Source organism: Lacticaseibacillus salsurivasis, from assembly GCF_036246225.1.
Taxonomy (GTDB): domain Bacteria; phylum Bacillota; class Bacilli; order Lactobacillales; family Lactobacillaceae; genus Lacticaseibacillus; species Lacticaseibacillus salsurivasis.
The window spans coordinates 1-111,560 of sequence record NZ_BTTP01000006.1; the positions used below are offsets into that span (position 1 = coordinate 1).

Here is a 111,560-nt window from a genome sequence, read left to right on the forward strand (position 1 = left end):
TCGGCGAGACGAATACTGCGCTCGACCCAGATGTAAGACTTGCTCCTGGCAGACTTGCCAGGTTCTCTTAACACTTGGAATGGTGTTTCATCACCCTGAAGAAATCGCTGCGATAAGAGATGTTCATGCATTAGATCATAAACTGGTCTGACGATTTCTGCGGCGTTAATGACCCAGTTGGCCATCGTTGTTTCGCTGACAATCAGGCCAGCACGCGCCCACTCCAATTTCTGGCGGTAGAGTGGGGTCCCCAGAGTATATTTCTGATGAAGCACCTCGGCGACTAATGATGGGGTTGCCTCGCTGTGAGGAAACAACGCCTGCGGCGCCTGGCCTTGATACAGGTGAGAGACGCCATCGGATTGTTCACAGTCAGCGCACTTGTATGTCGCTTCATAAATGTTCTCAACATAGAGTCTACCTGGAATGTGTTGCACGTCCTGGCGAACAAAGTGTTTACCGACCTTTATTAGCTGATGTCCATGTTCGCAAACGCTGCGTTCGCGCTCAATAACCGTTTCTTCAACCGGTAGATTGACATCAATGGTTTCAACGCGGCGCCGTTTAGCTTTACGCTGGGTTGACGTTACGACTGCTTCTTCGCTTTGTTCCCCAGTCTGCTCTGGGTCCGTAAAAACACTACTGTCCTCCAACAGAGAAAGCTGATTCGGATCAACCAGCTTCTCTGAATGAGACCCGTAGAGTTTCCGAGTTAAATATGCGACCTGTTCCGTCAGGGCCTGAATTTGGTCAGTCAGACTCCCAACCTGTTTGGTCAGTTCGCTATTTTGCTCGAGCGCCTGCTCGAGTAATTCTTCAGTCGTTTTCGCCATCGGCGTGGACCTCAATTCATCAAGATGGGCTGAGTGTACCACTGATACAACAGGCTTCCTAGCTTTATTTAGTGGACACTTTACCAGAATTCGGCGTCTGTCTTTGTGGACAGTAAGGCCGAACTGTGGACCCCAGTCCCCAGCCCGATAACAGCCGTTCTAGTTGTTTTGCGTGTAGCTTTTTCACCTCACTTTGGGTCGTTGGCCACTGAAGTCGGCCGTCTTTGATCCGCTTATAGAGCAGTATGAATCCATCACCAGCCCAGTAGAGGGCTTTGAACCGATCCTTGCGTGTGCCACAGAATAGAAATAGCGCTCGACTGTATGGGTCAAGTTGATATTCTTCCTTGATCACGCCAGCCAAACCATCGATGCCGCGACGCAAGTCGGTCTTGCCACAGATCAGATAAATGCCGCTTAGTCTACGCACATCAATGAGCATCGTTGAACACGGCTTTCAGTAGGGCGTCAAGAATGTAACCTTGAATCCGGCCATAGACCACCACGGTCTTATTGTCACCAATCCTGACCTGGAACGCCTTAGTCGGCACGTTCTGAGTCTGCCGGCGTTGATCCTCTTCCAGTTTGATGCGAACAATCTCTGGCTTCTCATCCAATAAAAATCACCTCACCATATTTGATGAGGCAATCATATCGCCCAGAAGCTAGCATTCATATCCGGTCTGTTATTAGGTGCTTACGAAGGCTCCTCATCTCTGAGAAACCTTCCAAGGATAAAAGCTATCTTTCAACACCAGTTGACAAACTCCCAGAAATACCTCACCAAGTTAGATTTGATGAGGTAAGCGTACAATGCGCGGAGCGGGATTCATATGCGGTCAGTTATTAGGTGCTTACTTATTTACGTTCTCGTCTGTAAGGATTGAAAAAGCTATGAACGAGTAATCCAAGAACCGAAAGTATCCCAATCAGTGTCATGCCAACATTAGTGACATCTCCTGTATTTGGCATCTTTTGGTTATGGCCGTGATTGTTATTGTTGTTTTGCGGTGTACTCTTCTTAAAGTTCTTTGCCACGACCACAGCCGATTCATCACCGAGTTGAAGCTTGATTGTAAACGATACTTTATCGTTACTCAATTTATATCCAACTGGCGCTGCTATTTCGACAAAGTAGTAGTCGCCTGGCTTCAGGTCATTAACCTTAATCTGGCCTTGAGCATCTGTGGTCAAACCACTGGCAACCTTAGTGCCGTCCTTCTTAAACAGATCAAACACGGCGCCCGCTAGGGCTTTACCAGTATCACCATCCGTCTTATTCAAGACAACTGAACCTGTCTTTTCGGCATTCGTGGCGGAAACGGCCGCAACCTTAGTGGTTGTTTGTAGTTCAACTGTGAAGTTCAACTGACTATCATTTAATTCATAGCCAGCAGGGGCGGCAGTTTCGACAAAGTAGTAGTCGCCTGGCTTCAAATCATTAACTTTAATTTGGCCATTGGCATCTGTGGTCAAACCACTGGCAATCTTAGTACCGTCCTTCTTATACAGATCGAATATTGCACCGGCAAGAGCCTTACCAGTATCACTATCGGTCTTGTTCAATACAACGGAACCTGTCTTCTGAGCATTCGTGGCGGAAACGGTCGCAACCTTGGTGGTTGTTTGCAGTTCAACTGTGAAGCTCAACTGACTATCATTCAATTCATAGCCAGCAGGAGCGGCGGTTTCAACAAAGTAGTAGTCGCCTGGCTTCAGGTCATCAACTTTAATCTGACCCTTGGCATCGGTGGTCAATCCACTAGCAACCTTCGTCCCGTCCTTCTTATGAAGATCAAACACAGCGCCCGCCAGGGCTTTACCTGTATCACCGTCGGTCTTATTCAGGACAACGGAACCGGTCTTTTGGGCGTTCGTAGCTGAAACGGTCGCAACTTTGGTGGTTGTTTGCAATTCAACCGTGAAGCTCAGCTGGCTGTCATTCAATTCATAACCAGCAGGGGCAGCAGTTTCAACAAAGTAGTAGTCGCCTGGCTTCAGGTCATCAACTTTAATCTGACCCTTGGCATCTGTGGTCAAGCCACTGGCAACCTTCGTCCCGTCCTTCTTATACAGATTGAACACGGCGCCCGCCAGGGCTTTACCTGTATCACCGTCCGTCTTATTCAGAACAACGGAACCGGTCTTTTCGGCATTTGTGGCCGAGACGGTCGCGACCTTGGTGGTTGTTTGTAGTTCAACCGTGAAGCCCAGCTGACTGTCATTTAGTTCATAACCAGCAGGGGCGGCAGTTTCAACAAAGTAGTAGTCGCCTGGCTTCAGGTCATCAACCTTAATCTGACCCTTGGCATCGGTGGTCAATCCACTAGCAACCTTCGTCCCGTCCTTCTTATGAAGATCAAACACAGCGCCCGCCAGGGCTTTACCTGTATCACCATCGGTCTTTGTTAGAAGAACGCTTCCCAATGCTTTCTCATCCGTTATTGAAACCTTTACTTGGATATTGTTTCCATCGATAGTAAAAGCATGCTGTGTTGCATCTAGCTTATATCCAGCAGGGGCCTTTGTCTCAACAACATAATACTCACCAGCATTAAGACCGGTGTAGCTTACAGTGCCATCTGCATCTGTCTTAAGATCTGAAGCAACCTTAGTCCCATCTTTCTTGTAAAGATCAAATACTGCTCCAGCCAAAGGATCTGATCCATCAGCATCAGACTTCTCAATCGTGACTTTGCCTTTTTGATTAGTTTCCGAAATAGAGACGTTATTATCATCGTTTGCATCACTATACTGAAGGTTAATTTCCTTACCATTGGCCAAAATGGTAGAGATTACATACCCATCTGGGGCCTTTGATTCAACTAAAATATACTTCCCAGATTTAAGATTTTTCCAAGTAATACTGCCGGATGCATCTGTTGTGCCTTTGCGAAGCAGCTGTCCCTTTTGTCCAGAAACATCAGACCAAAGTTCAAAAGAAGCTCCAGCAATTGACTTTTTGGTATCAGCATCACTCTTGGTAAGAACGAGATTGGTGTTCTTACCGGATGCCGACCCATTGTTGTTTACTACTGCTGTCGATCCACTGGTATTGTTATCAATTTCCTTTTCGCCCTTGCCTGATATTGATGCTGTATTTGTTAATGTATCATTAATCTGTGATGAATTGATCAGGGAGCGATAGTGGACAGAGTAAGCCGAACTGATTTCATTTGTAAAGGCAATCTTCATCGTTTGCTTACCAGTTTCATTGTCGGTCTGCAAATCCAAAGAGTAATCTTTACCAAGTACTAATGGATTACTCTTATCTTCGGTAAATTCACCATTAGGATCTACCTTCCCTGGATAGATCACGATAGAACTCTGATCAATAATCTGATTGTCAGAAGGCTCATCGGTAACAACTGCATTGCTGAAAGTTGACTGTGCTTTATTGACCCATATTGTCCATAACGCATAAGCAGAGTTAGTTGGATCCTGTTCGCCAGTCTTATCTAAAACATTGCCGCTATAAGGTACCGACACTTGAGCTGTTAAATCACTGGACTCTTGGTTGTTTGTATAGGTCGCTGTATTGTCATACGATTTTTGATCAATGACCTTACCAGAGAGGCTAGTCTGGTAAGTCAATACATAAGCTTTAGAACTATCGTCTGGTAATTTCGCAGTAAGTTGTTTCTTAGCACTGTCAAAGGAAATATTAGCGGAAGCAACTTGTGTCCCCAAAACATATGAGCCATCTTTGTTAATAGAAGCCTCATACAACTTGGCACTATCTGCTACATAGTCTTGGTCACCAATGATTGGATCAGTGATGGAAGCGTTGCTAAGTTGACGTTGATTATAGTTAGCAACCACAGTCCAAGTAATTTGTTTTGAAACGGCATTGTAACTTCCTGACTTGCTACCATCATTTTTAAACTCAGTCTTAGGAGTGAAGTCTGCCTGCCCCTTGTTTGTATGATCACCACCGTCTTTGTCAGTCCAAGTTGCCGTAGCAGTGTTAGTCCACTTTCCCCCATCTGGAAGGTTGTTTGTTTCAAAGGCGGTTTTATAACTTAGTGTATACCAACTTGTTGCATGATCTTTTAAAGCATTAGCAAAGGATATGGTAAACCCGTTTCCCTGCTTGCTAATCACATAGTCCGTTCCTTCACTGAGAATTTTATTATGATCTTTGTCTTTTAAAACAAAGGAACCATAGTCTACGGTCAGTCCATCCGGGACTGGATCGGTCATTGACCAATTGCTCATATTTTGGCGGGCCATATTGATATCAAAGTTCCATGTAACAGTCTTAGCATTATAGTCAACGCTACCGAGGGACTTAGTTAGTCCCTGCTGTCCGACTGAATGATTTTCAGAATTAGAGGTTTGGCCGTTGCTATCTACCCTGTTACTAATCTTTTGGCCTTTATCACCAATTGGGTCTGTTACTTGTGACTGATACGAAATTTTGACTCCTTGGTTCAAACCATTGGGGAAAGCAATAGTCATTTCAGTTCTATCAGTGTTGTAAGTCACTTCATATTGATCGGCACTAATAGGCACACCAGCCTCATCAACTATTGAAAGCTTATTGTCAGTAGGAAAGATTTGACCTTCAGAAAGCTTATCTACTAATTTGGTGTTGGCAGGCAGTGCCTTCTCACCATAATTGTAGTCAATATGCCAGTTGTACTTCTGACTGCCATTGCTATCCGGACCATCATAGCTCTTACTTAAAAGTTTACCGTAGTTTGCATTGACAGTCGCACTTGCTGGATAGTCTTTGCCGTTATTAGTTAAGGTAGCCTTGTTCGTAAAGGTTACTTTTCCACCATCATCAGGCAAATTGCTCGAGTCAATGTCGCTAGTGTATTCGATCTTGAAAGCCTGATAGGTATCCGCATATGCACCAATAAGTGTGACTTTCCCGTTTTCAACGGTGTAATCTGTACCAACCTTAAGCGGGTCGCCAGTTTTAGTCACGTTACCATTCAAATCGATAGTCAAAGGATAGACGGCCACCGACTTTAAGGCTGTTGCCACATTACCGGTAGTGTCACTAGGCATCGGATCAGAAATCACCGCATTTTTGAGTTCTTGACCATTCGTATTAATCGTAACATTCCAAGTAATTCCGGTCGGATTATTTCCCGATTTATTAGCACCGGTTAGTTGACCAGTCTTTGCGATGTCGTTACCACCTGATGGCTGAACAACAATTGGTATCGTTACCGGCCCAGTAGTCGTGTCAATGACAATGTCTTCTTTGCCAGACGATGAATCACTGCTGATGGTAGAAATATAACCAAATGTCCCTTCGATATGGTTCACGTTTTCAACATTGCTGTTAAAGTCGAACCTAACTGTGCCATCAGCATCTATGCTATAAGTTCCATAGTCACCGAGAGTTCCCGTACCTGGTTTATAGGTAATTCCTTCAGGTAACTTAAATGAGAAATAGTCACCATCTTTAATTTGGTATCCGTCTTTCAGCTCATCCGGAATTGCCCACGTATATTGAAAATTAAGATTGGTATCTTTTGTCACTTGTGTAGGATCAACAGTATGGCCTTTGCTATCTGTGAATTCAATATTTGCTCCGGTAATGATTGTTCCTTTGGAGTCATCTGGCAAATATTGTGAGATATCATTGCCCTCAGCACTCTCAGATACTGTCTTTACGATTTGGCTCTTCGAAGCAACACTAGAAGCATCCTTGCTGCTAACATTGGCTGAAGGTTTATCAGCTTTTGCTGCTGAAGTAGTATCAGACAGTTTTGCAGTAACGTTTTGACCATCCGTTGAGAAATTGATAGATCCTTCTAAGGATGAAGTATCTGTGAGGCCTAGTTGGATCGTTGCCGTTCCAGAAACATTACCTAAAACCTCTAACTGTAATTTATTGGCCGAATAGGTATATTTTCCAACAACTTTTTGACTGGCATCGAGAATATTAGAGTTGCTCGTCTCTTTCAGTTTCTGATCACCTGATAAGGATACTGAAACTTGCTCTTGAACAATTTCATCCGTTGAGTTGTTTAGTGAAAGTTTCAGCCCAATTGTTCGCGATCCAGGCGTTTCTTGGGTAGCCTCTAAAAGTTGAACAGTCTTGGAATCATTAGTACCGCCAGAGCTAGTTGTCACCGCCCCTACAATTTGTGCCGGGGATTGTAAGAACAGCAGAAGCACTAAAACTATAGCAAAGATTTGCTGTCCAATTTTCCTCTTATCCATGTTTTTCCCTCTTTCATTGATGGAGTTTCTACTCCTCAATTTATACATCATACTGTGAACACCCCACTTTCTTGAAATTGTCTAAAAAGGCTTGAAATCCGATTTCCCGCGTCTAACCGTATGTTAATTTATCTGACTACCCTGATGTGGTTTTTATTACGGTTACACATTTTAATTGTACCAAACTTTTGCCGTTTATTCCGCTTGTATAACAAATGCATTTAAACGTAACCTACAAACAGGCGCTCCATGTGTTCAACTGAAAAACTGGTTATTCAGTATAAGTCCAAAAGACGCAATAGCAACTACGACTTGAACGGCATCGATTTAATGCCGCAAAACCGCCTTCGCCGACGAGAAATCCAAATCATGAATCCAGTCTTGCTGGGCAGGGAGATAATCATAGGTATCACCTTCATCACCGCAGTCTTCGACACTTAAGAAATCACGGTACTGCTTTCCTGAGTCAAGCTCCGTGAGGATGAGATGTCCCTCTTTATAGGACAATGCGATGTGGCGATTCCCAATCGCCGTAGATTGAGCGACCAGGGTTAACTCCTGGGCAGACTCTGGCATGAGCTTAAGCCCAATCCATGACCGGGCTATCAATTGAAAATGCGACTGTATTTTCATAGTAATATTCCGGAACGTGATTAGCCGTGTTGTAGCGAATCTCACCAATATCAATCTTGGCCTGGCGAATTACATCAAAGTGCACCGACTGGTTGTCTAACGTTTCTAGCCTAAACCCAGCAGCCTCGGTTGCCAACTTGATAGTTCGAACCGCTTGGTCCAAACTTGCCGCGGATCCCACTGACACACTGCCATTAGAGCCAAGCTTCCGCAGTAAGTAACCTTCTAACACATCAGCTAACTGCAGTGCTACAAGGGAACGCTACTTAATGTCACGATATGTTTCGTCACTATTGCAGCCGCCTGAAGAATCGTGTGCTTGGCCGCCCACAACTACCGGCCACTCGTACAACGCCCAAAATGCTACCAGGACTCCTAGAAACATAGCCACGCCCGTAGACTGTTGCCAAAAATTGCGTGCAGGATATAACTGAACATGGGCTTTAAGGCGTGCGAAAAGACATATTGAAATGGGGCTATGATCAAGTACCAAAGAGCATTCAAGATGCGCAGTAGATTATCGAGCACAACGTCCAGTGCCCGGCTGATCCAATTCGTTAGTTGCGTTGTGCCTTCCATGTCCCCATCCTCCGTTTCCTATTGTAGGTCTTTGACCTTCTCGCTCAGTTTTCCAGCTTTTCTCCGTAGCCTGTTGCGCTTCTGGGCGACGGCTCGTGTAAGCTTCCGGTGTCCTTCGTACTCCTTGCGGTGAGCCGCAATTTTATCGCCCAGCTCTGTCACCCGGTGACCCATCGCCTTGATCTGTGCTGGCGTGGCCATCTCGTCTGTTAGTGTCAGCATTTCGGCCGATGGTTCCACCTTGCCGCTGCGATAGCGGCGCTGTTGTCCGACGTGACTGTATGCGTAGAGTGCCGACTGCGGCTCACCCTCTCGCCCTGGCACCTTGATAATCTGGCCGAAGCATGCACCAGATAGGTCAATCCTTTCCGGAACCAGCCACTTGTAGGTGTGTGGGTTCAATGAGCCGTCGTCGGCAAGGAAGTAGGCAATCGCGATAGTGGTATTCTGCTTCAGTACCGCGTAACGCTGCGGGTTCTTGTCCTTTGGCGCTGCGACTACTAGTCCTCGCAGCTCACGCTTTACGCGATTCAACGCCGTCCGCTGCCGCTTCAGTTCTACCTCTCGCTCCGAGATCTTCGGCTTTTTGGGTTTCGGCTCTACCGGCATCGGTGCCTTCCTGTGCGGTTGCCCTGGCACCTGCATGTCCCGTCGCCTAATCTGTATCTTTTTTGCCATCCATTCCTCCTTTGACGCTGTTAAGCGAGCGTCCATCCAGTCTGGCTGTCATAATCGTAAAGCGCTTCAAAATCCTGCTGTGGCAAGGCCAGGAGGCGGCCGGTGGCGAGCCTAATCAGGATGTCGCCAACCTCCAAAGAGAAGCTGGGCTGCTTGCTGCCAGCAAAAGCATCAACCTGAATCTTGTCATGCTTTTTCGTGAAGTGCGCGTTTGCTGGGTCCGCAAACCTCTGAATGGCGGATAGATTAACGCCATCAAACTGAACGTACTGATCGGCCTGGCTTTGTTTACGCAATGCCGTGCCCTTGGCAAGCTCTACCTCACCCCAGGTCGCGATGGTGCCGCCTGCGCGGCCCATCTGCTTGATTGCCTGGTCTAATGTTGTGGCCTTGGTTCCTTCTATTGAGATACCAAGCCTACGTGCTTCACTTGAACTAATCTTCCGACGCTGTTTACCGCGAACAAGGGCGCTCTGTTCCTGCCGATGTGTGACGGTACGGATGATGCTGACGGAGCCATCATCTTCTTCTACTTCCCACACCGTAGGAATCGCCTTTTGCGTCGGTTTCTCAACCATGTCTAACTGAACCGCGCTGGTGGCGTCAGGATGACCGTCAAGCTGCAAGGAAATCAAGTTGATCCGATCGCACACGGCACAATCCGGATCGCTACCGGGCTCGTGTAGTTCATCTAGCCCGTCTTTGGTGTGCTTTGCATAGGCTGCATACAAATCATTCTTTGTTACTGACATGTTTTTCCCCCTAGCCAGGTGAGCAGCAGCCGCTCCCTGGGATTCACACATACAGGCTAACTTCATCATTGCAGCTGAGTGATGCGAACATCACATAGTATAATTCGTTTTTAAAGCAACCAGTAGTACCACGGTACTTTGGTACTTTGGTACTTTGGTACTTTGGTACTTTGGTACTTTGGTACTTTGGTACTTTGGTACTTTGGTACTTTGGTACTTTGGTACTTTGGTACTTTGGTACTTTGGTACTTTGGTACTAAGATACTTATTCGGCGTTGACAGACGGAATCAGCGTTCTATCGCGTACGCATTACGCACGTGTACATTTACACTAGTGTAAATGTACACGGATAAACGGCATAGTAATGCCATCAAACACCCGTTTGTGTAAACGTGTAAATGTACACAATTTCTATGTTGCTTGCGTATGTGTTAACCTCTCAGGGTCTCTCGTTGCAACGACGCAGCAGTCGACTTACCCTCAGGGTGCTATGGGTATGAGCTAATCAGTCCCCACCCGACCCTGATAGTATAATATGCTGCTTAACTGGTATCACCTTAGCACTAAGAGACGCTGTCGCTGCCGATCTCGCAGAGTTGCGGGATACTAAAATTTACACAACTTTCATGGTGTAAATGTGTAAATGTACACGGGATGGATGCCGTTCTAAAGCAGGCTTTTCCCATATAGTGTAAATGTGTAAGTTTACACTATTGCATATTTACACTATTTTCGCTTTCTCTGATCCGTCATCTTAATGCGCTCCAAGGCAGCTTGGTAAGCGCGGAAGTCGTCCGAGCTACTCTGAGACATACTTCTGACCGCGCCATCAACTAGCTCAGCTATTAACTCATAAACGTAGCGATTGGAGGGAGAAATTTCCAACAATGCCTGTAACTCGTAATATTGCTGTGCTGGAAGTCTGAGCGTCTTGCGTTCATCATTTATCATTTTGGCAGTCTTCTTCGCCGACGACTGTCTGGTTGCGGGTGCGGCTTTGGGTGCTTCACCCGTGCCAATGTATGTCTTCTTAACTGGCATTGTCGGTTTGTATTCAATGTCACTGCTGTGCTTCTTCTTGTCTTTGTTGAAGAACCCAATCTCGTTTTTATTCGTCGTCATTTTCAACCTCTCCAACCATTTCCAGACGTTTAAACAAGTCATCTGTTAATGGGTCAATCACGTCATGAAATAGCCGAGCATTCCAGTAACCCTTCCGCGTAATACCGCTACGGGGGGCCGACTGGATTCTTTTGGCAAATGGGATAATGTGTTCAAACATATTCTGCCTACCAAACTTTTCAATCGCATCACTGATAACCACCTGGTCAATGGCACCACCACTCGATACTTGATTTGGCAAAATACCAAGAACGTCTGTGTCTGCACCAAAGTTATTGACCAGATCGGACAATTCTTCATTGATAAACTGAATCGCCCCGTCAAGACTGTCAGATTGAGTCTGGAACGCAATAACAACGTAGTCACTAGCCATCGTTGCATTCCTAACATATTGAGAATCAGTTGGCGGCGTGTCAATGAAGATGAAGGCATAGTCCGGCTTGAGAGGGGCGATTAGATCTCGCAGCACTCTGATTTTCCGATTTTCCACCTCAAAGTAATTTGAATCAGTCTCGTCCGCAACTCCATAGAGCTTTGAAAGATAGGTAGGAAAACTCTTGAAATCAATTGCTGATGGAATCTCATCCAGGTTCGGCATGACATTCAGAACTGCTTCACCAAGGCTGCCGTCCTGAACAGCTGCCATCATTGATTTGTCTATGGTAAAGATCTCATCCGGTGCATTTAACTGTTTCGTGATCCCCATAGTTTTAGTTAGGTTCGATTGAGGGTCTGCATCAATCACGAGCGTCCTATACCCACGCTCAGCCAACGCATAAGGTAGGTAACGAGTAATCGTTGTTTTACCAACGCCGCCTTTGCTATTCGCAATGGTGATGGTCAGAGGCCGTCGCAGTTTCACCTTCTTCATTTCTTTTCCCTCCTGTGTAAATGTGTAAGTGTGTAAGTGTGTAAGTTTACACTTATCTACTGCTTCAGTATACCCTGCACGGAGAAGACAGTCAATGAATATTTACACATTTACACATTGATGGCGCCTAAATTCCATACATTATGGGATCCTCTCCAAAAATGTGTAAATGTACACTTTTTCAGTGTCTGCGGTGCCTTTTTTATAGAAGAAGGGATTATGCTCGGTGTGTAAATTTACACTTCGAGCTTGAAAACGTATAGATTATTGTTGCACTGCGCTTTGTCGTTGTTGTATGCTCTTGTTGTGACGAATTGTCAACTCAAGTGCAACTTTTTACCCAGGAAGACTTCTGATGGGGTCTTCCAGCCTAAGGTCTTGCGGGGCCTGTTATTCAGTTGTTCAACGAATGCCTGAATGTCCTCGTCAGTCTGTAGATCTAAGTCAGTGTTCTTCGGAAAGTATTCGCGAATTAGCCCGTTTGTATTCTCGTTAGTGCCACGTTGTTGTGGCGCATGCGGGTCCGGGAAAAACACCTTGGTATTAAGATCTCGTGCCAGTTCTTTGTAGCGCGCGAACTCGGTTCCGCGGTCTGGCGTGAGGGTTCTCACTCGGTTGCCCGGCTGCGTGCTTAACAGCCCCACCATTACCGCCTTAACGTTATCAGCGTTTACCTTCATAACGCGCTTAGAAAGTAGAAAACGAGATCGTCGGTCAACGAGCGTAACCAACGCAGAGTGGCCGATCTTTCCACGAACCGTATCGCCTTCCCAGTGACCAAACCGGCTACGCTTCTCGGCAGAAATTGGTCGCTCATGGATTGAAGGGACGTCATTGAAGCGGCCTCGTCGCTTATGAATAGTACCTTTAACCTTGCGGGTTTTTCCGCGGTGACGGAGCTGTCTCGGAAGACCACGTGCACCGTGATTTTTTAGTGGCACCCCGAGATTATCACGATAGATACCGCGATAAATGGTTGGATAGCTGATTTGAATCGAACTATTCTCACGACGTAAGCGACCGGCAATTTGTTCAGGGGACCAGTGAAGCTGTGTAATGTACGTCACCACACGCTCACGAACCTCAGCCCGATCGAGAATACGATGACGACGGCAGCTTTGACGTATCTTTTGGTAGCGAGTGTGTGCATTGGCCACGGAGTAGTTGTCCCAGCCGCCATTACGCGAAATTTCGCGGCTGATAGTGCTCTTGGAGCGACCAATCTTCTTGGCAATCAGCTCTTGTGTCCAACCACTATTGATCCCAAGCAGTATCGTTTCACGTTCTTTTAGGGTAAGATGTTTGTACGGACTCATAGCCTAGTTCTCCTTGTATGTGATCTTGTGGTGATTTCATTTTACAAGGACTCAGGCTGTGAGTCTTTTCTATTTGGCTAATTTGTTACACTTGAATTGTAAATCCGTCCCCCAAAAAGACGGCGAAACGTTGATAGCAGGACAAGCCTGCATTCGACGCTTCGCCGTCTTCGTTATTAACTACTTGGCTAGGTGCGCGTACAGCGTGAAGAGCTTCGCCACACTGTCGCTTTCGGTTGTGGTCGCTACGTCCATACCGTATGCGCGCATAACTGCACGATCGTTGTTCTGGTGCGCCTTGCGTAACTCGCTCGGCATCGTCCGCTCATCATACAGATCAGCGTAGGAACTATCGGGGTAAAGCGCTCGTGCGTCCAATATCTGTCGAGCAGTTTCAGCAATCTTCACTTGTTGGTCAGCGGTAACGTGAGGCCACGGAAAGTTATTGTAAACAACTTTAGCTGAATAGCGGTAATCCCCTTTGATCCGTCCTGCAACAGTACGCATCCATGCCATGTGGATGTTTGAGGTTAGCACGCCAAATTGAAATAAATCTGCATCTGGTATCAGCAAAACTGCATCGCCCACCAGATTTTCGGAGCCCATGAAGCCAATCGGAATGTAACGCCGTTGCTCGGTGCTATGTCGTGGAATAACCAAGAAGTTACTTTTCGGCATATTCTCAACATGAAAATGGGTTGGCCGTTCTGCCAACTTGCGCGTACCAGGGCTTTTACTTGCTAGGCGGAACTCCTGGACCCTTTGAATCCGTTCCAGTACTTGTGGCATCTTGCGCAACTCGCTAGGCGTTGCGTCGCCGACCCATAAACAGTAGCGCGGCTTACGATTGATGAACTCACGCGAGCCATACCATGGCTTGAAGTACGGCTTTGAGGCGGGCTCGGCTTTAATAAACGCTTCCATCTCGGCTTCCTCGAAAAGGTAGTTGCCATCATCAATCGGCTTATTGCCAATACCAATCGCTGGGACGTCACAGATTGGTATTCGACGACTTTCAATAAAAGCATCCTTGGCATCAACCAGATATGGATTGATATGCTTAACCAGTTCTGGTTGACCACTGCTCGTGTAGATGACCTTCTGTGTGTCGCCGACCTGACTAAAGCCAACAATGACGCAAAAGACAGCGGCCTTTTCCTTGGCTTCGCTAGTCCACTTGAACGTCCGATAGGCGTAGTCAATATGCATGTGATAGCGCTCGAACATTGGGCGCCACAGCAAGGCTACCTGTTCTCCTTGCGTAATCGAGTTGGTTGAGACGAACGCGGCACGAATGGTATGTCCTTGCATCAGTTGCGCGGCTTTGAGATACCAACCGGCCACATAGTCGAGATTACCGATTCCTGCCACTTGAGAATCAACCTGCTCAAGATCGGATTTTTGCGTTTTGCTCATCAGCCGCGCACCGTTGAAAGGTGGATTGCCAATGATGTAGTTGAGTTGGTTCGCTGGCACCAGCTCTGACCAGCTAAACCGTAAGGCATTGCCTTCTGTGATGTTGGTGTAGGTCTTCAGCGGCAAAAAGTCGATATTGGTATAAACGATGGATTTGGTCTCTTCCATCATTTGCGATTCGGCGATCCACAGCGCCGTCTTCCCGACCGAAACAGCGAAGTCATTGATCTCAAAGCCGTAGAACTGCTGGATCGAGACCTTGATGATCTGCTTTTCCAACGCCAGCATGTTCTGGTCGCCGTAAATCAACCGAATGGCGTCGTTTTCCAGCTTACGCAAAGACAAATAGGTTTCGGTCAAGAAGTTCCCTGAACCACAGGCTGGATCGAGGAAGGTCAGCCCCGCAAGTTTATCCTGAAACGCCGCTGCACGCCGTTTGACCGTCGCGGGTTGCTTAAGCTTCTTGATGTCTTCAAGTTCTGTCCGCAACTCATTTAAGAACAGTGGGTCAATCAGCTTGTGGATGTTCTCAATGGACGTGTAGTGCATCCCACCTTGGCGCCGGGTTTCGGGATTCAAAGTGCTTTCAAATACCGCTCCGAAAATAGTAGGGCTGATTTGCGACCAGTCAAAATCCGCGCTGGCGTGTTCAAGCAAGAGCGCCCGTAACTCGTCAGTAAACTGCGGAATCTCAATGTCTTCGTCGGCAAACATACCGCCATTAACATACGGAAATTCGGCTAATTTTTCATCAAGATAAGGGTCGCGCATGCCGATTGGTGTATCGAGTACCCGAAACAGGTCGATCACCGCATTGCGTAAGAAGCGGGTATCGAAGTCGGTCAAGTAATCATGGAACATTCCGTGCCGACCAAAGATGCCGGCATCTTCGGCATACAAACAGAACACAAGTCGCACCGATAGCTGGTTGATTGCGCGTTGGGTGTCATCAGAGTTCGGATCGCGGTATTGCTTAAGCAACTCGTCATAGATTTGTCCGACTAGCTCGCCTGCCTGCATGGACACCTGCATTTCCTTTTCGAGATGCGGGTTCGCTTGGTCAACCAAGAAGTCTAAGCGGTAGCATTCTTCTGGTAAGTCGGTCAGTGCGATGACAGCAGGATCGCCACCTGGACGTTCCATATCATAGACATAGAACTCGGTGAAGTTACAGGTCATGATCCAGCGGGGGCGCTGTGAGTACGGTAGATTCATCACATAACGTTGCGCTTGTTAAAATGGCGTGAGGAAGGTGCCGTCGGACTGTTTGATGCCTTTGCGTAAGTCCTTCGTGCGACCTTTTTGCTCGATCATCACATTAGTTGCGGTAATATAGCCATCAATAAAACTAGTGTGGTCAAGGTGGACTTGATCTTCAAAACTGATATATTCTCCGGGCTGATCGATGCCATATACGTTCTCCAACAAGTCCAGCCAGAACGTCTGACTATCCTGCCGTTCGTTACCACGATCTTGCCATCGCTCAACAAACGCACTGGCGGCTTTCCGTTGCTCATCTGGTCTTAACATAGCGTTACTCCTCGTTCATTAAGTTAGCGCGCAACTCGGCTTCAATCTTCCGCATACTTTCTGTGGAGTAATTGTCATTGAGCCATTCGGCAACCCGACGCAAGTCATCAATGCGTGGCGTATACAGATCAATGATGCGTTGGATTATTGCCCGCTCGTCCCCGTCGGCACCTGCGTCGTGCGCTTTATCAGCTTGTGCAAATAGCTGTTGGATCTTGGTCATGTGCTCGGTCAGTGCCGTAAAAGAATCTGCTTGCTGGTCAATGACCTGCGCATTCACAGCTTGAAGTTTATTGGTATCCAGCATGAGGTCGTTAGGCGTTACTCCGAAGATCGTGCAGATATTCATCAGACTGTCTGTGGACGGGCTAAAGACCCCGCGTTCGATTTTAGAGACAGTTTGCTCAATCGTCTCAAGTTTCTCGGCAAATTGTTTCTGGGTGTAACCATTAGCCTTACGCAGTCGGCGAATATTTTGACCGATGATCTGCCCCGTTGTGAGCTTTAGCTGAACACCAGTGATGGGTTGACGCTTCTTTTTCGTGGTCTTTTTGTCTGAATCGATTGCCATGTTGGCACCTCTTTCGTTGTGGTACGTGGGGTTCGTCGATAATGTAACTCTTTATGGAATATTTAAGCATATTTAATGTTTGATGTAAATCTAATAAATGTTTACAGCTAACAGTGCGGATGGTACACTAATCTTAAATCCAAAGTGTTTGTTTTACGCTCTTGGATGTTAGTTCCTTGAAAACAGAATAGCACCATCAAGATAAGACCACAACACAATGAGGAGGTGAGAGGATGGCCTTACCGGCACAGTCACCGTTGTTCGTCAGTCGTCAAGACTTGGTAGAACAGGGATTCAGCGATTATGAGGCGGCACAGTTACTGCGAATGGCTAAGGCCAATCTCGTTGAACAAGGACTGAACTATTACGCAATTCGAGGCAGGCGTCGCGTCCCTGCCTACGCAATCGAAGCGATTCTTGGATGTCCATTATTTGAAGCACAGAGAGACACGCTCCCAAGCCAAACAAAGGAGCGTACTAAAAATGACTAAAGAAAGTGACCTGATCAAGAAGGCCGCAGACGGCACATTCTACTTCCGTGCCAGTCTCGGTTTTGATAAGCGAACCGGTAAGCGCCGTCAGAAGCGTTGTTCTGGTTTCAAAACCAAAACGCTCGCGAAGGAAGCCTATCGAAAGCTGGTTGCCCAAGTTGAGGACGAGCAGTTCAATTCACCAATCACGTTCAAGGAGTTCTGTGACAAGTACTTCTTCCCGTGGTACAAATTCACGGTACAAGAGCAGACCTATGAACATCGTAAAGGCATGGTAGAGCGTTCATTCAATCAGTTTGATTCCATGAAACTTAACAAGATAACAGCCTTTGACGTCCAGAAATGGCAACTTGGCTATCTTGAAGACCATGCCAATGGAACAACGCGTGTTGCGCATACCATGTTGGGTAAAATATTCGAGCGGGCTATCTTAATGAGCTTAATGAAGGAGAATCCGGCCAAGATTGTCGGCAACGTCAAGCGTAGCCAAGATAAGGTTGAATTCTGGACTAAGGACCAATTCCAAAAGGTAATTGAGCAAACCAGCAAAGATACCTACACGCACCGATTTGACTTCATCATTTTATGGGTCTTGTTTATGACCGGTATGCGTTCCGGTGAAGCTAAAGCATTAACTTGGAAAGACGTTGATATAAAGGCCGGTACAATCGACATTAACAAGTCGTTACTCTACAAATCTGTTAACAACTACAAGCTCGGTAGTACCAAGAACAGACAAAGTATGCGGGTCATCAGCATTGACCAGCAAACGATTGACTACTTGGAAGAGTGGTACGAAGATCAACGATTGATGACCCGCTCGGAGTTTGTTTTATCCCAAGACGGCGCGCCGTTAAACAGTACCTACATCAATAATATTGTTCATGACTACGGCGATTTGGCCAAAGTGCCAACCGTAACCGCCCACGCATTGCGGCACTCACACGCCTCGCTGCTAATCAGCCTTGGGGAGAACCCGTTAGTGATTCGAGATCGCCTTGGCCACAAGGATGTGCGAACGACTTTAGAGATTTACGGTCACCTCTACCCCAAGAGTGATATTGAGGCTTCTAAGCGACTGGAAGGATTGGTCACAGTGCCGTCAGAATGAAACTTGTTCAGAGTGTGCCGAGTTTGTGCCAGAGTAAAATAAAAAGCCGACAAATCAACGTTTGTCAGCTTAAAAATGTTTCACGTGAAACCACTTAGTTAGCTTTTAAAATCTTCTCCGTCTGTTGCTGCAACGCATCAAAGGCGTTTTTCCCTGCCGTCCCTTTCGTCACCGTGACATCCACCGTGTCCATCAGGTCGTTGCGATAGTCGCCGTAACCGGCAAACACGGTTGAGGCAAAGGCATCATCTGCCGCTTCCCCGGCGGCCTTGAAGGTCGGATTGGCCTTCAGGTACTTTTGATAGGCCGCAGACGCCAGCCCGCTCTTGGTCACCGGCACATACCCGGACTTAATGGCCCACTGAGCGGTGTTGGCCTTTTTCAGCAAGAACTTCTGGAAGGCCCAGGCGCCGGCTTGCTGCTGTTTGGTCACCCCTTTGAACAGCACGTTATCATTGCCGTTCAGCGGCGCCGCGGTGGATCCGTTGGCGAAGCTTGGGATGATGGCAGTGCCCCAGTGCATGCTCTTTGGGGCTTCGCTTTGCACCGAGCCGATGGAGCTGGAGCTACCAATCCCAAACACGGTTTTGCCCTGAGTGAAAGCCACGTCGAAGTAATAATCGTTCCCAGCGGTCACCAGGTAGCCATCTTTGCGCATGTTCAAAATGGTATCGACAGCCTGCAGCGTCGTTGGTGCATTCAAGTTGGCCTTTTTCGCTGGTGTAATCAGCTGGTGGCCGGCTTGCTTCGCCATCCCTTCCAGCTGCACATCGTAGGACTGATCCGTGGCAATCACGCCCAGGCCGGCGGCTTTAAGCTTCGGCCCCATGGCCTGCAGATCCGCCCATGTTTTCGGCAAGGTCAGGTTGTATTTGGTCATGAGGTCCTGATTATAGAACAGCACCTGGGTAGAAACCGAGTATGGCAAGCCGTAGTATTTACCTTCATATTTGCCGGCGGCGAGGAAGCTAGGGAAAATGTCAGCCTTGGCGCTCGCCGAAAGCTTGTTAGCCCCGTCTAACATCTGACTATCCCACGGAATCAGAAAGTCATTTTTCACATAGTCACCGATGTTGGTGTATGGCGCCTGGGCCATCACCGGCAGCGTTTTGGACTTCGCTGCGGCCATCAATTTTTGCTGCAAGGCGTCATAGCTGCCTTGCGAGGTGGCCACGACCTTGTAGTCTTTTTGCGATTGATTGAATTCATCAATCAGCTTTTGCTGGGCCTTGTCCCAAGAGCCGGTCATGCGATGCCAGTACGTAATTTTCACTGGCGTGTCGGCTTTCGCCTGCTGCTTACCCCCGCAGCCAGCGAGCCCCACTGTCAACAATAACCCCAAAGTGAACGCCAGCCAGCGGCTTGTGCGTTTTTTCATTCTGTTTTCCTCCCATGCTGTCTATGATGTCTTGACACCCCATCATTATGCCAACTTTTCCAGGGAAAGGAAAGTGCTAAGCCCTATTTTCTGTAATTGAGAGCTGCAGCCGAGCCAACCGAAAGCGATTTCTTTGCCGGCTGGTCGGTCTTGTGCCGCCCTGACGGCTAGTGTATTCTGAAAGCGAAAGGATGGTGCTTTATGCCAGAAACATACGGCTACATCAAACGCATTCGCGGGCTCGTCGGTCACATGCCCTTGATTTTGAACTGCTCTGCCGGGGTGCTGCTGAACGACAAGCGGGAGATTTTGCTCAATCATCGCACCGATAACGGTACCTGGAGCTTGCCCGGCGGCTACATGGAATACGGCGAAACCTTTGCCCAGACGCTGATTCGCGAGTACAAAGAAGACAGCGGCCTAGACGTCAAAATCGTTAAGCCGCTGTCGGTATTCGATCAAGGGGAAACGGTGTATCCCAATGGCGACGTGTGCCAAACCATTGCGATGCTTTATCAGGTCGAACAAATCGGTGGTAGTTTTGCCGAAGCCGATGCCAACGAAACCACCGAGGTGAAATTCTGGCCACTGGACGGCTTGCCGCCGCTGCTTAATCAGCAAAACGCAGACATGATTGCTTACGCTGCAGCGCACTGCGAGTAGGAACTGTTAGCAGCCAGCCCCGCACAAGCAGCAACCCTGAATCAAACCAGCCGCATCGACCCAGATGCGGCTTTTGCTTGCATAAAATCACATCAGCTGACCAATAGCGTAGTGAATGATCATGGTGATAATGCCGACAATGATATTGCGGATCATCGCGGTTTTCACCAGCCCGTCACCGAATTTGGCCGAGAGATAACCGGTCAACGACACCGACAGCAGCACCGCGACAATCGTCCCTGGCCACTGCCAGCCCACTGGCAACACCGTCATCGCGAACAGTGGAAAAATCCCGCCACTGGCCGCTGACACCAGCGAGGAAAACGCCGCATACCACGGGTTCATGTAGTGGCCTTTTTTCAAAGCGTACTTAACCCGAATCACCGTGCCTAGTGGATCTTCTTCAAGCAGCTGATCAGCGATTTGACCCGCTGTCGCTGCCGTCACACCGCGCGCGACATAATAGGTGATCACCGCTTGGCGTTCGCCCGCCCAATCGGTTTTGAGTAACGCCGATTCCTGCGCCACCACGGCCTGCTCCGTGTCTTTTTGGGAGCTCACGCTGGCATACTCGCCGCTCGCCATGGAAAATGCGCAAGCCAGCAAATCCGACAAACCCGCGATAAAAATCGTGAACTGATTAGTAGTTGCCGCCGCGACCGAAAACAGCACCCCGACCACCGTCAAAATGCCGTCGTTGGCCCCGAGCACCCCGGCGCGCAAAGTGTTGGCGCGCTCGGCCATGGTCTGCTGGGCTTTGGTTTTTGGTTTCACGATTGCTTTCATGCTCAACGCCGCCTTCTGTGAAAAATCGACTGCCCGCTTAATGCGCGAATAACGTCCCAATGCCGTAAGTCACCGTCATGGTCAACACGCCAGAGACGACATTGCGGAGCATCGCCTTCCCGCGGTTGGCATGGCCCAACGCCGCCGCGGTGTAGCCGGTCAAGGACAAGGCAATGATGACGGCAATGACCGTCGCGATGACTTTGATGGCAAGTGGAAATACCGAAATGGCAACCAAAGGCAAAATCGAGCCGGTTGGAAAAGAAATCATGGAAGCCAGGGCCGCCGCGACGGCGCTGGCTTTTTCGTTGAGATCAAAGCCGTAGCGTTCCCGGACCGCAATATTCAGCGCGTCGCGGGTGAGCATTTCATGGGTGGCTTGCTTGGCGAGGTCAGGCGAAATCCCGGTTTGCTCGTACTTATGCTGGATAAAATCAAACTCACCCTGGTAATCGTTATCCAGCGCGCGACTCTCTCGGGCAATCGCCTGGCGCTGGCCGTCCCGCTCACTGTTGACCGAAACATATTCCCCCATCGCCATCGACACCGTACCGGCGAGCATGCCTGACAGCCCGGAAAGCAAAATCGCATAACTGTTGCTCGTGGCGCCGGCTACCCCAATCACAATCCCAGCCACCGACAAAATGCCGTCATTGGCCCCCATCACGCTTGCCCGCATGACGTTCACTTTTTCTGCAAGTTTCATGCTTTTCCCTCGCTTTTTGGAACCACTCCAATGTAACAAAATCGATTGTAGTCCGCGTTCGGCGACATGTAAACCACCCGGAAAAATTTATTTCGTTGCTCCTAACTTTTTTGTGAGTTTACAAATGAACGGCATTGCAGTCAAGTCAACAACCTCGCGCCCTAATTTTCGCCAGCTTCAGATTGCCGGCGCCGAGCGTATTTATGCCACGGCAGAAAACGCCTTTAAATGGGCTTAATTTTGGCGTTTCACCGGTATGGCTGGCCTTTACCTTGCGAGCCCTAATCACTTTTGTTTCTTTCATCAGCCACCCTTTCCGCGAGCAAGCCCTCGTTATTTTTGTTAGGCGCCACTAAATAAAATATTTACATCCCTTTTCAGGGGCGTATACTGAAGGTGATTTCAGAAAGGATTGATTGAGTTGAAGGAGACAAACAGCGCGCCTAAATCGCGCAAGTTGATTGCTTACGCCAACGGCCCCTCACTGGAGGAAATCAACGGGACAGTGGAGGTGCCCAAGGGCAAAGGGTTTTGGCGCACGCTACTGGCTTATTCAGGTCCCGGGGCTTTGGTCGCCGTCGGTTACATGGATCCAGGTAACTGGTCAACCAGTATCACCGGCGGGCAAAACTTCGGGTACCTCCTCATTTCCATCATTTTGATTTCAAGTTTAATTGCCATGCTCCTGCAAAACATGGCAGCTAAACTTGGCATCGTAAGTCGCATGGATTTGGCACAGGCCATTCGCGCTCGCACTAGCAAAAGCTTGGGCATCGTCCTATGGATTATGACTGAGTTGGCCATTATGGCCACCGATATTGCCGAAGTTATTGGCGCCGCCATTGCCTTGTACTTATTATTTGGCATTCCGCTGGTGATCGACGTGTTCATCACCGTCTTTGATGTCTTGCTATTATTACTGTTAACACGCATCGGTTTTCGGAAAATCGAAGCGATTGTGGTGACCCTGATCATGGTGATTCTGCTGGTCTTTGTTTATCAGGTGGCTTTGAGCCGGCCTGATTGGCTCAGCGTGATCAAAGGCCTGGTGCCCTCGGCTGGCGCCATTGCTTCCCATCCGGTGGTCAATGGTATGTCACCGCTGAACGGGGCGCTAGGGATTATCGGCGCCACCGTCATGCCGCATAACCTGTACCTGCACTCGGCGATTTCCCAGACGCGGAAAATCAACCACGATGATGAGGATGAAGTCGCCACTGCGGTTCGCTTCAGTCAGTGGGATTCCAATATTCAACTGTCTGTCGCTTTTGTCGTCAACTCCCTGCTACTGATCATGGGGGTCGCAGTGTTCAAAAGCGGCGCCGTGAAGGATCCGTCCTTCTTCGGCTTGTACCAAGCCCTTTCCGATAGTTCCGTGCTCAGCAACGGCATTTTGATTGCGGTGGCTAAATCCGGCGCGTTATCGGCCTTGTTCGCCATTGCGCTGCTGGCTTCCGGGCAAAATTCCACCATTACCGGGACCTTAACCGGTCAGGTAATCATGGAAGGCTTCATTCACATGAAGATGCCGCTGTGGGCGCGGCGCCTGGTCACTCGGCTGATCTCGGTGATTCCGGTACTGGTCTGTGTGTGGATGACGCGCAATCTGTCAGCTGTGGATGAACACGAGGCGCTGAACACCTTGATGAATAACTCACAGGTGTTCCTCGCCTTCGCCTTGCCATTTTCCATGTTGCCGCTGCTGATGATGACCGATAGCGCCGCTGAAATGGGTAGCCGCTTCAAGAACTCGCTGTGGGTCAAAATCTGCGGCTGGATTTCCGTGCTGGGCCTCACCTTCTTGAATATGCTGAACCTGCCTGATTCTTACGTCGGCTTCCTCGGCGCACACGCCTCAGCGAGTGAAATCAACACGGCACATGTCTTAGCCTACATTTCGATTGGCTTGATTGTGCTGCTGCTTGGTTGGTGCGTCACCGATCTTTACCGCGGCAACAAGAAGCTGCTGGCCGCCGGCATGGGCCGCGATCAGCTATTAGCCGCCGGCAAATCAGCCGACACCATGATCAACGCCGAACGGGCCAAAGAAACCGCTGAAGACAAGCACACTGAAGCCTAAGGAGGAGACAGCATATGGCACAAGATGATTTCAAGCACATTCTCGTCGGGGTGGATGACTCCCCTGACGCCTTAGCCGCCTTCCAATATGCGATTCACCGCGCCAAGGCAGATCAAGCTGAACTCATCATTGCTTCCATTCTCGAAAGTGATGAAATGAACGTTTATCAGGCCTTATCGAAGGATTATGTGCATGGTGAACGGGCCGATCTGGAGCAGCACCTCAGCGAATACGTCAAGCTCGCCGAAAAAGCCGGTATCGCTAAGGTCCGTGCTGTCATCGGCGAAGGCGACCCTGGCGAAACGATTGTGAAGACGCTCATCCCCAAGTATCAGCCTGACCTCTTGGTGATTGGGGCCTCGGCCAAAACTGGCTTAGCGAAGCATTTTGGTAGCCAAGCCGCTTACATGGCGAAGCACGCCCCGATTTCGGTGCTGGTCGTGCGCGAGTAAGCGATATTTCCCGGAAAATACTGCGCCAACAAAGAATCCCTGCGGCCAAGCGGCTGCAGGGATTCTTTGCGTTCACCATCTATGTTCACTGACTCAAACTTTCAAGCTTAGGCCCCGGTAATGCCCAGGAAGGTCAAGGCAAAGCCGAGAACGACAACGCTAATCAAGACCTTAACGGGACCAACGTTCTTGCGTAACAGCCAGAAGCAGCCCAATGCCAACAGTAGTGGCAACATATTCGGCAAGATTTGGTCGAGCACTTTTTGCAGTTCGAAGACGGTGCCATTGATCTTCGTCTTGAAGATGACCGGCACTTTGACCAAGGTGGCGATCATGCCGCCGACAACGGTGACCCCAACAATGGAAGCGGCCTTGGTGAACATCGCCATCACGCCATTTTCCACGGCCTTTTGAATGTACTTGGTCCCCAATTTGTACCCGAACTTCTGGCCGTAGTACCGGACCAACAAGTTAGGAATTAGGGCAATCAGCGGCAAGGCCGCCACAATCAGGTTCCCTTGCTTGGCAAAGGAAATCGCAATCCCCATGATGATCAAAGCCCAAACACCGGAGAAGAAGGTATCACCGATCCCAGCCATCGGGCCCATGAGCCCAATCTTCATCCCGGAAATCCCGGCGGTATCAAAGGTGCCCTTAGGTGCCTTCGCATTTTCTTCTTCCATGGAAATGGCTAACCCTGACACCATGCCGTTCATGTTCGGTGTGATGTTGTAGAATTCCATGTTCCGCTTCATGGCTTCCCAGAACTGGTCGTCATCTTTGTAAATTTCGCGGTAGATTGGCGCGTGAACCCAGTCCCAAGCTACCCCTTGCTGCCGGGTGTAGGACATGTTGAAGCCCAGGAACATGTTGCGCCAGAACATGCGCTTCGTTAACTTTTTATCTTGCGCAGTCATTTCAATTTTAGTCATTGAAGAAGTCCTCCTCATCATTACCTGTTGATGCGGCTGTTTTTGCTTGCTTGACCTCATTAATATGCCGGTCAATGAAGAACATCATCAGCCCAAAGACGACACCGAAAATGGACACCGCCATGATTGGCAATTGCAGGTACGCCGCCATGGCAAACCCGGCGATAAAGAATGGCAGGAATTCAATGTTCCAAACGAACTTGAGCAGCATCCCCATCCCAACGGCTGGCAGCATGCCCGCGGCCACTGTCAAACCGGTCAGGAAAGGCTTTGGAATGGCATTAACAAAGGCATTGATGCCTTTGGTCCCGAGCAAAATGGCAACGAAGGCCAAGGCGAAGTACGCGAGCAGGTAAACCGCGATCTGCACCCACCAGAGACGATTGAACTTCTTCAGGTTACGCTGATCAATGTAGCGATCAAAAACTTCAACGTTAGCGGTGAACCAGAACTTCAACAGGTTCCAAACAATCACCGCCAGCATGGAGATTGGCACTGCCAAGGCAACAGCAACGGCAGGCTTTTGGTTCAAAATCAAGGCGAAGGCCACCCCGAGCACGCCCCCAACGGCGGTATCTTGTGGCAGCACCGCGCCGATTTGCATGACCCCATAAAAGGCTAATTCAACGGCGGCACCTAAGATCAACGCTTGCGATGGGCTCTTACCCAGCACCAAAGCCAAAACGATATAAGAGAAAAATGGCATTAATTGTGCGAATGAACCATAAGCATTGATCCATTTGGCGAAGGCCATCACTAACCCGACCATGAATGCTTGATAAAGTAACATAACTATTCTCCTTTCAGAAGACTCAAGAATGGTACTGGCGTGTCACTTGGGAGCGGCTGATAAACGAAATTATTGCGTTTCTCTCCAATCGCCTTGACCGCCTCGACCTCATCATCGGTGAGATAAACCGTTTCTGAGATCTTGTGTTTATCATTCAAGTTGCCGCCGCCAATCCGGCCAACATTGGCAATGTCCACCTTGGTTTCGACATCAACGTTATCCACCAGCGCCTTCAAGTTAGCCACCGTGTTGGTGAGCAAAAGCATCTTTAGTTTTGCCCCGCGCGGATCATTGGCGAGCTCAATGGCTTTGGCCACTGGGACCACCGCCACCTTGATGCCCGCCGGCGCTGCCAGGAGCAGCGCGTTTTTTTGGATATCACTTTTGGCCGCTTGATCACTCGCCACGATAATCCGGCTCAGCTGTAGTTCCTTTGACCAGAGCAGGGCGACTTGGCCGTGAATCAAGCGATCATCACAACGCATCATACTAATCATCAAAACACCTCCATCTGCGGATGATTGCTCACCCGATTTGCTTACACTGACGTATAAGCAAATACGGTGCCAATCTTGTTAAACCACAGCTGGAGGCGTTATTTGGTGAAGCGTTTACATGAAATAATTAGTGTGCAACGGGGTTCAGGCCGGCGCCAAAATGGATTTAAACAGTTCTGACAACAGCGACAACTCATAGCCATCAATCGTGATGCCATATTTCAGCTCAATCGGCTTGAAAATGCCTTGTGCCACTGTGAAGAATTCCTCTTCCTTGGCGTCTTTTGGCTGCAGTGAGGCACTACGGCTGCCCGACACGCCCGTCATCAGGCGTTCGACCATCAGGGAAATGTGCATGTACAAGTTGAGCTTTGTTTTCCCATCGATTTTGACATGGTAATAATTCTCGAATTTGAAGATGACGGTTTCCACTTCTTGAATAATGATGCTGGGGTTCAGAAAGGCCAGCCGTTCCGACACGCCTTCTATGGATAAGAAGCGCACCAGCCGGTTATAGAGGTCATCGAAAGTCTTTTGATCCACATACTGCTTGAGAATATCGTGAATCATCACCTGCCCGCTGGCATCCAGCAGGTCGTAAATGTTGATATGCGGAATTTCGAAGGTCTCTGGCAAGTTCGTGGTGGTGATGACCAGCAAGGTGGATTCAAAGGCTTCAATGTCATTGGCCGCCACGCTTTGCCGCAGGCGGTCAAAGTCCATAGTCACCAAGCTAATGCGCCGACCCAGCACTTCTTGGAAGATATCGCGCAGTTTTTCGGAAATACCCAAACCGGACATACAGGAAATCACAATGTTCTGATTCTTGGCAAACCCTTCGAAGTACTGGGCCGCAATCGTGTAGTCGGTGCTGGCATGTTCGGCAATCGCTTCAAAGGGCAGCTTTTGCTGAATTTTCAGCCCGATATCCAGCGCCGTCGCTGTGGTGAGGTTGTTCACGACGAGCAAATCGCCTTGCAACTGGCTTTTGATTTGGGTGTACAGCTGGTTCAACGAGCCCATGTCGACCAGCAAGATGAAGCCGTTGGAGGTATCAAAATCCGCCACGGTTTGCTTGGCGCGTTTGGCGATTTGATTAATGGTGGTATCGATTGGCATATCCAAGGCATCCACTAAGTAGGTGCCACACAGGCGGTTGACCACTGACTGAATGCTGGTCGCCATGTGACTGCCATGGGCCACCATTAAGCAGCGTAGCGGAATTGTTTCATCTACGGTTTCACTTAAACAGCAGGTTAAAATCGCCGTCAACACTTCATGGCTGGCCGGCGCAATCACCGGTAGCTGGGCATAAAAGGCCTGGGCCACATGCTGCGAGCGGGCAAAATGACTGGCCAACCGTTTAATGGCGGCCAGACTATCGCCGCCGAGCGTAAAGTTTTGACGGTATAACTGGAACAATACCGGTTCGTAGTCCAACGCCGCTTTCAGGCCGAATTGATCCACCACCACCTGCCGAAACTGCCGAGCATGCATGGCGTGAAGTACGGAATCTTCGCCGGTATCGGCGCCATTCAACTGATACAAAGTCTGCAATTGGGTGCGCACGGCCCGCGCCGTCAGTTCCGGATGCGCCGTCAGGTACGCCTCAAAATGCTGCGCCGGGCTGGCAGTATTCAGCTCAAACACCGTATCGCTGGCTTGCTCCCCGACAATCAGCGGCTGGGTGATATTCAAGTTGTCGGCAGTGACTCGGGAGGCCTCGCGATCAAAATCGGTGATCGCCACCACCAACTGGGCTCCGGTCTTTCTGGTGCTGGCCTTGGCGCAGGCGACTTTGATCATATTTTTCAGCCGGCCGACATTGCCATCGGGTTTCAAATTCAATAGGTAAGTCAACGCTTCTGGCGCGACCTGAATGGGGCACTTGAAATTCTTCGCTTCAGTGCCGAATAACACCTTAATGAAGGCTAGACGCTCATTGATTGGCCGATGGGCATAGGCCGTGAGATGCACATTAACTGGCACTCGCCGGTTAAAGGTTTCTAGCATCGCCGTGTGCGGATCTTCCGTCGTGGCGAAAATGAAGCGGACCGAAGCCGTGCTGTCGTGCTGGTTTTCACCGATGGGCCGAAAGCGGCCGGTATCCATAAAAGTGAACAGTTTTTCTTGGTTTTCACCAGACAGACGGTGCACTTCATCTAAAAACAGGTAGCCGCCATCGGCTTCTTGCAGTAGGCCTGGCTTGTTGGCGTTGGCCCCGGTGAAGGCGCCTTTGACGTAGCCAAACAGAATCGAGGAGAAGAGTTCCGGGTTATTCGCATAATCCGCACAGTTGAGCACCTTGTACGGCGCCGTTTTGGCCAGGGCACCGGTATCTTTGGCATAGCGGTAGATTTGCTGGGCCAAGAAGGTCTTCCCGACCCCAGAGTGGCCAGTAATGACAATGTTCAAGCCGCCAGGGTAAGCCACCGCGGCAATACACTTGCGGATGCTTTCCCGCTGGCTACCATTAGCGCCAATCACCGCCGCCAAACTGTGCAAATCATCGACGGCGCTGGCCACTGGCGCCACGGTGCTCGTTAACTGCCAATACACCGGCCGCCCGGTGCCTTTTTTGACCAACCCCGCCTGCAGCAAGTCACTGAGATAATGACTCGTCACCGAGCGACTCACGCCCATGCGCGCTGCAATATCAGCCGTTGCCACCTGCGTTTGCTCAGTCAGCAGCTGCTGCAGCGTTGCCAGGACTCGTTCTGTCGCTTTACTCATTTGTAAGACCCTCCTGTGTGAAAGCACTTTCGCCCTCAATTTAGCAGACGTTCTGTGCAAAAGCAAGGGCACTTCAACCACTACATAGCAGGATTAGTGTGTAGCCAAATTAAACACTAAGGTTCAGGTTGTGGCCCGTTACTTGCTTATACAAAGGTGGTAATCAAGTAGTGTGCAAAAGCCAGGCTGCGATGGTCGGCGGGAGGCTGCAAAGTGAGGCCGCCTTTAGCCTGACGATTAGCCTAGCGACAAGCATTGAAGCCGGTCTTAGGCTTCGAGGCTTGCCGCGTAGCTAATCGCTCAGGCGTTGGCCTCACGGAGCGCAACTAGAGGCTGCGGATTGACTCGGCTAGTGTAGTTGCGCCCCGATCGCCGACCGTCGTAGTCTGCTTTTGCCCACAACCAAAGGAGGAAAAAAATGTCACATCATGGATTTTGGCGCTTCGGCGTGATTTTGGGGGCGGCGGCCGCATTGCTCATTCCCGCCCACCTCACCCACGCTGCCGATGCGGATAGTATCGACACGGCCAGCGTGCAGTTGCAGATCACCAAAACGGATGGCTTCACGCACCCAGGGATCAGTATTGATCCAGAGGCTTTGGCCAATACCCGCGAGCAACTGGCAAAGCATGCCGAGCCTTGGGAAAGCTACTATCAAGGGATGCTGGCCAGTCCCTATGCGAGTTTGGATTTTCAAGCAGCGAACCTGAAGGAAGGGACCCGGGATGTCCCGCTGGATAAAACCTTCACCTCGAACAAACAAGAACCGCGGTTGTCGCAAGATGGCTTTCGTGCCTACACCCAGTCTGTGCTTTACTATCTGACCGGGAACGTGAAGTACCGCTACAATGCTATTCGCCTGATTCGCATCTGGGAGAATATGGACAAAGACGGCTACAAGTATTATGCAGATGCTCACATCCACGCCCCAGTGCCGTTTTACTATATGGTGGCGGCCGCGGAGCTGACCAAGTACACCAATCCGACGCAAGGGAGCTACAAGGATACTGAAGGCAACACCATCAACCTGCGCTGGACCGACACTGACAACCAGAAACTGATTGATAACTTTATTGATCCCCTCACCACGAACTTGTTAATCAATGTCAAAAATCAATACTTCAATCAGCACCTGTACGCCTTAACTGGCGTCATGGCGGCCAGCATTTTCAAAGACGACACCGCCGCCTATCAGGATGCGGTGGAACAGTATTTCGTCAATGCGCAATCGGAACGTCCGAACATCAACGGTGCGTTGGGTAATCTGGTCCATGTGATGACCGCGGATGACCCGCGCAACCCAACCGGCCAGGAATTTGTGCAACTGCTGGAAATGGGCCGCGACGCCAACCACGCCAAGGATGATGCCTTGGATCTCGCTGGTCTGGCGCGGATGATCAATAACCAAGGCACCAAAGTCGACCCCACCACCGGCACCATTTCCACGGCAGCCAATGCCGTTGATCCTTACAGTTTTGGCAATAATCGCTTACTGGCAGGAACGCAGCAGTTCTACGCCTACAATACCGGCCGCACGATTCCTTGGATCCAGGTGTCACAACCGGGTGACGCTGCGCACCCAGCAATTGAATCCGATGGGGTCACCAATATCATCGACTTCGGCGGCCCGGTTTCCCCTGACGGCCGCGGGCGCTTGAACAAGTTCTACAGCCTCAGCGAAGTGTATGACTATTATCGTTACCAAGAAGGCTTATCCGCTGCCGAAATCGCCAAAATTGCGCCAGCCGTGGCCAATGAAGCGACGCATTTAAGTAGCACGACTTACTACGAAGGCACCAAGCAAATGAACTACTGGGGTGCCTATTCCGACAACAAGATGACCGAAATCGGGGCGGAATATTGGCTCTCGATGCCGCAAGCGAAAGCGGCTGACACCACGACCTTCCCTAGTCAAACTGCTGGCACGGAAGATGTCACCTTCAATCAATTCGGCACCGTGCTGAATAGCAAGCTCGCCAAGACCACCAAAGATGGCATTGAAGTCACCGCCGCCACGACCCAAAAGGACATTTCCGAAACCGCCTACGACGCCACTTACCCTAAGGACACCACCACCAATCGCGGCGGCGCTCAAGTGGCCTTGGCCGGTTTGGTGAAGCCTACCACTGGCACCTTCGCCGTTCGGTTGAAGACCAATGGCACCGCTCAATTACTAGTTTCTGCCAGCAACACCCCGAACGCTGCTTACCAGACCCTGACTCTGCCAGATACCAAGAATCAGTGGCAAACCGTCGCCTATCCAGTGGCCGGCGGCAATGCTAACATCGACTTCTTCACGGTTTTAGGCCAGTCCAACGTTAAAGTGACGTTTGCTGCTGGTGTCTACACGGATGATGCCGCCTTGCCAGTGATCGGCGACACCGCCCGCGATACCGCCATGTTTTTAGGCAAAACACTGAACCTCAAGCTGACGGCATCCAATGCCACTAGCTTGAGCCTAGTGAACGGACCGCAAGGCTTGACCCTAGCCGCAGATGGCACCTTGACCTTCGCGCCGACCGCAGCCGGCACTTACCCAGTCACCGTGACCGCCACTAACGGCCAACGCACCGTCACCAAGACCTTCACCATTACCGTTGAAAATGATCGCGTGGCGGCTTACAACACCGCCACCAAGCAGCTCAGCGATGGCACCTACACCACGGCGTCACTGGCGAAAGTCAACGCCGCGGCCAAAGCGGTGCAAGCTTTGATTAAAACCGGCACCGACGAAGACTTCCAAAACGCCTTGAATGCTTACACCAAGGCCATCAAAGCCGCTGAATTGATGAACCCGACCTTGGCTGATGGCAGCTTGGCCTATGCCGGTCTCACGACGGCTAACTTGTTGCAAAAGGACTCGCAAGCCATCGATGAAACCAAAACGGCGAACACCGCCATGCTCACCGATGACAATCAGGCGACCCAAGGCGGCGACTGGCACACGCCAGCTGTGATTGACTTCGGCGAAAATGCCGCTGTCTCCTTAACGAAAGTGATGTTTTTGGCCCGCACCGGGTTCCCGAACCGCAGCCAAGGCACCAACCTGTACGGCTCCAATGATGGCATCAACTGGACCAAACTCACCGATGCCATGACCACCTTGAGCAACCAACCGCAAACGATCACCGTTTCCAATCACACCCAATATCGCTACTTCAAGGTGCAAGTTGATGCGGCTGGTGAACCGACTGACCCGGCTTACCCTGGCATCGCTGATTATGGCGAGATCCACCTCTTCGGCACCCGCTACGAACTCGCGCCAACCGCAGACGGCATGACTAAGCCGCAGCTCTTGGCTGAAACAACGCCAAGCGTCACCGATAACAGCAAGCCGCAAACCGAAATTACTACCCCTGGTCACAGTGGGCACCAAGGCCAAACTGGCAACGCCGCCAGTCAAGGCAGTAACGTTAACGCTGGGACCCAAGCCAGCAACCATGGCCAAGCCACCAGTCATCAGACCCCTAGCGCCACCAAGGTCAGTCAAAAGACCAGTACCAAGGCCACGACTGGCAAACACGGCCAGCTACCGGCCACTGGTGAAGCGGCCCAGCCATGGCTGATAGCCGCCGGCGGCATACTCTTAGCCGGCGCGCTCTACGGCCTAAAGCGTCGCGCTTAACCGTATGAACCAGTTCTCCTCCCTGCCTCAGCCCAAGCTTGCTTGGTGCTGGGGCTTTTTGTCGGCACTATTTGGCATGAAACTTGCTTGTATTGAAGTGACACGGTAAAGGGAGGATTCACATGACAGAGCTGTACACTAATCCAATTCTCAAAGGCTTTAACCCTGACGCTAGCATTTTGCGCGTCGGCGATGACTATTACATTGCCACCTCAACGTTCGAATGGTGGCCAGGGGTTGAGATTTATCATTCCACCGACCTGATCAACTGGACGGTGGTGGCAGAGCCGGTTGACCGCCCCAGCCAGGCGAATTTGGTGGGAAATTACAATTCCGGTAGCTTGTGGGCGCCTGCCTTATCTTACGACCAAGGCCGGTTCTATTTGATTTATACGGATGTCAAAACCACCGGCATTTTCAAAGATACCTTGAACTACCTGATCGAAGCGCCAGCCATCACCGGGCCTTGGAGCGAGCCGGTTTTTCTGAACGCCAGCGGCTTTGATCCGGCCATGTTTCACGATGACGATGGCCGCCATTACTTGATGAATATGCTGTACGATCACCGGCTTGACCACGATGGGTTTGCCGGCATCGTGATGCAGGAATACGACCTCGCCCATCATCAGCTCGTCGGCGCGCGCCAAAAGATTTTCCAAGGCACCCAGCTGGGCAACGCGGAAGGCCCGCAAATGCTCAAGCGCAACGGCTGGTACTACCTGATTTGCGCTGCAGGCGGCACTGGCTATTCACATGCTTCAACCATTGCCCGAGCGCGCAATATCTGGGGACCATACACCGTGGCGCCGAATACGCCGCTGATGACCACCAAACCACACCCTGACAGCCCCTTGCAAAAATGCGGCCATGTCAGTCTCGTCGAGATCACGCCGGATGAGTGGTATGCCACGTTCATCACCGCCCGGCCCCTGAAACTGCAGCGCGGCAACTGCACCCTGGGCCGAGAAACCGGCTTGACCCCGATTCGCTGGCAGGACGATTGGCCTTACCTGCTCGACGGCGGCGAGGTGCCGCCGCTGCAATCGCCGCTGCCGTCGATTGCGCAAGAAGTCGAGCAGCGCACTGACTTTTCTGAAGCGATCGATTTCACCACCGCCAAAACGCTACCGATCAGCCTCAAGTCGCTGCGAGGCCCGCTGGGTGACCACGCCCAGCTCACGCCAGCAGGTCTGGTGCTCCGCGGTCAGCAAAGCATCACCAGTCTGCACCGCCAGAGTTTGCTGGCGCGGCGCTGGCAGGCCTTCCATTTCACAGCGACCACGACCGTGGACTTTGAACCCACCAATTTCCAAGCCTTGGCGGGGCTGGTGCTGTTCTATGACACCGACAACTGGCAGTATTTAAGCATCAACTACGATGAAACCCAGCACACCCGCTACCTGCAAGTGATGGTGGATGCGGCCGGTCAGGCGCACTACGCCTCACCACGCATCCCCTTGCCAGCCGGGCTAGTGACGTTGCGGGCCGAAGTGGATCACGCCACCAGCCAGTTCAGCTATCAATTACCTGATAACGATTGGCAGCTGATTGGCGACGTGCTGCCGGCGGAGCAGCTGTCTGATGACTACGTGAAGGCCCAAGGCAAACTGGCCTTCACTGGGGCCATGGTCGGCATCTGCGCCCAGGACCTCAATGATCACACCAGCTTTGCCACCTTCAAATCCTTCGCCTATCAAGAACGCCGTTGAACGTCATATCACGCCCAGCGCAGTCCATCGTCAGTTAGAGCAACCTTAAGCCGTTCCTTCAACCAACTTTTCCTGTCATCTGTGATAATCCTGCCTGATTAAAATGCTTCCGGCGTCAGTTGGGCTTTGATTTGATTATGATTAGTTGGCTCGTCACCTTGAAGGAATTGGCTTATTTTTTTACCATACAGGCCATGTTTCAATTAGCGTTTCTGCTTGTTCGCGCGTAGCGACTTTGCGTGGTCATCTCAGGCGGTGGTATGATTTGAAAAAAAGGGGGGTGTAGACGGTGGCGTTCATAGAAATCCAGCATCTAACCAAGCGTTACGGGCAACGACAGGCAGTGCTAGATGATCTCAGTTTAGACATCGCTGCCAATGAATTCGTCGGTATTATGGGGCCAAGTGGGGTAGGCAAGTCAACCTTGCTTAACATCATCGCAACCTTGAAGAAACCAACCGCAGGCACCGTCTTCGTCGCCGGTCAGCCAGTGACAAAGTGGCGTGACGCCAAAGCAGCCAACTTTCGCCGCACCCAATTAGGCTTGATGATTCAGGATTTCCGCTTGTTACCAAACTTGACCATTGGCGATAACATCGCGCTGCCTTTGACCATCTTGCCACCACAGCCCAAAGACTTGGCTGACCGGGTTGCCCAAGTTGCGGCGCAATTTTCTTTGGTTCCGCTTTTGACGCGCTACCCCCATCAACTAAGCATTGGCCAGCAGCAGCGCGTTGCTGCCGCACGGGCTATCATCACCAAGCCAAGGCTAATTTTAGCTGATGAACCAACGGCCAGCCTCGATTCTCATGCCGCCACCACTTTCCTCCAGCACCTCGCCAAGTTACATCACGAGGCTCACACAACCACGATCTTGGTCACCCACGATGCCTTCACCGCGAGTTTTTGTGACCGCATTGTATTTATTAAAGATGGGCGATCTTTCGCCGCGGTAACCTCAAAAGGCAATCAACAACAATTTTTTGATCAAATCGTTGAAACAGCGGCAATTAGCGGTGGAAGGTGGCGCGATGAGACGATTAATTAAACCCTTGAGGGCCCATGCCGCTTTAGGCCGCGTCTTGATGTTCGCTGGCGGGGCACTAGCGACAGTTTTGTACGCTTTATTGTCAATTCTGGCTACCTCGGCGGTGATGCGCGGGATCACGCCCGCCATCGCAACGCTACTTAAACAGTGCTTATGGACTTTGGTTGGGGTACTCAGCGGGCTTGAAGTGCTCGTGATGGGGTATCTCTATCAACAGATGCTTTCGCACTATCGCACTGAGTTTCAGCTATATCGGACGCTAGGCATGCCGTTATGGTACCTCGCTTTGCGCTTGATCGGCGAAAACGGCCTCTGGGCTATCCTGACTAGCGGAATCGGTGTCGCCGCTGGTTTTATCGGTTCTAAGTTTTTTGCGATGTGGTTGTTTCGAATGATGTCACTGCCGCTGAACACTGGCCTCCTATGGTCTGCCCGGGCGGCAAGCCAACTGCTGATTGGCTACACGATTGGCTATAGCCTATTAGCGGTGACTGGCTGGTTACGTTTTTGCCGCCCTTTAGGCAGTCAAGATCGCCACAAACCGACCCGCCATCGTCGCCTTAACGACCGCTGGCAATGGCTGATAGCATTACTGGCGCCATTGGGTTTATTGGCCAGCGACTATGGGCTAGCCCACTGGTCAACCACGCCGCCAACCATTAGTGCTTGGTTGAGCTTAACCATGATTGGAATCTTTGCCGTGTGTGCTTTTACCCTACCAGCAGGATTGGCGCTCATTGCCCGGGCTCCTGGCATCCGGCAACATGCAACGCGATTACTAAGCGTAGCAACCTGTCGCCAATTATTACAGCGGTACTGGCTGACGATGGGCTTGACAACAGGCCTGCTCAGTGGCGGAATTGCACTGTTATTAAGTGGCTTGATGCAATATCAAGCCCTCCATACGGCCAAAACGCCACTCCTCTTTTTGGCCAATTTGGCGACCATTGACGGCGTTAGTGTTGATGCTGCCGCCGGGATCACCTTGTTCACAACCACCATGCTTAGCTTTGCCATGCTGGTCGCCGCCGCCATTATTCTGGGCTTGGTGCAGCGCTTAAACGCATGGGTCCAAAATGACGCCACAACGTTATATCAATTGGGGATGCCCCGCGCCGCGCTTGTGCGAATCAAACAACGCCAAGCTGGGTTAGTTGCCGGTTTGCCTTTATTATTGGGGGTCCTCAATACTGTGGTCATCTTAGCTGGCAGAATGACCTTATTGCAGCATGAGCACAACAACAGCTGGTTCATGCTCGTATCGGTACTTCTGTATCTTGCTGTCGTGCACATCGTCAGTCGCAGCAGCGCTAACGACTGATGATGTGACCGGCGGAAAGTCATCGCGGCACCCGGTACAGGAACCAAAAATCGCGCCAGCAGCAGTGACCTCAACTGCTGCTGGCGCGATTTTGCTCTCCTTACTTGACGCGCTTGAACACCCAGCGCTGACTGACAAAGTCCCCTTGCGGCTTGGCAATCGCAACGCCCACGGCCATTAGGTATTCAGCTGGATAAATTTGCCCGTCTGTTGCCTGCCACAGGCTATCCGCTGGTAAAGCCAAGGCTTTTAGTCGCTTCATCACGGTATTCGGCTGCGCCAGGACGTTCACATGATCGATAATCAAAGTGGTGGCGTCCAGCTTTTGCCAGGCGTATTCATTGCGTTCGTCATACACGACGAGCCAATCCAGCTGACCCATTTGCAGCGTCTGACGCAGTGGCTTATACGCACTCACCTCAGCTTTGATTTGCGCCAAGGTCGCCTCATCACAGGCCAATAAGTTCAGCTCGTAGCCGCAAGCGCCAAACTCGGCCACCGCCGCCCGCGTGGCCAGTGGCGTGGTGCGGCCGGTTTGCTGATTGGGCACCATCGACACGTGGCAAGACAAGGCTTGCGGCGGATAAATAAAGCTCGTGCCGCGTTGAATGCCGAGCCGCGCCATCGCGTCGGTATCATCTGAAGTCCAGATTTGCGGCGCATAAGCGAGCATCCCGGCATCAAAGCGCCCGCCGCCGCCAGCACAACCTTCAAACATCACCTGCGGATGCGCGCTGGTGACCGCCTGCAGCACCCGGTACAACCCTAGGAGATAACGATGCCGCAACTCTCCTTGCCGCTCAGCGGGCAATGCCGGGGTGTAAAGATCGGTGAGATTGCGATTCATGTCCCACTTCACATAATCAATGTCATGTTCATCCAGCAAGGCATTCAGCGCTTTGATCAGGTGATCTTGCACCTCGACGCGGCCCAGATCCAGGGCATAAGTGTGCCGGGCCAGGCTCGGGGTGTGCTGCGGGTCACGAATGATCCAATCAGGATGGTCATGATACAAATGCGAGTTGGGCGAAACCATTTCCGGCTCCACCCAAATGCCAAAATCCAGACCCAGCTTTTGAATCTCGGTAATCAAATGATCAAGGCCGCCGAGCTTGGTTTCATTCGGCCACCAGTCCCCCAGCGCTGTGGTTTCATCATCTCGGCCATCGCCGAACCACCCGTCATCCAAGACGAAGCGTTCAATCCCCACGGCAGCCGCTTTTTGGGCCAACGCCACCAACGTCTTTTCATCAAAATCAAAGAACGTGGCTTCCCAGTTATTGATGACTAGCGGCCGCTCCTGCTTAGCAAAAACCGCAGGCAACAGTCGGTCGGTGTAGAGCTGCTGGAAGCGGTGGCTCACCGTGCGCAACCCGCTGGTGCCAAGGCTAATCACGGCTTGTGGCGTGGTGAAACTGGCCTCAGGCGTTAAGGTCCAATCGAACTGCCAATCATTCAAGCCCAGCTGGACGCGGGCATTTTGATGCATATCGACTTGCACCTGCGCGAGAAAGTCACCGCTATAAATCAAATTGGCCGCCAGTGCTGCCCCTTGCTGCCAATCGGCATGCGGCTGGGCCAGCACCAACGTTGGCTGCTGCCCATGGCCACTGGCGCCGCGCATCGAATCCACGCCTTGTAGCCCTGGTTGCAACGCCCGCCGCACCGGCTGGGCTTCACGGCCCCAAGCGCCGGAAAAGGTGATGAGGTCTGCCTGGTCAGACAAAAAGTCCCAGGACCAGGATAAGGCGCGGGTCACGTGCAGCTTGGCATGACCGGTGTTTTTGATTACCACATGTTGGGCAAAGGTGTCATGCGCAGCATCGGCTTCAATGTACAAGGTCACCGTGATGGATGCGGCTTCATCCGCTAAAGTGAGCGCCAGCCCACTGGCCTCAGCAACCGGCAGCTGGCGCAGCGCGGGCAAGTCAGCCGGCGTTGGCACCTGGTCCAGCCACTGCGCGCTTTGAAAGCGTAAATCCAAGACTTCTGACCCATTTGCCTGCCGCACCATCAACGCAGGCCGGCGCATATCAGGCGTGCCGAAGGTTGGATACAGCAGTGGCAACTGTTCAAGCCGAAAATCGTGAATGCCATCGGTGTCCGCCAGGTAGCTGGCGCGACCCATTTCAGTGATGATACCGCCTAGTTTGGTGCCCACTGGCAGGCGCTGGCCTAAGTACAAGGCCACGACATGGCCAGTGGCAAGCACCCCGATACTCATTTGATTGTGCTTGGTACGTAAATCGAATTGATGAATCAGTTGTTTGGCTGCTTGGGCCTCCATGATAACTTTCCTTTCCTATGGCTGTTTCCGGGCATGGGCCGGCGCGATGCCGGCTTTTTGCCGATACTTGGCGACGGTACGTCGCGCGACGGCAAAATGAGCCGCAGCGAGCTGCTTAGCGAGGGCTTCATCGCTCAACGGATGCTTAGGATCTTCTGCCGCCACCAACTGTTTCAACGCTTTGATGAGCTGATCGGTGGAATGCGCGGCCTCAGTTGCCACCGCCGGCGCGTAGCGAGAGAAGAACATTTTCAGCGGGAACACGCCAAAATCAGTTTGCAAATACTTGCCATTAATCGCCCGCGATACCGTGGATTCGGCAATCTGCAAAGTCTGGGCAATATCCCGGAGCAAAAGCGGCGCCAAGGGCTGCTGGGGATTCTCAAAATAGGCGAATTGACGCCGCACAATTTCCCGGCCAATCGTCGTCAGCGTGTTTTCGCGGCGCTGTAAGGCGTATTCGAGCGCGCGGAACTGCTCTTTTTTGGCCTGCAAGTACTCCCGGGCCTCGGCATCCGCTGTGGCTTTCAGTTCATCATAGGTGGCCTGGGCAAAAATTAGCTCAGCCTGGCCCCGCCGATTGAGCTTCAGGCTAGCTTTGCCGTCGTGCACGGTGACCGTCAGCTCCGGCACTACAAATTCAACCGGCGTGTGGTTATACGCCAAGCCGGGATCGGCCGACAAGGTCTGCACGTAATGCAAGCAGGCAGTGAGCCCAGCGTCATCCAGGCCTAATGCCTGTTTGATGGGCTGATACCGGTGGGCCACTAAATCGTCAAAATGCTCCTGCAGCAGCGCCAGTACCCCGTCTGGAATCGGATCTGGGTCTTGCTCTGCTTGCAAATACAAGCATTCCTGCAAGTCATGAGCGCCCACGCCTGGTGGATCCAGCCGCTGCAGCAAGGTTTTGGCATCGGCCAGCGTAATCGCGTCGATGCCGAGCTCCTTTTGAATCTCGGCATCACTCAGCGGCAGATACCCACGCGGATCGAGTTGCTGCACCAGGTAAATCACCAACGTCCGCAGTGGCGTATCGCGCATGGTCAGCTGCACTTGAGTCAACAGATACTCGAACAAGGATTGATGCGTATCTGCTAACGGCTGCTCGGCGGCTGGGGCGCCTGGGGCAGCTGGTGGCGCTAAGTGCGTGCGCACCTCCAGCAGCGGATTTTCCAGGCTAACGTTTTTAAGGTAATCGATCAGATCCAAGGCGTCGAGCTGTAGCATCAAAATGGATTGCCGCATCCCTTGCGTCAACGTGAACTTCTGGACTTGAGTTTGATTTTGCACAAAATCGAACTGTTGCGTGGGTTTCACGTGAATCCTCTCCTTTCGTTAAAGCAGCGTCCTCACCACTTGGGCGACCCCATCAAACGCCCGGTTATCCACCACTTGATCCGCCGCGGCTTGGACCATCGGCAAGGCGTTGCTCATTGCCACCCCGAGTCCCGCCCCATGCAGCAGCGCGGCATCATTTTCATAATCACCAAACGCCACCGTGGCCGTCATGGCAATGCCGCGCAAGGCGCATAAATGCTGCAAGCCGGTTAATTTATTGACGCCTGGCGCGGTCATTTCGAGAAAATGCGTATCCGTCCAGCTGCAGGTCACCGCAGTTTGGGCGCGCACAGCAGCCGCTGCGGCTTCCAGGGCGGGCCGCTCGCCGCTGAAGCTTAACTTGTATATCGTCGTGGTTGCCACGGCGTTGTGCAGCGCGTCGATGTCATGGGGCAACACTTGGAGATAACCTGGCACCCAGGTGGCAGCTGGCGGCACGTACTCAAACCCGGCCTCAAGGGCTGACAGCGACAAATTCAAGCCAAAATGTTGGCCAATCGCCATCAGCGTCGTCAGTTGCGCCGGCGTCAAGGCGGTGCTGGCAATCACTTGATTGTCGGCATCGGCAATGCAGGCACCATTGAAGAAAATCTTATCGCCGCGCACCCCCAGCGCCTGATACAGCGCCGCAATCGAGGCCAATCGCCGCCCGGAAGCGACCACAAACGCGTACCCAGCCGCAACGGCCTGGCGAATGGCGTTGGCGTTTTGAAGCGAAGGCTGGCCCTGCGCATTCAAAAAAGTCCGGTCAAGATCCGTGCAAATCAGCTTAAAAGAAGGAGTCATCTTCGGTCACTTTTTGCAGTTTGACTTCTTGAATGCCTTGCTGGGCTTGCTGCATGATGTGCTGCAAGCTGTCCTGGTCGAACTGCTGGGCCAGCACCAGCTGCAAAACCAGCGCCAAGTTCATGCCGCCAATCAGCTGCACATTGGCATGCACTAACAGGGCCATGCAGGCGTTACACATGGAACCGCCCACCAAGTCCGCCAAAATCAGCACCGGTTCTTCTGCCGGCAGGGTTTTGGCGATTTGAGCCACCACATCATCCGGTTTTTGGCCCGGCATCAGCCCATAAGCACTCAGCTGCGGCTGGGTGCCGGCAATCATTTCTACGGCATGTTTCATGCCTGCTGCAAGCTGATTATGTGAAACCAGAATAATTTTAACCACGTTGACCATCTCCATGTTGACTTCTTCGTTCAAGTTTAGTGTGCAATGCACTGCACACTAGCCGTTGACGGCAGTGTTGCGCTGCAACGGCTGATCCACCCACGGCACCACGAGATCGCGGCCGTGAATTTCAATCGGTAAAATACTGTAGCCAGAATGCTGCAAATCCTCACGCTGCCAATGATCCAGTAGCAGATACCACTGGCCTTGGTACTGAAAGCCAAAGGTTGGCTGCCCGTCATAGGTCGTCGCCTTTTTGGGGCCCTCGCAAGGATTATCAATCAGCTTCTGATTGGCCACCAGAAAGTGCGACCGGGAAAACAGCGCCGGATTGGGCCGCCAGCCGGTGGTGCCACTAGTGATGGTGAAATACCACTCACCTTCATGGAAAATCACTGGGGCCTCGCGCTCTTGATCAATGAATAGCTTGCGCACTTCGCCGGTCACGCCCAGATAATCCGGCGTCAAATTGGCAACGTACAGCGTTTTGTTCATGTTGGCACTGTGAACCAGATAAGCCTGGCCGTCTTCTTCAAACAGCGTCATATCGCGACTATCAAAATTGTTCGGCCGCAGAATTTGCTGAACCGTGAACGGCCCAGTCGGCTGCGTGGCGGTGGCGACGAGGCAGCCAGCAAAGCGGTAATCCGGCGTGTCAAAATGGCACCACATCACGAATTGCTTGGTCAAGGCATTGAACAACACCTTGGGCCGCTCCACAATCGATTCTGCCTGCACCTGCTGGCTAGGATCATTGGCGGCTGTCAACACATCGCCAACCCGGTGCCAGGTCAACAAATCGGTGGAGCGATAGCAACCGATCCCGACAAACGGGACGCGGCTGGTGCCGGCAATGTTCGCGACGCCTTTGTCTTCCCCGTACCAGAAATACTCGCCTTCATAAGGCACAATGCTACCACCATGGGCCTGAATGAGTGCCCCTTGGTCATCGCGCCAGGGCTGGCCGTTTACATTAGCGACTACCATAGCAAGAAGTCCTTTCCCAGCAAGCGCAAAATTCCTTCCACAAAATAGTAATCGCCGTAAATCAGTGGCCGTTCCAGCTCGCTTTGGGCATCATGGTACGCCGGCGTGGCATCTTGCACAATGCCGTCAGTCGCCAGGTCCCAATCGGCATGGTGGTCGGCAATTGCCTTCAGCATGCGGGTGGCGGCATTCACGTACAGCGGTTGCTCTAATTCCGGCACATGCTTGGCGATTTCCAGCATCCCGCAAGCCGCGCAGGCACTGGCTGAAGTATCCAGCAGCACTGGCTCGGCTGGTGCCCGGAAGTCCACCAGCGGCACATCCCCGGTGGTAGCAACGTTAGCGATGAAGTAGTTGGCGACTTTTTTGGCCGTGTCAAGATACTCCACTTCATGGGTGTGCGCATAGGCCAGCGCAAAGCCGCTAATCGCCCAGGCCTGGCCGCGCGACCAACTGGAGCACACGCCGTAGCCTTGTCCGCCCAGGGTTTCAACCAGCTCACCGGTGTTGGGGTCAAAGACCGCAATGTGAGCCACCGAGCCATCTGGCCGCACGATATTTTCCATCACGGTGTGCGCGTGATCATCGGCGATGAACTTAAAGCGCGGATCCTTCAACGCGTCGGTCGCCCAGTAAAGTAGCTGAATGTTGAACATCGAATCGATGATCACCCAGCCAGCGCGGTCGCGATTCCACGAACGAATGAACTTGCCGCGCGGGTTGTAGCGCCCCGCCAGCAGCTCGGCGGCGTGCAACCCGCGCTGGAGTGAACGCTCCGAGCCCGTTAGGCGATAATCCGCCACCGCGGTCGGCAGCCACATGAAGCCAACGTCATGATGCAAGCCCTTGAATTCCAGAAAGGCTTGATCAAGCTTCGTCTCCAGCCCCCGCGCCGTTTCCGCCGCTGCTTCATCGCCGGTGGCGTGATTCAGCTGCCACAGCAGCCCGCCCCAAAAGCCGTTGGTCCACCAGGTAATATCATTGGATTTATCGTCGTAGCGTCCATCCTTTGAGATATATGGAATGCCGGCGCCAATGCGCTCCCGTTCCGCCGCAACTTTGGCGATAATTTTTTGGTAAGTGGCTTCCAGCCACGCTTGATTAGCTGTCATGTGATCCTCCTACTGTGATTGTCTCACTGTTCACCCTGCTATAAGCAAAAAGCGTGCCAAAATGTGTGGACCAGCATCAAAGTTTCGCGCTGGTGGTATGCACAGCCCAAACAGGCCGGTTTCTTGGCGCCACTAAAATTTCTCTCTGACGCTGTTATCAAGGGCGCCTGTTGCCCGCCTTATCGCCTTTACCGCGATTTTACTTGTATAAAGTAACGGTTTTCGATACAATAGATTTGAAAGAAGTTTAGCCATGCCTAAAAAATGGAGGGGTTCCATGTTAACCATCAAGAACCTCACCGTTGCTTACGATGCCACACCAGTGTTTGCTGATGCGACCGTGAACTTTAACGCCGGCAAAATCACTGGGATCATCGGTCCCAATGGTGCAGGAAAATCAACGCTCATCAAGGCCACGTTAGGCCTGATTAAAAGCCAAAGCGGCACTGCCGAATTCAACGGCCAGCCGCTCAGTCAACAAAAAAAGGCCATTGCCTATGTCGAACAGCGCAAAGACCTCGATCTCAGTTTCCCCATTAATGTCCTAGACGTTGTGCTCACTGGCACCTATGCCGACTTAGGCCTGCTCCGCAGCCCCGGCAAGGCGCAGCGGCAAGCCGCCCTCGCCGCTTTGGAGCAGGTCGGCATGACTGCCTTTGCCCAACGCCAAATCGGCAACCTATCAGGCGGCCAGCTGCAGCGCGTCTTTGTGGCCCGGGCGATTGTGCAACAAGCCGACCTCATCATTCTCGATGAACCGTTTGTCGGCATTGATTTGCAAAGTGAAAATGCCATCATGGCGATTTTGCAGCAATGGCGTGACGCCGGTAAAACCATCATTGTGGTGCACCATGATTTAAATAAAGTCACCCGTTACTTCGATGACCTGGTGGTGATGAACCACGGCATCGTCGACTACGGCCCGGTCAATGAGGTTTACACGGCCCGCAACATTGAACAAACCTTCTCGGCGGATCTCTCCGCGGTTTTATTCGATCAGGAGGTGCAAGCATGACCACGATTACCGAATTCTTCGCGGCCTTGAGCCGCTACGACTTTTTGCAAAGCGCCCTCTTAACTGCCATCATGGTCGGCATCATGTCCGGCATTATCGGTAGCTTCATTATCCTGCGCGGGATGTCCTTGATGGGCGACGCGATTTCCCATGCGGTGCTGCCAGGGGTGGCGGTGGCGTACATGCTGGGCATCAACGTCCTGGTGGGCGCCTCCGTGTTCGGCATTTTGGCGGCGCTACTCATTGGCTTCGTCGCCGCCCACAGTAAAGTCAAAACCGACACCGCCATCGGGGTGGTGTTCTCGGCCTTTTACGCCTTAGGGTTCATCCTGATCTCCATGGCGGAAAGCGCGACGAACCTGCATCATATTCTGTTCGGGAATATCCTCGCTGTTAGCAACCATGACATCATGACCACTGCCGTTGTGCTGGGCATTGTGATTTTGTTCGTCACGATTTTCTACAAAGAGCTACTCATCACCTCGTTTGATGAAACCTTCGCCGCCACTTATGGCCTGAAGGTGCAGCTCATTCACTACAGCCTGATGCTGGTGCTGACGCTGGTCACAGTGTCGGCGCTGCAAACCGTCGGTATCATTCTGGTGGTGGCGATGCTGATCACCCCGGCCGCCACCGCGTTTCTGTGGACCAACCGCTTGTCTTTGATGCTGATTTTATCTGCGGCCTTCGGGGTGGTTTCCGCCACGATTGGCTTGTATCTTAGCTACACCTTCAACTGGGCATCAGGCCCGGCGATTGTGCTCGTCGCCGCCGCCTTCTTCGCCATCGCCTTCGTCTTCTCGCCGAAGCAAGGCTTTGTGCGGCTGAAGGCCAGCCTCGGCAAAAAAGCGCGGCCTAAGCTCAGCCAGGAGGTGCGCTGATGAAACGCATCTGGATCGCCCTCGCTGCCGTGGTCGCTATGCTTTCTGGCGTCTACTGGTTCCTCAGCGGGCGCGCTGACGCGCCGCAAGCCAAGGCCCCAGGGCAAAAGCTGCGCATCGTCACCACCAACTCAATTCTAGAGGACATGGTGCACAATGTCGGCCAAGACCGCATCGAACTCTACAGCATCGTGCAGCGCGGCGTGGACCCGCATGAATACGAGCCGAAGCCAACCGATATTGCCCAGGCCACCGAAGCCGATTTGATTTTCCATAACGGCCTGAACCTCGAAACCGGCGGCAGCGGCTGGTTCAACAAACTGGTGGAAACGGCGCATAAACACTTTGATGAAGACGTGTTCGCCGCCAGTGATGGCGTGAAGGCGCAGCATCTCACCACCAACGTCAACGAGCAAGACCCGCACGCCTGGCTCGATTTGGCCAATGGCATGCAATACGTCAAAACCATCACCGCCAAAATGAAGGCGGCGGACCCCGCCAATGCCGAGTATTATCAGCAAAACGCGGACCGTTACCTCGCCAAGCTGGGCGCCTTGCACCAAACCGCCCAGTCGCAGTTCCTTGATCTGCCTGAAAGTCAGCGCCTGCTGGTGACTTCCGAAGGCGCGTTCAAGTACTTCGCCGCCTCGTACCACGTCACGCCGGCGTATATCTGGGAAATCAACACCGAATCCCAAGGGACGCCGGAGCAAATGGCCACGGTGCTCGCCAAAATCAGAAGCTCTGATGTGCGCAGTTTGTTCGTGGAAACCTCGGTGTCTCCGAAAGCGATGAACAAGGTGGCCCAGGAAACCGGCCTCAAAGTGTTCTCCAAGGTCTTCACCGACTCCCTCGCCAAGCAAGGTCAGCCTGGTGATACGTACTACGACATGATGAAGTGGAACCTCGATCACATTCATGCCGGACTGAGCGCCACGAAATAAGTTTTCTTTTGACCGCAGCCTCGCCGCTGCGGTTTTTTGGTGCGACCACACAAAAAAGGGCCGCTCGCGGCGACCCTAGTGGTCAGTTAGGCCTTCAACACAAACTTCTCAATGGCCTTGCTGATACCATCATTGTCATTGGTATCGGTGATGTAATCGGCATGCGCCTTAGCGAGTTCAGAGCCATTGCCCATGCAGACAGCCAGGCCCACCGTGCTGAACATCGCCAGATCATTGCCCTCATCCCCGAAGCCCATCATTTCATCTGGTGTGATGCCAATGGTTTCACCCAACGCCTTCAAGCCTTGGCCCTTGTCGACGCCTTTCGCCATCGCTTCCAGGAAGTAACGGCCGGCCCGAATGACCGAATAATCATCCCCAAATGCCGCCCGCACGGCATCTTCCACGCCGTCGAGCAAGTCTTGGGTGCCGACGAACAGGCCCTTGGCAATCGCAAAATCGGCGGGTAATTCGTCTGGCTGGCGGATATACAGTCCGGCTTCGTTTTCTACGGCTTGCACGGCGGTAATAAAGTCCACATCGTGATTAGCAGTGTAAATCTGACTGTTTTCATCCAAGACGTTGAACGGAATGTCATGGGCCGCAGCGAAGGCGGTCAAGGTCCGATAGCCGGCATTGTCAATGAGCTGCTTCGCCACCACTTGACCGGTGATGGATTCAATCACGGCGCCGTTGTAGGTCACCACATACTGCTCCGGCCCAGCCACGCCAAGTTCGTTGAGGTACGGCTTCACGCCAGCTAATGGGCGGCCAGTGCACAGCACAATTTTAAAGCCGCGCTCTAGGCAGGCTTTAATTGCCGTCAGCGTGCTCGGTAGGATTTTACCTTGCGAAGACAGCAGCGTATCATCGATATCTAAAGCAATGAGTTTGATGGTCATGAGATTCCTCCTTGTGATTCGCTTTTCTTCATCGTAGCATGAAGGAAAGCGCTAACTGGTCAACTTTAAAACCAACGCCAGACAGTTTGGAGGTTTTTGCGATGCCGATTTTATTTGAGCAAGTCGAACAGTGGCCCAACTTGCCCTTCAAGTTTTTTCAAAATGATCCGCGGGAAGGCATCGATTATCCGGCTCACTGGCATCCCGGCATTGAGCTGAACTTTCTGGTGGCAGGCGCACCGCTCACTTTTACCGCTAATGGCGTGCCTTACCGCTATCACCCTGGCGATTGCTGGGCCACTGACCGCCGGGTGATTCACAGTGCCAGCGGCGACTCACAAGCCACCTGGGACGAGTTCGGCTTCATCATCGATGAAACCTTCCTGGCGCACAAGCTCCCTAGCAGCGGCCAGTGGCTCGTGCAGATGCAAGGCGACCAGCCGCGGCAAGCGCACCCTGAAGCCTACCAAGCCATCTACGACCATGGGCTTGCCATCCGCGACCTGATTGCGGCTGGCGTTGACGAATACCGGCGGCTGGCGATTTTGAGCCACTTTTACGCGCTGCTGATTGAACTGGGGCAGCACTTCACCACCAGCGTCTCGCAAACTGTGACCGCCAATCCGCATCTGGTGGATCAGGTGATGGCCACCATCAATCGCGACTATGCCCAGCCTTTGCGCGGCCCGGCCTTGGCAGAAGCGGCGCATGTCTCTTTAACCACCTTGAACCAGCAGTTCCAAGCCCACCTGCAACTTACCGTCGGCGGCTACTTGCGCCTGGTGCGCCTGCTCAACGCCCGGCGGCTTCTGATTGAAACCACCAGCAGCATTGATTACATCGCGGCAGTGTGCGGTTTTGGCAGCACCAAGAGCTTCCAGCGCAACTTCAAAACCTGGACCGGCCAATCGCCGGCGCAGTTCCGGGAGCAGCCCACCCAAAAACCGTAAGCCAAGGCAATTGTTTCACGTGAAACGCTTTTAAGCTGACAAGCGTTAATTTGTCGACTTTTTGTTTTAAAGTGGCACCGATTTGGCACCCGCCAGCGTGTTTTTCATGCTGGTGGCGCATCGGATAGACCTTCAAGACGTTTGACCGCTTCAGCATCACTTTTAAGCTAAGGCTGCCCGTCAACATCCAGTGTCATTCGCCCGGCTGCGTCGTCTTCCAGGTCTTTTGAATGAAAAACGCGCCATGCTTCAAGTCACCTTGAGAATGTCGCGTTTTGGCTGGACCGAGATGTGAAACCCGCTACTTGTGCTTACGATGGAACGTGCTATTGGCGGTATAGACGCCACCGATGATAACGACAGCACCGATCAGCTGGGCTTGACTGAAGGCTTCGCCAAGTAAGAGCACGCCTGCCACGATCGACACCACCGTTGAAACGCCGATAAATGATGCGGTTTTGTTGACGCCAATCTGAGCGATAGCATAGTTCGATAGGAACAGCGCCAACACTGAGCTACCGATTCCTTGATACAATATCGCGATGGTGAAATCACGATTTCTAATCGGCAAACTAAGCAAGGCTTGCACATCGCCGCCGATGACGGCTTCGCTAATTGCCATGAGCCCAAATACAGCCGCCCCTGCCGCCAGCATGACATAAGTGATTTCTATGCCGGTATAGGCGGCGGCTTTCTCGACAAAGACGCTATACAACGCATACGTGGCTACTGCCATCAGCAGAAAGAGATAGCCAATCAGTGAGAGGCTGGTGCTAACACCGGCAGCGAAAACAGTGATGACAACGCCGACCAAAGTGAGCAGAATGCCAAGGACTTGTTGGCGGGTAGGATACTTGCGTAGAATCAACGCGGAGGCCAATAATGCCGCTACGGGGATACAAGCTAGAAACACACCACTCTCTGAAGCCGTTGTGCGGCTGATGCCAAACGTTTCACCGATGAAGTACAAGACTGGATCGAAAATCGCGACTAGCAGTAACGGCCGGAATTTTTTGCCAGTCAGATCAACGTGCACGATACCCATTAGGATCAAGACGCTCATCACGATCAGTGCGACCAGAAAACGCCAGCCTAATAATGCTAGTGGGCTGGCACTGTCAGTTGCCTGTTTGGTAAAGATGTAACTTAGGCCATATAAGGTCTCACAGCCAAGGGCGGCCAAACTCCCCAAGAATAGGCCACTCTTTTTAGCTTTTTCCATGTCAGTCCTCCATGATAGCAAACAACGGTTGGCCGCTGTAAATATAAATACTATTATAGCCTACCGTCCAGCCGTTAGGATTTGCTCGGCGTGAGATTTTGTGGTGCAGTGACGGCGCTGCTAGGTTGTGCCACGACGTTATCCTGTTTTATCCAACCGATCAACAGTTTGCGGTTAAGTTCAAATAGCACCCTTAGTGACTGTCATATAACATACGCATTAAATTGTACGGGCGCCACGCCAAATCGACAAGAACGGGTATAATTGGTTTATTCCAAACTGAAAGTAGGCCGATTCTTGATGACTATCATTACGACACATGACTACTGCACGCCTTGGTGCCTGTCATGATCCAAGGCAAAACTTTAGAGCGCCTCATTGCTTTTACTGACGCCATTGTCGCGGTGGCGATCACGTTATTAGTGCTACCGCTGACCGATTTTTTTGCGACGTTAACCGCCGGCAACTTGGCCACGCAGCTGCAGTCGAGCACCTTCGTTCACTTGTTGCTCGGGGTCTTGATTTCGTTTTTCACCGTGTTCAGCTTCTGGAATGGCCACCGACGCACGTTAGCGCCAGTCACCGCCCTCAGTAAAAGCGGCTACTGGGCCAATGTGCTATGGCTGCTGGCCATCGTGCTGATTCCTGCGGCCACCCGCCTCATCGTGGATAATACTGGCCGCCTGGGCCTAATGCTTTACACTGCGGTGCTCCTGTTCGGCTCTGCCGTCAGTGTCTGGTTGCGTCACGCCGTCAATCACCGCGTTCAGGCGGCTGATTTCATCACCAGCGCTTTGCTGGTGGTGATACTCGGGCTGGCTTGGGCGGTGCCAGGGCTTGGTTCAAATCTATTTTTCGTCCTATTTGCCGCCTTGCCGCTGCATCGAGTGGTGAAACGGAAATAACCTTTGCCCGCAGTCTTCACCGGCAAGACTCATCTTCGCGCCTTGACGTCCTTGGTGGCGCAGAAACTTAACGTTTGTTCCAGCTCATTTTCATGAAGACATCCCCGGCGCGCAGCTCTTCCAGCATTTGGTCGAGGCGTTTTTGCTGAGTTGCTTCGCGCTTTGCCTGCGTAATCCACCCAAGGTAGTCGTTGCGCTGGTATGGCGGCCTAGCTTCGTAGGCCGCTATCAAATCAGCGGTGGTCAAAGCCTCACGTATCGCTGCCGGCATCGCCACTTTCGGTTTCGGAGTGCGGCGCGGTTTGGCGGCGCCGCTTTGCACCTGTGCCAGCTGCCACTGCACCATTTTGGTGATCAGATCCGCTGGTAGCGGTTGGTCCAGGGGCAAATGTACCGCCCCTTTACTGTGGCGATAACTGGTCAAGTCAGCGGCAAACTGCACAATAGGGCCGCTGGTCGGATAAAAGCCCAGGTAGCCCTCCCCAGCATCAAAATAGGCAATCGCTTGCCCTTGCCAAAACGTCGGCATTTGATAGCTGATGCGCTCTTCGGCTTCCGGCAGCGCTGCTTTTAAGATGGCATACATCGCTTTGAGTGGCGGCTGCACGGCCAGCGGTTGAGCGGCAATGAACGCCGGGATGGTGGTGATGTTGGTGGTGTCGGTTTTTTCTCTTATGGCGTAACCTCCAGATGCCGTCATTATAACCCAGCAACATAGCCGTAAAAAGGTTCCACGTGAAACACGACTAAATCTTCCTAACCCTGTATAATAAAGATTGGATGCGGTTTCACTGCATAATAAAACCGAAAGAAGGCATGATGAATGACTGAATTTCCAAAAGACTTTCTCTGGGGCGGCGCCACAGCGGCAAACCAACTGGAAGGCGCGTATGACGTTGACGGACGCGGCTTGTCAATCGACGATGTAATTCCTGGCGGCAAAGACCGCATGAAAATCGTTCAAAGTCCCGACTTCGATTGGACGCCGAATGCCAAGTACACGTACCCGAACCACGAAGGCATCGATTTTTACCATCACTACAAGGAAGATATCGGCTTGTTTGCCGAAATGGGCTTCAAGACCTATCGCTTCTCCATTGCCTGGAGCCGGATTTTCCCGCAAGGCGACGAAACTGAGCCGAATGAAAAAGGCCTCGCGTTCTACGATGCCGTCATCGATGAATGCTTGAAATATAACATCGAGCCGGTCATCACCCTGTCCCACTACGAACTGCCGCTACACCTGGCGGAAGCTTACGGCGGCTGGAAAAACAAGGATTTAATTGGCTTCTTCAAGCACTATGCGGAAACGGTGATCGACCGCTTTGGCGATAAGGTGAAGTACTGGCTGACCTTCAACGAAATCAACTCCGCGGCAGGCTTCCCGTTCATGAGCCAAGGCATGATCAGCAAAACTGGCGCTGACGACAAAAAGAATGTCTTCCAAGCTTGGCATAATCAGTTCGTGGCTAGTGCCTATGCCGTGCAAGCGGCCCATGCCAAGAATCCGGCTAGCCAAGTCGGCAACATGATTATTTTCGCCACCAACTACGCCTTTGACTCTGATCCGAAGAACCAGCTGGCGGCCTTGAAGTTCAACCAAGGATTCAACTTCTACTGTGCCGACGTGCAAGTCCGCGGTGAATACCCGGCTTATAGCGAATCGCTGTACGAAATGTACGGCTTCACCGGCGCCGACCTCGACCGCACGCCAGAAGAGCTCGCCTTACTCAAGCAGTATCACGTCGATTTTCTCTCCTTCTCCTACTACATGTCCGGCGTCACCGATGTCACCGGCAAAGTTGACGAGAAGACGCAAGGCAACATGCTTGGCGGCGTGAAGAATCCGTTCTTGAAGGAAAGCGAATGGGGTTGGCAAATCGACCCCACTGGCCTGCGCATTGGCCTCAACCAGCTGCATGACCGCTACCAGGTGCCGCTGTTCATCGTGGAAAATGGCCTTGGGGCTAAGGATACGGTGGAAGCCGATGGTAAAATCTACGACGACTACCGCATCGACTACCTGCGCTCACATGTGGAAGCCATTCGTGGTGCCATTGCTGATGGCGTGCCGGTGATGGGTTACACACCATGGGGCTGCATTGACTTGGTCAGTGCCTCCACTGGCGAAATGAGCAAGCGCTATGGCTTCATCTACGTTGATTTAGACGATGAAGGCCACGGCACCCTCGCTCGGAGCAAGAAGAAGTCCTTTGCTTGGTACAAGCAAGTCATCGCCACCAACGGCGAAGACTTGACCGCCGACCATCTCGACTATTAAGCTTGAAACCAGCTTCTTACGCAGAGGCTGGTTTTTTTGCGCAATCAGGCTTGACCCTGACGCGGCGTCAGGCTTTATCATGGTTTTTGGAGGTGACATCATGTACAGCACCAAACAACTCGCAATCCTCAGTGGCGTATCGGCCCGCACCTTGCGTTATTACGATCAAATCGGCCTGCTCAAGCCGCCACTGGCCGCGAACGGCTACCGCCAATACGGCCCGGCTGAAGTGGATCGTCTACAGCTGATTTTGACCTATCGCGCCTTGGGCTTTGCCTTAGCCGACATTCAGGCGCTACTTGACCAGCCGCCAGCTCAGCGGGTGCAGGCGCTGGCCCAGCAACGCGAGAAATTGCTCGCTAACCGCCGCCTGGTCGATCAACAACTGGCGCAACTGGATGTCACCCTCACTAACCAGAAAGGAGCATCAAACATGCCTGATAACGAAAAATTCGCCGCGTTCAAGCAGGCCCAAATCAAAGCCAATGATGAAGCCTATGGCGCCGAAGTCACTGCCAAGTATGGCAAAGCCGCCAAGGCAGAAGCAGACCTGCGTTTTGCCGGCTTAACTGAAGCCCAATACACCGCCATGACTGCAGCCGAAGCCCAATTAAAAACGGCCCTGTTGGCGTATCTCGCCGCCCCTGCATTGCCAGGCGCTGACGCCGCGACCGCGTATCACGCCCATCGCGCGTGGCTGCTGACGACCACCCCGCAGCTGACGCCAGCCATGCACCGCGGTTTAGCCGCGATGTATGTCGCCGATCCACGCTTCACTGCCTATTACACGAAGCTGACTGGCAGCGAAGAAGCCGCGACAGCCCTCAAGGAAGTTGTCGATTATTACGCTGCAGAAGCATAGTGCGTTTTTAGACGTGAATCATCCCGTGATACCGGCATTTATGCAAAAATCGTCGCAAACTACCAATTCACCAAAATGCGTTTTTTAGTCGGATATAAGCTGTTGTATCGGCGTTTAGCCGATAAATATCCTAGTCGTCGTTAAAGTGCGAAACAGTGGCGACCTGCGGCCAGAGTAAACGCGTTTTTCCCTTGCTTTAACGCCGTGGTTAAGCTATTTAACAAAAAAGCCCCAGCCACTGGCAGTATTGCCAGTGGCTGGGGTAATTTGATTCACGCTTTAATCTTCATCGTCATCGTCGTCTTCTTCGACGAGGCCTTCCCATGCGGTTTTACCCAGGAAGGACTGAAGCTTGCGAATGACTTGGTTATTGTAGCCGCGCATGTTGGTCAGGAAGTTGGCCATGGCGGGGCGGTTTTCGCGTTCAGCGAGCTTGATCGCGCGATCGATGAACATGTTCGCGGTGGTGTAGTCATGGGCCGTAGCATCGACCATGTCGCTGGCAGGGTGATACTTCAAGGCGCCCTCTTCAGGAATCTTGGTGTACTGCGTGAACTCTGCCACCGTTGAAGGCGCGATTTGGTTTTCATCCAGCAACAGTTCGCCAAGCTCATCGATTTGTTTGCGGTTTTCCGCAATCAAATCCTGGTAGTAAGCTGCGACCGCAAAGGCGCTGTCGCCTTTCACGTACCAGGCAATCTGGTGCAGCTTCACATCCAAGTACCACAGGTTAGCGAGAATGTGGCCGGTCATCGCGCCGGCAGTGGGCTTGTGGTGGTCGATGTCGGCTTGCTTCAATTCGGCTTGGTACTGGTCTTCAATCGTCATGTTCATTTCCCCCTAGAGATCCTTCACGCGCACTTTTTTGACTTCGTAGCCTAACTTGGTCACCACATTGGCGAGGTTGTCGGCACTGTTTTGCGTATCATCGAAATCCGCCTTCACTTTACCGGCGTTGAACAAAACCTTGACGTTCTCCACGCCAGGTTCTTGTTTCACAGCCCCTTCGATCTTGGTCAAGCAAGATGGGCAGGTCAATTCATCGAGCTGTAAACTGATTTTTTTATTCATAGTGATAACTTCCTTTCGCTTGATTACAGTTATAGTTTAGCGGGTTCGGCGGCAGGCTTACTTGACCGCGGTCAAGTTCGGCACTTTTTTCGCTTCTTTTTCGCGGCCGCCGAAGTTGATCAGCCGCATCGCGTTGAAAATGACCACCAGGATGCTGGCTTCATGTACGAACATGCCACTAGCCATGTAAATGAACCCGGCAATCAGGCCTAGTAGGAGGAACGCCACCACGCCGATCGCAATGACGACATTTTCCCGGGTGTTCATGACGGTTTTCTTCGCCAGCTTGTAGGCGTGAACCAAAGCGGCAAAACTCGATTGCATGAGCACGATATCTGAGGTTTCAATCGCGACGTCGGTCCCTGACCCCATCGCGATCCCGATATCCGCCGTCGCCAGCGACGGGCTGTCGTTGATGCCATCACCGACAAAGGCCACTGTGCGCCCTTCATCCTTGAAGGCCTTCACGTAGGTCACCTTTTCGTCTGGCAGCAGTTCAGCGTGGACTTCATCAATGCCGAGCTGTTCAGCCACGTAATTCGCGGTTTGGGCATTATCCCCGGTCAGCATCACCAGATGCTTGGCGCCGGCCTGGCGCAAGGCCGCGAGCTGATCCGCCAGTTCCGGCCGAATGGTATCGGCAATCGCATAAATCGCGGCCACCTGGCCTGCCACTGCCACAATCACCACAGAGCTACCAGTGGCTTGCAGCGCGGCCAAATCGGCTTGTTGCTGCTCATTTAAGGTCACGTGATGCGCCGCCAGCAGCTTTTGATTACCGGCGCAGATTTCTTGCCCAGCCACCGTGGCGGTGATGCCTTGGCCTTTGAGCGTTTGACTCGCGGTAATGGTCAGCTGCTTGTAGTCCAGGCCTTGCGCATCAGCGGCGTTCAAAATCGCTTTGCCCAGCGGATGATCCGACAAAGCTTCCACCGCAGCGGTTTGCGTCAGGATCTGTGCGGCGTCAGCGCCGTAGACTTTAGCGTCAGCCAGCGCGGTTTTGCCTTCCGTCAGCGTCCCAGTTTTATCGAAAACGAAGGTATCAACTTTGGCGAAGGTATCCATGGCCTCGCCGCCTTTGACCAGAATGCCGCGCTTAGCGCCATTGCCAATCCCAGCCACGTTGGATACCGGCGCGCCAATGACCAACGCCCCAGGGCACCCCAGCACTAGCACAGTAATCGCCAGCTTAAAATCGCGGCTGACTAGGAACACCGCCAAGGCAATGATCAAAACGGCTGGCGTGTAATACTGGGCAAAGCGGTCGATGAATTTCTCGGCGTGAGACTTGGTATCTTGCGCATCCTCGACCAGTTCGATGATTTTACCAAAGGTGGTGTCTTCCCCGACCTTGGTGGCCTTGATTTTAACGTAACCATCACTTAGCAGCGTGCCAGAGAAGACGCTGTCGCCGGTGTTCTTGGTGACGGCGCGAGATTCGCCGGTCACTGCCGCTTCATCGGTGTAACCTTGACCTTCGATGACCGTCCCATCGACGGGAATGGCGCCACCGGTTTTCACCAGCACCACGTTGCCTTCTTCAACCTCGTCAACGTCGACAGTTTCAATGCTACCGTCATCATTGACCAGCTCGGCAGTGGTTGGCGCCATCGCCGTGAGTGACTTGATGGAAGCACGGGTTTTCGCCAGCGTCTTTTGTTCCAGGAAGTTCCCGAACAAGAACAGGAAGGTGACCACGGCGCTTTCGTTGTACTCGCCAATCACGAACGCCCCGATCACGGCGATGGTGACGAGCAGTTCGATGCTGATGACCTTTACCCGCAGCGCGGAAAGGGCGTGTAAGGCGATGGGCACGACGGCGATGATTGAAGCCACCGCGAGCAAAATCGCGTAGGCGACAGGCAGTTGGAGCAGATATTTACTGGCATACCCCGCCGCAATCAACACTGCGGTGATTGCCGTAATCTGGGTGGTATGCTTTTCGATCCATAATTGAAATTTCATTTTGTTCACCCCTTATTTGACAAGTACAGCTTAGCGCCTGGGAGGATAAAGCGAATTGACCGCCGTCAAGTTGGTTCAAAATATTATTTCGTATTTGTTGACAAAAACTAACAAAGTGAGTAAACTTCACCTCGTTAGTTAGCTACAACCGTTTGCTAACTAAATAATATAAGGAAGGTGTTTATAGATGACCCAAGACAATCAAGAGTTACTGCGTTTGTTTGGTCGGCTCTTCCGGCAGCGTGGCTTCGTGCAAAGCGCCGTCTGGAATTTACGCACCGCTAATCAAGATAACGAAGAACGCGGGCAGCTGCGCCTGCTCCGGCTCATCGCCGAACGTCAACAATTGACCAATTCTGAAATCGTTGAGGCGCTGGACATTCGCCCCAGCTCCGCCAGCGCTTTGGTCGCCAAACTCGAAGCCAGCGGCCTCGTCAAACGTGAGCCATCCGCTGTTGACGGCCGCGTCATGCTGATCAGTTTGACGGATGATGGTCAAGCCTTTATCGCCTCAGCACGAGGAGAAAAAGACAAATTAGCCGATACGCTGTTCGCCGGCTTATCGGCTGATGAACAGGCCCAGTTAACCATGCTGCTACGCAAACTCGTTACCAGTCTGGAAGCCAATGATGCTGATGGCGCCGCAGATGACTATTTCAAACAGCTTGGCCCCTTTGGCCCTCATCGCGGTGGCCGCGGCCATCGCCCCCACCACGGTTGGGGCGACCCGCGGTTTAACCGGCCCTTCCCTGGGTCTGATGACGAAGACCGATAAGACCCTTTACGCTAAACTGTGATGACCGCTGCTCAACCAATCTCACCAACCAAAATAGGCTCACCCGACCGCTGTCAGGTGAGCCTTTTTGGTCCCTCGTAAGCCGCAGCGAGTCCGTGTTCATCAGTACTAGTTTCCAATCACCGGATCCCCAAAATCATCCAACGTCGTGGCGAACAACCGCAGCCGCTGGGCGTAACTGGGATGGTTGCTTTGCTCAGCAATCACTTGCTTGAGCTCACTCAGATTATCAGTGATGATGCCGTCGACATCCTCAAACAACATCTGCGCCATGGTATCAGGATCATTGACCGTCCAGGCCCAAACCCTTTGATGCTGAGCATGCACCGTTTCGACCAGCTCTGAATCCAGCGTGGTTTCCTCAACGGTGTAGCCAGACAGCTGAGTCTGCGGCGCCACCAGACTAAATGGCATGATGAAGCCCGCATAAAGCTTAGGTACGCGCTGGTGAAGCTGAGTCATCAGTTTGTAGCTCAACGAATGCACCCGGTCATGATCAGCCACCAATCGTTTAGCATAGCGACTGATAAAATGATCCAGCATCTGCGGACTGTCACCTGGCGCCGGTTTCAACTCAACGATCAGCTTCTGGTTCAGCGTCTCGGCCGCGGCCAAGTAGTCGTCAAAGCTGGCTAGCTTGGCCGCGTGCCCGTTTTCGCGCACGGTGATTTGCTGCAGCTGGGCGAGCGTCAGCTGATGCGGTGTGCGGTTGACCCCAGCCAGCGTCTTCAAGTTCTCGTCATGCAGTACAATGAACTGTCCATCTTTAGTTTCATGCAGATCCATTTCAACAAAATCAGGCTTCTCCGCCGCGGTTTTGCGTAGCGCCGGAATGGTGTTTTGCACGCCATTACCAGCATCAACACCGCGGTGAGAAATCGTGACGGGATGTTCCGCGAGCGCTCCGGTCATGTAAAAAGCGCCGAACGCCGCCATGATCACCACCACAGCGCCGCCGGACACCAGCACGATGATCCGCCGCAACCAGTGGTGCTGATTCGGAATCGGTCGAATGGCGGGCCTCAGCTCATCAGGAGCCACGAGAAACAGCAGATACAAGACACTGCTAGCTCCGCCTAACAGCGTCTGCCCCGCCAGCAGTAGCGTTAGCAGCACAACTGCCGCCGGAAAAGCGATGGCAGTCCGATCCAGCACCGTTTGCAAGCCAATCAAGGCGTTGGACCACACCCAACCCACTAAGGTTGCCCCGACCAGCAGGAGCAACAGCCGCCAAGAGTAGCGCCAAAACTTGCCGCGGGTCTGGTGCCAAGATTGCCTGGCGGCGCTGAGGAGCGGCTGGTCCCGCAAAATCGTGTTCGGCAGCACTCGCACCCACCGCAGGCCTAGGTAGGCCGCCGCGCCGTAAAACACCGCCACCAGCACCGCAAAGACCGGTTTGGTGCTTAGCCAATCAAGCACAAAAGCAGGGATTTTCACCTTATTCAGCAAAGCTGACTGCACCACGACACCGGCAAATGGGACGATCAGTAACAGATACACCACGAAAAAGCCAAAACTCGACGGCCGCAAGTGGCGCAGATCTGCCAGCCCTTCGCGGACAATGCCCCGCACCCCTAAGCCTTCACGCTGCTGAATGCTGGCAATCCCGCCCAGCAGTATCGCAAACTGCAGATACACCAAGACTAACAGCAGCACCAGCAACGCCAAAAGCAGCACCGTCGCCCCTGGCTGATGCAACAGAACAAACGTGAAGTTATCCACGCCCAGGTAAGGAATCCCCGCTTGGCGCAGAATCCCAGCGGTCGCCCACCGCATCAACGGCACGGCCACCCCAGCGGTAGCGGCGGCCACCAGTTCAACCAGCAAAAGGTAACTGCCCCAGCGGGAGAAAAATTCTCGTATCAGCGAATTTATATAACGTAATGATTTCATTGAATATCCTCCATCGCTTTAAGTATAACGCGCGGTGGTTTTTCGTGCCTCCTGTTGCAGGCGGACCAAGCCCGGTAGGATAACAAAATGGTGGTAATAAGCCGCCAAGGCGCGCATACTAGGCGCCAAATCAAAGGGGGTCGACACCATGCAAACCAAACTATTTCCTTATATTGCCTATCCCAGCGCCAAAGAAGCCATCGCTTATTATGAGGAGGCATTCGGCGCGACCAACACCTACCGCTTAAGCCCGACGCCAGACCAAGCCAATCAGTTTGGCATCCCAGCTGGCGCTGACATCGATGCGCTGACCATGCACGGCGGCTTCACCATCCTGGGGGCCCAGATTCAATGTGCCGACGCCTTTAATGGCGCTAGCGCCCCGGCCCAGCAGCAAATCGTCCTGGAGCTGGATATTAACTCAGAGGACCCTGCCAGTGCGGCCGCCGCCGATGCGCTGTGGGCCCGGCTTGAGGCGAACCAAGCCGTGACGGTGACCATGCCCTATGATGAGCAATTCTGGGGCGGCAAAATGGGTCAATTCACCGACCGCTATGGCGTGACCTGGATGTTGCATGCCCAGCCTTGGTCACAAAAGGTGGAAAATCAGCTCCGCTAGCCGGGTATTTCCCGGGCAATATCACCCCACACAAAAATCGCCCAAGCCAACGTTGGCTTGGGCGATTTTGCGTTCATGCGGCTATTTAGTAGGTCCCTTTGATGACAAAGTAGCCGCCGCGAATGGTGCCTGCGAGCTTCGACTTTTGCCGTGCAAACTTGAACTTGTCAGCCAGCTCTACCGGCACAGCCATGCCGTCTGAGAGTTTGAACCCCACGGCGCGCTTGCCGCCATCAGCTAGCGTGTAGAGTACGTTGATGGCCAGGCCGTCTTCGTAAAAGACATACGTCCAGCGCACCCCTTCGACTTCCAACTGCGCCACTTCAAGCGGCTTGGCGGCAATCACAACGTCTTTTTCTTTCAAAATTGTCGCCACGTAGGCCACGAGCTCTGGCCGCTCTGCCGCTGGTTCAGTTTTGAAAGGCACCTTGTATTTGTTCCAGAAGTAGCGCGCCTCATTTGCGCGCAAGCCGGCTAGGGCCGATGCCACCGGCGAGCTGGTCAAGCCTACGTCGCTGACGGTTTTAAAATCTACAGTATATGCCATCGGGTTATCCTCGGTTTCGTTAAGTTGGGGCTACATCTTCATGCCCATTTTCATATATGAATCCATCCCTGCCATCCACATCGTCTTGGGATCGACGCCGCGTTCTTCGGCAAAGGCCTTGGTCAAGGTCTCCATATCCATCAACTTGTACTTGGGCATTGGCCGATTCGGGTCATAAGACTGAATCTGGGCCATCATGCCGCCGTCTTCGTGTTCGATGATGTGGCAATGATACATGTAGACGCCAGGCAGGTCAAACCGCACCAGAATGCGGACGGTTTCGCCGGGGTTAACGCCGACCGTATCTTTGTAACCATGCTCATTCGGGTAAGGCGCACCGCCATTGCGGGAAATCACCAGGAACTGGGTGCCATGCACATGGAACGGGTGCACCATGCCGCCATGCATCGTGTTGGTATTGGAAATATCCCAGTACTGTGCCAACCCAATCGGCTGGGTCGCATCAATGCGCTGCATGTTGAACTTCTTACCATCCAGCGCCACGGCTTCATCCATGCCGCTCATCACAACTTTGCGCACCGGCGTGGTTGGTAAGACCTTCGGGGCATGAATCTCAAGCAAGTGGTCAGGTAAAACGCGGTCGTCAGCGGCAAATTCATGAATCTTAAAGGTCACAATCGGCACATCATCCGAATACAGGGTCACCGTATCGCCTGGTTTGTGGCCTTTAAAGTCAACAATGATTTCCGCGCGCTCCGCACAGGTCAGCATTAAATGAGTCAGCTGCACCGGTTCTGGCAGCAAGCTGGAGTCGCTCGCGATTTGCGTGAATTCAAGGTCATCGGAAAAATGCAACCGCCACTCGCGCCGGTTCGCACCATCGAGAATGCGGAAGCGGATTTTTTGCCGCGTAACATCGAAGTATGGGTTAATGGTCCCGTTGATCATCGCAGTGGGGCCTTGCACGCCATCTGGATCATAATCCGCGTGATAATCCCATTGATTATCTTCGTGGAAGCGGCGATCTTGCAGCACCAGCGGAATGTCATCCACGCCATAGTCATGCGGAATCGGCAGGTTTAGCTCATGGTCATCATGCACAATCACTATCGCGGCCAAGCCGTGCCAGACCTGCTCCGCCGTAGAAGGACAAGGATGCGCGTGCAGCCAAGTCGTCGCCGCCGGCTGATCCAAGGTGAAATCGATTTGTTTACTTTCACCTGGATAAACTGGCGCATGGCAGCCCCCATCCACGTAAGGACCAGACACCGCAAGCCCATGCCAGTGGAAAGTGGTCAGCTCATCGAGTTCGTTTTTCAAAGTGATGTGGATATGCTTGCCCACTTTGAACGCAAAGGTCGTGCCCAACAGCGGGGCGTTATAGCCCCAAGTCTTGGTCTTTTCCCCTGGCAGGAGCTGGGTTTCGCCTTTCTGCGCCGTCAACGTGTAGTAAGCATCTGTGTCAGTTTCGGAATCCGGCTGCACCAACGCCGGAATGGCGAGTGGCTGCGCCGGCGCGTCAGCGACCTCAAGCGGAATATAGCCGCCATCATGCGTGTTGTATGCTGGTTCGTCGAAAAAGTAGTCCTTGTAGACCGTTGCCATTCAAATCTCCCCTTTCATACGCCTTGATTTTAACACCTACACCGGCAGTCTTGAAAGGTGTAAGATAGAATCGTTCTAAACAAGAAGGAGACGATATTGTGTCAAAACTCAAAGCTTGGATCATGGTCATCCTCAATCTGCTGTTAATTTACCTCGTTGCCACCAATAGTATGTGGGCCATGTGGTTAATGGCAATCATTATGCTTTTAGACGCACTGATGGGATTGTGGATGGCGTATCAGAAAAAATAATTCATTAGCCAGGCTAAGACCAGCCTCGCTCCGCTGCCTTTCTAGTTGCGCTACACGACGCCAACACCGGCGTGAACAGCTAAGTGCGGCGACGCTCCGCTGCCTGTTTATGGCATAATAACAGCGAGGTGATTTTATGCAGTCGATGCTAGATTTCGCGCAAACGCATGCTGAAGTTTCGTTCAACGAGCTCCCCCTGACGCCAGTGGATGGCGTGATTTTGGCGCAGTTGGCGTATTTTGCCTTCGATCAGTTGCCGACTGCTAGTGGCATGCTCGGCGGGTTAACCAAGCCCAAGCAGGTCACGCTTTTGACGCAGGACACCTGGCGGCCCGAAGCCAATGCGCAGCTGCTCCACACGCTGGCCAAAGCGCCGCGGTATCAGCATATTATTTGGCATGACCAGGTGCAACAACTGGATCTCGATGCCCAAAAGCAATTCTCCGCCATCACTTTCAGCTTGCCCAACCAGCAGCAGTATCTCGCTTTTCGCGGCACGCGGGCGGCGTTTGTCGACTGGAAGGAAGATTTCAACATGGCCTACATGCAGACCATCCCTTCCCAAAAAGCGGCCTTGGCCTATCTCAAAACCATTGCGGCGGCTTACCCCGGCCCGCTCATCCTGGGCGGGCATTCCAAAGGCGGGACGCTTGCGACCTATGCTTTCGTCAAAGCGCCTAAGCACCTGCAAGCGCGCATTACTGCGACTTACAACGCCGATGGCCCGGGCTTGGGTGAAGCCTTGCCAGCGGCGCTCATGAGCCGCCTGCATAAGCTCGTACCGCAAACCAGCTTGATTGGGACCTTGTTTGACCCCACCGCTAGTTTTTCAGTGGTCAAAAGCGTCGCCCACGGCTTTGGGCAGCATGACCCGTTCAGCTGGGAAGTGGCCAATCAGGATTTCGTGTTTTTGCCCAAAACCGACCAGCTGTCACAACTCGCGCAAACCACGATTGCTACCTGGACTGCTAGCTTGGATGAGGCAACCAAAGAGGCGTGCCTCAATGCTGCCTACGCGCTCATCACGCAAACAGACGCCAGTTCCTTTGCCGAACTGAAAGCCGACTGGCCGCATAATGCCCAAGCCATTTTCAGTGGCCTGCGCCATGGTGACCCCATGGCCCGCCAGCAGTGGCTGTTCGCCATCGGCCAGCTGATTGTGGCCTTGCGCGGGGCGATTTTGCCTACCCTACCCAAGCCGCAACGGCCGCATTTCGACTGGCCTTGGGCTAACGCGAAGCACGAAAAAACCGATCAGTAAGCGCTGATCGGTTTTTTCGTCGGTAGCTAGCCGCATGTCAGCTGTTTCACGTGGAACAGAGACTATTCGAGCCACGTCGGGTTCGCCAATAATGCCTGCAAGGCATTGAGATAAGCGCTGGCATGGTACCCATCAGCCACCGCATGATTAACGGTCAAGGACACCGGCATGAGCCATCGGCCTTCAACTTGCGTATACCGGCCGGCCTGAAGCACCGGGAATAGACTTGGCAAACCATCCACGGGCTGTGGCGTGTAACTGTCAAACGCCAGCCACGGCAGCATGCCACATTCGAAACTATTGGCTGGCGCATCAGGTTTACCCACTGGCCCGTGGGCGTGGCGGGCCTGCTGCATATCAGCTTGCACTTGCGCATAAAAAACGGCTAGCTCCGGGTCAAAGGTCGTCCAACAACTGGAGATGCTGTGATCATCGTGAATCACCGAATAGCTCGGTGTCAGCCGATCATAATAACCCAGCTGGCCATCGTTTTCTGCCATGCGAAGTTCCTGTGGCAAGGCTTGGGTGGCAGCGTAGAGGTACAGCGGAAAGAAGTGACGGTCGCCTTTTTTGCGGTAAGTATTGGTGATATCAAGCTTGAGCGAAATGGTAAAGCTCATCGGTTTCATTTTCGTGAAATAGTAATAATACGGCAGCCGCGGCCAGGTCGCGCGGTCAATTTCGGTAAACTGCATAATAACTCCTTTAGTATTCTGGGTGGATGCGCTCGGTCCATTCAGCCAGCAGGTCTTTGAGCGTCGCACGCATGTTCACCACTTTGGCGGCATCCTTTTTGAATAGCACGCTGTATTCAAATGCCTCAGCTCCGTCTGCATCCCAAGCACGCTGCAGCGGCTGATCGTGATAAGCGCCGCGATTCAAGTTGAGCTGGTAGTACACCCAGCGGTTTTTGATGTTCGGTACCGCCGCAATGAAGCGCTCATGGGTGCGGGTGTTTTCAATTTGAATCACACCGTATTCGGTGACCTGCTGCTTGTAGGCCAAGCGCGCCGCCTTTTTCGTTTCTGAGTTCAAAATATCCTCCAATAATCGCGGCCGTCTGGCGTCCGCGCCAAGAAGCCGTAATCGATCAAGTAACGCGTTAACGTGGCATCATCAGGCGACCAGCGCCGCAATTTCGCCTGCACGGCCTGGCGTGAATAATGGACATCCGGCTCAAAGCCCTGCACGATGCGCGCAATCAAGCAGACCCGACGCTTTTCCTGCCGCGGCCAATGTGCCAAAGTTGGCGCCGCGGTATAGTCGACGTCGCGCTTTAATTCTTTTTCATAGTCGGCATTAGTGATGCCCAGAGACTGGGCCGCAAGCGGTAGCGCTAATCGTTTAGCGCCCTCCCCGAACACGGCATGATACTGCGCCAGGTACAACTCAGCCTGGGCCGCTTTTTGGCGAAACGTATAGCGCTGATGGCGCACTGTGCTGGGGGTAACCGCAGTGGCGGCAGCGATTTGAGCATCACTGTCACCGCGGGCAAAGGCTTCCAGCAACGCTTGCTGCGTCGCGGTCAGCGTGTTGTGTTTGCTGGAATCAAATAGCAAGTCGTGTAAGTCGGTCATCTGCTGCCCTCCGAGCCAAAATATTACCTTTGTTGACGAATACTGTCAACAAAAATTTGTAAATTAACCCTGCGCGCTTTTTTCCGCGCGTACAATCAGCATCATCGGAGCCCGGGTCCAATCTGCGTTGGCCTCAATGTCGGCAGCACTGCCTCGCGGCTCTGCCAAAGCATTCAGCTGCAGGCCACTGGCCAGCACACTGTTAACAATCGTGCTTAAGGTGTGATGATACTTGGTGACCGTTTGCCCCAGAAATTGCGTGGCCCGCGCGCCTTCATCGAAGTAGTGATCCAGCGGCCACACCCGCTGCCCAGCCGCGGTGGTCACCCACTGCTCGCTGCCTTCTGCGGTGAACAATGGGTGTTCAATCGTAAACAGCAGCACCCCGCCTGGTGCCAGCATCGTCGCGACGTGCTGCATCACGGCGGAGAGGTCGGCCACGTAATGCAGGGCCAGCGAACTGAGCACCACGTCAAAACTGCCTGGCGCGGCGGTATAGGTGGCCAGGTCCCCTTGCTGATAAGTGATGGCAGGGTGGTTGTGGTGCGCCTCGGCCTCGGCCAACATGCGCGTTGAGCTATCAATTCCCAGCACCGCCTTGGCCCCATGCTCGGCAGCATACTGGCAATGCCAACCATACCCGCAGCCCAGATCCAGCACTCGTTTGCCTTTGAGATCCGGTAGCAGGGCCTGAAAATCGGGCCACTCGCCGGCGGCATCAAGGCCATGCTGACTCCGTGGCATCTTGGCGTAGGCGGCAAAAAACTTGGCCTCATCGTATGTATTCGTCATCGCTAATCCCCCTATGTGGTTACGCTTCATTTTAGCGCATTGCTCATCAGTCGGCGATAGGTTGCAAGTAGCGGCGACACTGAAATACGCTTTTTAATCATCGCAAGCGCTATCGCAAAGCGTCCACCGCATGCAAGCATTGTACTTTTCTATTATTCAAAAATAACAAACTGAATATAAAATAACTGATGTTGCTTTTTATCCGCGCACCAGCCTACAATGGTTGCTAGGGGGAACTTTCGCGGATTGGAGGACACTATGGACAAGTCAATTAAAATACGTTTCAAAATGTACAAGGCCGGACGGCGCTGGCTAGTTGCAGCAGCGGCTGTTGCGGCTTTTAGTGTCGGTACCGCTCTGGCCACTGGTCAAGGCGTCAACGCCGCCACCACGGATAGCACCAGTGGCACCACCACGGCGGCCACTGCGCCGGCAGCTACGACCGATGCGACGACATCGACCGCAGCGCAGGCGACCACCGCAGCTACCCCTGAAGCGACTGCAGCTCCTACCGCGACGACTCAGACCCCTGAATCCACCCCAACCACCGATAACACAACGGCATCCACGCCGACGACCGCGACTGCCCCAACCACAGCGACAACGACCGCTGCCCCTACCAAGACAACAACAGCCGCTGCGCCTACCGCCACTGCCATCGCAGTGACCCCTCAGGCCACGGCGAAGGCGGCAGCAGCAACCACGCCGGAACCGGCGATTCAGCAAACCAATGACGCCGGTGACGTCCAGCCAGCGGTTGATCCAAGCAATGGCGCCATCACCTCTGATACTGGTGTGACCCTCAACGCTTGGCTCTCAGCCGAAAACGCTGACGGCACCACCTCGACCACCGGATACAACGATAGCCAAGGGCTCAACCAAATCGCCAGCACGGCGAAGAACGTGCAGGTGCATTATGAAATCAGCAATAACACTGGCGCTGACATCGCGAATGTGTCGGCTCAACTCTACCTGCCGCCAACTGGGCAAAATAACGTTAACGGCACCGCTAACGGGCCAACCTTCACCATTACTTCCACCATTTACGATATCGAAAATCAAATCCACCAGGCTGGCTATACCAGCAACTACAGTGAACAAGGAAACGTCATTTGGCCGGACCACTGGTATGATGCCAGTCACTTCGTTGCCAACTTCGATCTTCAGCAATTGAGTCGTATCTGGTACTCAATCGGGACCTTGGAAGCTGGGGCGAAGCTCGATGTTGTGATTGATCTGACCTTAAATGACACCCCCACTGCCAACACTGGGGTCTCAAATGTCAGCCAGTTTGCCATTCAAGATAGTACCACCCCTGGCTCAATTCCAACCGCACGTTACAGCCTGACCACGCCAACCCCTGCGCCTGTCACTATTGGCAGAGGCAGTGTTTCAACCAGCATCGGCGCGACTGGCAATCAAGCCACCAGTCAGTATACGACTGCAGATGCCACCGATAATGTCGCCGAGGCGCAGACCCAGGTCAACTATGCAGACGTTAACGACTTGAGTGCTAGCTTCACGATCGGCAATCCAACCAGCGCTGCCCTCAACATTCGCCCGGTTATTTTGCTGCCGATTTACAATGACAACAATAGCAAATGGGTCCTAGATGCCAGCAAGGTGACTGCAGCAACCTTTGAAGACGCCTTACCTGGCCTCACCGTCAAGTTTTCCAAAGATGGCGATGATGGCAACTATATGACTTACGCGGAGCTCATGGCCGCCTATCCAGACTTTACCTGGGACCAACTGCAGTCCATCTGGATTGATGGCCCTGTGGCCGCTAACACCAATTACACCGTCAACCTGCCGATGATTTACACTGGCACGAAAGCAGACCTCGCGACTGCCGGGATTGGTCAAATCGGGGTGTTGGACTACGACATGACGGACTGGTCTGACGAGGACATTTTCAGTACGGCTTCGCTCGTGACCTACTCCTATGGGACTGCCACGTCGACGCGCACCATCAACTTTGTGAACGCCGATGGCATGACTGCTAAGGATCCGGTTGTTCAGACCATTACCTACAAGACGGTCACCAACGATCAAACTGGCGAAACGATATACACCCCACAAGGTGCCTACTATCAATACGACGTGCCAGAACAGGCTGGCTACACCGCTGATCAGACCACGATTGCCCAACAAGCCGTGGACGCGACCAACGTGGCTCCAGAAAACACTGCAGTCACCGTCACCTACACCCCAAAGATGACTTACGGCACGGCCACCAGCACCCGGACGATTCACTTCGTCGACGCTGAAGGTAACGTGCTCCGTGATCCAGTGACCCAAACCATTACCTACAAGACGGTCACCAATGCCGTCACCGGCGAAACGGTTTACACCCCGCAAAATGCTTACTATCAATACGATGTACCCGCGATTGCTGGGTACAATGTTGATACTAACCAGATTGCGCAGGCAACCGTTAAGCCTGGCACCGCTGTCGCCGATGATAACGATGTCACCGTCACCTATACGCCAAAGATGACTTACGGCACCGCCACCAGCACCCGGACGATTCATTTTGTCGATGCTGAAGGTAACGTACTCCGTGATCCTGTGACCCAAACCATTGCCTACAAGACGGTCACTAATGCCGTCACCGGCGAAACGATTTACACCCCACAAAATGCTTACTATCAATACGATGTGCCAGCCATCGCTGGGTACAATGTTGATACCAACCAGATTGCGCAGGAAACCGTTAAGCCTGGCACCGCTGTCGCAGATGATACCGACGTCACCGTCACCTACACACCAAAGATGACCTACGGCACGGCTACCAGCACCCGGACGATTCATTTCGTCGACGCCGCTGGTAAAGAATTACGCGATCCGGTTGTGCAAACCATCACCTACAAGACCGTCACCAATGCAGTCACTGGCGAAACGGTTTACACGCCTCAAGGTACCTACTATGCCTACCAGGTACCAACCATTGCGGGTTACCACACTGACGCCACCGTCATTGCCCAATTGGCAGTGGGTGCTAGCGCCGAAGCGCCTGAAGATACCGACGTTGCCGTGACCTACACCAAAGACGCGGTTATTACCCCAGCTCAGCCAAGCACTAAGCCGAGTGTTGCAACCACGACGAAACCGGCTGTTGGCAGCAAGACAACGACCAAAGCTACTGCTCAGGCAGCCGCCAAGAAGTTGCCTAAGACGGGCGACGAAGCAAACGCATCAATCGCACTGTTAGGTAGTGCCCTCATCGCCTTGGTTGGTGTTGCTGGCTACCGCAAGCGCGCTTAACCCAAGATGAACGGCAAAAACGACAGTCTCCGGACTGCCGTTTTTTTGTGCCTAGTAGCTGCGCTGCCCACGCCAAAGCGTGCTTCTTGGTATAATGATGGCGAGATGGGAGGAGATATTTTGGCGATTGAATTAGTATTAAGTGATATCGATGGCACCTTGATCAACGACGAAGGCGCCATTCCGGCGGCCAACCGTACCGCAATTCGCGCCTTTGTGACAGGCGGCGGACAGTTCTGTTTGGCCTCCGCCCGGCCGCCACGGGCAATGACGGCGCTTGCCCAGTCGCTTGGCCTGACGGTGCCGCTGGTCAGTCTGAATGGGGCGTTGATCACGACGGTTACGCCTCAAGGCACCTTCACCATTTTGCACGACCAGCCGCTACCAGCCGGCGCGGCCGCCCAGATTACCGGCTTGGTCACCAGCAAGCACCTGCCCATCAGCGTCAACTACATGGCGAGCCTTGACTGGATTGTCGCCGAGAACGATGCTTGGGTGCGCCAAGAAGTCGCCATCACCGGCTTTGCGCCGACCAGCTTTAACGCCGCTAGCTTATTGCTCACGAAAAAACCCGTGCATAAGCTGCTATGCATGGGTGAACCGGCGGCAATTAATCAACTTGAGGCGGCCATCACTGCGTCGGGTCTATCGGTGGCAGTGAGCCGCTCCAAACCCACTTACCTAGAAATCACCCATCCCCAGGTGTCAAAAGCGGCGGCGCTAGCGTTTTTGACTCAGCATTTTGGCCTAGAGCAAGCCGCCACCATGGCCATCGGTGACGGCGATAATGACGAGCCCATGCTTAAAGCTGCCGGCGTGGGCATCGCCATGGGCAACGGCCTGCCAGGCGCTTTAGCCGCAGCGGATCATGTCGTTGCTGATAATAATCACGCCGGCGTGGCAGAGGCTCTGACCCGCTTTGCTTAACCCGCTCACCTGAGCGGGTTTTTTGCGGTCAATTCACCTAAAACCGCGGCTTTTTGCATGGACGTTTGCACAATGCGCAGCTTCGCCGGCGGCACCGCTGCTAGCAGCGGTAGGAGGGTGGCCTTAGCCCGAGATTCATAACCCCAGACATAGGCTAGAAAAGCTAGGTATTCGCGGTCAAGATGTTCCTCAAAGCCTGGCGCCATGTCGGGGCGCGTCCGCGGATCACGCCGAAAGGCCAGCGACCGTCGCAGCACCCGCGCAATCGCCACCACCCGCGGCGTGCGGAGCCAAATAATGAGATCCGCTTGCGCGATGCGGGCCGGCAGGGTGCCAGAATAATTGCCATCAATCACCCAATCGGCATGCGTGGCCATGAAAGCGGTCTGAGCGGCCTGAAACCGGATTTTAGCGGCGGCACTGTAATCCGTGGCGTGCCACAGCCGGTCCAGCGCCAGCAGCGGCCAGCCGGTGTTAGCGTTAATTTGGCGAGCCAAAGTAGATTTACCGGTGCCACTATTACCGATCAAAACGACTTTCATCTTTTCCTCCCAATAAAAAAACTACTGGTCATTATTCTACCAGTAGTGTCAAACTCAACTCAATGCCCTCACTGTCTTCACCAAGCCGGCAGAGACGGCTTGACGCTTTTCTGCCGGCATCGCCTTGAGCAAATTGATTAGTGCCAAGGTATCGATATCGGCGAAGTCTTCAGCCACGAAGAAGTCCGAAACTTTTAACCCCAAAGCTTCCCCGATTGCCGCCAGCTTTTTAATACTGATGTTGGTGACATCCCCCCGCTCGACGCGAGACAATAAGCTCACCGATACGCCTGCTTCTTCAGCCAGTTGTTCGATGGTGAGACCTAATCGTTTTCGCCGCGAACGAATAAGTTTACTGATATTCTCTATCATCGCTGCGCCCCTATTCTCCAAGTATACGCTATCACCTTAATGTAAACGCTATCATAGTTGAAGGGCTTATACACCATATAATTCAATCAATAACGTTTTATACGGCATTTTAAACCAACTCATCCCGTCAGTTTCAACGCAGCTTTATCGTCACGAAGACGTTAAAAAACAGGGTTAACCGCATTATTTTATTCAATGTAACCCACCACAGTTAGATTTTAGTCAAGGTATCCAGCGTTTGCCCCTGGTCATCAATTAACTCCAGCCAGCCATTGGTATCGCCATAATACAAAAACAGGCCCACTTCATTCACACTGCGTAGCTCAATGTCGGCAGTGGTGACCCCACCGCTGATGGCCTCAGCATGATCCGCGCGCAACTTATCGCCATACTTGGTGCCATAACGTTCGGAGCCGTCTTTGTTCATCACCGGATTGAGCTTCAGCTGGGCGCCTTGCTTGATGGTCATGACTTTCGGCGCCGTCCAGTAAACAGTGGCCTCACTGCCGGCGTGTTTCACGTGGAACGGTCGCTGCTTCAAAGTTTTATCAAACCGATGCCGCGCCTTCGCCGGCTTTTTCGGTGCCACCGGTGCAACGTTCTCATGGAAATCAAAACGCACCAGCAAGCCTTGCACCAGGTTCAGGTAAGGGGCCACCGCCGGATCAGTCGGGGCCTTTGAGCTACCATCAAGTAGGTTTTGAAAATACCGGGCCACCTTAGCACTGTCGATTTGCCAGGTCGGACTTAAGATAATCAAGCCGTCAGCATCAATCGGCACCGTATCAACCCCTACTAGCGCCATCGCTTGGGTGGCCAGTGTGACGCCATTCGGTGGCGCCAGGGTCTCGGTATCATCCGTGATGAGCACCTGCCCCTGATCGTCAGGCAGCGTCATTTTAAAGGTGTCTGGCGTGTATTCAACACTTAGTTTGATTGGTTTCATAACGATCCTCCGCACTGTAGGCACAACTGATTGTCCCTTGATTGTACTGATTTTACTGAAGCGATTCAACGCATAAAAAAACGGTCAAATGACCGTTTTTGCTTAATTAGACGCGACGGTTAAGTGCTGCCGATAATGCTTTAGCACTCTGATGGCCCAAGCATCATGACTCGGCCCCACCATTGCGGCATATTCGCCGAGACTCAGCGCCCCGGTCCAATCGTAAAACCCTTTTAGGAACAGTTCCTCGTTGGTCCTGGCCTCAAACTGAGCCATGAGCGCCTCATGCAGACTCACCAGCGCCTTGTGCGCCTCGGCATAGGTGGTCGCTTGATTTTGCTGCCAAATGCGTTGACTCAACTTGCCACTCGTTTGCCAGGTGTAAGGCTTGGGCATGAAACGCTTGGCCTCCCCGGCTAAGTTAGCCGTGCTCCAATCAAGGTACATCTTCTGCCAAGCTGCGACCTGCACCAGCACATCCCGCACATTGCGGTCGCGCCCCTTAAACGGAAATTCCCGCTTGCGATCGGCAGCCGACAATGACGTCAAAATATGCTCGAGTTGCTCAAAGTTCTCATGCGTTGCCAAGATCAAGGATTGTCTTGAGTGTGGTTTTGCCAATAAAATCGCCTCCTAAGGAATTGACATAAAAGCGCACCAGTTCATCTCTCCACCCTTCATCATCGTCCTAATGTTCGGAATTTGCAAGTGAGGCTGCGGAGGTCGGCGGGCTTAGCCTGATGAATAGCCTAGCTCAAGGCATTGAAGCCGGTCTTTGGCTTCGAGGCCTTGGGCGTAGCTATTCACTCAGGCGTTGCCGACCGGAGCGCAACTATATCAGGCTGCGGAGGGTGGCCGCACTTAGCCTGACAGGTAGCCTAGCCGGAAGCATTACCGCCGCTTTTTGGCGGTGAGGCTTCCGGCGTAGCTAGCTGCTCAGGCGTTGGCCACCCGGAGCGCAACTATATCAGGCTGCGAAGCGGGGCGCATTTAGCTCGACGAGTAGCCTAAACACAAAAAAATCCCGTCCTTCAGCAAATGCCGAGGGGCGGGAGGAAAACCAGATTAGTCTTCAGCAACGAATGGCAAAAGACCCATGATCCGGGACCGCTTGATTGCGATCGTCAGCTTACGCTGGTTCTTAGCGCTGGTGCCGGTTACCCGACGTGGCAAAATCTTACCACGTTCAGAGATGAACCGTTCCAACAAGTTCGTGTCTTTGTAGTCGATATATTCGATATGGTTAGCGGCGATGAAGTCGACTTTACGACGACGACGGCCACCACGACGTTGTTGTGCCATGGAAATCACTCCTTTTCTCATTGATCAGCCAAAAACGGCTGTATTCCTAGAACGGCAAATCATCATCGGAAATGTCGATGGTTTTACCATTATTGGCAAACGGATCGGCACTATTATCTGGTTGCGCAGGCTGGTTGCCTTGGCTTGCAGGTTGCGATGGTGCGGGGTTCTGGCCAAAGTTAGGCGTTTGCTGAGTTGGCTGGCTATTGCCACCGAACTGCGGCTGACTGCCATACGATGCACCATTGCCGCCTTGCGGGTTTGCTGGTTCGGACGGCCGCGCTTGCGTGGTCGCCTTACTTTCGAGCAACGCAAAATTCTCAACGACAACTTCGGTCACGTATACCCGTTGACCGGCGTTGTTGTCATAATTCCGCGTTTGGATGTGGCCTTCAACGCCAACCATGGAACCTTTACGGGTAAAGTTGCTGAAGTTTTCAGCGCTTTTACGCCAGATCACACAGTTGATGAAGTCGGTCTCTCGCTGCCCTTGAGCATTCGTGAATTGCCGATCAACGGCAAGGGTGAATGTCCCAACAGCGGTCCCACTTTGGGTGTAACGTAAATCAACATCCCGCGTTAAGCGGCCGGTTAATGAAACGTTATTGATCATCCCGATGCGCCCCCTTTTTTACGAAAACTAGTCTTCGCGAACGACGATCATTTGACGAAGGATATCGCCAGAGATCTTGGCAAGACGGTCGAATTCGTCAATCGCCTTGGAATCGTTAGCGGTCAGGTTAACGATGTGGTAAGTGCCTTCCGAGTACTTCTTGATCTCGTAAGCAAACTTACGCTTTTGCCAATCCTTGGAATCAATGATGTTGGCACCATTTTCCTTCAGAATATTGTCAAAACGTTCAACCAGTTGAGCCTTTGCTTCTTCGTCGATATCAGGACGAATAATGTAAGTTACTTCATACTTAGTTTCAGCCATTTGACAGTTCACCTCCTTATGGACTTTTGGCCCCATTCCCTGGGGCAAGGAGTCAGCACGCGCCAAAGGGCACATGCTCACAAGCTAGTAGTCTATCATACAAAACGGTTCGACTCAAGCTAATTCGCTGGCTAGGTTCTGTGTGCGAGACGCAGAATCAGGATTACCCTTAACACTGCCTCTAGCTAATAAATACGCAAAAAGCTGTCCTGCTTCCTCAAAAAAACAAAAAAGCCAAGACCTCATTCGGTCTTGGCTTTCGTCATTCAGTTGCTTAGTCCTGATTCTCGTCGTCATCGGTAGCCTGATCATCCTGATCGGCCTCAGCGCGGCGCAGGAGCTCGTTGACCTGGGCATCAACGTCTCCTGCTGGGGCGTCGGTGTTCGCGCCGTCTGCGGCTGTTTCTGCGCCTTCAGCTGGCTTGGCATCAGCGGCAGCTTCAGTTGGCGTATCTGGTTCGTCTGGTTCTGGATCCAATTTCGCCATGGTGGCAACCTTCGACCCTTCATCAACCCGGATCAGTCGCACGCCGAGCGTGCTGCGACCAGTTTGGGAAACGGTTTGGCTGCTGAAACGAATCATGACACCGGCATCGGTGATGACCATGATGTCTTCCTCACCGGTAACCGTGGTGACGCCCGCCAGCGGACCGTTCTTGCTGGTGATATTCGCCGTCTTAATCCCCTTACCGCCGCGACCCTTGATTGGGTATTCGCTGGCGGCAGTGCGTTTGCCGTAACCCTTTTCGGAAATGACAAAGACTTCGGAATCTGGCTTCAAGATATCGGAGCCAACGACATAATCGCCTTCACGCAGGCGCACACCGCGGACCCCAGTAGCGCTGCGGCCCATGCTGCGGACGTCCTCGGCCTTGAAGGTGACCGAGTAGCCAAGGTGCGTGCCGATAAACATGATGTCATCGGCATGCGTCGCAATGACGTTACTCAGTTCATCCCCGTCCTTCATGTTCAAGGCAATCAGACCGTTTTTGCGAATGTTGTAGAAGTCGCTGACCGGCGTGCGCTTGACAATCCCGTTGCGGGTAACGAAGAAGAGGTAATCGTTGCTGGTATCCTCGTCGCTTTCTGGATCATGCGGCTTGATGTTGATGACCGTTTGCACCTTTTCGTTATTGTCAATGCCCAGCAAGTTGATGATTGGGATGCCCTTCGCGGTGCGGCTGTATTCCGGAATTTCGTAACCCTTGCTGCGGTAGACTTTCCCGGTGTTGGTGAAGAACAGTAGCAGGTCATGCGTCGAGGTGGTGACCAGGTGTTCCACGAAGTCATCATCATGCACACCCATGCCCTGAACGCCGCGACCGCCGCGGTTTTGGCTCTTGAATTCATCAGCTGGCAAGCGCTTGACGTAACCATTATGCGTCAACGTGATGACCACATTTTCCTCTTCGATGAGGTCTTCATCTTCAATGGTCAGATCTTCACCAACCAGCAGTTCCGTGCGGCGCTTGTCGCCGAACTTCTTTTGGATTTCCAGCAGTTCGTCGTAAATGATTTGGTGAATGCGTTCCGGCTTCGCCAAGATGTCTTTGTAGTCGGCAATGGCGGCCAAGACATCGTTGTATTCATTTTCGACCTTCTCGCGTTCCAAACCGGTCAGCCGCACTAGCCGCATATCCAAAATGGCTTGGCTTTGCTTGTCGGATAACGAGAACTTATCCATCAAGATGACCTTCGCCTTATCGCCGGTTTCACTGCCGCGGATAATGCTGATGATTTCGTCGATGTGGTCCAGCGCAATCTTCAAGCCTTCCAAAATGTGGGCCCGGGCTTCGGCTTTCTTCAAGTCGAATTCGGTCCGCCGGCGAATGACGATTTCCTGATGCTGCAGGTAGTAGGTCAGGATTTCCTTCAAGCTAAGGGTCTTCGGCGCGCCGTTGACAATGGCGACCATGTTGAAGGAGAACCCGGTTTGCATCGGGGTCAGCTTGAACAGGTTATTCAAAACCACGCTGGCACTCATGTCGCGGCGTACGTCGATGGTAATCCGCATCCCATCACGGTCCGATTCATCGTTCAGGTCGGTGATACCATCAATCTTCTTTTCCCGCGCCAGTTCCGCAATGCGTTCAACCAGCTTGGCTTTGTTCACCATGTATGGAATTTCGGTGACAATGATACGTTCCTTGCCACTCTTTTCCGTCTGGATCTCGGTTTTGGCGCGCACGATAATGGTGCCTTTCCCGGTTTCATAGGCGTGGCGAATGCCGGACTTTCCGATCACCAGCGCCCCGGTAGGAAAGTCAGGGCCAGGCAAAGCCGTCATCAAATCGGCGGTGGTGGCATCCGGGTTATCCATCAAAATGTGCAGGGCCGAAATGACTTCGGCTAGGTTATGTGGCGGAATATTGGTGGTCATCCCCACCGCAATCCCAGTGGCGCCGTTGACCAGCAAATTCGGGAAGCGCGCTGGCAAAACGACCGGTTCTTTTTCGGAACCATCATAGTTGTCTTGGTAATCAATGGTGTCTTTGTTGATGTCGCGCAGCATTTCCAGGGTGATTTTACTCATCCGAGCTTCGGTGTAACGCATCGCTGCGGCGCCATCCCCATCGACAGAGCCAAAGTTCCCGTGACCATCAACCAGCATATAGCGATATGAGAAGTCCTGCGCCATGCGCACCATGCCTTCGTAAATCGAGGAATCCCCATGGGGGTGATATTTCCCCATGACATCCCCGACAATCCGGGCCGACTTCTTATAAGGCTTATCTGGCGTCACGCCGAGTTCATTCATGCCGTACAAAATCCGGCGTTGCACCGGCTTGAGTCCATCGCGCACGTCAGGCAAAGCCCGCGCCACAATAACACTCATCGCGTACTCCAAGAATGAGGTTTTCATCGTTTTAGCTAGATTAACATTGGTAATCCGGCTTTCTTGACGATCATCCATAAAGCAAAAGGTCTCCTCTCTATATCAGGCTGCGGAGGGTGGCCGCACTTAGCCCGACAGATAGCCTAGCCAGAAGTCTTGCCGCCGCTTTTGGCGGTGAGGCTTCTGGCGTAGCTAGCTGCTCGGGCGTTGGCCACCCGGAGCGCAACTATTCAGGCTGCGAAGGTCGGCGGGCTTAGCCTGATGAATAGCCTAGCTCAAGGCATTGAAGCCGTTCTTTGGCTTCGAGGTCTTGGGCGTAGCTATTCACTCAGGCGTTGCCGACCGGAGCGCAACTATTCAGGCTGCGAAGCGGGGCGCATTTAGCTCGACGCCTCCCGCACCCCCAACCGTTCCTGCTTAATCAGGCATCGATATTCTTGGTGTCGACGTAAACGGCATTTTCTTCAATGAACTCGCGGCGAGGGCCGACTTGATCGCCCATCAGCATCTCAAAGATGCCATCCGCATTTTCCGCGTCTTCAGGTGACACGCGCAGCAAGCGGCGCTTGTCTGGGTCCATGGTGGTTTCCCACAGCTGGTTGGCATCCATTTCCCCGAGCCCTTTATACCGCTGAATTTCTGGCTTCGGTGATGGCGGCAGTTGCCCCATCACATTCGCCAGTTCTTCATCCGAATCGATGTACTGCATCATTTTGCCTTGGCGCACGCGATACAGCGGCGGCTGGGCAATGTAGACATAACCAGCTTCGAGCAGCGGGCGCATGTAGCGATAAATCAGCGTCAAAAGTAGCGTCCGAATATGAGCGCCATCGACATCGGCATCGGTCATGATGATCAGCTTGTGATACCGGGCCTTGCTGACATCGAATTCATCGCCAAAGCCCGTGCCCATGGCAGTGAACAGCGTCCGAATTTCTTCGTTGGCCAAAATGCGTTCCATGCTGGCCTTTTCCACGTTCAAAATCTTCCCACGAATCGGCAAGATGGCTTGAGTCAAGCGACTGCGACCCGACTTAGCGGAACCGCCGGCGGAGTCCCCTTCGACAATGAACAATTCGGAGATTTCCGGATCTTTACTGGAGTTATCCGCTAGTTTCCCTGGCAAGTTGGAGATTTCCAGCCCACTCTTTTTGCGGGTGACTTCCCGGGCGCGCTTGGCTGCGGCCCGTGCCTTGCTGGCCAGCATGGCTTTATCCACCAGCTGCTTGGCCTGCGTTGGGTGCTCCATTAAGTACTTAGAAAAATGCTCGGAGAACATGCGGTCCACCGCGGTGCGGGCATCAGCGTTACCAAGCTTGGTTTTGGTCTGCCCTTCAAACTGCGGATCTGGGTGCTTCACGGACACCACCGCGGTCATGCCTTCCCGCACATCTTCCCCAGACAGCGAGTCATCGTTGTCCTTCAAGGCGCCGGACTTGCGCGCGTAGTCATTGATGACCCGCGTTAACGCCGCCTTAAAGCCGGTTTCGTGCGTCCCGCCTTCGATGGTATGAATGTTGTTGGCAAACGTCAGGAGCGTGGAAGCATAGCCATTGGTGGCATATTGCAAGGCCACTTCGACATTGATGTCGTTTTGCTTGCCTTCCACGTAAATCGGTTCGTCGAGCAGGTTGTCTTTGCCTTTATCCAGGTATTCGACGTATTCCTTGATGCCGCCTTCTGCGTGGAACACCAGCGTTTCCGCCGTTTCTGCGCGCTTATCGGTGAAGGTCAACTTCAGGCCTTTGTTCAAGAAGGCCAATTCGCGAATGCGCTGGGTCAGAATTTTATCGTCATAAACCGTGGTTTCGGTAAAAATGTCCGGATCTGGCACAAAGTGAACCTTGGTGCCGTGTTCGTGCTCCGGCGCATCGCCGATGATCTTCATCGGGGTCTTCACTTTGCCGCGGTTGAAGTCAATGTAGTAGCGCTTGCCGCCACGCGTGACGACAACATCCAGCTCGGTGGACAAGGCGTTGACGACGGAGGCACCAACCCCATGCAGCCCGCCAGACACCTTATACCCGCCGCCGCCAAACTTACCGCCGGCATGCAAAATCGTGTAGACCGTTTCCAGCGCTGGGCGCCCGGTTTTCTTCTGGATATCAACCGGAATCCCGCGCCCATCATCGGTGACGGTGATGGAGTTATCAGGTTCCACAATCACGTTGATGCGGGTGGCAAAACCGGCCAGCGCCTCATCAATCCCGTTATCGATAATTTCCCAAACCAAATGGTGCAGCCCTTGGCTTGAGGTCGTCCCGATGTACATCCCTGGCCGCTTCCGGACCGCTTCCAGACCTTCAAGGACTTGGATTTGACTCGCATCGTATTCAGCGGCGAGTTCTTCTTTCTTTTCTTCTTGCGTTTCTTGATCTTCAGCCACGCTTGTGTTCCTCCTTACGGGCGGCGCCTAATCGGCCGCTAGCACCCCGTTATTCACGTGAAAGACCGCAGGGGTCTCGATTATTTCCTGGGCAATACCATCCAAACTGGTGGTAGTTAAAAACGTTTGGACTTTGTTTTGAATGGCCTTCAACAGATGGGTCTGGCGCATATCATCCAGCTCAGAAAGCACATCATCCAGCAGCAGCACCGGATACTCACCGGTTTGCGCCTTCATCAAGTCGATTTCTGCCAGCTTGACGGCCAACGCGGTGGTGCGCTGCTGGCCTTGGCTACCAAAATTCGCCACGTTTTTATCGTTAACGATAAACGCCACATCATCGCGGTGCGGTCCCACCAAGGTGGTGCCTTGCTCGACTTCGCGGCGGCGATGCTCGGCATACAGCTCCTCAAAGGCGTGATACGCCTCCTCGACGCTGCCACGAGCTTTTTCCGGCACCTGGGTTTGATACGCAAAGGTCAAGGTTTCCTTGCCTTTGGTGATGTCTTGATGAATGGTCGCGGCAAAGCCGGCCATTTGCTGAAGTAGCGTTTCCCGCGCGGCCACGATTTCGGCACCATAGGCCGCGAGTTGATCGGATAAGACATCGAGGTAAACCATGTCTTTCGCCTGATGAAACTTCAGCTGCTTGAGGTAGGCATTGCGCTGCTTCAACATCACCCGGTACTGGGTCAAGTTGTACAGGTATTTCCCGCTCATCTGGCCGAACTCCATGTCGATGAAGCGCCGCCGGTTCGCTGGACTGCCTTTGACAATCGCCAGATCCTCTGGCGCAAACAGCACCACGTTGAACTGACCTAAGTACTGTGATAGTTTCGGCTGCTCGATGCGGTTGACCCGCGCGCGTTTGCCTTGCGTCGAAATGATCAGTTCCAGTTGGGTCAAGCCGCGGCTGCGACTGACACTACCGGACACCTTGGCAAATTGCTCACCGAAGCGAATCAGCTCCTTGTCATTGCTGGTGCGATGGCTTCGTGCTAACGCCAACACATACACCGCCTCCAGCAAATTGGTTTTGCCTTGCGCGTTTTCGCCGATCAAGACATTGATCTGCGGGGAAAAGTCGGTGTCGACTTGCGCGTAATTCCGATAATTGCGAAGGGTTAGATGCTCAAGCTTCACGCCCGTTCAACAGTCAACGTGGTGCCATCTTCGAGCTGCACCACATCTCCTGCTTCTAGCTTACGACCACGCCGGTCCTCCGGCGTTTGATTCACTAACACTCGATTTTCTCTGAGAAAATGTTTCGCTGCCCCACCGCTATCGATCACCCCGGCATCTTTCAACAGTTGCCCTAAAGTGATGAACGCGGTCGTAATTGGAACCGTCGTCATCGTAGCCCCTCCTTTGGCGCTAAAAATATCGCAAAAGCGCGATTCATTACTTATATATTATACCGTTTTTAAGGCGTGCCTTCAATCCAATTTCGCGTTTAAAGGCGTTATCAGCCAATTAAATCGGAGGCTAGGCTGGGATACGTGTCCCCCTCCTTTTTGGCCCAAAACGCAAAAAAAGGCCATTCTCGCGTTTTAGGCAAGAATCGCCACCGCAAAATGGCTAAATTAGCGTTTTACTGAAAAGAGGACGGTCCGCGCACTAATAAAAAATGAATTGTGACCGCATAGCGCCCGGCCAAGAGCCTGGTCGTCGGCAAAATCACCAAAGCGGCTTCGCTCAAGGCAAGCATCTGATTGTCCCGGCCTGCCAACTGCGCGGTGGTGCTTGGCGTCACCTGCTGATTGGCAAATGCTGTGCCCAGTTCAAGATAATACGGCACTGGCAAATCGCTGCTCACTGTGAGGGACAATTGCCAGCTGCCCATCGCCTGAATCGGCAGCGCCGGCCATAAGGCAGGCAAGCGCACCGCCTGGGTGGCTAGGGTCTGGAGGGACACGCTGCCGCCAAATAACGGGGTTGCGGCGAGCGGCGTGATGGGTTGGAGTGGACTGGCCGGATAATTGAGGTTGGTAGTCGAAAAACTCAACGTCATGCTGATCGTCTGGGCCAGCGCCACCTGCTCCGGTGAAAAGGACACGGTTTGCGTAGCGTTCACCAAGTGACTGACTGTTGCCACTGCCACGCCAGTCGGCTTTTTCAGGGCCCAGGTCAACCGGGCGTTCTCTTGCGGTTGACTCAAGATGATAGGCGCCCTTAGTAGTAATTGTTGACCAGGTACGAAAAACGTTGGCGCCGGTTGATGAACAATCGTCACCGAGCCCCTGTTTTGTTCGTCCAGAAAATAAGTGAAGGTTTCATTCGGTAGCTTCGAAGCCCCTAGCCCGCTTGGGACGATCAATGATGGTTGCATCAAAATCTGCCCTGTTGGCGTTGGTCGTTTTACCGATGAAAGATATTTACGACCTTGCTCATCAACCAAAAAGACTTGTACCGGTATATAGTCCAAAAGGGTCTTGTCAGCCACGTTGACTTTTAAATTCGGTGGCAAATGCTCAAGCACATGGACCGTTAGTGAAAAATCGTAAACGGTGGCTTCGGTATTCCTCCTGACCACATGAACACGGAATTGGATGTCACCCAACTCATGGGGGACAATCATGAAGTAATAAATGTTGCTGGTCTTGTTGATCACAGTCACCTCGGCATTCCCTTGCTCAAGTATCGGTGTCACATCAATGATGGCAAAGGGTGTAGGGACGCTTAGCTTGTCGGCGTAGCCAATGGCCAGCACTCCTTCTTTATCAATTTCCGCCCACACTTCCGTCGGCGGCGCAAAGGCAAACCCTGGCGTGACGGGACCCCATGTGACGTTTTCAAATAACAGATCATCTGCCGCTTGCACCGGCCGGCCACGTAGCCCAAACCATGCCAGTACGAGTAACAGCCACACGCTTTTGCTCATGTTACTTCTCCTTTTAGCTTGAACCGCTGCTAAAAAGAGATTTCGCGGGGCAACAAAAAAGGCCACTCACAGGGAGTGGCCAAGGTCATGCTGATTGAACTTAGCTGAACGTCCGCACTGGCGTGATCAGCTGGATGAAATGGGTCTTATCTTCTGAAGGCACCAGCGTAAACGGCCGCAGTGGCGCGGTGAAGGCCAACTCAATCGTCGTTTGGCCAACGCCTTGCAGCGCGTCCTTCATGTAGTCAGGGTTGAAGGAGATTTCCAAGTTGTCACCGGTCAGGTTGGTGAACTGCAGCGCTTCTTCCACATTCCCGACATCTGGTGAATTGCCGTAAATGGTGGCGGTTTGCTGATCGGCGTTCAAGTTCAGGCGGACCACGTTATTGGCGCTTTCGTGACTCAGCAGGCTGGCGCGGCCAATCGCTGACAGCAAGGTTGGCGCATCGAATTCGATGGTCGTGGTGCTGCTGGTTGGAATCAGGCGGCTGGTGTCAGGGTAGTTGCCTTCAAGCAGCCGGGAGTAAAATAACGTATTGCCAGCAATAAACAACACTTGATTGTCCGCAAAACGAATTTCCACAGTTTCAATGTCATCGGTCAGGGTCCGGCCCAGTTCAATCAGGCTCTTCCCTGGAATGATGACATCATAGTCGGCGCCAGCAGCTGCAGGCAATTCCAGCACGCGCTGGGCCAGGCGATGGGAATCAGTCGCCACTGCAATCAGTTGGCCATTTTGAATCTGAATGTGGACCCCAGTCAAAATCGGCCGGGTTTCTTGGGTCGAAACGGCAATGACGGTTTGCGCAATCAGCTGCCGCAGGACATCTGCTGGCACGGTCAAAGGATTTTCCGCGGCGATTTCTGGCAGGCGCGGGTAGTTATTGGCGTCCAAGCCATTGATCTTAAATTCAGATTGGCCACTGGTGATGACAGTCTGGAAATTATCCTGAACGTCCACGGTCATGGTCTTTTCTGGCAGGCGCTTGACGATTTCGCTAAAGAACCGGGCTGGCAAGGTGATGCTGCCGGTTGATTGCACCTGCAGATCATTGGTTTCGCTGGTGGCATCGATTTTGGATTCAATCGAGATGTCGGCATCGCTCCCGGTCAAAATCAAAGCGGTGTCGGTCAGGTCCAATTTCAGGTTGGTCAGAATCGGAATGGTGGTCTTGGTTGAAATGGCCCGAGAAACATCATTCAGTGACTTGATAAAAGTAGCACGCGTGATCGTGAATTTCATTTTGGTTTCGTCCTCCCAAGCGTTAAGCGTTATCTATATCATACGCTTTTTAAGTAATAGTAGTAGGGTCTGTGGGTCATGTGGATAACTTAGTGAAACGCGAGATTCTGCGGTTGTTCACATGTGGATAAGTCAGCGGACAAGTGGCCAAGTTTTTGAGCACTTGTCCACATGGCGATTTAGCCCCGATTGTGTAGCCGGTTCTTGAGTTCGATCACTTGGGCCTTGAGATTATCATCTAGCGTCATCGCTTCGGTGATTTTCTCGTGGGCATGAATGACCGTGGTGTGATCCTTGCCGCCGAATTCTTGCCCAATCTTCGGTAGGCTGCTTTCCGTCATTTCGCGGGCAAGATACATGGCGATTTGCCGCGGCATCACAATTTGTTTGACGCGCTTTTTGCCCTTCAAATCGCTGACCGAAATCTGGTAGTACTTCGCCACGATTTCTTGAATGTGGCTGATGGATAGCTCGTTGTCTTTGCTCGACAGCTTGAGGCTCTTCAACGCTTCCGCCGCCATGCTAGTGGTAATATCGGCGTGCTCCATGGTGGCGTAAGCCTGCACCCGCACCAGCGCCCCTTCCAGTTCGCGGACGTTGGAGTCGATTTGCCCGGCGATGTAAGACAAGGTGTCATCTGGAATGACGAGGTGTTCGGCGTTGGCTTTGTTGCGCAAAATCGCAATCCGCGTTTCCAAATCTGGCGGCGTCACATCAACGGATAAGCCCCATTTGAACCGGGAAACCAGGCGCTCTTGCAGCTTAGGAATCTCATTGGGCAAGCGATCGGAAGTGAGCACGATTTGTTTTTTGTTCTCATATAAGGCGTTGAAGGTATGGAAGAACTCTTCCTGGGTCGCCTCTTTGTCGCCGAAGAACTGAATATCATCGACTAGCAGCAGATCAACGTTTCGGTACTCCTGGCGGAATTGTTCCTGTTTTTTGGTTTGCAGCGAATTGATGAAGTCATTGGCAAAAGCCTCAGAGGTGACGTACTTCACGTTGGCTTGCGGGTTGTATTCCAGCAGCTGATGGCCGATGGCTTGCATCAAATGCGTCTTGCCGAGGCCCACTCCGCCATACAAAAACAGCGGATTGTACAGCACCCCAGGCTCTTCCGAAACCACCAGCGCCGCGGCATGGGCCATTTGGTTGCCTTTGCCGGTGACGAAGGTTTCGAAGGTGTATTTACTATTAAGGTGCGTTTTCTCTTTAAAGGTCGGGACGACGCCGGGATCTGGTTCCTCGGCTTTTTTGGCCACCGGCTGGGCCGGCGCTTCTTCCCCGACGATTTTGATCACCGGTGAGATTTCGAGATTACCAAACTCGTAGCACCATTCCACGACTTTGGTGACCAGATTTTGTTCCCAATAAGTTTTATGCAACTGGGATGGCACGCCCAGCGTGATGGTGGTTTGGGTCAACGTGAGTGGTTTAACCGCCCCCACCCAGGTGGTAAAGCTGACCGGGGTCATTTCTGCCCGGAATTTTTCTTCTAGATAAGCCCATAATTCATCGATATTTGGCACCCGAAGCCCCTCCGCAACGTGTTAAAAATTCAAGGGTAAGCCGCCCAAGCGGAAGCCCATGATCGCTTTTTCAGTTTAGCATTTCACCTCAGAGTTTTCCACAGCTTCAGGAGTTTTCCACATGTTTCACGGCCAAATCAAAAGCGGCTTCCACAACTTGCGGACAACTTGTCCTCAAGGGTGGGGAAAGACCACGTCAAACCGCGGATTCACGCAGTTATCCACATTTGACTGTGAAACGCGAGACCTGATATCATGCGTGTTTCACACGTTTTACACAGGCAAAATATTGCTTGTGGATAACTGGACTGACAGGGTGTGAATTAGCGGATAAGTCAGGGGAAAACCCGTGAATTAGCCAAAATGGCCAGATTGGCGTGCACAAGTTGTCCACAATGTTCACCACCATTTTGGCCAATTTTGTGGACAATTTTGGCCAGTGTTTCCCAGAGCAATCTGCACTTTTGACGCATCTTTTTTGCGGTAATCCTTGACGAGCCAAGGCGTCATCCGTATAATGAAAAGTTGTCTGAATAAGCACTCGTTATTTGGCGTGAAACCGTCATTTTAAAATAGCAATCTAAATAGGAGGTGTTCCTATGACCACCAAACGGACTTTCCAACCTAAAAAGCGGCACCGCGAACGCGTTCATGGCTTCATGAAGCGCATGAGCACCAAGAACGGCCGTAAAGTTTTAGCTCGTCGTCGCGCTAAGGGACGTAAAGTATTATCTGCCTAAACAGCCACTGACCGCGTCAGTGGTTTTTTTTTGCTTAATAAACCGTGCGCTGTCAGGGCTTGTCTTGTATACTAGAAAGCAGATTGTGAGGGAGTATCATTGCGAAAGTCTTACCGCATTAAAAAAGAAGATGAGTTCCAAGACGTGTTCGAAAACGGCGAGTCCGTGGCGAACCGTAATTTTGTCATCTATCACCTGCAGCGCGATCAGAAACACTTTCGCGTGGGGATTTCGGTCGGCAAAAAAGTCGCCCATACTGCGGTGATGCGTAACCAAATCAAACGCTACATCCGGCAATCGCTGCTCGAGCTCAAACCTGATCTCGACCCGCAAGCCGACTTTCTCGTGATCGCTCGTCGTCACGCCACCCAGCTAGATATGGCGGAAACCAAGCGCAACTTGGTGCATGTCCTTAAACTGGCCGGCGTTTTGGCTTCACAAGATGTTACTACTATATAGATAGGGATGGCAGGGAGCTGTCATCTAGGAGGACTTATTCGTGAAGAAATCAACTAAGCGGCTGCTGCTGACCCTCGGGTTGGTAGCTTTGGTCGTCATCTTAACTGCCTGCGGGACCTCAACTGTCACCAAGGCCAGCACGAACCCATGGGATCGCTACGTCATTTATAACGCCGCGCAGTTCGTCCTATGGCTGGCCAAAATCTCTGGTGGTAATGCCGGGGTCGGGATCATTCTCTTTACCTTGATCATCCGGATCTTGATTTTCCCGTTGAGCTACCTGCAGATCAAGAGTATGGCCAAGCAGCAGGCGGTGGCGCCTGAAATCAAGGCCCTGCAAAAGCAGTACAGCGCCAAAGACCGCGCCACGCAGCAAAAACTGCGGGACGAAACCCAGCGCGTGTACGCCGAAGCCGGCGTTAACCCAGTGATGGGCTGCCTGCCAATCGTCGTCCAGATGCCTTTCCTGATTGCCTTGTACCAGGCAATTTGGCGCACCCCAGCCCTGAAAGTCGGGGACTTCTTGTGGGTTCACCTGGGCTCACCTGACCCATACTTCATCATGCCCATTCTGGCAGCCTTGTTCACCTTGGCGACCAGTGTGGTTTCAACGATGGCCCAGCCGGTTCGCACCTCAAGCAACTGGATCATGGCGGCCGTCTCGCCACTGATGATCTTATTCTTCGCGATTAACTTACCAAGTGCCCTGGCCGTTTACTGGGTCGTCACCAACGCCTTCTCACTCGGCCAGACCTTCTTCCTGCAAAACCCATTCAAACTCCGCCGCGAACGCCAAGAAAAAGCCCAAGCGGAAAAAGACCACAAAAAGGCCGTGCGGAAAGCTTATAAGCGAGCGTTAAGGAAATAAGGCTGCGGAGCGGGGCGCATTTAGCCCGACAAATAGCCTAGCTCTAAGCATTGCCGCCGTTTTTTGGCGGTGAGGCTTAGAGCGTAGCTATTTGCTCGGGCGTTGCCCCGCGGAGCGCAACTAGAGACAGGCTGCGGAGCCGAGCGCACTTAGGGGGACAGGTAGCCTAGCACTAGTCATTACCGCCTTTTTTTTGGCGGTGAGGGCTAGTGCGTAGCTAGCTGCTCTCCCGTTGCTCGGCGGAGCGCAACTAGACAGCCCGCAACTCCGCACATCGTTTCACCAAGCACAACTAGGAGGGAATCTTATGCCCACATTCCAGGGTGCTACGATTCAAAAAGCAATCGCCACTGGACTGGAAGCCATGCAAGCTGGTCGGGATCAGATCAGCGTGGAAGTGGTTCAAGAAGGGAAAAAAGGCGTGCTCGGCCTCGGCCGCAAGCCAGCGATTGTCAACTTGCAGCTGAATGAACCAAGCAATGCCGCCACGGCAGTCGCGGAAGCTGAAGCCGTGCCCGCCCCAAAGCCAGCCAAGCCCAAGCGTCGCCCGCCTTTGCCACCGCTGCCAGAGGCGTTGCGCCGTGATGGCACCAAACGCGATGACCAAACCGCGATTGCCTTGGTCCAAAGCTATTTGGAAGATATTACCAACCAGCTGGGCTTAGCCGCCACCATCGACAACGAGCGGCGCGGCGATCAGGTGTGGTTCGATTTGACCACCGCCAAAGACGCCTTGCTGATTGGCAAGCACGGTAAAATCATCAATGCCATCCAATTTTTGGCCCAAACCGAGTTTAATCACTACGGTAAAAGCAAATGGACCATCATGCTGAATGTCGGCGATTACCGCGAACGCCGTGATACAGCGGTGCGGCGTCTGGCCGAAAAAACGGCGCGCGAAGTTGTCGCCCGTGGCACGGCGGTGTACCTCGACCCAATGCCGTCGTTTGAGCGCAAGGCCATTCACCAAGCGCTGGCGGATAATGCCTATGTCGAAACCCATTCGGAAGGCACGGACCCGCGGCGCTATGTCGTGATTACGCCGCGCTCCCACCGCAGTTTTTGACATTTGCCGTCAAGTTTTGTATGATACAGGCACAATTTAACAGGTGATAAAGTAGTCAAAGTGCTTTGTCCACGATCGACCAGCCTCAGGGCGTGGTTTGTCGTGGCGATGCGCTTTTTTTGTTGGACAGGGAAAGGACGCGTTATTTTGGGAACAACCATCACCGCTTACGATACGATTGCCGCGATTTCGACGCCGCCTGGTGAAGGGGCGATTTCAATCGTCCGCTTATCCGGCGAGGCGGCGCTGCAAACCGCGGCCAAGGTGTACCACGGCAAAAATCTGCTGAAGGTACCGACCAATACGATTAATTATGGGCACATCATCGACCCGGATAGCGGCGAAACTGTCGACGAGGTGATGGTGTCGGTGCTGCGCGGGCCGAAGACTTATACGCGCGAAGATATGGTAGAAATCAACTGCCACGGCGGCATTGTCTCCACCAACCGGGTGCTGCAGCTGCTGCTCGGCGCTGGCGCCCGGATGGCGGAACCGGGTGAATTCACCAAACGCGCCTTTTTGAACGGCCGCATTGACCTGACGGAAGCCGAATCGGTGATGGATTTGATTCGCGCCAAAACCGACCGTGCGATGCAAGTCGCCGTTGATCAGCTGGATGGCGATTTACGGCGACTAATCACCAACTTGCGCCAGGAGATTCTGGAAGTGCTGGCGCAGGTGGAAGTGAACATCGACTACCCGGAATACGACACCGACCAAATGACCACCAAAATGCTCCAGGAAAAAGCGCAACTGGTGCTGAGCCGCGTGGATGAGCTGCTGCAAACCGCCAGCCAAGGCAAGGTGCTGCGCGAAGGGCTGGCCACGGCGATTGTCGGTCGGCCGAATGTCGGTAAATCCTCGCTGCTCAATCACATGATGCACGAGGATAAGGCGATTGTCACCGACGTCCCTGGCACCACCCGCGATGTGCTGGAAGAGTACGTCAACGTGCGCGGTGTGCCGCTGAAGTTGGTGGATACGGCCGGAATTCGCGACACCGACGATAAAGTCGAGAAAATCGGCGTCGAACGCTCGCGGCAAGCCATCACCAAAGCGGATTTAATTATTTTGGTGCTGGATGCCAGCCAGCCGCTCACGGCCGAAGATAAAGCCCTGATCAAAGCCACCGCTGATAAAAAGCGGATTGTGGTGCTGAATAAGCAAGACTTGCCAGCCCAGCTGGATCAAACCCAGCTGGCCGCCTTGGTGCCTGCCGAACAACTGATTCGCACCAGCATTTTGAAGGCAGAAGGGGTGGCAGCGCTGGATCAGCAAATCGCCAGCTTGTTCTTTGGCGGCATTGAAAACAGCCAAACCACCGTCATGGTCACTAACTCCCGCCAGATCGGCCTGCTGCGGCAAGCCAAAGCCAGCCTGCAAAGTGTGCTGGCCGGCATAGAAGCGGGGATGCCAATTGACCTGGTGCAAATCGACATGACCGCAGCATGGGATAAACTCGGTGAAATTACCGGGGATGCCGCGCCAGATGAGCTGATCACCCAGCTGTTTTCACAATTTTGTCTGGGAAAATAAAGGAGATAAACATGCCACAAGTACGTGAATATGAAGCCGCCGCCTACGATGTGGTCGTGGTCGGCGCCGGCCATGCCGGTTGTGAAGCCGCGCTGGCCGCGGCGCGCATGGGCCAAAAGACCCTGCTGATCACCATTAGCCTGGAAATGCTGGCCTTTATGCCTTGCAACCCGTCTTTGGGCGGGCCAGCTAAAGGCATCGTGGTGCGCGAAATCGATGCCCTCGGCGGCGAAATGGGCCGCAACATCGACAAAACCTACATCCAGATGCGGATGCTGAACACCGGTAAAGGCCCGGCCGTGCGCGCGTTGCGCGCCCAGGCAGACAAAGCCGCTTATCACCGCTCGATGAAGGCGACCATTGAAGCTGAACCTAACTTGGATTTGCGCCAAGGGCTGGTGGAGCGGCTGCTGGTGGAAGATGGCGTGTGCGTGGGCGTCGTGGCGGCCACTGGCGCCCGGTATCGGGCCAAAAGCGTCGTGCTGACGGCTGGCACCTCCTCCCGGGGGAAAATCATCATCGGGGAGCTGATGTACAGCAGCGGCCCGAATAATTCGCTGCCTTCCATCAAGCTCTCGGAAGACCTTGAACACCTCGGCTTCAAGCTGCGCCGCTTCAAAACCGGCACTCCGCCGCGGGTGGTGGGCCATTCCATCGATTTTGATCAAACCGAAGAGCAGCCTGGCGACGTTGCGCCGCATGCGTTCTCCTATGAAACGCCGGATTCTGCCTATTTGAAAGATCAAATGTCTTGCTGGATGACCTACACCAATGAAAAGACGCACCAAATCATCCGCGAAAACCTTGACCGCGCGCCGATGTTTTCTGGGGTGATCAAAGGCGTGGGCCCGCGGTATTGCCCGTCGATTGAAGACAAGGTCGTGCGCTTTGCCGACAAGCCGCGCCACCAGCTGTTTTTGGAGCCAGAAGGCCGCGACACGGAGGAATACTACGTGGGCGACTTCTCGACGTCGATGCCGGAAGAAGTGCAGCTGAAGATGCTTCATAGCGTTGCCGGCCTGCAGCATGCCGAATTGATGCGCCCCGGTTATGCCATCGAGTATGACATCATCGAGCCATGGCAGCTGACCGCCACGTTGGAAACTAAAGTGGTGAAAAACCTCTTCACTGCCGGGCAAATGAATGGCACCAGCGGCTACGAAGAAGCCGCCGGTCAAGGGATCATGGCCGGCATCAACGCGGCTCTGCGCGCCCAGAACAAGCCTAGCTTCACGCTCAGCCGCTCTGACGCTTACATTGGGGTCTTGATCGACGACTTGGTCACCAAGGGCACCAACGAGCCGTATCGGCTGCTGACGAGCCGGGCGGAATATCGCCTGCTGCTGCGGCATGATAATGCCGACTTGCGCTTAACGGCAAAAGGCCATGCACTCGGCCTGATCTCTGATGAGCGGTTTGCCCAGTTTGAGGCCAAAAAAGCCGCCATTGCAGCCGAAATTCAGCGTTTGCAGACGACGCGGCTGAAGCCAGGCCAGGTCAACGACTGGCTGGCCTCAATCAACGCGGCACCACTGAAGGACGGCGTGCTGGCCAGCGATTTCCTCAAGCGGCCAGAAGTTAGCTATCAAGACCTGATGCAATTCATCCCGCTGGCGACGCCGCTGGATCATACCATTACCGAAGAAGTCGAAATCTCCCTGAAGTACGCCGGCTACATCGCCAAGGAGCAGCAAAGCATTGCCCGTTTGCAGCGCATGGAAGCCAAGAAGATTCCGGATCGCATCGATTACGAAGCGATTAACGGCCTCGCCACCGAAGCGCGCCAGAAGCTGACCAAAATCCAGCCGCAAACGCTGGCCCAAGCCACCCGCATTAGCGGGGTGAACCCAGCTGATATCGCGATTTTGTCTGTGTATATTGAACAAGGCAAGATTGCCAAAGTCGGCGCGTAAAGAACAAACGAATAGGCGCCATCATCGTGGCTAAACCACGGTGATGGCGCCTATTTTACTGACCGAAAAAACCTTCGGGGCCCGCTAACCAACAAGCCTCTTGCTGCTATTTCCCGGGCAATACCGTGGGCTTAATCATCGCTCATTTCCAGTTTGCCTAAGGTCATGTAGCTCGTCCCGCTTTGCGGGAATTCATAAAGCACATAGCCATCGGAGAACTTATCGAAGGTGTCTGAGGACACATTGGTGATGATGCGGCGTTGGTAACCGGCTGGGCAGTACAGTTTCGACCAAGACCAGCCGTCATTGGTGGTATCACCGATTGGCAGGACATGAAGTGCGCGGAAGTCGTCGGCGTCGCCATCGAAGTTGACTAGGCGCACGGACCAGTCTTCGCTGCTTTGGGAAAGCACGATTGCTTCTTTGGCCAGGTTGAACGAGGTATCAGAGGCATTGTCGAGCCAGACGTCGTAATTACCAGAGTCATTTTCGACCCACGAGACCGTGGTGTGATCCAGAATGTCTCGGGAGCCGATATTGCCACTTTCCAGCATTGGCGCACTGTCGTCTTCGTCAGGCACGCTGTCTTCTGCTGCGTCTTCTGCTGCTTGATCAGCCTGTTCGACGGCATAGTCGTAATCCTCACCAGTGAGGCGCGATGGCATTTCAGCGAAAATGTAGGCGTGCTTTGAGGCGCCACCGACCTTATTCACCTGTTTGTATTTGGCCGCAATTTCCTCACGGGTGGTGGCATCAAGGTTGACCAAAGCATCATCAATCACCAAAGCATCCAAGGCTTCAGGATAGTTTTGCTTTAGCTCTTGCATCAAGGCCACGGCGGCTTTCACATAGGCCAATTCACTGGTGGCAAAGTTGCGGCCTTCGTTGGTTTGCCATTTCATTTTGCCAAGCGCCGCGATCATCTTATCGCCTAACTTGATGACATGATTGACAAACTTGGTGCCATCGCCTGGATTTTCATCGGTAAAAAGATAAACGGTGCCTTCTTTAAGGTATTCCGGATCGAGACTTTGCAAAGTGGTGAGATTGGCCACATCATGCGCCAGTTTGTTATTCGCCTGCACTTGCTGGGCCTGTTTGGTGCCAGGTTCAACATTTTTGGTGCCTTGCTTGGCCATTTTAATCAAAGGGGCAGTATCGCCCATGTCCTCCAGCGAAAAGTCGTCATAGTCGATGGTGCGGGGATATAGCGTCAAAGCAGGTTGCTTCTTGCCGTCAATGGTGACTTTCGTGATCAGATAGTTCTGATAACGATGAAAAAAGCCGACCGATTCGGATACTGCGGCCTCACGCTTGCTCTTAGCGGAGGACCAGAGACCATAAGTACTGGCGCCGGCCACTAGCAGTGCAATGACCGCGATGACGATCAGGTTCCGTTTGCGCGAGGAGGCGGGTTTAGGTTGTTCTGCCATGAGGATAATAACTCCTTTAACTGAATAATTATAAAACTATTATTTATCCAGTTTAGATTACCATACTTCAGATTAACTCGGAAGCGTTGACATCCCACACAATCCAGATTTGGAATAATAAAAAAACGACTCGCCATGGCGAGTCGCTTGGAGAATGTTGATGATGATTTCCCGGGCAATTAAGCCGTGATTTGGCGGGCCGTTTGAATCTCTGCGTACCGCGCTGGGGCGAGTTTGCCGAGTTCGACCAGCTTGCTTTCAATCTGATCCAACACGATGTTGCGATGTTCCGGATTATTCACGAAATCCAGGTGGTCACGGTCAATCGTCAGCATGGTGGCGCGGGTGTAGCCTTTCGACCAGTCGCGGTAGGCTTGGTTCACGCGGTTGTAGTAGGCCACCAGCTCCGGCTTTTGGCGAATGTCTTCCATTTCGCGACCGCGGCTTTGAATCTCATCGATTTCGTGGTCGGGGTCGATTTTAAGGTAAATCGCCAGGTCCGGCAGGCCGTTCCACGGGCTGCCGTTGACGTTGGACTGCATTTCCTGCGACAAGGTGACATAGATGTTGTAGTCAATGTCATCGATTTCGCCGTTGTTATGCAGCTGAGTCGCCATGACGAAATCGGATTCCAGTGAGGAGTCCATAATGGCGTTTTCCTGCATGATGGCTTTCTTGAGCTGCTGATAGCGGTAAGTCAAAAAGGCAATCTGCAAAATGGTCCCGGTGGTTTTCCGGCTGTCTTCACCGGCGGAATAGAATTTCTGCAGCATTTTGGCAATCATCCCATTGCCTTCGACGTCTTCATAGTAAGCTGGCGCGTTGAGGTCAGCTGAAAGAATTTTGGTCAACGAGGTCTTGCCTGCGCCGATACTCCCGAGGATATAAATCATAAGTTTGCTTCTCTCCTAATCGTGTTGCTCACAGCGTCTTCAGGCCGAGTTTCCGCCGTCCGCGGTTGAACCAAGGGCTGATGGTGAAGGCCAAAAGATCGTTGATCACATAGATACTAGCGTTGATCGCCATGCCGAGGCTGGCATCACCTTGCGCGAAGGTGATCGCCCACAAAATCAGCTGGGCGATACCGGAGAACAACCACCAGAAATACTGACTATTATACCGCAAGAAACAGATGATGCCGCCGGTTAATGAAATTGAAAACGCCATCCCATCATAAATCGGCCGCGGGTCGTTGGTGAAGCGGCCAATCAGCACCGCCGACAGCGCCCACACCGCCAGCGTGGCGGCGATCGCAATGACCCATTCCTTTAAACGGAAGGCCTTGAGATGGTTTTTGGTGTCGTCGTTCCAGGACCGCACCGAAATCAATACCGGCAGATCCAAGGTCAGGACATAAGCAATCTGTTCAAAAATCGACAGGTAGTTTTTGGCGGTGAAGCCGACGAAAATGAAGCAGGCAGCCGACACCAGCCCCAGCCAGCCGTTCACGGCCTTGGTGGCGTTGATGGCAAGGACGCACAGGACGCCGAGCGTGGTGCCGATAAAGGTAATCACTGCGACCGGGGTGATCGGCGCATTGACCAAGGTCATCAACTGACAGCCCAGCGCGAACCAGAACAGGTAATAATTCTGCTGCGGCCAGCCTTTGAGTTGATGGATTAACCAATGACCATAATTTTCTGAAACTTGCATGCGACAATTCCCCCTCAATGAATAAGCAAAAAAAGAACGAGTTCCATTATGCAGCAGGAAAAATTACATGTACAGTCTTGAATATACTGGATATTGGTGTTATGTCGATTTTGCAATCTATATCTAGTACCATGGCCGAAGTCGCCACATAGAAAAACCGCTACCGACAAGCGCCGGTAGCGGTGATGAAAATGCGGATTTAACGGACGGTGAGCAGGCTGATGAGCACGCCAGCCACCACCACGGCGATGGCGCCTTTCAGGCCCGTGCTGGCCCAAGATAGCCGCTTTGTGCGCCATTCCGCCCCGATCAGGAGCAGCGTGACCAGCAGCGCGGCCACGCACATCACCATTAATTTTGCGACAACGGACATGGCGCACCTCCCAGGGTTAGACTTCTAAGTCAAAATACGGATTGATCTGTTTTTGCAAATCGTGAATTTGCACCAAGTTAACCGATGGCATCAGTCGGTAAATAAAGCCGGCGAAAGTGTCCCGGTGGAACTTGTAGTCCATGCGGCCCATGCGGTGGGCGCGGCCTTCGATTTTTTCCCATACTTCGAGATTGTATTCGGCGTCAGGGATAAGGGTAATGTACTTATGGTCGTCTAAGGCGACGACGGGTTTAACAACAGATTGATCCAGCATGACAATTCCTCCAAGCTACTTATCCATGACGATGGCCTGCCTTCCGGAATGTGCTAACAGGTGATCGCTGTGAAATTAATTATAGCAGATTGGCCGGGGATGTCAGGTCTAATTCAACTGGGAAAAGTTTGTGAAACTCAATTCACAAGCGGCCAAACCCGCGTCGCTGTAAGCCAGACCCTGTCAAGCCCCATCTTGGCTGAAAGCCCAGTGAAACAACGCTGAAAGCGTGAAGGGGTCGCGTGCAGGCGGCCAAATAAAAATATTTTTTGGTGGACAGTCGCTTGGATTATTTCACAAATTTATGAGAAAGTTGGCCTTTTCCGAACAAATGTTCCCACCCGAATTTTATCGTTCAGTGTGGCAGAATCCAAATCAGGGAAGGGAGGGCATTGATGGTGAAATGCAGGGCGAAAGCATAACGTAAATCGCGTTTTTGCCGGTATAAAAACGCCATGCCGAGGCCCATGGTGGTGTACGTGACCAAAAACCAGGACAGCCTTGGTTCGTGAATCAGGCCAAACACCAGCGCCGAGGTGATCACCGCCCAGCAGTTGTGGCGGCGATCATCTTGGCGCCAGAAATAGGTCATGAAGAGCCCGCGAAAGACCAGTTCTTCAATGAGCGGCGCAAACAGGGCGCTCATGAAGAAGGTCATTAGCGGCCAGCTGGTGCGGGTTTGGTTAATGGCGACTTGGTTTTCGGGCAGGCCAAACTGCGAAATGACGATTTCGACGGCCAAAATCAGGGCATACAGGCCAAAAATTTCGCCCCAGTCGCGGCCGTGGAAGGGGCGACGCTGGATGTGCAAGGGGTTGTTTTGGCGCAGGCGGCGCCGGTAAAGGCGACTGAGCGCGTAGATTTCGGCCGCCCCAGGGATCACCATCAGCGCCAGCATCACCCAGTCGCTGGCGGTTTGATGATGGTGTTTCAGCACGCCGGCATACACCAGCGAAGGCAGTTGATAGCCATAGACGGCAAGCGTCAGGCCCGCAAAGGCCAGCACAGCCCCGGTCTGCCGTTTGAGCCAAGGCCAAAATGATGAGTGCATAAGTGGTCTCCTCGTTTAAAAAAGGAGCTGTGATAAATGTCACAGCCCCTAAATTCACTCCAAATATTCCAGCAGAGTTACGTGCCAAAAGGCTGGAGCCGAGCAGCTAGCTACGCCCTCCACCGAGTCCAAAGTTCGGACTTGGTGGAGGGCTAGGCTACCTGTCGGCTCCAAAACCGCCTTTTGTCACAGCCCCAAACGGTCGGATTAGTCGACGAAACGGACCGCGGTGCCGTAAGCGACCACGGATTGCATGTCGGTAGCAATGGAGCCGGAGTCAAAGCGCATCATGACAATCGCATCGGCGTTTTTCGCCAGGGCTTCGTCTTTCATGCGTTCAATGGCGTTTTCACGGGAAACCTGGAGCATTTTGGTGTAGCCTTTGATTTCGCCGCCCACCAGGCTTTTAAGCCCGGCGCCAAGATCGGAAATCATGTTGCGGGACTGGGTGGTGACGCCGAAGACTTCACCAATCACTTCATAATTGTGGCCAGGGACATGTTCAGTGGTGGTAACCAAAAATTCTGCCATAAACAATCACTCCTTTGTGATTAGACGCTGCGTTTGCGGAAACTGAGATAAGCAATCAAGGTAAAGACCACGGTGTAAAGCAAGGTGCCGCCGATCATCATTGGCGTGCTGAACAAGGTCAGCTTGGCAAAATCAGCGGATTGAATCTGATAATTCGTGAGCAGGAACGTAAACGGTAGGAACTTGGTCCAGTGCTGCCAAGCAATCATGGCAATCATCAACGTCGAAGCTAGTCGGGCTAAGAAGTAACCCACGAGGCCGGTGGCAATCGCGGCGGCATTGGATTTGAAGACGGTCGAAAGCAGAATGACGACTGACAACAGGAGTAATCCTACCAGCAAGTCAGACCCGATGGCGCGCAAGTAAATCAGCCCGTGAGTTAAGTTGCCGACGTGCTGGGCCCAATTGTAGCTAGGGAACAAAATCAAGGTTAAGCCGACCGTCATCAACCCTGCCACCACTTGGAGAAAGACCAGCTGGGTTAAGGCGGTCAGTATTTTGCTGATAAAGACCTGACTCCGGTAATACTGGCGGTACAACAGCTGCTTCATCGTGCCATACTGAAATTCCATGGCAATGATGCTGGCGGTGGAGGCGATGGCAATCAGCATGACCAGCCCGCCGCCGACGTAGCTATTGCCAACCAAATCACTAGGGGCAAACATGCTGGGGTTGCGCTTGCCGACGATGCCGAAGGTGATCTGCACCAGGACCATGAAGCCCAAGGCAATCCACCACCCGATTTTATGAATCTGTTTATAAACTTCTTGTTTGTAAAGGGTGAGCATCGTTAGGCCTCCTCTTTCTGATCGTCGTGGACCATGGCTAAGAAGGCCCCTTCAAGGTCGTGCGCTTGCTGGGCGACGGTGTTAATTGCCACGCCGGCATTCACCAAAGCATACAAGGCGGCATTCAATTCGCCTGGGGCGGTGTCGAGCAAGGTGATGGCATCATCGACCACCGAGAACTTGCTCTGAGCCATTGTCAGCGCCGCTTTGGCCTGATCCAGGTTATCCACGGCAATCTTGTAAGTAATGCCGCCAGCGGCTTCTAAGGCCTTCATGGTGGCATGCTTGACGATTTGACCGTGGTTGAGAATCAGCACGTCATCGGCCAGCTTTTCCAATTCCGACAAAATATGGCTGGAAATCAGGAAGCTGGTGCCGTGGCTGGCCAAATTCCGCAACAGGTCTCGTAGGTCTTTGACCGCTTGCGGATCGAGGCCGTTCATCGGTTCATCAAGAATCACCAGTTGCGGGTTGTTCACTAGGGCCTGAGCGATGCCGAGCTTTTGTTTCATGCCCAGACTGTAGCTTTTGGCTGGCCGGTCGATGTACTTGCCCATGCCCATCGCTTTGATGATGGTATCGACATTGGTTTGCTTGTTATGTTGGTTGGCAAACAGCTGCAGCTGCTGGCGGCCAGACAGGAACGGATAAATGCCTGGATACTCAATCAAGGCGCCGACGTTCCGCAGTGCCTGGTGTGAGGTGATCGACACGGGTTGGCCTTTGATATCAATCCCGCCGCCGTCGACTGGAATCAGCCCCAAGATGGCCTTCATAATGGTACTTTTCCCGGCGCCGTTGGGACCCACCAAAGCAACGATGTGGCCTTCTTCAACGAAGAAATCAACGCCATGCAACACTTGCTTAGCGCCAAAGGATTTGTCGAGGTGATCGACTGTCAAAATTGTTCCCATACACTGCTCCTCTCACGCGTTGTCGCGCTAGGCATAGAATACCACTGGATACCGGTAAAGGGGAGTAAAGACAGATAACAGTTTTGTTAGATGAGCGGGCGGCTGGTATTATTTCCCGGGAAAAGTGGACGATAAGAGGTTTGGAAAGCGCTTGCAATCATAACTCAAAAGACTACTCTATATGTATATACATGAGGGGGTTTGGTTGATGACAAAAGTGAATATTTTACTCGCCTGTGCTGGCGGAATGTCGAGTAGTTTGCTGATGACCAAGATGCAGCAAGCGGCCAAGGCACAAGGGATTGAGGCCCAGATTGATGCGATTGGCGTTAACGGCGTCGAAGCCCAAATGGATAAGTACCAACCGGATGTGATTTTAATCGGCCCGCAGGTCAGTTACGTGGCGACCAAGCTGCAAAAGGATCTGCCAGTGCCGGTATCCGTCATCAACATGCGCGACTATGGCACGATGAATGGGGAAAAAGTGCTTGCTACCGCCATGGCGGAAATCCAGAAAGCGCAGGCTTAGGCCATGACGGTGACGGACATGTACCCAGATTATCGCGGTTCGGGCCACCGCCCTGCGGATTTTGGTGCTTTTTGGCAGCAGGCCCTGGCCGAAATGCGAGCGACAAAGCCTGAGGTCGAGCAAAAACCGGTGGCAATTCGTAGCCAGGTCGCCCAGGCCTATGATTATTGGTTCACCGGCGTCGGCCAGGCGCGCATTCATGCCCAGCTGATCATGCCCAAGGCCTATGATCCCAAGCAGGCGCACAAAGGCCTCCTGATGTTTCACGGCTATCACTGCGATGCCGGTGATTTCACCCAGAAATTCAACTGGGCGGCTGAAGGGTTTGTCGTGCTGGCGATTGATGTGCGCGGCCAAGGCGGCCCCAGTGTCGACACCACCCAAACTACTGGTGGCACGCTTAAGGGGTTGATTATTCGCGGCGTGGAAGATGGGCCGCAGCATTTGTATTACCGCAGTGTGTTCTTGGATTGCGCTGAAGCCGCTGACCTGTTGGCGGCGATGCCAGGCGTAGATCCTGACCGGATCTACGCGATGGGCGGTTCACAAGGTGGCGGGCTGACCTTGGCCACCCTTGGCCTGGTGCCAACCATTCACCGTGCTTACGTGAACTACCCGTACCTGTGCGATTATCGCAAAGCCTATGCGCTCGGCGCCGAAAATAACGGCTATGACCAGCTCGCGTACTGGTTCCGCTACCGTGATCCGCTGCATGAGCGGGAGGACGCGTTTTTCGATACGCTCGAATATATCGACGTTCAGCACTTTGCGGCGCAAATCAAAACGCCACTGATCTGGGGGCTGGGCTTGCAAGACCAGGTGGTGCCACCGGTCACCCAGTTTGGGGCGTATCACCAGTTGGCCGGTGAAAAGCAGCTTTACATTCTGCCGGAATACGGCCACGAGTTCCTGCCCAAAGTCGGCGACCGCGCCTATAATTTCTTTATGGATTAGCGCCAAAGAAATAGCGTCTGGTTCAAACCCTGAGTTTGAGGGTTGAACCAGGCGCTTTTTAGCTGCGCTTCGCAGTCTGTCATTTTATTGATTACCGCGTAGGAGCCGGATCAGTTCATGCCCATAAGCCAGCGCAAACCAAATCAGCAAGAACAGCAGCGGTAAGACGTGCACCAGGTACCACAGGCCGCGCACCCACCAGTTTTGGTTGTTGAAAGGCAGCCGCCACAGGACCTTGCTGGCGACTTGCGCCGTGGCAATGGGACCAAACCAGCGGGAATCGGCCGAGCGCGGCCGGTTATCGCCTAAGACGAAATACTGGTGGGCTTTCAGCAAGGTCGTGCGCTGAAAGCTGGCATCAGCGAACAAGGCGCCGCCATCCGGTTGACCGTCGTAATTATAGTGCTGGTTAGCCATCGGGTATTTGACGTAAGGCTCCTTCAGCGCCTGGCCGTTGCGGTACACCGTGGTGCGGTTGATGCCGATTAAATCGCCAGGCATCCCGATGACGCGTTTGACCAACAACCGCTGGGCGGGAATTTGCTTGACCAACCCGTCATTGCGGAAGGTGATCAAATCACCGCGGCGCACCGGTTGCTTGATGGCACTGGCGAGCTTGGTGTTCATCACCACGATCCACTGCCCCGGTTTTAACGTAGGGGCCATGGAATGACCGCGCACATACTCGAGGGGCATGAACAGGCTCATTAAGCTGCTGATGATCATCAAAGCAAATAGTGTGCCAGTCAGCCAACGCTTTTTCATGGTGCCACCCCCTCGTCAACAATTTTCAGCGTACCATGTTGAAGGCAAGAACGGGCGGTTCAGGCCGCGTTTAAGGCTTTCTTAACGGGCGGCGGCATCAGCGGTTAAAATTCCGCTTTTTTCTTGCGATTCAGCAGCTGCTGCACGGCTTCCTTCGGATCGAGGCCATGGTTGATGACTTGGTCAACGGTTTCAACAATTGGCATGCTGACGTTAGCTTTGGCGGCCAGCTCCAAGGCGCCAGGGATGGCGTTGATGCCTTCAACGACCATGCCGATTTGCTTTTTGGCGGCGGCGGGACTCATGCCTTGGCCAATCAAGAGGCCGCAGTTGTGATTGCGACTGTGGGTACTGGTGCCGGTGACAATCAAATCGCCAATGCCCGCCAGCCCGTCGAAAGTGGCCGCATGCGCGCCAAGCTTGGTGCCCAGCCGCTTGATTTCGGTCATACCACGGGTGATCAGCGCGGCCTTGGCGTTATCCCCGTAGCCTAAGCCATCCGAAATGCCGGCGGCCAAGGCGATGATATTTTTCAAGGCGCCGCACAGTTCCACGCCGTAGCGATCTGGGTTGGTGTAAACCCGCATGAAGCTAGAGGTGAAAATGTCTTGTGCCTGCTTGGCGGCTTCCTCGTCATCGGCCGCGGCCACAATCGTCGTCGGCAAATCCAGCGCCACTTCTTCAGCGTGGGTCGGGCCGGACAGCGCCACGAGCCGCATTTTTGGCGCGTTCAGCTGGCTGAGTTCGTCGGCAATCACCTGGGTCATCGTCAGCATCGTGTCGGGTTCAAGCCCTTTGGCGACATCGACAATCAGCTGACCGGCAGGGATGAAGGGCGCGGCTTGTTTGACGGTTGACCGGACATAAATCGATGGTACCGCCAAAAGCAGCAAAGCCTGGTCCGTGCAAGCGGCCTGCAAATCGCTGGTGAAGGTGATGCTGGCCGGAATCGTCATGCCAGGCAGGTTCTTTTGTTGCCGCGTTTGATCCAGCTGCTTCACCTCATCAGGTAGCGCGGACCACACTGTCACGGTATGGCCTGTGTTGGCTAACATGCGGGATAATGCGATGCCCCAAGTACCGGCACCAAGAACGCCTACTTTACTCAATAATCTCACTCCAGTTTTAAATGGTTGTCCCCTAAGTGTACCGCATTTTCACTTAGAAACCGGCAAAAGTCGCCTGAACCTGGTGAAAATTACCTTGACAGGAAGCGGTCATGGTTTTAATATGAAGCCAGCTTCACATGAAGCGAGCTTCACTTTTGGAGGTTAGGATGAAAACCAAGGTTAAAGCATACCGCAAAGCCGCTGGGCTGACGCAGGCCGAGCTGGCGGCTCAGGTCCATGTCTCGGCGCGGACCATTATTTCAATCGAAAAAGAGCAGTACAATCCTAGCCTGATGCTGGCCTATCGCTTAGCTGAAGTCTTTGGTGTCAGTGTGGAAACACTGTGCTGCTTAGCGGAAAACAAGCAACAGGAGGATGATGAAATTGAAAATTTATAATCAAAAGGGCCTGCTGGCAGGCCTCGGGTTAGTGGTATTAGGCAGCCTCAATCTGTATTTTCAGCTCACCGGCCCGGCTCTGCACGGCTGGGACTTGGCCCAGAGTTGGTTGATCATCCTGGGCTGCTGGTTGGCAGGGGCCGTGGCCATTCGCCGCGCGACTTCGAAGCAGGCAACGCGGGAAGACCGGCTTGATGAACGCGATGAGCGGCAGCAGCTCATCAGACTCAAGGCCAATGACCGGACGCTGAAACTGTTGTTGGGGGTCGTCATCACCGGCGTGGTGGTGGTGCTCGCCGTGCGCGGCGGCCAGCTCGACGCCACCTTGAAGGCCATGCTCAGCGGGATTGGGTTGATGATTGGGTTGACGTTTTGGCTGTGGGTTGGCAGTACGCTGTATTATGAGCATAAGCTATAAGTGATCCGTCACCTGTAGCCAGTTTGGTGGACTTATCTGTCAATGTGAAGAAATGAGGTCGGCATTATATGGCAGAAATGATCAAAATATCGTTGCGGTTGACGCAAGCTCAATATGACCTGCTGCGGCAGTTGGCTGCTTCTGAAGGGATCTCCGCGGCTGCCTACATGCGGCGGGCAGTACTTGAACGCATGGAAGATGAAGCGGACTACAAGGACGCCCAGGCCAATCGTGCCGAAAGTAAGGGCGCGATAATCAGCCGGGCTGATATTATGAAACAACTGGGTATGCAGCCATGACCGTGACGGTTAGCGGGCAAGCGTCCCCATTCACGATTCAATAAACGCAAGGTATTCAAATAGCGCCCACCATCAATGATGGCGGGCGCTATTTTGTACGACTATGAGCCCTTACTGCAGGGGAATGGCGGCGCCGTGCTGGAGGCCTTTCTTCACGGTTTGGTAGTCGTGATAACTGGTAAATGCCGACACCAGCTGCCTCAGGTTCATCACGCTGTCGCGGATTTCCACGTTCTTCGGTTTAACGGTATTGCCGCTCACGGTAATGCCATACTGCTGCGCCAGTGAAGTGATGGCAGTTTTGGAGTCATACATGTTGTACAGGCGACTTTCTTCGCCATTCAACCAGCCATAAAACATGTAAGTCTGAGTCTTTTCACCGTTGATTGTGTAGGTTTGCGAGAAGACGATCAGGTTGCCATTCGCGCCAGTGACGGTGTGGTAGGCGTAAGAAACGTTTTTGTCCTGGGTATACTTGGCGATGGTGGCGGTGTCTAAGTCATTAAGGGTCCAATATTCCATGAACAACAAGGCGGCGTGGTCAGCTTCGGTCAGGCCCGTTAAGGCACTGGCGGGAGCGAGCGCGGCTTTTTTCATCACATCGATCGGATACTCGGTTGTGGTGCTTTGGCCCGCCACACTACTGGAGCTGCTGGTGGCTTCGCTGCTGGTGGCGCTGCTGTCTGTGCTGCTGCTTTCGGCCGGGATGATGGTGCGTTTAATGGTGGTGCTTTCCTTGACCTTGGCGAGATTGCCAGCCGGTGTGGGAATCCAGTCAGCCACGCCACTGACCAGCAGAAATACGCTCAACGCGGCGAGCAGGCCGAGCAGAATCTGTTTCAGTTGATACTGGCGTTTCAGCAGGGCAGGCGGCGTCCAGTACAAATCCTGCGGGCCGCCCTGGCTTTTATCGTCGGCGGTTTTCAGTGCGTGGTACCGCCAGTGCGCCAGATAGAACCCCAAGCCGATGGCAACCAGCGCTAGCACCATTGCCGGCACCAGAAAAAGGTTTTGCACGCCAGCGATGAACCAGGCCATCAGTTGGGTCAGGGCATCGAGGCCAGTCATGGGCAGCGCTGCTTGGTAGTGGATGCTCAAGGCGATGAACAAGCCAATGGCCGCCAGCACGCTTAAAACAATGGCAACGATGCGCCAAGCCCGCACCCCGCGCGCCTGGCGCTGCAGGCCGCGGACATAGGTTTTGCGGGCGCTGCGGATTTGACTTGGGAACATCATCTTGTGCGTTTCCAGCTGGGCATTCACAATCTGGCGATTGAGGCGCCATTGCAAGCTGAGCACTGCCGCTAAGGCAATAAGCAAAATGACGGTAACGAGATAAAAAGCCAAGTGGTTCACCTCCTGAGAAATATTGCTTCATGATACGCTTGCGATGGTAAAACGGGGTTATGCGGTGACGACCTGCTGCTGAAGCACGGTGCAGTCAGTGAGATAAGTCAGGCAAGCCGTTTTGACCATGCTTTGCACATTGGTTGCGTCATAATCGCCGAATGCGTAGACCACCACTAAAGCATGCGTGGTGGCAGGCGTAATCATCGCCCGCGTGGAATCTGCGGTGGGACTGCCGAAGAAGCCAATTTGATCCGCTAAAACCAGGCTGTTGGTCAGGTCGATGGCCGCTTTGCCGATGCCAGGGTAGGTTGCTCCGGATGGAGCTACCGTGTAGCTTAACGGTGGCTGCAGCTGGTCGAGATCGTAGCTGCCCAGCGGAAAATGCAGGCGCAGCGACAGGTCATTATTGAGGTCAACCAGGTTATTGACCTGATACAGACCTTTACCTTTAATCACGCGGCGCCACAAGCTATCGCTGGCTGGGCGGTAGCGGCTCGGGTCTTTACCGACATGTTTTTAGCCAGCTTTGGTGGCTTGAATGGCCGGGTTGGCATTTAAAGTGGCTAACGTATCTGTTGTGGCGATGTGGTCAATGAGTGGGTTGAGGCGTTCAGCCCAAAGCTGGTCGCTATGCGCGGCATTTTTGAACGTGATTTCAGTGATGACGAGACTGCCGTCAATCAAGGGATTGAGGGAAAACTCCAAGACGTAACCTCCGAGAAGACGAATTTGTGGTTTCTATTATACCGCAAGCATCGCCATGTGGTTGTTTCACGTGAAACTTAAGCGGCGGGACAACAATCAAAAGCCACGACTTCGCAGATGAAGGCGTGGCTTTTCGGCTGACAGTGGGATGAAGTTGGCGGCAAGGCTTGTGCATTTTGAACAAGCAGACCGATAAGTGCGTTGTTGCACTTGATCATAGTCAATAGTTAGACACAATCGGGGTTGTTCAGAATATTAAACACCCGTTTGAATTCATCGAATTGGTTTTCCATCAATCGCTCGTCATAATCAGGCCCTTCATCAGCCACCACCATGAGAAAACTATAAATAAACGCCGCAAAATGATGCGCGATTGGCCCCGGGTAGCGTAAGGACACTTGCCGGGCCTTGAGTTCAATTTGTAGCTGGGCGGCCAGTTGCTCAAGGGTGCTGGCTTTAAAGCTCACTTCAGGGGTATTAATTTTCCGCAGCAGTGCTAGTTCGGTAATCAGGCCGCGATCGACTTCAGGTTGATGTTGAATCGCCTTGGGCAGACCTTGGCTGGCCAGCCGATGAATCAGAAGGGGATTGAGGCGCGCCAGCCAGTCATCAATGGCGGCTTGGGCGAGATCGTATTTATCCTGGTAATGCCGGTAGAACGTGGTGGGGCCGATTTCGGCAAGAGCGACTAAATCGAGTACAGAAATTGTCTCAAATGATTTTTTGCCTAATAGAGAAAACAGCGCTTGAATGATGGCACGCCGCGTTTTGCGCACACGCAGGTCCGGTTTATCACGGTTTGTACTGGTCATCGTAAACGCCTCCTTTTTATCCCAACCATTACGGGGAAAATACATAAAAAACTGATAATCAATTAAAATAAATATTTATGGGTTAATTTTACATCAAATGACCCATATGTAACAACCACGGATTAATGACCCTCAATTTTGGGTTAATTGATTATAGAATGATAACAAGTTAAGCATGTGACGTTTTATTCAAACCCACCGGACTCTTGGGGGAGTGAGCAACTGACGGTGATGAACATCACATGCATTCGTGTAGGTTACTTGTGAGCATTAGCCTGATCTCCGAATCTCACTTTGGAGGACTAATGATGAACAAGAGCAAACAAGGTAAATTAATTCGCATGATTGGGGTTTGCGGACTGGCGCTGGGCGCCTTGACCGCTTCTGGCACCGTTGCTAGCATCGTTCAACTGGGGGATGCTCAATCACGGGTGGCAGTCGTAAAGGCCGAAAACGTGACTAGTGCCACGGATAACACTAGCGACCGGGTTTTGAAGCTGCACAAGTTTAAGGCCAAGGATAACTCAATGACCAACGGGACGGCTGCTACAGGGACTGCCGCCGACGCTGCCGGTACGGCTGATCTCACTCCGATGGCCGGGGTGAAGTTTGAAGTATACAGCCTGGATAACGCTCAGGCTAAGGCTTTTGCGGCGCTGGATGAAACCGCTAAAGCCGGCTTCGATGAAGGTACGCTGAAAGCAACGATTATGACCGATGCCAGTGGGAACGCCGAATTCAATGCTGGGACCGGTCAGGCCGCAGATGGTTATTACCTCGTTAAAGAATTGGATAACCCAGCGGTTCAGAAGAAGGCCACGCCATTTATCGTGCACTTGCCGATGACTAATGGCCAATTTGTTGATGGCGCCAGCCTTCAGTACACAGTTGATGTTTATCCAAAGAACGAAATCAACGAAGAAAATCTGAAGACAAATCCAAATAAGACGCTTGAGGCTGTCGATAAGGATGGCAACAAGATTATCACGAAGGATACGTCAGTCATGGCGGGTCAAAGCGTCAAATGGGATTTGACGGCACAACGGCCAGCTGATGCCAAAATCGATGCCGTCACGGGCGAAGATGGCAAGGTAATTACGCCTGCCAAGTACGCGACCCAGTTCGTGTTCTCTGATCCAATTGACACCAAATCGCTGACACTCAACGAAGACAACATCACGATGAGCATTATCACTGACAACGGTGATGGGACAACGACACCACTGGCACTGGAAGAGGACGTTGATTTCACTGTCAATACGGAAACAACCAAAGGCGATTATCAAGTACTCATTCTATCTTTGACCCCAGCCGGACTCGAAAAATTGGGTGACGCTGATGCTAAGTCGACAGTGGTTGCCACGATCGAAACCACTGTTAAAGACGCCAAAGACACCAAAGACGCTAATATCCTGAACACCTTTGACACATATTACACTGGCACCACCACTGATGAACCGGGGCATGAAACGACTGTGCCAACTGATCCAACCGATCCAACCGACCCCGTTGACCCAACCGATCCAACCGACCCAACCACGCCGACCAATCCGGACAAACCAGATCCAAACCAACCAATGATTTACATGGGTAACGTGACCGTCGCCAAGATTAAGGAAAAGACGGACGAAAACGCCACCGATGAGCCACTGGCCAACGCCACCTTCAAGCTGGCAGCTAGTGAAGCAGACGCCAAAGCGGGCACATGGGTGAAGGGCGCTGACGGTGAGGCAGTCACTGTTACCACCGACGCCAATGGGAAGGCCGAATTCACCGGTTTGTTAGTGGATAAAGTCGAACACGATGACGGCTCCTTCACGTATGAGAAGAAATACTACCTCGTTGAAACTGATGCCCCAGTTGGCTTTGATGTCGATGGGAAGATTCACGAAGTCACAGCGACCCAAAATAATGACGTTGACGCGACCGTCGTGGACCCTGACAACTTTGTGCCAAACCTACCCCTGACCGGTGCGCAAGGCCGCATCCTGATTTTGGCCGTTGCTTCGGTGACGCTGCTGGGTAGTGGCTCCTACATGATCCTGCGCAAGCGGCGTGAAGCGAACGACTAATGGTTCACCATCAGCGGAAAGGTGGTGTTCTCATGATCCAGCACAAACGAAAAAGCGCGTTGCTTAGCGTTGCCGGTGGATGGTTACTGTTTTTGACCATCATCCTTGGCGGCTGGTTTAGAGCAACGCCGGTACTCGCCGCCAGTGGTCCGCAGCTGGTCATTGATAAGCGCGTCAGCGTGCCTTCAACCAGCAATACGCAGCAAACCGTACCGCTCGCCGGCGCCCATTATTGGGTGACGCGCATCGTCGCCAGTGGCCAAGGTGCCATTGACCCAAGCGATGCAAAAACGTATCGGGCAGCGACTGGCCTAGCGACTTTTAGTGCTGAGTTGGTTACCGATAACGCCGGTCGCGCAACGGCCGCGCTGGTGGTCGGGGCTAGTTATCTTGTCGTCGAACAGGCCAGTGCCGTGATCAAACATCCTGCCGCCCCGGTGGCCTTCACTGTGCAACGCAGTGATCAAGTGATTACGGTGGCCCCGAAATCGAATCTGGATTTCAGCGGCCCGCAAAAGCCGGCCAAGACGCTAGGCAACACCCTAACGACGGCGGGCACGCCGGTGGGGAAGAAAATCGCCCATACCGGTGGCGCCATGCATGTGCAAGCCCCGGTGTTGCTGCTCGTGGTGTTACTTCTGGCAAGTGGGAGTTACCTGCTGATCATTAGCCGGCTCGCTCGCGCTCGGCGCGGCTAGCATGCCGAATCGCAGTAGCTCTCACCTAGCGTGAGGGCTATTGTGCTACACAAGCATTGGCTGCGGCTGATGTGGTCGAATGGAGAGTAGGCAAAATGAAGCAACTAAAATTAATGAAAAAAAGGCGCAAACGGCCGTGGTTAGCAGCGGCGATTCTGGCGCTGTGCGTGGCCTTGGTTGGCTCGCCGCTAGCGCCAGTCATCGCCGCTGGTGCGGCCGGCGCTGGCTCGCCGCCAACCAAAGCCGGCTTCACTGATATTGAAGAGCTGACGGATGATGAAATTTCTGCAGTAGCCGATTTGAATCTGCTGTTTGCGCAGTCGCCGTGGCAAAGCGTGAACCTGCGCTCTGGGAATGTGCTGGATTCGGCAGCGTATACGACTGCGATTACCGGGAACAATACGTCGCTTAGCGGAATTTCTAATGCGACGAGTTGGCCCGTGTATAATCCGATTAAGGCCGATCAAATCGATATGCTTTATGCCCCGCTGTTCAATGGCGTCGTGACGGTTGGCGATATTAAGTATAGTTATGCATTTAGTAATGGGATCACTTCAATGTTCTTCATGATGGATGCTGCCGCGGCCGATTCTGTGATTAAACCTAGCCAAGGTACCGGCGTTACCGCAGCCGCATATACAAAGATTGCGCCTACTTTTACTGTGGACTCACAATTTAATGGGTTGGTCGACAATGTAAAAGTCTACACGGATCAAGCTGGACATCGACTTGCGAAAGTGATGACGTTGTCAGATTGGCAAATCGCTGACGTCGCCACCATCGATCCTAATACTGGGTCGATTAGCCATAACGTGTTTTACAAGAATCTCGGGTCCACACGTTCCAATATTCGTCTCGGAAGTCAAATGGATATTGCGGTATCAAAAGCTAATACCCTGGGTAGCGTGAAACTTGACCGCCTGCAGGTGACTGCAGATGGATATGATGGTGCTTACATTACGGGGGTTATTCCGAACAATCCAGATGACCCGAATGATAGAATTGCTGACGACCAGCAATCAACGACCCTTGTTGATGGTGGGCTGATCATGTATAGCGATCCCGTGGATCCCACCAAAACTGAAGTCTATGCTGGCCGGACGCCAACGAGCCAAAAGGTCCTTGGCGATACGATGGGGCTGGTTGCTACAGCGGGTCAGGAGAAGGGGACGGCCTTGGTCGGTAAAAAACCGGATCCGCTGTATGATTCAAGTATGTACTACTTGTCCAAGCCCATCGCGACCCTTCCTACTGGCGGTACGGTGCGTTTACAGTATATCGAACGACTATCTGACAAAATGACCGCGACGGTCCGTTATCAAGACGTTGATACAAGTGAAGTTCTGGCCCGGCAAGACATCGTGGGTAATGTGGATGATCAGTTGAACTTTGTTGACACCGCGACCTTTATGGCCCAAAACGCCAGCAAGTTTACCGGTTACGAAGTGGTTTCAGACAATACCGCAGAGGCTAGCAACTACACCTTCCAAAGCAGTCCCGGCACCTGGATTGTCGAACTGAAAAAAGTACCGATCTACACTCCGGATGACAATCCGCACGGTCTCCCCTTAACGGCCACAGCCACCGAGGCGGTGAACTACCTGAAGGATGGCGCGGCGTTCCAGCAGACACCGGGACTGGCGACGGTCAAGCTCTATCGTTACGTGACAGTCCACCTTGACGACACTTACGAGTATTCCGATTGGACCACGAGTGAAGCTGAGGCGAATGCGCACAAAACCATCACCAAGGCCAATCCGACGGTAGCGGCGCTGACCCAGGCGCAAATCGATGCCTACTTACCTGACCAGTACCGCGGCGAGGTGACGAAGCTCAAGGTTGGCGAGACACCGGAAACAGCGGTCGAGCCTAACCAGGTGCTGACAGCAGATGACCAGCTGGCTGACTGGCTTAGCCAAGGCGGCGACTTGGCGATTACCCGCACGGTGAACTACACGCCGGCGCAGGTCGGACCCATCGTCCCTGGCGACCCCAAAGATCCGTACTATGCCATGACGCACAAGACTTTAACGGTGAAAGTGGCAGTTGATGATGCGGCGCTGGCCGCGGATGACCAAGCCGCCGTTGCGCTTGGTGATGAAGCCACTCAGACCATTGCCTTCGAGCGAACGGTCACGTATAGTGGCGATGACGTGATTGCCTTGGGCGCCTGGACGCCCACGAATACCCTGCAGGATGTTACTGCCAAAGCTGTTGACGGTTATGTCATCAGTCCCGCCAGCACCGTGACCGAAGCTAGTCTCACCAGCGCGGTGGGCGGAACGGTGGCCCAAGCGCAAGTCGGCCAGTCGCTGAAAACCGTGCTGGCTAACTTCCAAGCCGACGATAACGGCGGCATCACCGGGGCAACCCACACCAACGGCGCTCTAGATGGCACGGCGACCACCGAAATCAGTTACAGCATGAAAATCACTTACCCGCAAGCTGGCGCCCGCACTAACTTGTGGACCGGCCTGCTCGCCGCTGCGCTTTTAGCGCTGGGAGCAGCTGGATTATTATTCCGCCAGAAACTGCAACATTAAGCACAAGCGACAATGAAGTGCCCTACAATTGTTAGACAAGAAGTCTAACGATTGTGGGGCATTTCTTGTGACCAAATATAGTAACGAATTAAAGGCAAAAGTGGTTTCTGAATACTTGAAAGGCGGTATTGGTTAC

The 111,560-nt window shown here is 52.9% G+C and carries 102 protein-coding genes and 2 pseudogenes; 36 read left to right on the forward strand and 68 right to left on the reverse strand.

The genetic code is table 11. The features are described from left to right. The 13 genes and pseudogenes from AAA927_RS06090 to AAA927_RS06155 all read right to left on the reverse strand — a co-directional run. On the reverse strand, positions 1–833 hold an 833-nt coding region (locus tag AAA927_RS06090), incomplete at its 3' end, for an IS66 family transposase (protein ID WP_338216654.1). Positions 834–897: 64 nt separating this feature from the next. Next, positions 898–1,275: an IS66 family insertion sequence element accessory protein TnpB gene (gene tnpB / locus AAA927_RS06095; protein WP_338216656.1), complete on the reverse strand. Its 378-nt coding sequence runs from the start codon at positions 1,273–1,275 to the stop codon at positions 898–900. Beyond that, complete coding sequence (locus tag AAA927_RS06100; RefSeq protein ID WP_003580240.1) at positions 1,265–1,450, reverse strand: hypothetical protein; 186 nt, start codon at positions 1,448–1,450, stop codon at positions 1,265–1,267. The genes tnpB and AAA927_RS06100 overlap by 11 nt, the downstream gene beginning before the upstream one ends. A 241-nt stretch (positions 1,451–1,691) precedes the next feature. Then, on the reverse strand, positions 1,692–7,019 hold the full coding sequence (locus AAA927_RS06105; protein ID WP_338216659.1) for a SpaA isopeptide-forming pilin-related protein: 5,328 nt from the start codon (positions 7,017–7,019) through the stop codon (positions 1,692–1,694). Positions 7,020–7,346: 327 nt separating this feature from the next. Beyond that, positions 7,347–7,595, reverse strand: coding sequence for a hypothetical protein (locus tag AAA927_RS06110; RefSeq protein ID WP_338216661.1), 249 nt, complete (start codon positions 7,593–7,595; stop codon positions 7,347–7,349). 4 nt (positions 7,596–7,599) lie between these two features. Further along, positions 7,600–7,884, reverse strand: coding sequence for a hypothetical protein (locus AAA927_RS06115; RefSeq protein WP_338216663.1), 285 nt, complete (start codon positions 7,882–7,884; stop codon positions 7,600–7,602). Between the two features lie 365 nt (positions 7,885–8,249). Continuing rightward, complete coding sequence (locus tag AAA927_RS06120) at positions 8,250–8,909, reverse strand: hypothetical protein (protein ID WP_338216665.1); 660 nt, start codon at positions 8,907–8,909, stop codon at positions 8,250–8,252. Between the two features lie 20 nt (positions 8,910–8,929). Beyond that, on the reverse strand, positions 8,930–9,661 hold the full coding sequence (locus tag AAA927_RS06125; protein WP_338216668.1) for a hypothetical protein: 732 nt from the start codon (positions 9,659–9,661) through the stop codon (positions 8,930–8,932). Between the two features lie 727 nt (positions 9,662–10,388). Continuing rightward, positions 10,389–10,784 carry a hypothetical protein gene (locus tag AAA927_RS06130; RefSeq protein WP_338216670.1) on the reverse strand — a complete coding sequence of 132 codons (396 nt, stop codon included), beginning with the start codon at positions 10,782–10,784 and terminating at the stop codon, positions 10,389–10,391. Continuing rightward, complete coding sequence (locus AAA927_RS06135) at positions 10,771–11,655, reverse strand: ParA family protein (RefSeq protein WP_338216672.1); 885 nt, start codon at positions 11,653–11,655, stop codon at positions 10,771–10,773. The genes AAA927_RS06130 and AAA927_RS06135 overlap by 14 nt, the downstream gene beginning before the upstream one ends. A gap of 317 nt (positions 11,656–11,972) precedes the next feature. Next, on the reverse strand, positions 11,973–12,971 hold the full coding sequence (locus AAA927_RS06140) for an IS30 family transposase (protein ID WP_338216673.1): 999 nt from the start codon (positions 12,969–12,971) through the stop codon (positions 11,973–11,975). A 180-nt stretch (positions 12,972–13,151) separates the two neighbouring features. Further along, positions 13,152–15,917 (reverse strand): annotated as a pseudogene (locus tag AAA927_RS06145) (DNA methyltransferase). Between the two features lie 4 nt (positions 15,918–15,921). Beyond that, positions 15,922–16,488, reverse strand: coding sequence for a helix-turn-helix domain-containing protein (locus tag AAA927_RS06155; protein WP_338216674.1), 567 nt, complete (start codon positions 16,486–16,488; stop codon positions 15,922–15,924). Between the two features lie 233 nt (positions 16,489–16,721). On the opposite strand from AAA927_RS06155, the gene AAA927_RS06160 reads away from it, so the two are divergent. Then, on the forward strand, positions 16,722–16,979 hold the full coding sequence (locus AAA927_RS06160; RefSeq protein WP_338216676.1) for a DUF3173 family protein: 258 nt from the start codon (positions 16,722–16,724) through the stop codon (positions 16,977–16,979). Next, positions 16,972–18,090 carry a site-specific integrase gene (locus tag AAA927_RS06165; RefSeq protein ID WP_338216677.1) on the forward strand — a complete coding sequence of 373 codons (1,119 nt, stop codon included), beginning with the start codon at positions 16,972–16,974 and terminating at the stop codon, positions 18,088–18,090. The genes AAA927_RS06160 and AAA927_RS06165 overlap by 8 nt, the downstream gene beginning before the upstream one ends. A gap of 94 nt (positions 18,091–18,184) precedes the next feature. Here the strand turns inward: AAA927_RS06165 and AAA927_RS06170 are convergent, their stop codons facing one another. Further along, positions 18,185–19,468 (reverse strand): ABC transporter substrate-binding protein, encoded by a 1,284-nt coding sequence (locus AAA927_RS06170; protein ID WP_338216679.1) that lies wholly within the window; start codon positions 19,466–19,468, stop codon positions 18,185–18,187. A 201-nt stretch (positions 19,469–19,669) separates the two neighbouring features. Between AAA927_RS06170 and AAA927_RS06175 the strand changes: the two genes are divergently transcribed. Beyond that, on the forward strand, positions 19,670–20,131 hold the full coding sequence (locus tag AAA927_RS06175; RefSeq protein WP_338216681.1) for an NUDIX hydrolase: 462 nt from the start codon (positions 19,670–19,672) through the stop codon (positions 20,129–20,131). An 87-nt stretch (positions 20,132–20,218) separates the two neighbouring features. On the opposite strand, the gene AAA927_RS06180 is transcribed toward AAA927_RS06175, so the two are convergent. Together AAA927_RS06180 and AAA927_RS06185 are read right to left on the reverse strand one after the other, a co-directional pair. After that, entirely contained in the window at positions 20,219–20,917 is a 699-nt protein-coding gene (locus AAA927_RS06180) for a VIT1/CCC1 transporter family protein (protein ID WP_338216683.1), read from the reverse strand. 37 nt (positions 20,918–20,954) lie between these two features. Continuing rightward, complete coding sequence (locus AAA927_RS06185) at positions 20,955–21,623, reverse strand: VIT1/CCC1 transporter family protein (protein WP_338216685.1); 669 nt, start codon at positions 21,621–21,623, stop codon at positions 20,955–20,957. Between the two features lie 421 nt (positions 21,624–22,044). On the opposite strand from AAA927_RS06185, the gene AAA927_RS06190 reads away from it, so the two are divergent. Both AAA927_RS06190 and AAA927_RS06195 read left to right on the forward strand, forming a co-directional pair. Beyond that, positions 22,045–23,703 carry an Nramp family divalent metal transporter gene (locus AAA927_RS06190; RefSeq protein ID WP_338216686.1) on the forward strand — a complete coding sequence of 553 codons (1,659 nt, stop codon included), beginning with the start codon at positions 22,045–22,047 and terminating at the stop codon, positions 23,701–23,703. A gap of 14 nt (positions 23,704–23,717) precedes the next feature. After that, on the forward strand, positions 23,718–24,155 hold the full coding sequence (locus AAA927_RS06195) for a universal stress protein (protein ID WP_125580275.1): 438 nt from the start codon (positions 23,718–23,720) through the stop codon (positions 24,153–24,155). 107 nt (positions 24,156–24,262) lie between these two features. On the opposite strand, the gene AAA927_RS06200 is transcribed toward AAA927_RS06195, so the two are convergent. From AAA927_RS06200 to AAA927_RS06215, 4 genes are all read right to left on the reverse strand, one after another. Then, positions 24,263–25,087: a PTS system mannose/fructose/sorbose family transporter subunit IID gene (locus AAA927_RS06200; protein WP_338216691.1), complete on the reverse strand. Its 825-nt coding sequence runs from the start codon at positions 25,085–25,087 to the stop codon at positions 24,263–24,265. Then, positions 25,080–25,877: a PTS mannose/fructose/sorbose/N-acetylgalactosamine transporter subunit IIC gene (locus AAA927_RS06205; RefSeq protein WP_338216693.1), complete on the reverse strand. Its 798-nt coding sequence runs from the start codon at positions 25,875–25,877 to the stop codon at positions 25,080–25,082. The genes AAA927_RS06200 and AAA927_RS06205 overlap by 8 nt, the downstream gene beginning before the upstream one ends. A 2-nt stretch (positions 25,878–25,879) precedes the next feature. Further along, positions 25,880–26,374, reverse strand: a complete 495-nt coding sequence (locus tag AAA927_RS06210; protein WP_338216695.1) for a PTS sugar transporter subunit IIB — start codon at positions 26,372–26,374, stop codon at positions 25,880–25,882. A gap of 144 nt (positions 26,375–26,518) precedes the next feature. Then, the gene (locus AAA927_RS06215) at positions 26,519–29,107 is read right to left on the reverse strand and encodes a sigma 54-interacting transcriptional regulator (protein ID WP_338216697.1); all 2,589 of its coding nucleotides are present in this window, start codon (positions 29,105–29,107) and stop codon (positions 26,519–26,521) included. Positions 29,108–29,525: 418 nt separating this feature from the next. On the opposite strand from AAA927_RS06215, the gene AAA927_RS06220 reads away from it, so the two are divergent. The 4 genes from AAA927_RS06220 (at position 29,526) to AAA927_RS06235 (ending at position 36,810) form a co-directional block, all read left to right on the forward strand. Continuing rightward, positions 29,526–32,732, forward strand: a complete 3,207-nt coding sequence (locus tag AAA927_RS06220; RefSeq protein WP_338216698.1) for a discoidin domain-containing protein — start codon at positions 29,526–29,528, stop codon at positions 32,730–32,732. Positions 32,733–32,854: 122 nt separating this feature from the next. Beyond that, positions 32,855–34,441, forward strand: a complete 1,587-nt coding sequence (locus AAA927_RS06225) for a glycoside hydrolase family 43 protein (RefSeq protein WP_338216700.1) — start codon at positions 32,855–32,857, stop codon at positions 34,439–34,441. A 289-nt stretch (positions 34,442–34,730) separates the two neighbouring features. Next, complete coding sequence (locus tag AAA927_RS06230; RefSeq protein ID WP_338216702.1) at positions 34,731–35,489, forward strand: ABC transporter ATP-binding protein; 759 nt, start codon at positions 34,731–34,733, stop codon at positions 35,487–35,489. Further along, complete coding sequence (locus AAA927_RS06235) at positions 35,473–36,810, forward strand: ABC transporter permease family protein (RefSeq protein ID WP_338216704.1); 1,338 nt, start codon at positions 35,473–35,475, stop codon at positions 36,808–36,810. Before AAA927_RS06230 ends, AAA927_RS06235 begins: the two co-directional genes overlap by 17 nt. Before the next feature lie 100 nt (positions 36,811–36,910). On the opposite strand, the gene AAA927_RS06240 is transcribed toward AAA927_RS06235, so the two are convergent. The 6 genes from AAA927_RS06240 to AAA927_RS06265 are packed head-to-tail and all read right to left on the reverse strand — an operon-like array spanning position 36,911 to position 43,705. Continuing rightward, on the reverse strand, positions 36,911–39,097 hold the full coding sequence (locus tag AAA927_RS06240; protein WP_338216706.1) for an alpha-galactosidase: 2,187 nt from the start codon (positions 39,095–39,097) through the stop codon (positions 36,911–36,913). A gap of 15 nt (positions 39,098–39,112) precedes the next feature. After that, complete coding sequence (gene rpoN, locus AAA927_RS06245; RefSeq protein ID WP_338216708.1) at positions 39,113–40,414, reverse strand: RNA polymerase factor sigma-54; 1,302 nt, start codon at positions 40,412–40,414, stop codon at positions 39,113–39,115. 18 nt (positions 40,415–40,432) lie between these two features. Beyond that, positions 40,433–41,221: an HAD family hydrolase gene (locus tag AAA927_RS06250; RefSeq protein WP_338216710.1), complete on the reverse strand. Its 789-nt coding sequence runs from the start codon at positions 41,219–41,221 to the stop codon at positions 40,433–40,435. Next, positions 41,205–41,606: a PTS sugar transporter subunit IIA gene (locus AAA927_RS06255; RefSeq protein WP_338216712.1), complete on the reverse strand. Its 402-nt coding sequence runs from the start codon at positions 41,604–41,606 to the stop codon at positions 41,205–41,207. The genes AAA927_RS06250 and AAA927_RS06255 overlap by 17 nt, the downstream gene beginning before the upstream one ends. Positions 41,607–41,663: 57 nt before the next feature. Next, entirely contained in the window at positions 41,664–42,593 is a 930-nt protein-coding gene (locus AAA927_RS06260; RefSeq protein ID WP_338216713.1) for a glycoside hydrolase family 43 protein, read from the reverse strand. After that, entirely contained in the window at positions 42,587–43,705 is a 1,119-nt protein-coding gene (locus AAA927_RS06265) for a glycoside hydrolase family protein (RefSeq protein WP_338216715.1), read from the reverse strand. The genes AAA927_RS06260 and AAA927_RS06265 overlap by 7 nt, the downstream gene beginning before the upstream one ends. Before the next feature lie 277 nt (positions 43,706–43,982). On the opposite strand from AAA927_RS06265, the gene AAA927_RS06270 reads away from it, so the two are divergent. The 3 genes from AAA927_RS06270 to AAA927_RS06280 are packed head-to-tail and all read left to right on the forward strand — an operon-like array spanning position 43,983 to position 46,545. Continuing rightward, positions 43,983–44,720, forward strand: a complete 738-nt coding sequence (locus tag AAA927_RS06270; protein ID WP_338216717.1) for a metal ABC transporter ATP-binding protein — start codon at positions 43,983–43,985, stop codon at positions 44,718–44,720. Next, positions 44,717–45,601, forward strand: a complete 885-nt coding sequence (locus AAA927_RS06275) for a metal ABC transporter permease (RefSeq protein ID WP_338216719.1) — start codon at positions 44,717–44,719, stop codon at positions 45,599–45,601. Before AAA927_RS06270 ends, AAA927_RS06275 begins: the two co-directional genes overlap by 4 nt. After that, positions 45,601–46,545 (forward strand): metal ABC transporter solute-binding protein, Zn/Mn family, encoded by a 945-nt coding sequence (locus AAA927_RS06280; RefSeq protein ID WP_338216721.1) that lies wholly within the window; start codon positions 45,601–45,603, stop codon positions 46,543–46,545. Before AAA927_RS06275 ends, AAA927_RS06280 begins: the two co-directional genes overlap by 1 nt. An 86-nt stretch (positions 46,546–46,631) precedes the next feature. On the opposite strand, the gene AAA927_RS06285 is transcribed toward AAA927_RS06280, so the two are convergent. Beyond that, on the reverse strand, positions 46,632–47,447 hold the full coding sequence (locus tag AAA927_RS06285) for a Cof-type HAD-IIB family hydrolase (RefSeq protein WP_338216723.1): 816 nt from the start codon (positions 47,445–47,447) through the stop codon (positions 46,632–46,634). A 101-nt stretch (positions 47,448–47,548) separates the two neighbouring features. Between AAA927_RS06285 and AAA927_RS06290 the strand changes: the two genes are divergently transcribed. Further along, positions 47,549–48,397, forward strand: coding sequence for an AraC family transcriptional regulator (locus AAA927_RS06290; protein WP_338216725.1), 849 nt, complete (start codon positions 47,549–47,551; stop codon positions 48,395–48,397). Between the two features lie 301 nt (positions 48,398–48,698). On the opposite strand, the gene AAA927_RS06295 is transcribed toward AAA927_RS06290, so the two are convergent. Then, a complete protein-coding gene (locus AAA927_RS06295; protein WP_338216726.1) occupies positions 48,699–49,619 on the reverse strand; it encodes a DMT family transporter in 921 nt (306 codons plus the stop codon). Between the two features lie 347 nt (positions 49,620–49,966). Between AAA927_RS06295 and AAA927_RS06300 the strand changes: the two genes are divergently transcribed. Further along, the gene (locus tag AAA927_RS06300; RefSeq protein ID WP_338216728.1) at positions 49,967–50,524 is read left to right on the forward strand and encodes a TMEM175 family protein; all 558 of its coding nucleotides are present in this window, start codon (positions 49,967–49,969) and stop codon (positions 50,522–50,524) included. 67 nt (positions 50,525–50,591) lie between these two features. Here the strand turns inward: AAA927_RS06300 and AAA927_RS06305 are convergent, their stop codons facing one another. Next, on the reverse strand, positions 50,592–51,224 hold the full coding sequence (locus tag AAA927_RS06305; protein WP_338216730.1) for a YdeI/OmpD-associated family protein: 633 nt from the start codon (positions 51,222–51,224) through the stop codon (positions 50,592–50,594). Between the two features lie 123 nt (positions 51,225–51,347). On the opposite strand from AAA927_RS06305, the gene AAA927_RS06310 reads away from it, so the two are divergent. Both AAA927_RS06310 and AAA927_RS06315 read left to right on the forward strand, forming a co-directional pair. After that, positions 51,348–52,805, forward strand: coding sequence for a glycoside hydrolase family 1 protein (locus AAA927_RS06310; RefSeq protein ID WP_338216733.1), 1,458 nt, complete (start codon positions 51,348–51,350; stop codon positions 52,803–52,805). Between the two features lie 100 nt (positions 52,806–52,905). Beyond that, positions 52,906–53,667: a MerR family transcriptional regulator gene (locus tag AAA927_RS06315; protein ID WP_338216735.1), complete on the forward strand. Its 762-nt coding sequence runs from the start codon at positions 52,906–52,908 to the stop codon at positions 53,665–53,667. Positions 53,668–53,946: 279 nt separating this feature from the next. Here AAA927_RS06315 and AAA927_RS06320 read toward each other — a convergent pair whose 3' ends face one another. From AAA927_RS06320 to AAA927_RS06330, 3 genes are read right to left on the reverse strand one after another with little or no spacing between them, the layout of a single operon-like run. Then, positions 53,947–54,501: a Dps family protein gene (locus tag AAA927_RS06320; protein WP_435891512.1), complete on the reverse strand. Its 555-nt coding sequence runs from the start codon at positions 54,499–54,501 to the stop codon at positions 53,947–53,949. Between the two features lie 6 nt (positions 54,502–54,507). Then, on the reverse strand, positions 54,508–54,738 hold the full coding sequence (locus AAA927_RS06325; protein ID WP_125580353.1) for a heavy-metal-associated domain-containing protein: 231 nt from the start codon (positions 54,736–54,738) through the stop codon (positions 54,508–54,510). A 57-nt stretch (positions 54,739–54,795) separates the two neighbouring features. Further along, positions 54,796–56,703 (reverse strand): heavy metal translocating P-type ATPase, encoded by a 1,908-nt coding sequence (locus AAA927_RS06330; RefSeq protein ID WP_338216739.1) that lies wholly within the window; start codon positions 56,701–56,703, stop codon positions 54,796–54,798. Between the two features lie 187 nt (positions 56,704–56,890). Here AAA927_RS06330 and AAA927_RS06335 point away from each other — a divergent pair, with 187 nt between their 5' ends. After that, entirely contained in the window at positions 56,891–57,478 is a 588-nt protein-coding gene (locus tag AAA927_RS06335; protein ID WP_338216742.1) for a MarR family winged helix-turn-helix transcriptional regulator, read from the forward strand. A 129-nt stretch (positions 57,479–57,607) separates the two neighbouring features. Here AAA927_RS06335 and AAA927_RS06340 read toward each other — a convergent pair whose 3' ends face one another. Further along, entirely contained in the window at positions 57,608–59,392 is a 1,785-nt protein-coding gene (locus tag AAA927_RS06340) for a glycerophosphoryl diester phosphodiesterase membrane domain-containing protein (RefSeq protein ID WP_338216744.1), read from the reverse strand. A gap of 148 nt (positions 59,393–59,540) precedes the next feature. Between AAA927_RS06340 and AAA927_RS06345 the strand changes: the two genes are divergently transcribed. Beyond that, positions 59,541–60,011, forward strand: coding sequence for a VOC family protein (locus AAA927_RS06345; protein WP_338216745.1), 471 nt, complete (start codon positions 59,541–59,543; stop codon positions 60,009–60,011). A gap of 85 nt (positions 60,012–60,096) precedes the next feature. Here AAA927_RS06345 and AAA927_RS06350 read toward each other — a convergent pair whose 3' ends face one another. Further along, complete coding sequence (locus AAA927_RS06350; RefSeq protein WP_338216747.1) at positions 60,097–60,558, reverse strand: DUF8821 family protein; 462 nt, start codon at positions 60,556–60,558, stop codon at positions 60,097–60,099. Positions 60,559–60,588: 30 nt separating this feature from the next. Beyond that, positions 60,589–62,124: a multicopper oxidase family protein gene (locus AAA927_RS06355; RefSeq protein ID WP_338216749.1), complete on the reverse strand. Its 1,536-nt coding sequence runs from the start codon at positions 62,122–62,124 to the stop codon at positions 60,589–60,591. Between the two features lie 98 nt (positions 62,125–62,222). Between AAA927_RS06355 and AAA927_RS06360 the strand changes: the two genes are divergently transcribed. Together AAA927_RS06360 and AAA927_RS06365 are read left to right on the forward strand one after the other, a co-directional pair. Then, positions 62,223–62,375, forward strand: coding sequence for a hypothetical protein (locus tag AAA927_RS06360; protein WP_204118256.1), 153 nt, complete (start codon positions 62,223–62,225; stop codon positions 62,373–62,375). A gap of 136 nt (positions 62,376–62,511) precedes the next feature. Beyond that, positions 62,512–63,636: an Mbeg1-like protein gene (locus tag AAA927_RS06365; protein ID WP_338216752.1), complete on the forward strand. Its 1,125-nt coding sequence runs from the start codon at positions 62,512–62,514 to the stop codon at positions 63,634–63,636. 62 nt (positions 63,637–63,698) lie between these two features. On the opposite strand, the gene AAA927_RS06370 is transcribed toward AAA927_RS06365, so the two are convergent. From AAA927_RS06370 to AAA927_RS06385, 4 genes are all read right to left on the reverse strand, one after another. Next, positions 63,699–64,331, reverse strand: a complete 633-nt coding sequence (locus AAA927_RS06370; RefSeq protein WP_338216754.1) for a CatA-like O-acetyltransferase — start codon at positions 64,329–64,331, stop codon at positions 63,699–63,701. A 10-nt stretch (positions 64,332–64,341) separates the two neighbouring features. Next, a complete protein-coding gene (locus AAA927_RS06375) occupies positions 64,342–64,671 on the reverse strand; it encodes a GIY-YIG nuclease family protein (RefSeq protein ID WP_338216756.1) in 330 nt (109 codons plus the stop codon). Next, positions 64,668–65,213, reverse strand: coding sequence for a DUF2087 domain-containing protein (locus AAA927_RS06380; RefSeq protein ID WP_338216758.1), 546 nt, complete (start codon positions 65,211–65,213; stop codon positions 64,668–64,670). Before AAA927_RS06380 ends, AAA927_RS06375 begins: the two co-directional genes overlap by 4 nt. 63 nt (positions 65,214–65,276) lie before the next feature. Further along, positions 65,277–66,005, reverse strand: a complete 729-nt coding sequence (locus AAA927_RS06385; RefSeq protein WP_338216760.1) for a class I SAM-dependent methyltransferase — start codon at positions 66,003–66,005, stop codon at positions 65,277–65,279. A gap of 258 nt (positions 66,006–66,263) precedes the next feature. Here AAA927_RS06385 and AAA927_RS06390 point away from each other — a divergent pair, with 258 nt between their 5' ends. Together AAA927_RS06390 and AAA927_RS06395 are read left to right on the forward strand one after the other, a co-directional pair. Beyond that, positions 66,264–69,272: a mucin-binding protein gene (locus AAA927_RS06390; protein ID WP_338216762.1), complete on the forward strand. Its 3,009-nt coding sequence runs from the start codon at positions 66,264–66,266 to the stop codon at positions 69,270–69,272. Between the two features lie 120 nt (positions 69,273–69,392). Beyond that, positions 69,393–70,199, forward strand: coding sequence for a Cof-type HAD-IIB family hydrolase (locus AAA927_RS06395; RefSeq protein WP_338216764.1), 807 nt, complete (start codon positions 69,393–69,395; stop codon positions 70,197–70,199). 5 nt (positions 70,200–70,204) lie between these two features. Here the strand turns inward: AAA927_RS06395 and AAA927_RS06400 are convergent, their stop codons facing one another. The 14 genes from AAA927_RS06400 to dnaA all read right to left on the reverse strand — a co-directional run bounded on the left by AAA927_RS06400 (position 70,205) and on the right by dnaA (position 85,173). Then, entirely contained in the window at positions 70,205–70,741 is a 537-nt protein-coding gene (locus AAA927_RS06400; RefSeq protein WP_338216766.1) for an isopentenyl transferase family protein, read from the reverse strand. 54 nt (positions 70,742–70,795) lie between these two features. Further along, a complete protein-coding gene (locus AAA927_RS06405) occupies positions 70,796–71,113 on the reverse strand; it encodes a helix-turn-helix domain-containing protein (RefSeq protein WP_338216768.1) in 318 nt (105 codons plus the stop codon). A 211-nt stretch (positions 71,114–71,324) separates the two neighbouring features. Further along, positions 71,325–72,059: a hypothetical protein gene (locus AAA927_RS06410; protein ID WP_338216770.1), complete on the reverse strand. Its 735-nt coding sequence runs from the start codon at positions 72,057–72,059 to the stop codon at positions 71,325–71,327. A gap of 102 nt (positions 72,060–72,161) precedes the next feature. Continuing rightward, complete coding sequence (locus tag AAA927_RS06415; RefSeq protein WP_338216772.1) at positions 72,162–72,680, reverse strand: ClbS/DfsB family four-helix bundle protein; 519 nt, start codon at positions 72,678–72,680, stop codon at positions 72,162–72,164. Positions 72,681–73,124: 444 nt separating this feature from the next. Continuing rightward, positions 73,125–73,361: a 30S ribosomal protein S18 gene (gene rpsR, locus AAA927_RS06420; RefSeq protein ID WP_125580753.1), complete on the reverse strand. Its 237-nt coding sequence runs from the start codon at positions 73,359–73,361 to the stop codon at positions 73,125–73,127. Between the two features lie 46 nt (positions 73,362–73,407). Continuing rightward, positions 73,408–73,974, reverse strand: coding sequence for a single-stranded DNA-binding protein (ssb, locus tag AAA927_RS06425; RefSeq protein WP_338216775.1), 567 nt, complete (start codon positions 73,972–73,974; stop codon positions 73,408–73,410). Positions 73,975–74,001: 27 nt separating this feature from the next. Then, the gene (gene rpsF / locus AAA927_RS06430; protein WP_125580750.1) at positions 74,002–74,298 is read right to left on the reverse strand and encodes a 30S ribosomal protein S6; all 297 of its coding nucleotides are present in this window, start codon (positions 74,296–74,298) and stop codon (positions 74,002–74,004) included. Positions 74,299–74,572: 274 nt separating this feature from the next. Then, complete coding sequence (gyrA, locus tag AAA927_RS06435) at positions 74,573–77,212, reverse strand: DNA gyrase subunit A (protein WP_338216779.1); 2,640 nt, start codon at positions 77,210–77,212, stop codon at positions 74,573–74,575. 343 nt (positions 77,213–77,555) lie between these two features. After that, on the reverse strand, positions 77,556–79,520 hold the full coding sequence (gene gyrB / locus AAA927_RS06440; RefSeq protein WP_338216781.1) for a DNA topoisomerase (ATP-hydrolyzing) subunit B: 1,965 nt from the start codon (positions 79,518–79,520) through the stop codon (positions 77,556–77,558). Between the two features lie 27 nt (positions 79,521–79,547). After that, entirely contained in the window at positions 79,548–80,663 is a 1,116-nt protein-coding gene (gene recF / locus AAA927_RS06445; RefSeq protein ID WP_338216783.1) for a DNA replication/repair protein RecF, read from the reverse strand. Then, complete coding sequence (gene yaaA, locus AAA927_RS06450; protein ID WP_125580742.1) at positions 80,660–80,875, reverse strand: S4 domain-containing protein YaaA; 216 nt, start codon at positions 80,873–80,875, stop codon at positions 80,660–80,662. The genes recF and yaaA overlap by 4 nt, the downstream gene beginning before the upstream one ends. 236 nt (positions 80,876–81,111) lie before the next feature. Then, positions 81,112–82,401 carry a hypothetical protein gene (locus AAA927_RS06455; protein WP_338216786.1) on the reverse strand — a complete coding sequence of 430 codons (1,290 nt, stop codon included), beginning with the start codon at positions 82,399–82,401 and terminating at the stop codon, positions 81,112–81,114. A gap of 100 nt (positions 82,402–82,501) precedes the next feature. Then, positions 82,502–83,644 (reverse strand): DNA polymerase III subunit beta, encoded by a 1,143-nt coding sequence (gene dnaN / locus AAA927_RS06460; protein ID WP_338216787.1) that lies wholly within the window; start codon positions 83,642–83,644, stop codon positions 82,502–82,504. 179 nt (positions 83,645–83,823) lie between these two features. Then, complete coding sequence (gene dnaA, locus AAA927_RS06465) at positions 83,824–85,173, reverse strand: chromosomal replication initiator protein DnaA (protein ID WP_204118240.1); 1,350 nt, start codon at positions 85,171–85,173, stop codon at positions 83,824–83,826. Positions 85,174–85,772: 599 nt separating this feature from the next. Between dnaA and rpmH the strand changes: the two genes are divergently transcribed. The 6 genes from rpmH (at position 85,773) to mnmG (ending at position 91,755) form a co-directional block, all read left to right on the forward strand. Then, the gene (gene rpmH, locus AAA927_RS06470) at positions 85,773–85,913 is read left to right on the forward strand and encodes a 50S ribosomal protein L34 (RefSeq protein ID WP_003568442.1); all 141 of its coding nucleotides are present in this window, start codon (positions 85,773–85,775) and stop codon (positions 85,911–85,913) included. A gap of 99 nt (positions 85,914–86,012) precedes the next feature. Continuing rightward, entirely contained in the window at positions 86,013–86,372 is a 360-nt protein-coding gene (gene rnpA, locus AAA927_RS06475) for a ribonuclease P protein component (RefSeq protein WP_125580734.1), read from the forward strand. Positions 86,373–86,412: 40 nt separating this feature from the next. Further along, positions 86,413–87,240: a YidC/Oxa1 family membrane protein insertase gene (locus tag AAA927_RS06480; protein WP_338216806.1), complete on the forward strand. Its 828-nt coding sequence runs from the start codon at positions 86,413–86,415 to the stop codon at positions 87,238–87,240. A gap of 307 nt (positions 87,241–87,547) precedes the next feature. Beyond that, a complete protein-coding gene (gene jag, locus AAA927_RS06485; protein ID WP_338216808.1) occupies positions 87,548–88,306 on the forward strand; it encodes an RNA-binding cell elongation regulator Jag/EloR in 759 nt (252 codons plus the stop codon). A 147-nt stretch (positions 88,307–88,453) separates the two neighbouring features. Continuing rightward, positions 88,454–89,842: a tRNA uridine-5-carboxymethylaminomethyl(34) synthesis GTPase MnmE gene (gene mnmE, locus AAA927_RS06490; RefSeq protein ID WP_338216810.1), complete on the forward strand. Its 1,389-nt coding sequence runs from the start codon at positions 88,454–88,456 to the stop codon at positions 89,840–89,842. A gap of 11 nt (positions 89,843–89,853) precedes the next feature. Beyond that, positions 89,854–91,755, forward strand: coding sequence for a tRNA uridine-5-carboxymethylaminomethyl(34) synthesis enzyme MnmG (gene mnmG / locus AAA927_RS06495; RefSeq protein ID WP_338216812.1), 1,902 nt, complete (start codon positions 89,854–89,856; stop codon positions 91,753–91,755). A gap of 131 nt (positions 91,756–91,886) precedes the next feature. Here mnmG and AAA927_RS06500 read toward each other — a convergent pair whose 3' ends face one another. The 9 genes from AAA927_RS06500 to AAA927_RS06540 all read right to left on the reverse strand — a co-directional run bounded on the left by AAA927_RS06500 (position 91,887) and on the right by AAA927_RS06540 (position 98,772). Beyond that, entirely contained in the window at positions 91,887–93,188 is a 1,302-nt protein-coding gene (locus AAA927_RS06500; RefSeq protein ID WP_338216815.1) for a hypothetical protein, read from the reverse strand. 179 nt (positions 93,189–93,367) lie between these two features. After that, positions 93,368–94,081 (reverse strand): deoxynucleoside kinase, encoded by a 714-nt coding sequence (locus AAA927_RS06505; protein WP_204118232.1) that lies wholly within the window; start codon positions 94,079–94,081, stop codon positions 93,368–93,370. A 28-nt stretch (positions 94,082–94,109) separates the two neighbouring features. After that, positions 94,110–94,841, reverse strand: a complete 732-nt coding sequence (pnuC, locus tag AAA927_RS06510) for a nicotinamide riboside transporter PnuC (protein WP_338216818.1) — start codon at positions 94,839–94,841, stop codon at positions 94,110–94,112. Between the two features lie 199 nt (positions 94,842–95,040). Further along, complete coding sequence (locus tag AAA927_RS06515; protein WP_338216820.1) at positions 95,041–95,214, reverse strand: hypothetical protein; 174 nt, start codon at positions 95,212–95,214, stop codon at positions 95,041–95,043. Between the two features lie 16 nt (positions 95,215–95,230). Further along, complete coding sequence (locus AAA927_RS06520) at positions 95,231–95,488, reverse strand: hypothetical protein (RefSeq protein ID WP_125580714.1); 258 nt, start codon at positions 95,486–95,488, stop codon at positions 95,231–95,233. Between the two features lie 355 nt (positions 95,489–95,843). Beyond that, complete coding sequence (locus tag AAA927_RS06525; RefSeq protein ID WP_338216822.1) at positions 95,844–96,539, reverse strand: CPBP family intramembrane glutamic endopeptidase; 696 nt, start codon at positions 96,537–96,539, stop codon at positions 95,844–95,846. 207 nt (positions 96,540–96,746) lie between these two features. Next, complete coding sequence (locus AAA927_RS06530; protein ID WP_204118228.1) at positions 96,747–97,070, reverse strand: heavy metal-binding domain-containing protein; 324 nt, start codon at positions 97,068–97,070, stop codon at positions 96,747–96,749. Positions 97,071–97,090: 20 nt separating this feature from the next. Continuing rightward, positions 97,091–97,858, reverse strand: coding sequence for a DUF2705 family protein (locus AAA927_RS06535; RefSeq protein WP_338216825.1), 768 nt, complete (start codon positions 97,856–97,858; stop codon positions 97,091–97,093). Positions 97,859–97,860: 2 nt separating this feature from the next. Further along, complete coding sequence (locus AAA927_RS06540) at positions 97,861–98,772, reverse strand: ABC transporter ATP-binding protein (RefSeq protein ID WP_338216827.1); 912 nt, start codon at positions 98,770–98,772, stop codon at positions 97,861–97,863. Between the two features lie 208 nt (positions 98,773–98,980). Between AAA927_RS06540 and AAA927_RS06545 the strand changes: the two genes are divergently transcribed. Both AAA927_RS06545 and AAA927_RS06550 read left to right on the forward strand, forming a co-directional pair. Then, positions 98,981–99,301: a PTS sugar transporter subunit IIB gene (locus tag AAA927_RS06545; protein WP_125580704.1), complete on the forward strand. Its 321-nt coding sequence runs from the start codon at positions 98,981–98,983 to the stop codon at positions 99,299–99,301. 3 nt (positions 99,302–99,304) lie between these two features. Beyond that, positions 99,305–100,255 (forward strand): acetylxylan esterase, encoded by a 951-nt coding sequence (locus AAA927_RS06550; RefSeq protein WP_338216829.1) that lies wholly within the window; start codon positions 99,305–99,307, stop codon positions 100,253–100,255. Positions 100,256–100,339: 84 nt separating this feature from the next. On the opposite strand, the gene lepB is transcribed toward AAA927_RS06550, so the two are convergent. Continuing rightward, positions 100,340–101,020 carry a signal peptidase I gene (gene lepB, locus AAA927_RS06555; RefSeq protein ID WP_338216831.1) on the reverse strand — a complete coding sequence of 227 codons (681 nt, stop codon included), beginning with the start codon at positions 101,018–101,020 and terminating at the stop codon, positions 100,340–100,342. A 104-nt stretch (positions 101,021–101,124) separates the two neighbouring features. Continuing rightward, positions 101,125–102,129: an NAD(P)H-dependent glycerol-3-phosphate dehydrogenase gene (locus tag AAA927_RS06560; RefSeq protein WP_338216834.1), complete on the reverse strand. Its 1,005-nt coding sequence runs from the start codon at positions 102,127–102,129 to the stop codon at positions 101,125–101,127. Positions 102,130–102,296: 167 nt separating this feature from the next. Between AAA927_RS06560 and AAA927_RS06565 the strand changes: the two genes are divergently transcribed. The 3 genes from AAA927_RS06565 (at position 102,297) to relB (ending at position 103,244) form a co-directional block, all read left to right on the forward strand. Further along, positions 102,297–102,527, forward strand: a complete 231-nt coding sequence (locus AAA927_RS06565; RefSeq protein ID WP_338216836.1) for a helix-turn-helix transcriptional regulator — start codon at positions 102,297–102,299, stop codon at positions 102,525–102,527. Further along, positions 102,514–102,945, forward strand: a complete 432-nt coding sequence (locus tag AAA927_RS06570; RefSeq protein ID WP_338216838.1) for a DUF2178 domain-containing protein — start codon at positions 102,514–102,516, stop codon at positions 102,943–102,945. Before AAA927_RS06565 ends, AAA927_RS06570 begins: the two co-directional genes overlap by 14 nt. A gap of 68 nt (positions 102,946–103,013) precedes the next feature. Next, positions 103,014–103,244, forward strand: coding sequence for a type II toxin-antitoxin system RelB family antitoxin (gene relB / locus AAA927_RS06575; protein ID WP_338216841.1), 231 nt, complete (start codon positions 103,014–103,016; stop codon positions 103,242–103,244). Between the two features lie 111 nt (positions 103,245–103,355). On the opposite strand, the gene AAA927_RS06580 is transcribed toward relB, so the two are convergent. The 4 genes and pseudogenes from AAA927_RS06580 to AAA927_RS06595 form a co-directional block, all read right to left on the reverse strand. Beyond that, positions 103,356–104,591 (reverse strand): hypothetical protein, encoded by a 1,236-nt coding sequence (locus tag AAA927_RS06580; protein WP_338216842.1) that lies wholly within the window; start codon positions 104,589–104,591, stop codon positions 103,356–103,358. Positions 104,592–104,648: 57 nt separating this feature from the next. After that, a pseudogene (locus AAA927_RS06585) lies at positions 104,649–105,092 on the reverse strand (B3/B4 domain-containing protein); the annotation flags it as partial. Positions 105,093–105,110: 18 nt separating this feature from the next. Beyond that, the gene (locus AAA927_RS06590; RefSeq protein ID WP_338216843.1) at positions 105,111–105,299 is read right to left on the reverse strand and encodes a hypothetical protein; all 189 of its coding nucleotides are present in this window, start codon (positions 105,297–105,299) and stop codon (positions 105,111–105,113) included. Positions 105,300–105,526: 227 nt separating this feature from the next. Then, entirely contained in the window at positions 105,527–106,111 is a 585-nt protein-coding gene (locus AAA927_RS06595; RefSeq protein ID WP_338216844.1) for a TetR/AcrR family transcriptional regulator, read from the reverse strand. A 308-nt stretch (positions 106,112–106,419) separates the two neighbouring features. Here AAA927_RS06595 and AAA927_RS06600 point away from each other — a divergent pair, with 308 nt between their 5' ends. The 3 genes from AAA927_RS06600 (at position 106,420) to AAA927_RS06610 (ending at position 111,424) form a co-directional block, all read left to right on the forward strand. Continuing rightward, positions 106,420–108,183, forward strand: a complete 1,764-nt coding sequence (locus AAA927_RS06600; protein ID WP_338216846.1) for a SpaH/EbpB family LPXTG-anchored major pilin — start codon at positions 106,420–106,422, stop codon at positions 108,181–108,183. Between the two features lie 32 nt (positions 108,184–108,215). After that, entirely contained in the window at positions 108,216–108,881 is a 666-nt protein-coding gene (locus tag AAA927_RS06605) for a hypothetical protein (protein ID WP_338216848.1), read from the forward strand. Between the two features lie 95 nt (positions 108,882–108,976). After that, a complete protein-coding gene (locus tag AAA927_RS06610) occupies positions 108,977–111,424 on the forward strand; it encodes a mucin-binding protein (RefSeq protein ID WP_338216850.1) in 2,448 nt (815 codons plus the stop codon). The last annotated feature ends 136 nt before the right edge of the window (positions 111,425–111,560 follow it).

Coding starts and splice junctions, on each gene's coding strand:
- tnpB (WP_338216656.1), bottom strand. CDS start 1,275: ATGCTCATTGATGTGCGTAGACTAAGCGGCATTTATCTGATCTGTGGC.
- AAA927_RS06105 (WP_338216659.1), bottom strand. CDS start 7,019: ATGGATAAGAGGAAAATTGGACAGCAAATCTTTGCTATAGTTTTAGTG.
- AAA927_RS06110 (WP_338216661.1), bottom strand. CDS start 7,595: ATGCCAGAGTCTGCCCAGGAGTTAACCCTGGTCGCTCAATCTACGGCG.
- AAA927_RS06120 (WP_338216665.1), bottom strand. CDS start 8,909: ATGGCAAAAAAGATACAGATTAGGCGACGGGACATGCAGGTGCCAGGG.
- AAA927_RS06125 (WP_338216668.1), bottom strand. CDS start 9,661: ATGTCAGTAACAAAGAATGATTTGTATGCAGCCTATGCAAAGCACACC.
- AAA927_RS06130 (WP_338216670.1), bottom strand. CDS start 10,784: ATGACGACGAATAAAAACGAGATTGGGTTCTTCAACAAAGACAAGAAG.
- AAA927_RS06135 (WP_338216672.1), bottom strand. CDS start 11,655: ATGAAGAAGGTGAAACTGCGACGGCCTCTGACCATCACCATTGCGAAT.
- AAA927_RS06140 (WP_338216673.1), bottom strand. CDS start 12,971: ATGAGTCCGTACAAACATCTTACCCTAAAAGAACGTGAAACGATACTG.
- AAA927_RS06155 (WP_338216674.1), bottom strand. CDS start 16,488: ATGGCAATCGATTCAGACAAAAAGACCACGAAAAAGAAGCGTCAACCC.
- AAA927_RS06160 (WP_338216676.1), top strand. CDS start 16,722: ATGGCCTTACCGGCACAGTCACCGTTGTTCGTCAGTCGTCAAGACTTG.
- AAA927_RS06165 (WP_338216677.1), top strand. CDS start 16,972: ATGACTAAAGAAAGTGACCTGATCAAGAAGGCCGCAGACGGCACATTC.
- AAA927_RS06170 (WP_338216679.1), bottom strand. CDS start 19,468: ATGAAAAAACGCACAAGCCGCTGGCTGGCGTTCACTTTGGGGTTATTG.
- AAA927_RS06175 (WP_338216681.1), top strand. CDS start 19,670: ATGCCAGAAACATACGGCTACATCAAACGCATTCGCGGGCTCGTCGGT.
- AAA927_RS06180 (WP_338216683.1), bottom strand. CDS start 20,917: ATGAAAGCAATCGTGAAACCAAAAACCAAAGCCCAGCAGACCATGGCC.
- AAA927_RS06185 (WP_338216685.1), bottom strand. CDS start 21,623: ATGAAACTTGCAGAAAAAGTGAACGTCATGCGGGCAAGCGTGATGGGG.
- AAA927_RS06195 (WP_125580275.1), top strand. CDS start 23,718: ATGGCACAAGATGATTTCAAGCACATTCTCGTCGGGGTGGATGACTCC.
- AAA927_RS06200 (WP_338216691.1), bottom strand. CDS start 25,087: ATGACTAAAATTGAAATGACTGCGCAAGATAAAAAGTTAACGAAGCGC.
- AAA927_RS06205 (WP_338216693.1), bottom strand. CDS start 25,877: ATGTTACTTTATCAAGCATTCATGGTCGGGTTAGTGATGGCCTTCGCC.
- AAA927_RS06210 (WP_338216695.1), bottom strand. CDS start 26,374: ATGATTAGTATGATGCGTTGTGATGATCGCTTGATTCACGGCCAAGTC.
- AAA927_RS06215 (WP_338216697.1), bottom strand. CDS start 29,107: ATGAGTAAAGCGACAGAACGAGTCCTGGCAACGCTGCAGCAGCTGCTG.
- AAA927_RS06220 (WP_338216698.1), top strand. CDS start 29,526: ATGTCACATCATGGATTTTGGCGCTTCGGCGTGATTTTGGGGGCGGCG.
- AAA927_RS06225 (WP_338216700.1), top strand. CDS start 32,855: ATGACAGAGCTGTACACTAATCCAATTCTCAAAGGCTTTAACCCTGAC.
- AAA927_RS06235 (WP_338216704.1), top strand. CDS start 35,473: ATGAGACGATTAATTAAACCCTTGAGGGCCCATGCCGCTTTAGGCCGC.
- AAA927_RS06240 (WP_338216706.1), bottom strand. CDS start 39,097: ATGGAGGCCCAAGCAGCCAAACAACTGATTCATCAATTCGATTTACGT.
- AAA927_RS06250 (WP_338216710.1), bottom strand. CDS start 41,221: ATGACTCCTTCTTTTAAGCTGATTTGCACGGATCTTGACCGGACTTTT.
- AAA927_RS06260 (WP_338216713.1), bottom strand. CDS start 42,593: ATGGTAGTCGCTAATGTAAACGGCCAGCCCTGGCGCGATGACCAAGGG.
- AAA927_RS06265 (WP_338216715.1), bottom strand. CDS start 43,705: ATGACAGCTAATCAAGCGTGGCTGGAAGCCACTTACCAAAAAATTATC.
- AAA927_RS06270 (WP_338216717.1), top strand. CDS start 43,983: ATGTTAACCATCAAGAACCTCACCGTTGCTTACGATGCCACACCAGTG.
- AAA927_RS06275 (WP_338216719.1), top strand. CDS start 44,717: ATGACCACGATTACCGAATTCTTCGCGGCCTTGAGCCGCTACGACTTT.
- AAA927_RS06280 (WP_338216721.1), top strand. CDS start 45,601: ATGAAACGCATCTGGATCGCCCTCGCTGCCGTGGTCGCTATGCTTTCT.
- AAA927_RS06285 (WP_338216723.1), bottom strand. CDS start 47,447: ATGACCATCAAACTCATTGCTTTAGATATCGATGATACGCTGCTGTCT.
- AAA927_RS06290 (WP_338216725.1), top strand. CDS start 47,549: ATGCCGATTTTATTTGAGCAAGTCGAACAGTGGCCCAACTTGCCCTTC.
- AAA927_RS06295 (WP_338216726.1), bottom strand. CDS start 49,619: ATGGAAAAAGCTAAAAAGAGTGGCCTATTCTTGGGGAGTTTGGCCGCC.
- AAA927_RS06300 (WP_338216728.1), top strand. CDS start 49,967: ATGATCCAAGGCAAAACTTTAGAGCGCCTCATTGCTTTTACTGACGCC.
- AAA927_RS06305 (WP_338216730.1), bottom strand. CDS start 51,224: ATGACGGCATCTGGAGGTTACGCCATAAGAGAAAAAACCGACACCACC.
- AAA927_RS06310 (WP_338216733.1), top strand. CDS start 51,348: ATGACTGAATTTCCAAAAGACTTTCTCTGGGGCGGCGCCACAGCGGCA.
- AAA927_RS06315 (WP_338216735.1), top strand. CDS start 52,906: ATGTACAGCACCAAACAACTCGCAATCCTCAGTGGCGTATCGGCCCGC.
- AAA927_RS06320 (WP_435891512.1), bottom strand. CDS start 54,501: ATGAACATGACGATTGAAGACCAGTACCAAGCCGAATTGAAGCAAGCC.
- AAA927_RS06325 (WP_125580353.1), bottom strand. CDS start 54,738: ATGAATAAAAAAATCAGTTTACAGCTCGATGAATTGACCTGCCCATCT.
- AAA927_RS06330 (WP_338216739.1), bottom strand. CDS start 56,703: ATGAAATTTCAATTATGGATCGAAAAGCATACCACCCAGATTACGGCA.
- AAA927_RS06335 (WP_338216742.1), top strand. CDS start 56,891: ATGACCCAAGACAATCAAGAGTTACTGCGTTTGTTTGGTCGGCTCTTC.
- AAA927_RS06340 (WP_338216744.1), bottom strand. CDS start 59,392: ATGAAATCATTACGTTATATAAATTCGCTGATACGAGAATTTTTCTCC.
- AAA927_RS06345 (WP_338216745.1), top strand. CDS start 59,541: ATGCAAACCAAACTATTTCCTTATATTGCCTATCCCAGCGCCAAAGAA.
- AAA927_RS06350 (WP_338216747.1), bottom strand. CDS start 60,558: ATGGCATATACTGTAGATTTTAAAACCGTCAGCGACGTAGGCTTGACC.
- AAA927_RS06355 (WP_338216749.1), bottom strand. CDS start 62,124: ATGGCAACGGTCTACAAGGACTACTTTTTCGACGAACCAGCATACAAC.
- AAA927_RS06365 (WP_338216752.1), top strand. CDS start 62,512: ATGCAGTCGATGCTAGATTTCGCGCAAACGCATGCTGAAGTTTCGTTC.
- AAA927_RS06370 (WP_338216754.1), bottom strand. CDS start 64,331: ATGCAGTTTACCGAAATTGACCGCGCGACCTGGCCGCGGCTGCCGTAT.
- AAA927_RS06380 (WP_338216758.1), bottom strand. CDS start 65,213: ATGACCGACTTACACGACTTGCTATTTGATTCCAGCAAACACAACACG.
- AAA927_RS06385 (WP_338216760.1), bottom strand. CDS start 66,005: ATGACGAATACATACGATGAGGCCAAGTTTTTTGCCGCCTACGCCAAG.
- AAA927_RS06390 (WP_338216762.1), top strand. CDS start 66,264: ATGGACAAGTCAATTAAAATACGTTTCAAAATGTACAAGGCCGGACGG.
- AAA927_RS06400 (WP_338216766.1), bottom strand. CDS start 70,741: ATGAAAGTCGTTTTGATCGGTAATAGTGGCACCGGTAAATCTACTTTG.
- AAA927_RS06405 (WP_338216768.1), bottom strand. CDS start 71,113: ATGATAGAGAATATCAGTAAACTTATTCGTTCGCGGCGAAAACGATTA.
- AAA927_RS06410 (WP_338216770.1), bottom strand. CDS start 72,059: ATGAAACCAATCAAACTAAGTGTTGAATACACGCCAGACACCTTTAAA.
- rpsR (WP_125580753.1), bottom strand. CDS start 73,361: ATGGCACAACAACGTCGTGGTGGCCGTCGTCGTCGTAAAGTCGACTTC.
- ssb (WP_338216775.1), bottom strand. CDS start 73,974: ATGATCAATAACGTTTCATTAACCGGCCGCTTAACGCGGGATGTTGAT.
- rpsF (WP_125580750.1), bottom strand. CDS start 74,298: ATGGCTGAAACTAAGTATGAAGTAACTTACATTATTCGTCCTGATATC.
- gyrA (WP_338216779.1), bottom strand. CDS start 77,212: ATGGATGATCGTCAAGAAAGCCGGATTACCAATGTTAATCTAGCTAAA.
- yaaA (WP_125580742.1), bottom strand. CDS start 80,875: ATGACGACGGTTCCAATTACGACCGCGTTCATCACTTTAGGGCAACTG.
- AAA927_RS06455 (WP_338216786.1), bottom strand. CDS start 82,401: ATGAGCAAAAGCGTGTGGCTGTTACTCGTACTGGCATGGTTTGGGCTA.
- dnaN (WP_338216787.1), bottom strand. CDS start 83,644: ATGAAATTCACGATCACGCGTGCTACTTTTATCAAGTCACTGAATGAT.
- rpmH (WP_003568442.1), top strand. CDS start 85,773: ATGACCACCAAACGGACTTTCCAACCTAAAAAGCGGCACCGCGAACGC.
- jag (WP_338216808.1), top strand. CDS start 87,548: ATGCCCACATTCCAGGGTGCTACGATTCAAAAAGCAATCGCCACTGGA.
- mnmG (WP_338216812.1), top strand. CDS start 89,854: ATGCCACAAGTACGTGAATATGAAGCCGCCGCCTACGATGTGGTCGTG.
- AAA927_RS06500 (WP_338216815.1), bottom strand. CDS start 93,188: ATGGCAGAACAACCTAAACCCGCCTCCTCGCGCAAACGGAACCTGATC.
- AAA927_RS06505 (WP_204118232.1), bottom strand. CDS start 94,081: ATGATTTATATCCTCGGGAGTATCGGCGCAGGCAAGACCTCGTTGACC.
- pnuC (WP_338216818.1), bottom strand. CDS start 94,841: ATGCAAGTTTCAGAAAATTATGGTCATTGGTTAATCCATCAACTCAAA.
- AAA927_RS06515 (WP_338216820.1), bottom strand. CDS start 95,214: ATGTCCGTTGTCGCAAAATTAATGGTGATGTGCGTGGCCGCGCTGCTG.
- AAA927_RS06520 (WP_125580714.1), bottom strand. CDS start 95,488: ATGCTGGATCAATCTGTTGTTAAACCCGTCGTCGCCTTAGACGACCAT.
- AAA927_RS06525 (WP_338216822.1), bottom strand. CDS start 96,539: ATGCACTCATCATTTTGGCCTTGGCTCAAACGGCAGACCGGGGCTGTG.
- AAA927_RS06530 (WP_204118228.1), bottom strand. CDS start 97,070: ATGGCAGAATTTTTGGTTACCACCACTGAACATGTCCCTGGCCACAAT.
- AAA927_RS06535 (WP_338216825.1), bottom strand. CDS start 97,858: ATGCTCACCCTTTACAAACAAGAAGTTTATAAACAGATTCATAAAATC.
- AAA927_RS06540 (WP_338216827.1), bottom strand. CDS start 98,772: ATGGGAACAATTTTGACAGTCGATCACCTCGACAAATCCTTTGGCGCT.
- AAA927_RS06545 (WP_125580704.1), top strand. CDS start 98,981: ATGACAAAAGTGAATATTTTACTCGCCTGTGCTGGCGGAATGTCGAGT.
- AAA927_RS06550 (WP_338216829.1), top strand. CDS start 99,305: ATGACGGTGACGGACATGTACCCAGATTATCGCGGTTCGGGCCACCGC.
- lepB (WP_338216831.1), bottom strand. CDS start 101,020: ATGAAAAAGCGTTGGCTGACTGGCACACTATTTGCTTTGATGATCATC.
- AAA927_RS06565 (WP_338216836.1), top strand. CDS start 102,297: ATGAAAACCAAGGTTAAAGCATACCGCAAAGCCGCTGGGCTGACGCAG.
- relB (WP_338216841.1), top strand. CDS start 103,014: ATGGCAGAAATGATCAAAATATCGTTGCGGTTGACGCAAGCTCAATAT.
- AAA927_RS06595 (WP_338216844.1), bottom strand. CDS start 106,111: ATGACCAGTACAAACCGTGATAAACCGGACCTGCGTGTGCGCAAAACG.
- AAA927_RS06600 (WP_338216846.1), top strand. CDS start 106,420: ATGAACAAGAGCAAACAAGGTAAATTAATTCGCATGATTGGGGTTTGC.
- AAA927_RS06605 (WP_338216848.1), top strand. CDS start 108,216: ATGATCCAGCACAAACGAAAAAGCGCGTTGCTTAGCGTTGCCGGTGGA.
- AAA927_RS06610 (WP_338216850.1), top strand. CDS start 108,977: ATGAAGCAACTAAAATTAATGAAAAAAAGGCGCAAACGGCCGTGGTTA.